Annotated in this window: 109 protein-coding genes (2 of these 109 only partly in view); 67 read left to right on the forward strand and 42 right to left on the reverse strand. The window is 70.3% G+C overall.

Annotated elements, in window-relative coordinates:
• Positions 1–609: the 5' portion of a formate dehydrogenase accessory sulfurtransferase FdhD gene (gene fdhD / locus ACFSKW_RS09040; RefSeq protein WP_379571112.1), read on the reverse strand. It extends 219 nt beyond the left edge of the window; the window shows 609 of its 828 coding nt (coding positions 1–609); the start codon lies at positions 607–609; its stop codon lies off the left edge, out of view.
• Positions 610–993: 384 nt separating this feature from the next.
• Between fdhD and ACFSKW_RS09045 the strand changes: the two genes are divergently transcribed.
• From ACFSKW_RS09045 to ACFSKW_RS09085, 9 genes are all read left to right on the forward strand, one after another.
• Positions 994–1839 (forward strand): biotin--[acetyl-CoA-carboxylase] ligase, encoded by an 846-nt coding sequence (locus tag ACFSKW_RS09045; RefSeq protein ID WP_379571114.1) that lies wholly within the window; start codon positions 994–996, stop codon positions 1837–1839.
• A 33-nt stretch (positions 1840–1872) separates the two neighbouring features.
• On the forward strand, positions 1873–2385 hold the full coding sequence (locus ACFSKW_RS09050; RefSeq protein WP_379571116.1) for a PH domain-containing protein: 513 nt from the start codon (positions 1873–1875) through the stop codon (positions 2383–2385).
• A gap of 11 nt (positions 2386–2396) precedes the next feature.
• Positions 2397–3353: an adenylate/guanylate cyclase domain-containing protein gene (locus tag ACFSKW_RS09055; RefSeq protein WP_379571118.1), complete on the forward strand. Its 957-nt coding sequence runs from the start codon at positions 2397–2399 to the stop codon at positions 3351–3353.
• A 16-nt stretch (positions 3354–3369) separates the two neighbouring features.
• Positions 3370–4455, forward strand: a complete 1086-nt coding sequence (locus ACFSKW_RS09060) for an S-(hydroxymethyl)mycothiol dehydrogenase (RefSeq protein ID WP_379571120.1) — start codon at positions 3370–3372, stop codon at positions 4453–4455.
• Positions 4452–5048, forward strand: coding sequence for an MBL fold metallo-hydrolase (locus tag ACFSKW_RS09065; RefSeq protein WP_379571122.1), 597 nt, complete (start codon positions 4452–4454; stop codon positions 5046–5048). The genes ACFSKW_RS09060 and ACFSKW_RS09065 overlap by 4 nt, the downstream gene beginning before the upstream one ends.
• 304 nt (positions 5049–5352) lie before the next feature.
• Positions 5353–5532, forward strand: coding sequence for a (2Fe-2S)-binding protein (locus ACFSKW_RS09070; RefSeq protein WP_379571124.1), 180 nt, complete (start codon positions 5353–5355; stop codon positions 5530–5532).
• Positions 5533–5550: 18 nt separating this feature from the next.
• On the forward strand, positions 5551–6030 hold the full coding sequence (bfr, locus tag ACFSKW_RS09075; RefSeq protein ID WP_379571126.1) for a bacterioferritin: 480 nt from the start codon (positions 5551–5553) through the stop codon (positions 6028–6030).
• 345 nt (positions 6031–6375) lie between these two features.
• Entirely contained in the window at positions 6376–7044 is a 669-nt protein-coding gene (locus ACFSKW_RS09080) for a response regulator transcription factor (protein ID WP_043620820.1), read from the forward strand.
• Between the two features lie 3 nt (positions 7045–7047).
• Positions 7048–8325, forward strand: coding sequence for an ATP-binding protein (locus ACFSKW_RS09085; protein ID WP_379571128.1), 1278 nt, complete (start codon positions 7048–7050; stop codon positions 8323–8325).
• A gap of 4 nt (positions 8326–8329) precedes the next feature.
• Here ACFSKW_RS09085 and ACFSKW_RS09090 read toward each other — a convergent pair whose 3' ends face one another.
• The gene (locus ACFSKW_RS09090; protein ID WP_379571130.1) at positions 8330–8767 is read right to left on the reverse strand and encodes a MarR family winged helix-turn-helix transcriptional regulator; all 438 of its coding nucleotides are present in this window, start codon (positions 8765–8767) and stop codon (positions 8330–8332) included.
• Positions 8768–8849: 82 nt separating this feature from the next.
• Here ACFSKW_RS09090 and ACFSKW_RS09095 point away from each other — a divergent pair, with 82 nt between their 5' ends.
• Positions 8850–9494 carry a maleylpyruvate isomerase family mycothiol-dependent enzyme gene (locus tag ACFSKW_RS09095; RefSeq protein WP_379571132.1) on the forward strand — a complete coding sequence of 215 codons (645 nt, stop codon included), beginning with the start codon at positions 8850–8852 and terminating at the stop codon, positions 9492–9494.
• A gap of 17 nt (positions 9495–9511) precedes the next feature.
• Here ACFSKW_RS09095 and ACFSKW_RS09100 read toward each other — a convergent pair whose 3' ends face one another.
• A complete protein-coding gene (locus ACFSKW_RS09100; protein WP_379571134.1) occupies positions 9512–10003 on the reverse strand; it encodes a GtrA family protein in 492 nt (163 codons plus the stop codon).
• Positions 10004–10453: 450 nt separating this feature from the next.
• Here ACFSKW_RS09100 and ACFSKW_RS09105 point away from each other — a divergent pair, with 450 nt between their 5' ends.
• Both ACFSKW_RS09105 and purE read left to right on the forward strand, forming a co-directional pair.
• The gene (locus ACFSKW_RS09105; protein ID WP_379571136.1) at positions 10454–11605 is read left to right on the forward strand and encodes a 5-(carboxyamino)imidazole ribonucleotide synthase; all 1152 of its coding nucleotides are present in this window, start codon (positions 10454–10456) and stop codon (positions 11603–11605) included.
• Positions 11602–12099: a 5-(carboxyamino)imidazole ribonucleotide mutase gene (gene purE / locus ACFSKW_RS09110; RefSeq protein WP_379571138.1), complete on the forward strand. Its 498-nt coding sequence runs from the start codon at positions 11602–11604 to the stop codon at positions 12097–12099. The genes ACFSKW_RS09105 and purE overlap by 4 nt, the downstream gene beginning before the upstream one ends.
• Before the next feature lie 202 nt (positions 12100–12301).
• On the opposite strand, the gene ACFSKW_RS09115 is transcribed toward purE, so the two are convergent.
• Positions 12302–13615: a UDP-glucose dehydrogenase family protein gene (locus ACFSKW_RS09115; protein ID WP_379571140.1), complete on the reverse strand. Its 1314-nt coding sequence runs from the start codon at positions 13613–13615 to the stop codon at positions 12302–12304.
• Between the two features lie 123 nt (positions 13616–13738).
• Here ACFSKW_RS09115 and ACFSKW_RS09120 point away from each other — a divergent pair, with 123 nt between their 5' ends.
• The gene (locus tag ACFSKW_RS09120) at positions 13739–14893 is read left to right on the forward strand and encodes an acyl-CoA dehydrogenase family protein (protein ID WP_379571142.1); all 1155 of its coding nucleotides are present in this window, start codon (positions 13739–13741) and stop codon (positions 14891–14893) included.
• Between the two features lie 283 nt (positions 14894–15176).
• Here ACFSKW_RS09120 and ACFSKW_RS09125 read toward each other — a convergent pair whose 3' ends face one another.
• Complete coding sequence (locus ACFSKW_RS09125; RefSeq protein ID WP_379571144.1) at positions 15177–16367, reverse strand: serine hydrolase domain-containing protein; 1191 nt, start codon at positions 16365–16367, stop codon at positions 15177–15179.
• A 367-nt stretch (positions 16368–16734) separates the two neighbouring features.
• Between ACFSKW_RS09125 and ACFSKW_RS09130 the strand changes: the two genes are divergently transcribed.
• Complete coding sequence (locus ACFSKW_RS09130) at positions 16735–17223, forward strand: PH domain-containing protein (RefSeq protein WP_379571146.1); 489 nt, start codon at positions 16735–16737, stop codon at positions 17221–17223.
• 74 nt (positions 17224–17297) lie between these two features.
• Positions 17298–18860 (forward strand): PH domain-containing protein, encoded by a 1563-nt coding sequence (locus ACFSKW_RS09135; RefSeq protein WP_379571148.1) that lies wholly within the window; start codon positions 17298–17300, stop codon positions 18858–18860.
• A gap of 47 nt (positions 18861–18907) precedes the next feature.
• Here the strand turns inward: ACFSKW_RS09135 and ACFSKW_RS09140 are convergent, their stop codons facing one another.
• From ACFSKW_RS09140 to ACFSKW_RS09180, 9 genes are all read right to left on the reverse strand, one after another.
• Positions 18908–19204: a hypothetical protein gene (locus ACFSKW_RS09140; protein WP_379571150.1), complete on the reverse strand. Its 297-nt coding sequence runs from the start codon at positions 19202–19204 to the stop codon at positions 18908–18910.
• A 104-nt stretch (positions 19205–19308) separates the two neighbouring features.
• The gene (locus ACFSKW_RS09145; RefSeq protein WP_379571152.1) at positions 19309–19857 is read right to left on the reverse strand and encodes a 3'-5' exonuclease; all 549 of its coding nucleotides are present in this window, start codon (positions 19855–19857) and stop codon (positions 19309–19311) included.
• Between the two features lie 38 nt (positions 19858–19895).
• Positions 19896–21119 (reverse strand): FAD-binding oxidoreductase, encoded by a 1224-nt coding sequence (locus tag ACFSKW_RS09150; protein ID WP_379571154.1) that lies wholly within the window; start codon positions 21117–21119, stop codon positions 19896–19898.
• Between the two features lie 47 nt (positions 21120–21166).
• A complete protein-coding gene (locus tag ACFSKW_RS09155; protein WP_379571156.1) occupies positions 21167–21646 on the reverse strand; it encodes an RrF2 family transcriptional regulator in 480 nt (159 codons plus the stop codon).
• A gap of 16 nt (positions 21647–21662) precedes the next feature.
• Positions 21663–22277, reverse strand: a complete 615-nt coding sequence (locus ACFSKW_RS09160; RefSeq protein WP_379571158.1) for a GNAT family N-acetyltransferase — start codon at positions 22275–22277, stop codon at positions 21663–21665.
• A gap of 198 nt (positions 22278–22475) precedes the next feature.
• Positions 22476–23210 (reverse strand): DUF4097 family beta strand repeat-containing protein, encoded by a 735-nt coding sequence (locus tag ACFSKW_RS09165; RefSeq protein WP_379571160.1) that lies wholly within the window; start codon positions 23208–23210, stop codon positions 22476–22478.
• A gap of 72 nt (positions 23211–23282) precedes the next feature.
• Positions 23283–24125 (reverse strand): LLM class flavin-dependent oxidoreductase, encoded by an 843-nt coding sequence (locus ACFSKW_RS09170; protein ID WP_379571162.1) that lies wholly within the window; start codon positions 24123–24125, stop codon positions 23283–23285.
• A gap of 103 nt (positions 24126–24228) precedes the next feature.
• A complete protein-coding gene (locus ACFSKW_RS09175) occupies positions 24229–24567 on the reverse strand; it encodes an STAS domain-containing protein (protein WP_379571164.1) in 339 nt (112 codons plus the stop codon).
• 50 nt (positions 24568–24617) lie between these two features.
• Complete coding sequence (locus ACFSKW_RS09180) at positions 24618–26063, reverse strand: LCP family protein (RefSeq protein ID WP_379571166.1); 1446 nt, start codon at positions 26061–26063, stop codon at positions 24618–24620.
• An 81-nt stretch (positions 26064–26144) separates the two neighbouring features.
• Between ACFSKW_RS09180 and ACFSKW_RS09185 the strand changes: the two genes are divergently transcribed.
• The gene (locus ACFSKW_RS09185) at positions 26145–27167 is read left to right on the forward strand and encodes a glycosyltransferase family 2 protein (protein ID WP_379571168.1); all 1023 of its coding nucleotides are present in this window, start codon (positions 26145–26147) and stop codon (positions 27165–27167) included.
• A 66-nt stretch (positions 27168–27233) separates the two neighbouring features.
• Here the strand turns inward: ACFSKW_RS09185 and ACFSKW_RS09190 are convergent, their stop codons facing one another.
• Positions 27234–28469: a 2-C-methyl-D-erythritol 4-phosphate cytidylyltransferase gene (locus ACFSKW_RS09190; protein WP_379571170.1), complete on the reverse strand. Its 1236-nt coding sequence runs from the start codon at positions 28467–28469 to the stop codon at positions 27234–27236.
• Positions 28470–28576: 107 nt separating this feature from the next.
• Between ACFSKW_RS09190 and ACFSKW_RS09195 the strand changes: the two genes are divergently transcribed.
• The 6 genes from ACFSKW_RS09195 (at position 28577) to ACFSKW_RS09220 (ending at position 34362) form a co-directional block, all read left to right on the forward strand.
• Positions 28577–30034, forward strand: coding sequence for a CDP-alcohol phosphatidyltransferase family protein (locus ACFSKW_RS09195; RefSeq protein WP_379571172.1), 1458 nt, complete (start codon positions 28577–28579; stop codon positions 30032–30034).
• A 13-nt stretch (positions 30035–30047) separates the two neighbouring features.
• Entirely contained in the window at positions 30048–30671 is a 624-nt protein-coding gene (locus tag ACFSKW_RS09200) for a DUF5941 domain-containing protein (RefSeq protein WP_379571174.1), read from the forward strand.
• A 79-nt stretch (positions 30672–30750) separates the two neighbouring features.
• Positions 30751–31482, forward strand: coding sequence for a phosphocholine cytidylyltransferase family protein (locus tag ACFSKW_RS09205; protein ID WP_379571176.1), 732 nt, complete (start codon positions 30751–30753; stop codon positions 31480–31482).
• A gap of 28 nt (positions 31483–31510) precedes the next feature.
• Entirely contained in the window at positions 31511–32551 is a 1041-nt protein-coding gene (locus ACFSKW_RS09210) for an iron-containing alcohol dehydrogenase family protein (RefSeq protein ID WP_379571521.1), read from the forward strand.
• The gene (locus tag ACFSKW_RS09215; protein ID WP_379571178.1) at positions 32529–33296 is read left to right on the forward strand and encodes a CDP-alcohol phosphatidyltransferase family protein; all 768 of its coding nucleotides are present in this window, start codon (positions 32529–32531) and stop codon (positions 33294–33296) included. The genes ACFSKW_RS09210 and ACFSKW_RS09215 overlap by 23 nt, the downstream gene beginning before the upstream one ends.
• A gap of 181 nt (positions 33297–33477) precedes the next feature.
• Entirely contained in the window at positions 33478–34362 is an 885-nt protein-coding gene (locus ACFSKW_RS09220) for a glycosyltransferase family 2 protein (protein ID WP_379571180.1), read from the forward strand.
• Positions 34363–34373: 11 nt separating this feature from the next.
• Here the strand turns inward: ACFSKW_RS09220 and ACFSKW_RS09225 are convergent, their stop codons facing one another.
• The 5 genes from ACFSKW_RS09225 to ACFSKW_RS09245 all read right to left on the reverse strand — a co-directional run bounded on the left by ACFSKW_RS09225 (position 34374) and on the right by ACFSKW_RS09245 (position 41009).
• The gene (locus ACFSKW_RS09225) at positions 34374–35090 is read right to left on the reverse strand and encodes an acetoacetate decarboxylase family protein (protein ID WP_379571182.1); all 717 of its coding nucleotides are present in this window, start codon (positions 35088–35090) and stop codon (positions 34374–34376) included.
• A 71-nt stretch (positions 35091–35161) separates the two neighbouring features.
• On the reverse strand, positions 35162–36124 hold the full coding sequence (locus tag ACFSKW_RS09230; RefSeq protein WP_379571184.1) for a glycosyltransferase: 963 nt from the start codon (positions 36122–36124) through the stop codon (positions 35162–35164).
• Positions 36125–36181: 57 nt separating this feature from the next.
• On the reverse strand, positions 36182–37462 hold the full coding sequence (locus ACFSKW_RS09235; RefSeq protein WP_379571186.1) for an acyltransferase family protein: 1281 nt from the start codon (positions 37460–37462) through the stop codon (positions 36182–36184).
• A 257-nt stretch (positions 37463–37719) separates the two neighbouring features.
• Positions 37720–39336, reverse strand: coding sequence for an LCP family protein (locus tag ACFSKW_RS09240; RefSeq protein ID WP_379571188.1), 1617 nt, complete (start codon positions 39334–39336; stop codon positions 37720–37722).
• A gap of 245 nt (positions 39337–39581) precedes the next feature.
• Entirely contained in the window at positions 39582–41009 is a 1428-nt protein-coding gene (locus tag ACFSKW_RS09245; RefSeq protein ID WP_379571190.1) for a hypothetical protein, read from the reverse strand.
• 216 nt (positions 41010–41225) lie between these two features.
• On the opposite strand from ACFSKW_RS09245, the gene ACFSKW_RS09250 reads away from it, so the two are divergent.
• The 8 genes from ACFSKW_RS09250 to ACFSKW_RS09285 all read left to right on the forward strand — a co-directional run bounded on the left by ACFSKW_RS09250 (position 41226) and on the right by ACFSKW_RS09285 (position 50507).
• Positions 41226–43211: a hypothetical protein gene (locus tag ACFSKW_RS09250; protein ID WP_379571192.1), complete on the forward strand. Its 1986-nt coding sequence runs from the start codon at positions 41226–41228 to the stop codon at positions 43209–43211.
• Positions 43212–43344: 133 nt separating this feature from the next.
• Positions 43345–44238: a glycosyltransferase family 2 protein gene (locus ACFSKW_RS09255; protein ID WP_379571194.1), complete on the forward strand. Its 894-nt coding sequence runs from the start codon at positions 43345–43347 to the stop codon at positions 44236–44238.
• Complete coding sequence (locus ACFSKW_RS09260; protein ID WP_379571196.1) at positions 44235–45320, forward strand: glycosyltransferase family 4 protein; 1086 nt, start codon at positions 44235–44237, stop codon at positions 45318–45320. The genes ACFSKW_RS09255 and ACFSKW_RS09260 overlap by 4 nt, the downstream gene beginning before the upstream one ends.
• Before the next feature lie 15 nt (positions 45321–45335).
• Positions 45336–46145, forward strand: coding sequence for a class I SAM-dependent methyltransferase (locus ACFSKW_RS09265; RefSeq protein ID WP_379571198.1), 810 nt, complete (start codon positions 45336–45338; stop codon positions 46143–46145).
• Entirely contained in the window at positions 46142–47023 is an 882-nt protein-coding gene (locus tag ACFSKW_RS09270; RefSeq protein WP_379571200.1) for a lysylphosphatidylglycerol synthase transmembrane domain-containing protein, read from the forward strand. The genes ACFSKW_RS09265 and ACFSKW_RS09270 overlap by 4 nt, the downstream gene beginning before the upstream one ends.
• Positions 47024–47082: 59 nt before the next feature.
• Positions 47083–48195 (forward strand): glycosyltransferase family 4 protein, encoded by a 1113-nt coding sequence (locus ACFSKW_RS09275; RefSeq protein ID WP_379571202.1) that lies wholly within the window; start codon positions 47083–47085, stop codon positions 48193–48195.
• Between the two features lie 32 nt (positions 48196–48227).
• Positions 48228–49307: a mannose-1-phosphate guanylyltransferase gene (gene manB / locus ACFSKW_RS09280; protein ID WP_431894056.1), complete on the forward strand. Its 1080-nt coding sequence runs from the start codon at positions 48228–48230 to the stop codon at positions 49305–49307.
• 9 nt (positions 49308–49316) lie between these two features.
• Positions 49317–50507, forward strand: a complete 1191-nt coding sequence (locus tag ACFSKW_RS09285) for a DNA-3-methyladenine glycosylase family protein (RefSeq protein WP_379571206.1) — start codon at positions 49317–49319, stop codon at positions 50505–50507.
• Here the strand turns inward: ACFSKW_RS09285 and ACFSKW_RS09290 are convergent.
• Positions 50473–50610: a hypothetical protein gene (locus tag ACFSKW_RS09290; protein WP_379571208.1), complete on the reverse strand. Its 138-nt coding sequence runs from the start codon at positions 50608–50610 to the stop codon at positions 50473–50475. The genes ACFSKW_RS09285 and ACFSKW_RS09290 overlap by 35 nt on opposite strands.
• A gap of 107 nt (positions 50611–50717) precedes the next feature.
• Here ACFSKW_RS09290 and ACFSKW_RS09295 point away from each other — a divergent pair, with 107 nt between their 5' ends.
• On the forward strand, positions 50718–53396 hold the full coding sequence (locus ACFSKW_RS09295; protein WP_379571210.1) for a bifunctional FO biosynthesis protein CofGH: 2679 nt from the start codon (positions 50718–50720) through the stop codon (positions 53394–53396).
• Between the two features lie 57 nt (positions 53397–53453).
• On the opposite strand, the gene ACFSKW_RS09300 is transcribed toward ACFSKW_RS09295, so the two are convergent.
• Both ACFSKW_RS09300 and cofD read right to left on the reverse strand, forming a co-directional pair.
• Positions 53454–54728 carry a coenzyme F420-0:L-glutamate ligase gene (locus ACFSKW_RS09300; RefSeq protein WP_379571212.1) on the reverse strand — a complete coding sequence of 425 codons (1275 nt, stop codon included), beginning with the start codon at positions 54726–54728 and terminating at the stop codon, positions 53454–53456.
• Positions 54725–55663: a 2-phospho-L-lactate transferase gene (gene cofD, locus ACFSKW_RS09305; RefSeq protein WP_379571214.1), complete on the reverse strand. Its 939-nt coding sequence runs from the start codon at positions 55661–55663 to the stop codon at positions 54725–54727. The genes ACFSKW_RS09300 and cofD overlap by 4 nt, the downstream gene beginning before the upstream one ends.
• 242 nt (positions 55664–55905) lie before the next feature.
• Between cofD and ACFSKW_RS09310 the strand changes: the two genes are divergently transcribed.
• From ACFSKW_RS09310 to ACFSKW_RS09325, 4 genes are all read left to right on the forward strand, one after another.
• Positions 55906–57861, forward strand: a complete 1956-nt coding sequence (locus tag ACFSKW_RS09310; protein ID WP_379571216.1) for a hypothetical protein — start codon at positions 55906–55908, stop codon at positions 57859–57861.
• Positions 57862–58173: 312 nt separating this feature from the next.
• Positions 58174–58437 (forward strand): WhiB family transcriptional regulator, encoded by a 264-nt coding sequence (locus tag ACFSKW_RS09315; protein WP_358137184.1) that lies wholly within the window; start codon positions 58174–58176, stop codon positions 58435–58437.
• A 106-nt stretch (positions 58438–58543) separates the two neighbouring features.
• The gene (locus tag ACFSKW_RS09320) at positions 58544–61339 is read left to right on the forward strand and encodes a glycosyltransferase (RefSeq protein ID WP_379571219.1); all 2796 of its coding nucleotides are present in this window, start codon (positions 58544–58546) and stop codon (positions 61337–61339) included.
• On the forward strand, positions 61339–62658 hold the full coding sequence (locus tag ACFSKW_RS09325; RefSeq protein ID WP_379571221.1) for a DUF5719 family protein: 1320 nt from the start codon (positions 61339–61341) through the stop codon (positions 62656–62658). The genes ACFSKW_RS09320 and ACFSKW_RS09325 overlap by 1 nt, the downstream gene beginning before the upstream one ends.
• Before the next feature lie 68 nt (positions 62659–62726).
• Here ACFSKW_RS09325 and ACFSKW_RS09330 read toward each other — a convergent pair whose 3' ends face one another.
• Positions 62727–63167, reverse strand: a complete 441-nt coding sequence (locus ACFSKW_RS09330; RefSeq protein WP_379571223.1) for a metallopeptidase family protein — start codon at positions 63165–63167, stop codon at positions 62727–62729.
• A gap of 153 nt (positions 63168–63320) precedes the next feature.
• On the opposite strand from ACFSKW_RS09330, the gene ACFSKW_RS09335 reads away from it, so the two are divergent.
• From ACFSKW_RS09335 to ACFSKW_RS09355, 5 genes are read left to right on the forward strand one after another with little or no spacing between them, the layout of a single operon-like run.
• Positions 63321–63689 (forward strand): DUF3499 domain-containing protein, encoded by a 369-nt coding sequence (locus ACFSKW_RS09335; RefSeq protein WP_192779898.1) that lies wholly within the window; start codon positions 63321–63323, stop codon positions 63687–63689.
• Positions 63690–63729: 40 nt separating this feature from the next.
• Positions 63730–65076 carry a phosphomannomutase/phosphoglucomutase gene (locus tag ACFSKW_RS09340; RefSeq protein ID WP_379571225.1) on the forward strand — a complete coding sequence of 449 codons (1347 nt, stop codon included), beginning with the start codon at positions 63730–63732 and terminating at the stop codon, positions 65074–65076.
• 3 nt (positions 65077–65079) lie between these two features.
• Positions 65080–65259, forward strand: coding sequence for a Trm112 family protein (locus ACFSKW_RS09345; RefSeq protein WP_379571227.1), 180 nt, complete (start codon positions 65080–65082; stop codon positions 65257–65259).
• Entirely contained in the window at positions 65256–66344 is a 1089-nt protein-coding gene (locus tag ACFSKW_RS09350) for an SIS domain-containing protein (RefSeq protein WP_379571229.1), read from the forward strand. Before ACFSKW_RS09345 ends, ACFSKW_RS09350 begins: the two co-directional genes overlap by 4 nt.
• 43 nt (positions 66345–66387) lie before the next feature.
• On the forward strand, positions 66388–67308 hold the full coding sequence (locus ACFSKW_RS09355) for a cation diffusion facilitator family transporter (protein WP_379571231.1): 921 nt from the start codon (positions 66388–66390) through the stop codon (positions 67306–67308).
• A 39-nt stretch (positions 67309–67347) separates the two neighbouring features.
• On the opposite strand, the gene ACFSKW_RS09360 is transcribed toward ACFSKW_RS09355, so the two are convergent.
• Both ACFSKW_RS09360 and ACFSKW_RS09365 read right to left on the reverse strand, forming a co-directional pair.
• Positions 67348–67851 (reverse strand): GerMN domain-containing protein, encoded by a 504-nt coding sequence (locus ACFSKW_RS09360; protein ID WP_379571233.1) that lies wholly within the window; start codon positions 67849–67851, stop codon positions 67348–67350.
• On the reverse strand, positions 67848–68207 hold the full coding sequence (locus tag ACFSKW_RS09365) for a MerR family transcriptional regulator (RefSeq protein WP_379571235.1): 360 nt from the start codon (positions 68205–68207) through the stop codon (positions 67848–67850). The genes ACFSKW_RS09360 and ACFSKW_RS09365 overlap by 4 nt, the downstream gene beginning before the upstream one ends.
• 101 nt (positions 68208–68308) lie before the next feature.
• On the opposite strand from ACFSKW_RS09365, the gene ahcY reads away from it, so the two are divergent.
• The 3 genes from ahcY to ACFSKW_RS09380 all read left to right on the forward strand — a co-directional run bounded on the left by ahcY (position 68309) and on the right by ACFSKW_RS09380 (position 72675).
• Entirely contained in the window at positions 68309–69736 is a 1428-nt protein-coding gene (ahcY, locus tag ACFSKW_RS09370) for an adenosylhomocysteinase (protein WP_379571237.1), read from the forward strand.
• Positions 69737–69960: 224 nt separating this feature from the next.
• Positions 69961–71223, forward strand: a complete 1263-nt coding sequence (locus ACFSKW_RS09375; RefSeq protein WP_379571523.1) for an adenosylhomocysteinase — start codon at positions 69961–69963, stop codon at positions 71221–71223.
• Positions 71224–71310: 87 nt separating this feature from the next.
• A complete protein-coding gene (locus ACFSKW_RS09380) occupies positions 71311–72675 on the forward strand; it encodes an LVIVD repeat-containing protein (protein ID WP_379571239.1) in 1365 nt (454 codons plus the stop codon).
• 246 nt (positions 72676–72921) lie between these two features.
• On the opposite strand, the gene ACFSKW_RS09385 is transcribed toward ACFSKW_RS09380, so the two are convergent.
• A complete protein-coding gene (locus tag ACFSKW_RS09385) occupies positions 72922–73557 on the reverse strand; it encodes a DUF305 domain-containing protein (protein ID WP_379571241.1) in 636 nt (211 codons plus the stop codon).
• A 158-nt stretch (positions 73558–73715) separates the two neighbouring features.
• Between ACFSKW_RS09385 and ACFSKW_RS09390 the strand changes: the two genes are divergently transcribed.
• The 7 genes from ACFSKW_RS09390 to ACFSKW_RS09420 all read left to right on the forward strand — a co-directional run bounded on the left by ACFSKW_RS09390 (position 73716) and on the right by ACFSKW_RS09420 (position 80876).
• Positions 73716–75143: an LVIVD repeat-containing protein gene (locus ACFSKW_RS09390; protein ID WP_379571243.1), complete on the forward strand. Its 1428-nt coding sequence runs from the start codon at positions 73716–73718 to the stop codon at positions 75141–75143.
• A gap of 190 nt (positions 75144–75333) precedes the next feature.
• Positions 75334–75765: a hypothetical protein gene (locus ACFSKW_RS09395; RefSeq protein ID WP_379571245.1), complete on the forward strand. Its 432-nt coding sequence runs from the start codon at positions 75334–75336 to the stop codon at positions 75763–75765.
• Position 75766: 1 nt separating this feature from the next.
• Entirely contained in the window at positions 75767–76156 is a 390-nt protein-coding gene (locus ACFSKW_RS09400; protein WP_379571247.1) for a nuclear transport factor 2 family protein, read from the forward strand.
• A complete protein-coding gene (locus ACFSKW_RS09405; protein WP_379571249.1) occupies positions 76140–76709 on the forward strand; it encodes a CGNR zinc finger domain-containing protein in 570 nt (189 codons plus the stop codon). Before ACFSKW_RS09400 ends, ACFSKW_RS09405 begins: the two co-directional genes overlap by 17 nt.
• Positions 76710–76917: 208 nt before the next feature.
• Entirely contained in the window at positions 76918–78420 is a 1503-nt protein-coding gene (locus ACFSKW_RS09410; protein ID WP_379571251.1) for an aldehyde dehydrogenase family protein, read from the forward strand.
• A gap of 539 nt (positions 78421–78959) precedes the next feature.
• Positions 78960–79424, forward strand: coding sequence for a hypothetical protein (locus tag ACFSKW_RS09415; RefSeq protein WP_379571253.1), 465 nt, complete (start codon positions 78960–78962; stop codon positions 79422–79424).
• A gap of 123 nt (positions 79425–79547) precedes the next feature.
• Positions 79548–80876 (forward strand): LVIVD repeat-containing protein, encoded by a 1329-nt coding sequence (locus ACFSKW_RS09420; protein ID WP_379571525.1) that lies wholly within the window; start codon positions 79548–79550, stop codon positions 80874–80876.
• Between the two features lie 273 nt (positions 80877–81149).
• On the opposite strand, the gene ACFSKW_RS09425 is transcribed toward ACFSKW_RS09420, so the two are convergent.
• Complete coding sequence (locus tag ACFSKW_RS09425; protein ID WP_379571254.1) at positions 81150–82244, reverse strand: RDD family protein; 1095 nt, start codon at positions 82242–82244, stop codon at positions 81150–81152.
• Between the two features lie 28 nt (positions 82245–82272).
• Between ACFSKW_RS09425 and ACFSKW_RS09430 the strand changes: the two genes are divergently transcribed.
• Positions 82273–83265, forward strand: a complete 993-nt coding sequence (locus ACFSKW_RS09430) for a stage II sporulation protein M (protein ID WP_379571256.1) — start codon at positions 82273–82275, stop codon at positions 83263–83265.
• Here ACFSKW_RS09430 and ACFSKW_RS09435 read toward each other — a convergent pair.
• From ACFSKW_RS09435 to ACFSKW_RS09455, 5 genes are read right to left on the reverse strand one after another with little or no spacing between them, the layout of a single operon-like run.
• Complete coding sequence (locus tag ACFSKW_RS09435) at positions 83262–84560, reverse strand: DUF58 domain-containing protein (protein WP_379571258.1); 1299 nt, start codon at positions 84558–84560, stop codon at positions 83262–83264. The genes ACFSKW_RS09430 and ACFSKW_RS09435 overlap by 4 nt on opposite strands.
• Positions 84560–85540 (reverse strand): AAA family ATPase, encoded by a 981-nt coding sequence (locus ACFSKW_RS09440; protein ID WP_379571259.1) that lies wholly within the window; start codon positions 85538–85540, stop codon positions 84560–84562. The genes ACFSKW_RS09435 and ACFSKW_RS09440 overlap by 1 nt, the downstream gene beginning before the upstream one ends.
• Entirely contained in the window at positions 85530–86654 is a 1125-nt protein-coding gene (locus ACFSKW_RS09445; protein ID WP_379571261.1) for a DUF4350 domain-containing protein, read from the reverse strand. The genes ACFSKW_RS09440 and ACFSKW_RS09445 overlap by 11 nt, the downstream gene beginning before the upstream one ends.
• Positions 86651–87256: a DUF4129 domain-containing protein gene (locus tag ACFSKW_RS09450; protein WP_379571263.1), complete on the reverse strand. Its 606-nt coding sequence runs from the start codon at positions 87254–87256 to the stop codon at positions 86651–86653. The genes ACFSKW_RS09445 and ACFSKW_RS09450 overlap by 4 nt, the downstream gene beginning before the upstream one ends.
• Entirely contained in the window at positions 87253–88419 is a 1167-nt protein-coding gene (locus tag ACFSKW_RS09455) for a glycerophosphoryl diester phosphodiesterase membrane domain-containing protein (RefSeq protein WP_379571265.1), read from the reverse strand. Before ACFSKW_RS09455 ends, ACFSKW_RS09450 begins: the two co-directional genes overlap by 4 nt.
• Positions 88420–88634: 215 nt before the next feature.
• Between ACFSKW_RS09455 and mtrA the strand changes: the two genes are divergently transcribed.
• The 6 genes from mtrA to ACFSKW_RS09485 all read left to right on the forward strand — a co-directional run bounded on the left by mtrA (position 88635) and on the right by ACFSKW_RS09485 (position 95639).
• Positions 88635–89312, forward strand: a complete 678-nt coding sequence (mtrA, locus tag ACFSKW_RS09460; protein ID WP_043620615.1) for an MtrAB system response regulator MtrA — start codon at positions 88635–88637, stop codon at positions 89310–89312.
• Between the two features lie 101 nt (positions 89313–89413).
• Positions 89414–91054, forward strand: coding sequence for an MtrAB system histidine kinase MtrB (gene mtrB / locus ACFSKW_RS09465; protein WP_379571267.1), 1641 nt, complete (start codon positions 89414–89416; stop codon positions 91052–91054).
• A gap of 19 nt (positions 91055–91073) precedes the next feature.
• A complete protein-coding gene (locus tag ACFSKW_RS09470) occupies positions 91074–92801 on the forward strand; it encodes an LpqB family beta-propeller domain-containing protein (protein WP_379571527.1) in 1728 nt (575 codons plus the stop codon).
• A 67-nt stretch (positions 92802–92868) separates the two neighbouring features.
• Positions 92869–93546, forward strand: coding sequence for a ComF family protein (locus ACFSKW_RS09475; protein WP_379571269.1), 678 nt, complete (start codon positions 92869–92871; stop codon positions 93544–93546).
• A 578-nt stretch (positions 93547–94124) separates the two neighbouring features.
• Positions 94125–94784 carry a ribosome hibernation-promoting factor, HPF/YfiA family gene (hpf, locus tag ACFSKW_RS09480; protein WP_379571271.1) on the forward strand — a complete coding sequence of 220 codons (660 nt, stop codon included), beginning with the start codon at positions 94125–94127 and terminating at the stop codon, positions 94782–94784.
• A 186-nt stretch (positions 94785–94970) separates the two neighbouring features.
• Positions 94971–95639, forward strand: a complete 669-nt coding sequence (locus tag ACFSKW_RS09485; protein ID WP_379571273.1) for a response regulator — start codon at positions 94971–94973, stop codon at positions 95637–95639.
• A 119-nt stretch (positions 95640–95758) separates the two neighbouring features.
• On the opposite strand, the gene ACFSKW_RS09490 is transcribed toward ACFSKW_RS09485, so the two are convergent.
• Positions 95759–96964 carry a winged helix-turn-helix domain-containing protein gene (locus ACFSKW_RS09490; RefSeq protein WP_379571275.1) on the reverse strand — a complete coding sequence of 402 codons (1206 nt, stop codon included), beginning with the start codon at positions 96962–96964 and terminating at the stop codon, positions 95759–95761.
• 132 nt (positions 96965–97096) lie between these two features.
• Positions 97097–97339, reverse strand: a complete 243-nt coding sequence (locus ACFSKW_RS09495) for an HGxxPAAW family protein (RefSeq protein WP_379571277.1) — start codon at positions 97337–97339, stop codon at positions 97097–97099.
• 230 nt (positions 97340–97569) lie between these two features.
• On the opposite strand from ACFSKW_RS09495, the gene secA reads away from it, so the two are divergent.
• Positions 97570–100359 carry a preprotein translocase subunit SecA gene (secA, locus tag ACFSKW_RS09500; protein WP_379571279.1) on the forward strand — a complete coding sequence of 930 codons (2790 nt, stop codon included), beginning with the start codon at positions 97570–97572 and terminating at the stop codon, positions 100357–100359.
• A gap of 97 nt (positions 100360–100456) precedes the next feature.
• On the opposite strand, the gene ACFSKW_RS09505 is transcribed toward secA, so the two are convergent.
• The 4 genes from ACFSKW_RS09505 to ACFSKW_RS09520 form a co-directional block, all read right to left on the reverse strand.
• Positions 100457–100927 (reverse strand): Rv3235 family protein, encoded by a 471-nt coding sequence (locus ACFSKW_RS09505; protein ID WP_379571281.1) that lies wholly within the window; start codon positions 100925–100927, stop codon positions 100457–100459.
• 243 nt (positions 100928–101170) lie between these two features.
• On the reverse strand, positions 101171–102466 hold the full coding sequence (locus ACFSKW_RS09510) for a PTS transporter subunit EIIC (protein WP_379571283.1): 1296 nt from the start codon (positions 102464–102466) through the stop codon (positions 101171–101173).
• 117 nt (positions 102467–102583) lie between these two features.
• Positions 102584–103921, reverse strand: coding sequence for a PTS transporter subunit EIIC (locus tag ACFSKW_RS09515; protein ID WP_379571285.1), 1338 nt, complete (start codon positions 103919–103921; stop codon positions 102584–102586).
• A gap of 106 nt (positions 103922–104027) precedes the next feature.
• Entirely contained in the window at positions 104028–104768 is a 741-nt protein-coding gene (locus ACFSKW_RS09520; protein WP_379571287.1) for a GntR family transcriptional regulator, read from the reverse strand.
• Between the two features lie 103 nt (positions 104769–104871).
• Between ACFSKW_RS09520 and ACFSKW_RS09525 the strand changes: the two genes are divergently transcribed.
• The 7 genes from ACFSKW_RS09525 (at position 104872) to nagZ (ending at position 110659) form a co-directional block, all read left to right on the forward strand.
• Positions 104872–105906, forward strand: coding sequence for an SIS domain-containing protein (locus tag ACFSKW_RS09525; RefSeq protein ID WP_379571529.1), 1035 nt, complete (start codon positions 104872–104874; stop codon positions 105904–105906).
• A gap of 53 nt (positions 105907–105959) precedes the next feature.
• Entirely contained in the window at positions 105960–106196 is a 237-nt protein-coding gene (locus tag ACFSKW_RS09530) for a PTS sugar transporter subunit IIB (protein ID WP_192779931.1), read from the forward strand.
• A gap of 52 nt (positions 106197–106248) precedes the next feature.
• Positions 106249–106695 carry a PTS sugar transporter subunit IIA gene (locus ACFSKW_RS09535; protein WP_379571289.1) on the forward strand — a complete coding sequence of 149 codons (447 nt, stop codon included), beginning with the start codon at positions 106249–106251 and terminating at the stop codon, positions 106693–106695.
• The gene (locus tag ACFSKW_RS09540) at positions 106686–107306 is read left to right on the forward strand and encodes an HAD family hydrolase (RefSeq protein WP_379571291.1); all 621 of its coding nucleotides are present in this window, start codon (positions 106686–106688) and stop codon (positions 107304–107306) included. The genes ACFSKW_RS09535 and ACFSKW_RS09540 overlap by 10 nt, the downstream gene beginning before the upstream one ends.
• 40 nt (positions 107307–107346) lie before the next feature.
• Positions 107347–107604 carry an HPr family phosphocarrier protein gene (locus ACFSKW_RS09545; RefSeq protein WP_379571293.1) on the forward strand — a complete coding sequence of 86 codons (258 nt, stop codon included), beginning with the start codon at positions 107347–107349 and terminating at the stop codon, positions 107602–107604.
• Positions 107601–109271: a phosphoenolpyruvate--protein phosphotransferase gene (gene ptsP, locus ACFSKW_RS09550; protein WP_379571294.1), complete on the forward strand. Its 1671-nt coding sequence runs from the start codon at positions 107601–107603 to the stop codon at positions 109269–109271. Before ACFSKW_RS09545 ends, ptsP begins: the two co-directional genes overlap by 4 nt.
• Positions 109272–109345: 74 nt before the next feature.
• A complete protein-coding gene (gene nagZ / locus ACFSKW_RS09555) occupies positions 109346–110659 on the forward strand; it encodes a beta-N-acetylhexosaminidase (RefSeq protein ID WP_379571296.1) in 1314 nt (437 codons plus the stop codon).
• Here nagZ and ACFSKW_RS09560 read toward each other — a convergent pair.
• From ACFSKW_RS09560 to ACFSKW_RS09570, 3 genes are all read right to left on the reverse strand, one after another.
• Positions 110656–111519: a hypothetical protein gene (locus ACFSKW_RS09560; RefSeq protein WP_379571298.1), complete on the reverse strand. Its 864-nt coding sequence runs from the start codon at positions 111517–111519 to the stop codon at positions 110656–110658. The two genes, nagZ and ACFSKW_RS09560, sit on opposite strands and share 4 nt — an antisense overlap.
• Entirely contained in the window at positions 111516–112022 is a 507-nt protein-coding gene (locus tag ACFSKW_RS09565; protein ID WP_379571300.1) for an RNA polymerase sigma factor, read from the reverse strand. The genes ACFSKW_RS09560 and ACFSKW_RS09565 overlap by 4 nt, the downstream gene beginning before the upstream one ends.
• Positions 112023–112086: 64 nt before the next feature.
• Positions 112087–112857 carry a F0F1 ATP synthase subunit A gene (locus tag ACFSKW_RS09570; RefSeq protein WP_379571302.1) on the reverse strand — a complete coding sequence of 257 codons (771 nt, stop codon included), beginning with the start codon at positions 112855–112857 and terminating at the stop codon, positions 112087–112089.
• Between the two features lie 84 nt (positions 112858–112941).
• On the opposite strand from ACFSKW_RS09570, the gene ACFSKW_RS09575 reads away from it, so the two are divergent.
• Together ACFSKW_RS09575 and ACFSKW_RS09580 are read left to right on the forward strand one after the other, a co-directional pair.
• On the forward strand, positions 112942–113562 hold the full coding sequence (locus ACFSKW_RS09575; protein WP_379571304.1) for an HAD family hydrolase: 621 nt from the start codon (positions 112942–112944) through the stop codon (positions 113560–113562).
• A gap of 31 nt (positions 113563–113593) precedes the next feature.
• Positions 113594–113703 carry the 5' end (the start) of a DUF6912 family protein gene (locus ACFSKW_RS09580; protein WP_379571306.1) on the forward strand. It continues 397 nt past the right edge of the window, so 110 of the gene's 507 nt are visible here — the first part of the coding sequence; the start codon lies at positions 113594–113596; its stop codon lies off the right edge, out of view.

Raw genomic sequence — 113703 nt, forward strand, 5'->3', positions numbered from 1 at the left:
GGTCAGCGACGCCCACCCGACCAGCTTGTCGACCGCGTTGTGCCTGCCGACGTCCTCTCTGAGCGCCACCAGCGCGCCGTCTGCCGTGAACAGCCCGGCCGCGTGCAGGCCACCGGTCTTGCCGAAGCCGCCCTGCGCCTCCCTCAGCCGGTACGGCATGCCGTACAGGATCTCGGGGGTGATCGACAGCTCGCCCTGGGGGAGGGGGCGGCAGCGGTCGCGCAACGCGTCGAGGCTGGCCGAGCCGCAGACCCCGCACGCGCTGGAGGTGACGAAGTGGCGGTCGAGTGCGGGCAGGTCGGGGAGCGGGCCGTCGAGCGCGACCGTGACCGTGTTGTAGCGAGCCTCGGGCGTCACGTCCTCGTCGGTGCAGTAGCCGATGGCCTTGATCTCGCCGGGCCTGGCCAGCCCCTCGCCGTGCAGGAACCCGGCCGCCAGCTCGAAGTCGTGGCCGGGCGTGCGCATGGTGATGGCCACGGTTCTGCGCTCGCCGCCCTGAGCGGTGACACGGATCTCCATGGGTTCTTCGGTGGCCAGGTAGTCCCGCCGGTCTCTGGCGCGGTTTCCGGAGATTTCCGTGATGTGGGCGCGGGTGGTCGGGGTCGTCACCTTTCGTACCCTACTTTCGTCACCTACGCCGTACCGCTCGTGGAGGTGGCCGCGTCACCGTCGCCGATCCTGCCGAGCGTCGCGACGGCGTTGACGGAGGAGATGCGGACGTCGGGAGAGCTCACCCCCTCATCTTCCTCCGGGGGGAGGGCCCGGCGAAGGACCCCGGCCTACGGCCGTTCCGAAACCCGCCGTCTGCCCGAGAACCTCCGGCCGACCGCCGCCCCGCGCGCCGCCGGTGGCGACGACCCCGCGCTCGGGAGAAGACGCCCGCCGGCCACCGGTCCGCACTTTGGCGGTGACTTGGAGCGAACCCCCGAGATCGGGGGTTGCGGTCGGCCGAATCGGGCGCGGTGGGGGGTCAAACTGGGGGAAGATGGTCAGGTGTCCGATTCTCGCTTCGCCGACCTCGACCGCCCGCCGCTGAACCAGGCGGCGCTCACCCGCGCCCTGGTCAGGCCGGGCAGCCTGTGGACGGACCTCACGGTCGTGGACCGCACCGGATCCACCAACGCGGACCTCGCCCGGCGGGCCAGGGAAGGCGTGAGGGAGGGGGCGGTGCTGATCGCCGAGGCCCAGTTCGCGGGCCGCGGCAGGCTGGGCCGCGTTTGGAACGCGCCACCTCGCTCGGGGCTGACCTTCTCCGTGCTGCTGCACCCCCAGGTGCCGCACGCGCGCCAGGGCTGGCTGCCGCTGCTGTTCGGTGTGGCCGCGGCCTCCGCCGTACGGCGTGTCGCGGAGCTGGACGTCAGACTGAAGTGGCCCAACGACCTGCTGGTCGGGGAGAGGAAGCTGGCGGGCATCCTGGCCGAGCGGCTCGAGAGCGGCGCGGTCGTCGTCGGCATGGGGCTGAACGTCTCGCTCCGCACGACCGAGCTGCCCGTCGACACCGCCACCTCCATCGCCATCGAGCTCGAGGCGACGCACACGGAACACGACCGCGAACGCCCGCAGGGCACCGACAGGGACCCGCTGATCAGGGCCATCCTGAGAGAGATCGAGAGCCACTACCGCGACTGGACCGCGGCGGACGGCGACGCCGACGCCTCCGGCCTGCGCGCCGCCTACCTGGCCTCCAGCGCCACGATCGGCCGTGAGGTGCGGGTGGAGCTGCCGGGCGAGCGGATACTGGCCGGCACCGCCACGGGCGTCGACGTGTCGGGGCACCTGCAGGTCGCGGGCCAGACGTTCAGCGCGGGCGACGTGGTCCACGTTCGCCCTTCTTCGTAGCGTTCGGCGAGGGTCCGTGCCACGATTTCTGCCATGACTCTCCCGGATCACCACCTGACTCAGGGCGAACGGCGCATCAGGTCGTTCCACCCGCACTGGAAGCGGCTCGTCGGGCCCGCGGTCGCGCTCGTCCTCATCCTCGCCGCCACCGGTGTCGGGCTGTACCTGATCCCGGGCGGCTGGGAGTTCGCGCTGTACGGCAGGGCGGCGGTCATCGTGATCGCGGTCATCCTGCTGACGATCTGGTCGTTCGTCCCCTACCTGCAGTGGAAGAACACCGGCTACGTGCTCACCACGCACCGCTTCACGATCAGCACCGGCGTGCTGAACAAGTCGACCGACGAGATCCCCCTCACCAAGGTCAACTCGGTCAGTTCCGACCAGTCCTTCGCCGAGCGGATGCTGGGCTGCGGCACGCTGACCGTCGAGTCGGCCAGCGACCAGGGCCAGCTCGCCCTCCGTGACATCCCGAGGATTCAGGACGTGCGGGCCGACCTGTTCCGTGCCGTCGAGGACGTCTCCGACGGCGACGTCGACGGAAGGTAGTCGTCACGACGATGAGGCCGACGGCGGAGGAGATCGAGCGGCTGCTGGTCGGCGCCACGCCCCGCTACACCAGGGAGCAGGTCGCCGCGGGAGCGGGCGTGTCGCAGGAGCTCGCCGAACGGATCTGGCGCGCCCTGGGGTTCGCGACGCACGCCGACGACGCGGTGGCGTTCTCCGACGCGGACGTGGCCGCGCTGCGCAGGGTGCGCAAGATGCTCGAGGGCGGGCTGCTGGACGAGCCCACGGTCATCCGCCTGGCCAGGGCGCTCGGCCAGACCACCGCCAGGCTCGCCCAGTGGCAGGCCGAGATCATGATCGGGGCGATGCTGCCGGAGGAGGAGCCGTCCGACGGCGACCTCGCCAGGATCCTGGAGACGTCACAGCAGCTGCTTCCCGACTTCGAGCACGTGCTCGTCCACGTCTGGCGGGCCCAGCTCGCCGCCGCGGGGACCCGCCTGCTCGCGATGGCCGACATCAACGACGAGCGGGTGCCGACGCGCGTGTCGATCGCGGTCGGATTCGCCGACCTGGTCTCCTTCACCAGGCGGTCGAGGGAGCTGTCGGAGCGGGAGCTCGCCGAGCTCGTGGAGGGGTTCGAGTCGCGGGCCTCCGACGTGGTCGCCGCCCACGGGGCGAGGCTGGTCAAGACGCTGGGCGACGAGGTGCTGTTCACCGCTCCCACCCAGGCGCAGGCCGCCGAGATCGCGCTCGACCTCATCGAGACGGGCCAGCTGCGCATCGGCATGGCCTACGGTCCTGTGGTGCCGATGATGGGCGACGTGTTCGGCACGACCGTCAACCTGGCCGCCAGACTGACCGCCATCGCCAGGCCCGGCACGATCGTCATCGACGCGGAGCTGGCCGAGGGGCTGGCCGACAAGGACTTCGGCCTGCACAAGATCCGCCGCCGACCTGCGAGAGGTCTCGGCGTGGTGCAGCCGTATGTCTTGCGGAGATCATCGTCCTGAGCAGATGATGAACGGCATGCCGTACGAAGTCCAGGGCGTCATCGCCCGAGGTAAGGGCCAGGATGTCTCCGTCGAGACCGTACTCGTGCCGGACCCGGGGCCGGGCGAGGCGGTCGTGGCCGTGAAGGCGTGCGGCGTCTGCCACACCGACCTCCACTACCGGGAGGGCGGGATCAACGACGACTTCCCGTTCCTGCTCGGCCACGAGGCGGCGGGTGTCGTCGAGGCGGTCGGTGAGGGGGTCACCGAGGTGGCGCCGGGCGACTACGTGATCCTCAACTGGCGCGCGGTCTGCGGCAACTGCCGCGCCTGCCTGCGCGGCCGGCCCTGGTACTGCTTCGCCACCCACAACGCCACACAGAAGATGACGTTGAAGGACGGCACAGAGCTCAGCCCCGCGCTCGGCATCGGCGCCTTCATCGAGAAGACGCTGGTCGCGGCGGGCCAGTGCACCAAGGTCTCCGCCGAGGCCCCGCCCGAGGTCGCCGGCCTGCTCGGCTGCGGCGTGATGGCGGGCCTGGGCGCCGCGCTCAACACGGGCAACGTCTCGCGAGGCGACACGGTGGCCGTCATCGGCTGCGGCGGTGTCGGCGACGCGGCCGTCCTCGGCGCCTCGCTCGCCGGAGCCGTGAAGATCATCGCGGTGGACGTCGACGACCGCAAGCTGGCCTGGGCCCGCGACTTCGGCGCCACCGACGTCGTGAACGCGGGCGAGCAGGACCCCGTCGCCGCGATCCGCGCGCTGACCGGCGGGTTCGGCGCCGACGTCGTCATCGAGGCGGTCGGCCGCCCCGAGACCTACAAGCAGGCCTTCTACGCTCGTGACCTGGCGGGCGTCGTCGTCCTCGTGGGCGTCCCCACGCCGGCGATGGAGCTGGAACTGCCGCTGCTGGACGTCTTCGGCCGCGGGGGCGCGCTCAAGTCCTCCTGGTACGGCGACTGCCTGCCCTCACGCGACTTCCCCATGCTGATCGACCTCTTCCTGCAGGGCAGGCTCCCGCTCGACAAGTTCGTGTCGGAGACGATCTCGCTCGGCCAGGTCGAGGAGGCCTTCGCCAGGATGCACAGGGGCGAGGTCCTGCGTTCGGTGGTGACGCTGTGATCGACAGGGTCGTCACCTCGGGCACGTTCTCCCTCGACGGCGGCACGTGGGACGTCGACAACAACGTCTGGCTGGTCGGCGACGCGCGCTCGGTGATCGTCATCGACGCCGCCCACTCCGCCGAGAAGATCGCCGAGCGGGTGGGCGGCAGGACCGTCGCCGCGATCGTGTGCACCCACGCGCACAACGACCACATCAACGCGGCCGCCGTCCTGTCGGAGCTGACCGGCGCGCCGATCCTGCTGCACCCCGCCGACCAGGTGCTGTGGGAGATGGAGTACGGCGACGACGTGCGGTACACGCCGCTGGAGGACGGCCAGAAGCTGGCGTCGGGCGGCGTGGAGCTCCAGGTCATCCACACGCCTGGCCACGCGCCGGGCGCGGTGTGCCTCTACGCGCCCGAGCTGGGCGCGGTCTTCACCGGCGACACGCTGTTCGAGGGCGGGCCCGGCGCGACGGGTCGGTCGTTCTCCTCCAGGGAGACGCTCGTCGAGTCGATCAGGACCAGGTTGCTGGTGCTGCCGCACGAGACCGTCGTGCACACCGGCCACGGCAACTCCACCACCATCGGCGCGGAGAGCCCCTCCTTCTAGGAGCCCCGCGTACGCCTCCGGAGGGAGTGGCGCCCCCATCCGGAGGCGCACGGCCGCCGCGCGGACGTGCGACCGGGGGCGGACGCGTCGGCGCGCCCGGCGCGGCATGCTTGGGGAAAGCGTGACCGGATCCTGATCCGTAGCCGTCCTGCTACCCAGCGAAACCTATCCCGAGGGAGCAATGTCCCCTCGTGGGTGATTTATGCCTGTGTCGCACTCCACATAGGCAAGCCTAACCATCATGGGTTATCTTAGGTGTGCCTAACCTTTTAAGTGCCGTTCCTGCGAGAGGTCTGTCTCCCCGATGTACGTATGCGTCTGCCGCGCCGTGACCGAGAACGAGGTCCACGACTGCATCGCCGCGGGCGCCAAGAGCGCGCGGCAGATCCGCGACACCACGGGCGCCGGGGCGGACTGTGCCTCTTGCGTGCGGAAGATCTGTGCGATCCTGAAGCGGTCAGAGGACTTGATTCCGACCGCATAGCACGAGGAGCCCAGTTCAATGCAGGGCGACAAGCAGATCATCGAGCTGCTCAACGAGCAGCTGACCGCGGAGCTCACCGCTATCAACCAGTACTTCCTCCACGCGAAGATGCAGGAGAACTGGGGCTACACCAGACTGGCCAAGCACACGCGCGAGGAGTCCATCGACGAGATGCGCCACGCCGAGCGGCTCACGGATCGCATTCTCTTTCTCGAAGGCCTGCCCAACTACCAGCGGCTCGGCACCCTCCACATCGGCCAGACCGTCGAGGAGCAGCTCAGGGCCGACCTCGAGGTCGAGTTGAGCGTGGTCGACCGGCTCAAGCCGGGCATCAAGCTGATGCGCGAGAAGGGCGACACGACCTCGGCGCGCCTCTTCGAGGACATCCTCGAGGACGAGGAGCACCACATCGACTACCTGGAGACGGAGCTGGGGCTCATCCAGAGCCTGGGCGAGCAGCTGTACCTCGCCCGCTACGCCGAGCCTCCGTCCGAGTAGCACGCCGTGGGTCGCCCGCCGTGACATCCGTTCCGGCGGGCGTTTCGCTGCCCGGATGGCAAAGCTTTCGACAAAGTGGGCGATTCTCGGACGATGTAGCGGCGAGAACCGGAGTCCGCTGGAGTGGCGTGCTTGACGGGCGGCCGGCGGTGACCACGGTGGCCTGGCGGGGGCTTGCCGTAGCAGAGGAAACAGCGGACGCTGAGGGCCCGGCAATGTGTGGGGCATTAAATTCGCACTAGCCGTCATTTATCAGCGTTTGCCCAGGTCAATAGATAGGTCAAACGCGAGTCAAACCGCGCGCTGTGCCCGGGAAACGATCGCCTAAGGTCCTACGATCGCTTCATGACCTGCGTACTTCTCGCCGAGGATGACACCTCGATTTCCGAGCCACTCGCGCGCGCCCTGCGCCGTGAGGGCTACCAGGTTGAGGTGAGCCCCGACGGCCCGCAGGCCCTCGAGAGGGCTCTGTCGGGAGGCATCGACCTCATCGTTCTCGACCTAGGCCTGCCCGAGATGGACGGCCTCGAGGTCGCCCGCCGGATCCGCGCCGAAGGGCACGGCACGCCGGTGCTCATCCTCACCGCACGCGTCGACGAGGTCGACACCGTCGTCGGTCTCGACGCCGGTGCCGACGACTACGTCACCAAGCCGTTCCGCCTCGCCGAACTCCTCGCTCGCGTCAGAGCGCTCCTACGGCGCGGCACCTCGGAGACCCCTGTGGTCCAGGGCGTCCGCATCGACGCCGACTCCCGTCGCGCATGGATGGGCGAGAAGGAGCTCCATCTGACGACCAAGGAGTTCGACCTGCTGCGCGTCCTCGTGCGCGACGCCGGCAAGGTGGTCACCCGCGAACAGATCATGCGCGAAGTCTGGGACACCAACTGGTGGGGCTCCACCAAGACCCTGGACATGCATATCTCCTGGCTCAGGCGCAAGCTCGGCGACGACGCCGCCAAGCCGCGCTACATCACCACCGTCAGGGGAGTCGGCTTCCGATTCGAGCGAGAGTAGGCAGTGCGCCGCCGCCTACTCTCCTCCACCCTGGTCGTCGCGGTCATCGCCGTCCTCCTGCTCGGGGTGCCCCTGGGCGTGGTGGTCAGCCGCCTGATCGTCGAGGACGCCAACCAGCAACTGAGGGCGGAGGCGACCCGCCTCGTGGGTGAGGTGGAATACGCCCGCATTCAGGAGACTCCACTCGATCCGCAACAGCTCAAACAGAAGTATCCGGACCGATACATCCAGATCTATGTGAACGGCAACCCGCCGACGGCGACCGTCGTCGGCGCCTCCCCGCCGTCCGGCCACTCCATGCACGAGGAGGCCAAGTCGGACAGCGGCATCTACGTCAGGGTGAGCCGCGACAAGGATCAGGTCGAGCGGGACGTACGCGCTCGCCTGCTCCTCATCGTGGCACTGGCCGCCGCGGCTCTCGCGGTCGCGGTGGGTCTCGCCATCGTGCAGTCCCGCCGGCTCACCCTCCCCCTCCTCGACCTGGCCAAGATCGCTGATCGGCTGGGCTCGGGAGACGCGAGGCCGAGCAAGCACCGCTACGGCATTCCCGAGCTCGACCGTGTCGCCGAGGTGCTCGACCGCAGCGCCACGCGCATCGCCGACCTGATCACGCGCGAGCGCGAGTTCGCCACCGACGCCTCGCACCAGCTGCGCACCCCGCTGACCGGGCTCACGATGCGCCTGGAGGAGATCGTCGCCGCCTCGGACGACCCCGCGATCGTTCGCGAGGAGGGCGAGGCCGCCATCGTCCAGGCCGAACGCCTCACCGCGGTCATCGACGAGCTTCTGGCCGCCGCGCGCCGCCAGCGCATCGCCCAGGCCGAGCCGATCTCCGTCGACGAGGTCCTCGTCCAGCAGGTCACCGAGTGGGAGCCCGCCTTCCGCCGCGCGGGCCGTTCCGTCTCCCTCGACGGCGCCCGCGGACTCAAGGCCCTGGCCACCGGCGGCGGCCTCGGCCAGGTCGTCGCGTCCCTCCTGGAGAACTCCATCCAGCACGGCGGCGGTGCCGTGTCCGTGTCGACGAGCAGCAGCGACAACTACGTCGTCATCGAGGTGGCCGACGAAGGCCCCGGCATCTCCGACGAGATCGCCCCCAAGGTCTTCGAACGCAACGTCAGCGGCGGCGGTGGCACCGGCCTCGGCCTCACCCTCGCCCGCGCGCTGGCCGCCGCCGACGGCGGACGGCTCGAACTCGTGCGCCGCAGGCCCGCGGTGTTCGCCATCTTCCTGCGCCCCGCCGACAACCCGAGCCGCCGCCGCGTGGTGACCGGCCCCGCCTGAACCGTCAACGGTAGGGGTCGGTTATCTCGCGGAGGCGGGTGAGGGCTCGGCGCAGGTGGCCGGCGTCCCGCTTGCCGAGGTGCCGCGTCCACTCGGCCTCGACCTCGGCCTCGATCACCCTGGCGACCGCACCGGCCGCGTGACCGCGCGCCGCGATCCGCACCAGCCTCGCCCTGGCGTCGGTCGGATCCTGCACCCGCTCCACGTAGCCGGCCCGTTCGAGCTGGTCCACGAGGAACGTGGTCGTCTGCTTGCTCACCCTGGCCTGCTCGGCCAGCTCGCTCACGCGCGTGCCGTGCGGGCCGATCCGCTGGAAGACCCGGCTCTGGGCGGGCGTGATGTCGTCGAACCCGGCCTCGGCCAGCGCCTCCATGACCCTGGTCTCCATGGCGCGGTAGGGGATGAAGCACAGCACGCCGAGGTTCAGCTCGTCCTCGCTCACGGAACACCCCTTGACGTTGGACAGATTATCGAACCAAAATAGTTCCATCATCGTACCAAGTTGCGGACGGAGGGAGGCCGGGATGGACCGCGATGAGGTGTGGCAGGCGATCGACCGCGAACGGTCAGGGCTCGCGGACCTCCTCGACGACCTGTCCGAGCAGGAGTGGGAGACGCCCAGCCTGTGCGAGGGCTGGCGGGTGCGCGACGTCGCGGCCCACCTGACGCTGGCCCACATCCGCCCGCTGACGGCGGTGGTCGAGCTGCTGAGAGCTCGTGGAGACCTCAACCGCATGATCCGCGACACCGCCGTACGGCAGGCCGCGCTGCCCGTGCGGCAGTACGGCGTGCTGCTGCGGGAGATGGTCGGGTCGCGGAAGAAGGTGCCCGGCATCAGCGATCTCGAGCCGCTCATCGACGTCCTCGTGCACGGGCAGGACATCGCGATCCCGCTCGGCCGGGAGCGGCCCATGCCCGCGCGGCCCGCCGAGGCCGCGGCGACGCGGGTCTGGACGATGAGAGGGCCCTTCCACGCTCAGCGGAAGCTGGACGGCCTCGAACTCGTCGCCACCGACTGTTCCTGGTCCGTGGGGCGAGGGTCGCGGGTGGAGGGGCCGATCGCGGCGATCCTGCTCCTGCTGACCGAGCGTCGGGCCGCCCTGCCGCAGCTGGCCGGTCCAGGCCTGGCGGACCTGCGGTCCCGCCTGTCCGGCGCCACGCGCGGATAGTCCCGCCGGTCGGCCGGCTAGCGCCTGCGGGAGGGGACGGTCTCGGGGAGACCGGTGGCGGGCTCGACGGGCGGGTCCTCGGGGGCGAGGAAGACCCACCGCTTGTAGGACCAGAACCGGAACAGCGTGCCGAAACCGACGCCGACGATCTTGGCGATGTTGTAGCTCACCGGGTCGTGCAGGCCCAGCGTGTAGGTCGTGAACCCGATGAAGATCAGCGCGATCAGCAGCCCGATCCCGTTGAGCAGGAAGAACAGCGCGTACTCCCTGGCCAGCCCGCTCTGCTCCCTGTGCCGGAACGTCCAGTAGCGGTTGCCCAGGTACGCGAACGTCGCGGAGATGCAGGTGGCCAGGACCGCCGAGATCAGCGGGCCCCAGCCGAATCCGAACCTGAAGAGGTTCGTCGCGCCCATGTCCAGGAAGAAGGCGATGCCGCCGATCGTCCCGAACTTCGCCAGCTCGTGAACCATGTGGACGAACCGGTTGTAGGCGCGTCTGAGGAACTCCACGTCTCCTGCACGTTCCTTTCCGCGTTCACCTGCCGCACCTTTGAACAGGTCCGACGACACCAGGCTACCGGTCAAGGGGCACGGCACGGGCGCGAAGGCCCTGCGAAGCGGCCCAGAACGCCACGCATCGCACCCACTCAACCAGCATTTCTAGAAATATCGTCTTATGGCGGGTAGAGCGGCTCGATGGCCGTTACGCTGACGCAGGTCGCGGGGTCGGGGGGCTCGCGACGGACGGCCGTCACCCTGGGCGACGCGTGCCGGACTCCCGCGAGAGGCAGGGCGGAGCGCCGTCCCATCCGCATCCGATCGGGCGGCTGAGCACGCCGGACGGAGTACGCGCTGGGCGGTCGTGCTGTGAGGCGACCCGGAACGGCCGCCCAGCCCTGCCCGGCGGATCAGCCCGTCCGCCGGATGGGAACAGCTCGCCTGCCGGTATGCTTCGGGCACGTGAGCAGCACCTCTTCGCATGTCGGCCCCGTGGTGGGCGTTGTCGGCGCGGGCCAGTTGGCCCGCATGATGCAGCAGGCCGCCATCCCGCTCGGGATCGAGCTGCGGGTCCTGGCCAACACGCAGGACGAGAGCGCCGCCAAGGTGATCGTCGACACCAGGCTCGGCGACTACCGTGACCTCGCCGTCCTGCGCGACTTCGCCGCAGGCTGTGACGCCGTCACCTTCGACCACGAGCACGTCCCCACCGAGCACATCGGGGCGCTGACCGACGAGGGCGTCCAGGTGCATCCCGGAGCGGACGCGCTGGTTCACGCCCAGGACAAGGCGGAGATGCGCAGGCGGCTGACCGCCTTCGGCGCGCCGTGCCCCGCGTGGCGGGCCGTGGAGACGGTCGCCGACGTCGAGGCGTTCGCCGCCGAGAACGGCTGGCCCGTCGTGCTGAAGGCGATCAGAGGCGGCTACGACGGCCGCGGCGTCTGGGTGTGCGACGACAGGAGCGAGGCCGCCGAGGTCGTCGCGACCGGCATCCCGCTGCTGGCCGAGGCGTTCGTGCCGTTCCAGCGCGAGCTGGCCGTGCTGGTCGCCCGCTCGCCTCACGGCCAGGGCGTCAGCTACCCGGTGGTGGAGACCGTCCAGGAGAACGGCATCTGCGTCGAGGTCCTTGCCCCCGCGCCCGGCCTCGACCCCGAGGACGCCGCCCAGGCCCAGCGCATTGCGCTCAAGATCGCCGACGAGCTGGGCGTGACCGGGCTGCTGGCGGTGGAGATGTTCGAGACCGCCGACGGCCTCGTGGTCAACGAGCTGGCCATGCGGCCCCACAACAGCGGCCACTGGACCATCGAGGGCGCCCGTACCTCCCAGTTCGAGCAGCACCTGCGGGCCGTGCTCGACCTGCCGCTCGGCTCGCCCTCGCTCACCGCGCCGTACGTCGTCATGGTCAACCTCCTCGGCGGTGACGACCCCGCCATCTTCAAGCGCTACGAGCACGTGATGGCTCACGACCCCGGCGTCAAGATGCACTTCTACGGCAAAGAGGTGCGGCCGGGACGCAAGATCGGCCACGTGACCGTGCTCGGCACCGACCTCGACGACGCCAGAGCCCGTGCCAAGCACGCGGCCGTCTACCTCACCACAGGGGAGTACACATGATCGGCATCGTGATGGGCAGCGACTCCGACTGGCCGGTCATGAAGCTGGCCGCGGAGGCGGTGGCCGAGTTCGGCGTGCCGTTCGAAGCCGACGTGGTCTCCGCGCACCGCATGCCGATCGAGATGATCGAGTACGGCAGGCAGGCCGCGCCGCGCGGCCTCAAGGTGATCATCGCGGGCGCCGGCGGGGCGGCGCACCTGCCGGGCATGCTGGCCTCGGTCACTCCGCTGCCGGTGATCGGCGTGCCGGTTCCGCTGAAGTACCTCGACGGCATGGACTCCCTGCTGTCGATCGTGCAGATGCCCGCGGGCGTACCCGTGGCGACGGTCGCCGTCGGCGGGGCGCGCAACGCGGGCCTGCTGGCCGTCCGCATCCTGGCCGCCTCCGACGAGGGGTTGCGCGGGCGGATGGAGGCCTTCCAGGAGACGCTGCGCGAGCAGGCCCAGGCCAAGGGCGAGAAGCTGCGCGCCGAGGCGGCCGAACTGGGGCGCTAGCGCGCTGCGTGTGGCGGGCGGCCCGGTTTGACGGCCGGCCCGGTTTGAGGGCCGGCCCGGCACGCGCACGGTGGGTCAGGCGCCCGGCACGCGCGCGGTGGGCTGGTCCGGCGCGGTGGGTCGGGCGCCCGGCACGCGCGCGGTGGGCTGGTCCGGCGCGGTGGGCTGGGCGGCCCGCCGCGCCGGGAACGACGGGCAGCGGCTACGGCCGGCCGAGAGCGCGGTAGTGCCAGCCCGCCGAGCGCCACGCCTCGGAGTTCAGCGCGTTACGCCCGTCGACGATCTTGCGGGTGACGACCGCCTCGCCCAGCTCCTCCGGGTCCAGCTCCACGAACTCCTGCCATTCGGTCAGCAGCAGCACCACGTGCGCGCCGCGTACCGCGTCCAGCGCCGAGCTGCCGTAGGAGAGCTCGGGGTGCGCCTTGCGGGCGTTGTCCAGCGCGATCGGGTCGTAGACGGTGACCTTCCCACCCTGCTGCACGATCGTCACGGCGACGTCGAGCGCGGGGGAGTCGCGGATGTCGTCGGAGTTCGGCTTGAAGGCGGCGCCCAGCACGCCGACCGTGCATCCGCGGAACGAGCCGCCGGCCAGTTCCCTCGCCAGGTCCACCATGCGCGCCCTGCGGCGCATGTTGATCGCGTCGACCTCGCGCAGGAACGTCAGCGCCTGGTCGGCGCCCAGCTCGCCCGCCCGCGCCATGAACGCGCGGATGTCCTTGGGCAGGCATCCGCCGCCGAACCCGAGCCCGGGGTTGAGAAAGCGCCCGCCGATCCTGTCGTCGAACGACAGCGCCCTCGACAGCTGCTGGACGTCCGCGTGGGACGCCTCGCACACCTCGGCCATGGCGTTGATGAAGGAGATCTTGGTCGCGAGGAAGGCGTTGGCCGCGCTCTTGACCAGCTCGGACGTCGGGTAGTCGGTCACCACCATCGGAATGTCGCCGAGCGGCTCGTAGACCTCCCGCAGGATCTTCTCCGCGTGCTCGGAGGCGACGCCGACCACGATGCGGTCGGGCTTCAACGTGTCCTGCACGGCGAAGCCCTCGCGCAGGAACTCGGGGTTCCACGCCAGCTCGGCCGCCGCGTTGACAGGAGACAGCCGCGCGAGCTTGGCGGCCAGGCGGGCCGCGGTGCCGACGGGGACGGTCGACTTGCCGACGACCAGGCACTCCCGCTCCAGGTACGGCGCGAGCGACTCGACGGCCGCGTCGAGGTAGGAGACGTCCGCGGCGTACTCACCCTGCTTCTGCGGCGTGCCCAGGCACAGGAAGTGGACGTCGCCGAACGCGCCCGCCTCCTCGTAGGAGGTCGTGAAGCGCAGCCGCCCCGACGCGAGCCCTCGCCTCAGGATCTCTTGCAACCCGGGTTCGTGGATCGGCAGCTCGCCGTTCTGCAGGCGACGGATCTTGTCAGGATCGATGTCGAGGCCGAGAACCTCGAACCCGAGGTCCGCCATGCAGGCCGCGTGAGTGATGCCCAGATACCCGGTTCCGATCACCGTAAGGCGATATGGCACGAGTCAGCTCCTTTCATCGCCAAGGCATGTTACCGGTACCCGTAACTTCCACTGTGCCACCTGGGTAAACCGGGAAACCGTACCCGCTGGTAACAAGATGCTTGGACGTCCTAGTATTCGGGTATGACCTACGCCCTCACCGAGGAGCACGAGATGCTCCGCGAGACCGTCCGTGCCCTCGCCGATGAGAAGATCGCGCCCCGCGCCGCCGAGGCCGACGAGCGCGAGGAGTTCCCGTGGGACGTCTACAAGTCGCTCGTGGCCGCTGACCTGCACGCGATCCACGTCCCCGAGGAGTACGGCGGTGCGGGAGGCGACGCGCTCGCCGCGGTCATCGTCATCGAGGAGGTCGCCCGCGCCTGCGCCTCCTCCTCGCTGATCCCCGCCGTGAACAAGCTCGGCACCGTCCCCCTCCTGCTGTCGGCCTCGGACGAGCTGAAGACGCGCTACCTCACGCCCGTCGCCACGGGCGAGGCGATGTTCTCCTACGCGCTGTCCGAGCCCGAGGCCGGATCCGACGCGGCCGCCATGAAGACCCGCGCCGTCCTCGACGGCGACCACTACGTCCTCAACGGCGTCAAGATGTGGATCACGAACGCGGGCGTCTCGGAGTACTACACGGTCATGGCCGTCACTGACCCCAGCGCGGGCGCGCGCGGCATCTCCGCCTTCGTCGTAGAGAAGTCGGACGAGGGCGTCTCCTTCGGGCCCAAGGAGAAGAAGCTCGGCATCAAGGCGTCGCCCACCCGCCAGGTCATCCTGGAGGACGTCCGCATCCCGGCGTCCCGCATGATCGGCGCTCCAGGGACCGGCTTCAAGACCGCACTGGCGACCCTCGACCACACCCGCGTCACCATCGCCGCCCAGGCGCTGGGCATCGCCCAGGGCGCCCTCGACTACGCCATCGGCTACGTCAAGGAGCGGAAGCAGTTCGGCAAGGCGATCGCCGACTTCCAGGGCCTGCAGTTCATGATCGCGGACATGGGGATGAAGCTGGAGGCCGCCCGCCAGCTCACCTACCACGCCGCGGCCAAGTCGGAGCTGGCGATGCACGGCCGGCCTCAGAAGGACCTCACGTTCCTGTCCAGTGCCGCCAAGTGCGCCGCGTCGGACGCCGCGATGGAGATCACCACGGACGCGGTGCAGCTGCTGGGCGGATACGGCTACACGCGCGAGTTCCCGGTGGAGCGCATGATGCGCGACGCCAAGATCACCCAGATCTACGAGGGCACCAACCAGATCCAGCGCATGGTCATGGCCAGGCAGCTCCTCAAGTAGGGGATGAACTGCGGAAACCCGGTCCCCATCGGTGAGGGGGCCGGGTTTCGCGCTGTGGGGTGGATCTCGACGTGGGTTCCCGTTCCGTGATCCTGGCTTCGGAGCCATGAACCGCCACGAAGGTGCCTTGCGCACGTCGACGGCGTCTGGAATCTGATCGAGCGCTCTGGCCGGGAAACGGGTACCAGGCGCGCGCGTCGTCGAGGAGATCCTCGACCACGAGGCCCCCTCGACGACCACCACCGACCGCGGCCGCACGTGGGATTGCGGTCGGTCCGGCCTTTCAGTTGCCGAGGGCGGCGAGGAGCAGGCGCTGGGCCACTGCCGGTGCGCCGTTGTTGCCGGAGGACGAGGTGCCCATCGAGTAGACCGCGCGCCGGCCGAGGTCACGGGAGGCGAAGACGCCGCTCCGGTAACCCGGGTCGGAGCCCGTCTTGCCCCACAGGAGCGAGCCGTCGGGCAAGGGCACGTACTTCAGGCCGACGCTGAAGCAGGCCGTACCCTTGCCGGGGCCGGTGTTGCAGTTGGAGTCGTCGGCGTACGGCAGCGGCTTGCCGTCGGCGCCCTTCGGCACGGCGAACAGCTCCGCGGCCTGTGCCGGGCGCAGCAGCCGGCCGTCGAACAGGCCGGAGATGAAGCGGTCCAGGTCACCCGTCGTGGAGGTCATGCTGGCGGGCAGCCCGCCCTGCACGTTGACGTCGACTGGCTCGCCACTGCTCCTCGTCAGGTAGCCGGGCAGGTACGGCCGGGGCACGGCCGTGCTGCGGCCCGGCACGGCGGCCCTGGTCTCCCGCATCTTCAGCGGCTTGAGGATGCGGGTGGTCACCTCGTACTGGTACGGGTGCCCGGTGATCTCCTCGATGAGCTTGCCGGCGACGCGGTAGCCGAAGGAGTTGTACTCCTGCCGGGTGCCGGGGCGAGAGCGCGGTCCTGGAGCCGGCCGGCCCTCGGGGTGGAGCGTCCGCTGGATCGCCTCGTCGAAGGTGACGTAGTCGAGGCGGCGCTCGATCTCCTCGTCCGGGGAGGTGGCCGGGGCGCCCTCGAGATCATGGGGCAGGCCGCTGGTGTGGTTGAGCAGCTGCCGTACGCTGATCGGCTCCTTGAACCGGTCCTCCGGCAACAGCCCGGGCAGGTAGTGCTGGACGCTCTGGTCCAGGTCCACCCGGCCCTCGGCGGACAGCTGGAGCAGGATCACCGCGTCCATCGACTTGCTGATGCTGCCGATCCGGAAGTGGGCGGCGCGGCTGACGCGCTTACCGGTGACGACGTCCCCGGACGAACCCCGCCACGCCTGCCCGTCCTTGTGCACCTCGGCCACGACACCTGAGGCGCCGTCGTCCGGGCGCACGGCGATCGCCTCGCGCAGGGCGGCACGGTCCAGGCCCGTGGCGGGCCCGCCGGTGGCGGCCTGCGCGGGGGCGACGACACCGAACGTCGCGGCGGCGGCCAGGGACAGGGCCAAGGAACGGCGCATGGGGGAACTCCACTCGGAAAGCGTTGATCAAGTCCCTTCGAGTCTGTCCGCCCAGCTCATCTGATTCGACGGGGATCACCCCGGCCCGACCCCGAACCGACCCTGACCCCTGCTTTGGGGCTCATCGCGCGACCGCGTGGACGGCCGAGCCTGGGGGCAACCGGTCCGGCAGGCACGGCGGTGGGAGCGCGGCTGCACGACCATCGAGGGCGGCGCGGTCCACGTGGGCATCGGCGGGAGCAGCCGGATGTGTGTGCTGTCCAGTGGCGCATCGAAGGGGACGGGAATGGCCACTTGTGCTAAATTTTGGCCAGGCGGTCAAAATTTGGTCCGAGAGGCCAGAAGCGGTGCGCCGTAAGGAGACAGGATGAGACTCGAACTCCGGCCACCCCGGCATCCCATGGATCCGAGGGCGGTCCGCTGGTGGACGGCGCAGGCGCTGGTCCCTGTGGTGCCTCCGGTGCTCGTGCTGGGCCTGCTGGGTCTGCTGATCCCGCCCGCCCGGGAGTGGCTGCTGCTCTCGGCGGCCGTCATCGGGGTGCCCGGTCTGGCGTACGTGCTGGCCATGCCACGCCTGCGCTACCGGGTGCACCGGTGGGAGACCACCGAGGACGCGGTCTACGCGGCCTCCGGCTGGGTGTGGCACAAGGCGAGGGTGGCGCCGATGTCGCGTATCCAGACCGTCGACACCGTGCGCGGCCCGCTCCAGCAGATCTTCGGGTTGTCCGGTGTGAAGGTCACCACGGCCTCGGCCGCGGGGTCGATCAAGATCCAGGGCCTGGATCGTCTGCTGGCCGCCGACCTCGTCGAGCGGCTGACGGCAAGGACACAGGCCGTTCCCGGAGACGCGACGTGAACCGTCAGGACGCGGGGAGTTCCGGGAGACGCGACGCGAACCGTCAGGACGCGGGCAGCTCCGGGAGACGCGAGGTGAATCGTCAGGACGCGGTGGACCGGCCGGATGCGAGCCGTTACGAAGGACATGACCTGAGCCGGGCGGGACGTGCCGACGGGGGCCGTCCCGCCCTGGGCGAGGGGTGGGAGCGGCTCGACCGGCGGACCGTCGGGGCTGGACTGAGCTACGTGATCGGGCCCGCGATTCCCGCGGTGGCCGTCGTCGCGATCGCGGGGCCGAGCCTCCGGACCGTCGTCCCGCTGCTCACGCTGCTGGCCGTGCTCGTGGGGGCCGGGGTGCTCGTCTCGATCCGGTACGCCACCACCCGCTACCGGATCGCCGGCGACCGGTTCGAACTGCGGTCGGGGCTGCTGTTCAGGCGGCATCGCTCGATCCCTCGCGACCGCGTCAGGGCCGTCGACCTCACGGCCGGGCCCGCGCATCGGCTGCTGGGTCTCGCGGTGGTGCGGGTCGACGCGGGCGAGCAGCAGGCGGGGCTGCGCCTGGACGCGCTCGCCTCGGCCAGGGCCGAGCGGCTGCGGGCGCTGCTGCTCGACAAGAGGGGTACGGCCCCGCCGGAGTCCACGCTGGCCACGTGGCGGCCTGGGTGGATCGGGTTCGCGCTGCTGAGCAGCTGGACGCCGCTCATCGGGCTCGCCCCGTTCGGCGCGTTCTTCCGGGTGCTGGAGATCTTCGGCGTCGAGCCGGGAGAGGTCGGCTTCCTGCGGGACCTCTGGGGCGAGGCGACGGCGTCGCCCGTGCTGGTGGCCGTGCTCGCCGTCCTGGCCGTCGCGGTGATCGGCCTGGCGGGGGCGGTGGGGCTGTATGTGGAGGTGTGGTGGCGGTTCAGCCTGTCGCGTGAACCCGACGGCACCTACCGGGTACGGCGCGGCCTGATCAGCACGCGGTCGCTCTCGCTGGAGGAGGCGCGGCTGCGCGGGCTGGAGATGGCCGAACCGGTTCCGCTGCGGTGGGGTGGCGGGGCCAGGTTGCGGGCACTGGTCGCGGGTGTCGACCCCGACGACGACGAGGAGAGGACGTCTGCCACGCTGCTGCCGCCCGCGCCGCGGGTGACGGCGTTGCGGGTGGCCGCGCAGGTGCTCGGCGGGCCCGCGCTGACGGTGTCGTTGCGTCCGCATCCACGGGCGGCCCTGCGGCTGCGGCTGTTCCGGGCGGTGTGGCCGCTCGCGCTCGTGACACCGCCGCTGGCCTGGCTCGGCGTGTGGCTGAGCTGGATTCCCGACGCGGTGTGGGTGATCGCTCCCGCGAGCCTGCTGGTGACGTTGCCGCTGGCCGTTGACGCCTATCGCAGTCTCGGTCACGGGCTGGCGGGGCCGTACCTGGTGACCAGGCACGGCGCGGCACGACGCAGGACGGTGGCGTTGCGGAAGGACGGCGTGATCGGCTGGGTGGTCGGCCGGTCGCCCACGCAGCGGCGGAGGGGGTTGATGACGCTGACGGCGGCGACGGCCGCGGGGGCTCATCGGGTGAAGGACGTGGGTGTGGGCGAGGGCGTCGGGTTCGCCGAGGAGGCGGTTCCCGGGCTTCTCGCTCCCTTCCTCGTCTCGAACTCCCCGTCGGCGTCGGTGTCCCGCTGAGCGCGACGGGGTCGTGGGGGGAGCCGGGGGGAGAGGAGCCGGGTGGCTCAGAAGATGCTCCTGCAGTCGGTCCCGATGATCCCGTCGGGGGTGTACGCCTGCCCGGAGTGGCAGATGATGATCTGCAGCAACCGGAGCGGCGACCAGACGGCGAACGGCCCGACGATCGGCCCGGTGGCGGGGGCGCCGCCGCTCGGCCTGCAGCGGATGCCGGTCAGGTCGCCGTCGTCCGACAGGTCAACGGTCGTGCAGACGTAGGACGGGTTGTCGGAGGCCTGGGCGGGCGAGACGAGACCGACGAGGAAGAAGAGGGAGAGGCTGAGCGTGGCGACGATGAATTTCACGGAAGATTCCTTTCCGAGAGAGTGATCAAGCTGGAGCCGTAGGCGCCAGGTCACAATGTATGATTGATCGATCACTCTGTGTAGTCACCACGAGGGGATGCTGGTCAGGTCATGGGCCAGGCTCTCCGAGCCGCGAGATCGAGTATCAGGGCGGCGATGTTCCACGCGTCGTCCTCGCCCCGGTGGTGCCGCCCCTCCAGAGGAAGTCCCGCGACCCGCAGGGCCTGCGCCATTCCCGGCCGCTTGCGCAGCCCGTGCGCCTGGGTGAAGACCGCCTTGGCGTTGGTGTGGCGGTTCCCGAACGGGTAGGCCGTCCCTGTGGCGCCGCACTGCCGGGTGAACTGGTGGCGGTCGTAGTCGCCCCAGCTCGCCCACGGTCGCGACCCCGCCGCGTGCTCGGCCGCCAGGATCCCGCACGCCTCGGCGAAGCCGACCCCCGTGTCGACCTCGGCCTGGGTGAGCCCGGTCAGCTCGGTGCAGAAGGCGCTGACCGTGGAGCGCGACGGCCGTACCAGGATGCGGTGGCGGGAGATCCGCTCACGCGAGCCGAGGTCGACGACGGTCAGCCCGATCTCGATGATCTCGCTGACCGTCCCCGGTGGCGGCTCGCCGTCCCAGCACGTGGCCTCGACGTCGACGACGTTCAGTCTCATGCCGGCGAGCGTAGAGAGGCGACAGGTCCCCCGTCATCTCAGTTTCCGCCGAGCACGGGGTAGTTGCTGCGGAACAGGCCGTCGGGGTCGTGCCTGCGCTTGATGTCGCGCAGCCGCTCCAGGGTCTCGGCAGGGAAGGCGTCGGCGGCGCTCTCCCCGCGGGACAGGAACGTGTACGGCCTGCGCCCGCCGTCGATGATCTCCTGCTGGCGCTCCTCGACGCCCGGCAGGCCGAACAGGTAGAGCAGGTAGGGGTCGTCGAGCTGTCCCGCCGCGCTGTCGGACGGCCTGGCGAGCGCGCCGCCCAGATGTCTGATCTGCACGCTGATCAGCGGATCGATGGGCATGAGCCGCTCCAGGATCCCGTCGAGGTCGCCGATGAGCTGGGCCTTGGACGCGCCGGGCCCCGGGTCGGTCGGCTCGCCGGTGATGTCCCCGAGCGCGGCGATCGGCATCCGCCCGCGGGTGTCGGACAGCGTCCCGCCGATCCTGTCGAGCGGCGCGAGCAGCCGGCTCGCGTCCTGCCCGAGGTAGGTGGAGTCCACGGCGACGAACGGCGGCGCGCCGGGGAACTGCAGCAGCTCGAACCAGAGTGTCAGCTCGTCGGGCGCGGTCGCGGTGATCTCCTTGAAGGCCTCCAGCACCTCGGGCGCGCGCTCGGCGGGCCACAGGACGCGCCCGCCGTACAGGTCGGGGGCGGGGTGGAGGTCGAACTCGATGGCCGTCACGAGGGCGAAGTCCCCGCCGCCGCCGCGCAGAGCCCAGAAGAGCTCGTCGTCGCGCGTCACCGTGGACGAGCGCCCTTCGGCGTCGACGATGTCGAAGGAGCGAACGCTGGAGGAGGCCCAGCCGTGCGCGCGGGAGAACCAGGACAGGCCGCCGCCCAGCGTGTAGCCGGTGACGGTGACGACGGGGGAGCTGCCCGGCAGGCCGGTCAGGCCGTGCGCGCCCGCGGCCGCCTGCACCTGTCCCCACGCGACGCCGGCGCCGACGCGCGCGACCCTGGCGGCAGGGTCGATCTCCAGTGTGGACAGCCCGCGGGTGCGCAGCAGGATCGCGCCCTCGACGTCGCCGCTGGCGCCGTGCCCGCTGGGCTGGGCCGCGATGGCCAGCCCGGCCTCGCGGGCCAGTTTGACCGCTGCGGCGACGTCGTCGGCGTCGTGCGCCTCGGCGACCGCTCGGACGGGCTGGTGGACGGCCAGGTTCCACGGCCGGGTGGCCTGCTCGAAGCCCTCGTCGCCGGGGAAGTGGATGTTCAACATTCTCGCTATTCTCTCTGTTCGATATCCAGAATTTTGCCAGGAACCGATCAGGTTCGCAGGTTCGCGAACCATGACCGGGTGTTGTCGGGCGTCCCGGGGAAGCGGCCCTCGACGGTCTTCCTGATGTCGGCCAGCGTCTGACCGGCCAGCTCGTGCCGCCAGGCCAGCTCCGCCCTGCGCATCGCCTGCGCGATCACGCACGACTCCCTGTAGTCGACGTGCGGGCTGCCGCCGGGGCCCTCCCGCAGGATCTGCTCGCACCTGAACGCCTCTTCGGCGCCCTCGATCGCGGTGACCACGTCCATCAGGGTGATCTTGTCGAGCGGGCGGGCCAACCGGAACCCTCCCCTCGGGCCCGAGGTCGAGGTCAGGATCCCGGCCTTCGCCAGCGACTGGAGCTGCTTGTTGAGGTACGCCGTCGGCAGGCTGTAGAAGGCGGCCAGCTTGGCTGCCGTCATCGCCTCGCCCGTCTCGATCCACGAGAGGTTGAGGCAGCTGTGGAGCGCCCACTCGACGCCCTCGCTCATCCGCATATTCTGGATATTACACGTCTAGAATAGGCCGCGCCATAGTGGAGCCCCAGGAATCGGGCCGGATCACGCTGAAGCCCATGGCCTGGTAGAACGCGAAAGCTCCAGGATTGCCCGCGCCCACGCCCAGGTGCACGCCCGGAACCCGCCGCACCCGCAGCGCGTCGAGCAGCGTCTTCATCAGCTGCCGCCCCACCCCCGCGCCCTGCCCCCTGGGCAGGACGTCGATGTGGAGATGGGCGGGGTAGCGGTCGTAGAGCTCGTCGGGCGTCGGCCTGGCGTCGTGGATCCGCTGGACGCACCACCAGTCCTGCGTTCCGTCGGCGGGGTTGGCGGCCATCCCGCGCGGGTAGCGCGCCCGCAGCCCTGGCCACCAGTGCTCCTCCATCCAGTGCTCGAAGGCCAGGGTGTCGGCGGTGGCGATGATGTAGCCGAGCACGCCCTGCTGGTCCACGGCGACGAAGCTCAGCTCGGGGTCGGCCACGGGGTAGGGGCCCGCGTAGATGTGGGCGAGCAGGTCCGGGTCGTGGTACAGCGAGGTGGCGTCCTTGCCCGAGTCCCCCGTCTGCAGGCACACCCGGTACATGCCCGGCAGGTCATAAGGCTGGAACGGTCGAATCTCCACCATCTGCTCCCCCTAGCGCAAAGTCGAGACTGCGCGAACGTATCAGGCGTCGAGCGTGATACCGCTCAAGACGTCTCCGTGGAGATCGACTCCACCCCCCTCCTTGTCTCCTCGATCCGGGTGGCGGGGCAGCCGTCGACCAGGGCTCCGGCTGCTTCGCCGACAGGCCCGAGGGCTTCGTCACGTGCGTCGTGACCCCTGCTACGCCCTGGAGATCCTGACGTCTCCGTCGAGGCTCCTGGCCACGATGGTCCTGACGCCGGCCTTGCCCGCGTCCTTGAACTCCGACCGGGCACGGCCGTTGCGGCTCTCCGCGGTGATGCCGTACTCGCCCTGGGGCACGGTCACCACCACGCCGCCCTCCCGTGACTGGGTGTCGACCTTGCCGGGCGGCGTGGCGAACTGCACCCTGATGTCGCCGTCGCGGGACTTGGCCCGCACGTCGGCCGAACGGGTGGCCGTCGACCTGATGAGCCCTTCGCCCGTGCGCAGCCGCAGCACGCCCGACAGGCCGTCGGCGAGGATGTCGCCACCGGTGGTGGACACCGAGACGTCCTGGGCCAGGCCGGACAGCGTCACCCGCTCGTCCCCTCCCTCGACGACGAGCTTGACCCCAGGCGGCAGGTGCACGGTGTAGCGCGCCCCGCAGGTGGAGAAGAAGACCGTGCAGTCGGTGCGCAGCGACAGCGTGCCGTTCTCGAGCGCCCACGTGGACCTGCCAGGGTCGCCGCCCGTGCCCTGCAGCCACCGTTCGACCTTCACCCCCGAGGCGTCGCCGGGAACCACGCGCAGGTCGCCCACCCTGGCCTGCACGGTCAACGTGCCGCCCGCGTGGGGGAAGGTCGTGGCCTGGTGCTGTTCCTTCGTGTCGGGCTGGAAACCGCAGGCGGTCAGAGTGACGAGCCCCGCCGCGGCCAGTGCGATCATCCGCTTCATGTAAGCGATCGTGACGCCGATCGGCCGCGGTGCTATCGGCCATGTGGACGATCCGCCATCGGCCGATCGTCCCTAGAGGGCGGACAGGAGCCGCTCGACATGGGAGAGGGGATCGTCGCCGAACGGGCGCAGCACGACGGTGCTCGCACCAGCCGCCCAGAGCGCCTTGACCGCGTCGGCGGCCTGCTCGGGCGTGCCCTCGGCGTTGAAGACCTCGGACGGGTCCACGCCCAGGAACGCGGCCACTTCCTGTCGCGTCGCGTCCAGCGCCGAGGAGTCGCCTACGCACAGGTGGGTGAAGACGATCAGCTCGTGCTCGTCCTGGGCGGAGATCCGCTCCAGCGTCGCTCCGATCGAGTCGGGGCCGATGCCCTCGGGGAGGATCGTGCCCTGCGCCACCCTGCCCGACAGGGCCAGCGAACGCGGGCTCTTCACCCCCGCCACGATCGGGGGCACCACGGCGGGCGGGTGCACCAGCCGTACCTCGTCGAGGTGGACGGACCTGCCGTGCACGGTCACGCTCTCGCCGCGCAGCAGCCCGCGCACCGCGGTGATCGTCTCCTCCAGCAACGCCAGGGGAGAGGGCGCCGCCGCGCCGACCTGGCGCATCCAGTCCTGTACGCCGTGACCGACGCCGCCGACGAACCGCCCGGGGAAGAGCCTGGCCAGATTGGCGAACTCCATGGCCAGCAGCATCGGGTTGCGCAACGGGGCCGGAGCGATGCCGAGGCCGACCCTCACCCGCGAGGTACTGGCGAGCGCGGCGGCGGCCGAGGTGAGGCCGCCCGTCCAGCCGAGGTCCTCCACCACCCAGAGGTCGTCGATCCGCGAGTCGAGCCCGGAGTCGAGCGTCTGCGCGAACGGGACGAGCCGCTCGGGCGGCAGACCGCGGTCGAACATCACGCCAAGCCTCATACGGGCATCCTCCGGTGGTCGCGGGTCGCGCTCGGCAGCGGAGTCCCGCGCCTGCGTGAAGGCGTCGCCGATGCTAGTGAAGGGCGTTCGGCGGCGGCAAGGCTCAGGCCGCCAGCTCCTGACGCGCCTCGTCGATCGAGCCGGTCACCTCGAAGTGGCGGTCCAGGTTCGTGATCGTCAGCAGATGGGGGATCATGCCGCCGCCCACGACCAGCACCATCCTGCCGTGCTGCTCCCGCACCCGTGTCAGCGTCGAGACCAGCACTCCGAGACCGACCGAGTCGCAGAACGGCACCTCGGTCAGGTCGATCGCCAGGTGCGGCTCCTCCGTGGCCAGCACGGCATCGATCTCGGCTCTCAGACGGGGGGCTGTCGTCAGATCCAAGTCACCGACCGCCTGGAGGAGTGCGAAACGACCGTCCGCCCAGGACCTGACCATCATTTTCAGCCACCTCCGCTCGTGGTCTCTCCCTCTGCCCGAAAAAGGGAGACTTATTCCTCTCTCTTGCAGATGTTCTGGCTTGCGGTGCGGGTGGTGGGGGTCGCTTGGGGTGACGGTGAGACGGACGGAGTCGCGGCCGATTTGGGTTTGCGGATCTTTGGCTGGTCCTGCCCGATCACGACCTCGATGCCCTTGACGTCGCTCTCCTTCAGCTGCGCGCCAGGGATCGCCGCGGCCACCACCTTCGCCTCCTCCGCCTTGCCGGGAGCGTGGCGCACCAGCGTCGTCGCGAAGTCCTTGCGGGCGGTGTTGCCCGGCTCGTCCGGCACCTTGAACCCGTAGGCGACCAGGCCGGCCTTGGTGCGCGCGCCGAGCCCGGTGATCAGCGTGCCGTTCAGCACCTTGACCGTGATCTGGTCCGGTGGCACGGTCCGCGTGCTCAACGTGGGGACGGGCGACGGCTTCGGGGCGGGTTTGGCCAGGTCCTGGTCGGCGGCGATCCGCCGGAACAGGTCGGCGGCCCGCTCCTTGTCCCACAACACGGCCGACTCGCCCGTCGGCGTCTTGAAGTCGACGTTCGCCAGCGGTACCCCTGCGAACCTCACGTCGTTCAGCGAGACGTCCTTGAGCTGCTCGACCAGCGGCACGAGCCCGTCGTCGGGATCCACCTTGATCGTCGCCAGCGAGGCGTTGACGAAGGAGATGAGGCTGGCGGGGTTCGACAGCGCCTCCTTCAGCATCGCCGAGATGACCTGCTGCTGGCGGTCGATCCTGTCGAGGTCGGAGCGGGCGGTCGCCCTGGTGCGGGCGTAGCCGAGCGCCTTCGCGCCGTCGAGCCTGTGCGTGCCCGCCCGCAGGTCGAGCCCTGTCTTCGGGTCGTTGATGGGCACCGGAGTGCAGACGGTCACGCCGCCCAGCCTGTCGACCACGTCCACGAACCCGAGGACGTTCACCTCGATGTACCTGCTGATCGGCAACCCCGTCAGCTGCTGAACGGTCTTGACCGCCAGCTTGGCCCCGCCGAACTGGTAAGCAGAATTGATCTTGTGCTGGCCCTTGCCGGGAATCGTGGTCCAGGTGTCGCGCGGCAGGCTCACCACCGTCGCCTTGCGGTGGTCCTCCGACAGGTGGATCACCATCATCGTGTCGGTGCGCTCGCCGACCTCGCGGCCCAGCTTGAGCCTGTTCTGCTCCTTGCGGGTCAGGTCGTCGCGCTTGTCGACACCGACCAGAAGGATGTTCATCGCCCCCCGTGGGGCCTGCTCGACCGCGCCGAGCCCCGCGTCGACCGAGCCGATCTGCCGCGGCGTGGCCCACACCCAGCCGGTGCCCGCCAGGATGGCGGCCGACAGGGAGCCCGAGACGATCAGATTGCGCCTGCGCGCCCTCGCGCCACGGCCCGGCTTGCGCGGAGTACGGCGGGCCGCGAGCCGGACACCTCCGGGAGCGTCGCCACCCACGTGCACACCCGCGTCATCCTCCTCCGGGTCGCGCATGCCGTGCCCCCTCCAAACGCCGCCGGAATCGGGCTTTGGATTGCCCTCCTCCCCTGGTCGTACAGTAGCGTGAGCCCCGCCATGAAGCAGTTCCCCGACTCGCCCGCGCAGCCCGCGTTCCCACAGACGCGCGCCTGGCCGGCGATCTCCGTCGTGATGCCGATCCTCAACGAGGAAAGGCACCTCCGCGAGGCCGTCGCCCAGATCCTCGCCCAGGCCTACCCAGGCCCCATCGAAGTCGTGCTCGCCGTCGGGCCCTCCCATGACCGCACCCAGGAGGTGGCCGACGCGATCGCCGCGGCCGACCCCAGGGTGATCGTGGTGGCCAACCCGACAGGACGCACGCCCAACGCGCTCAACGCCGCCATCGGCGCCTCCCGCCACGAGATCATCGCCAGGGTCGACGGGCACGCCATGCTGCCTGACGACTACCTCAAGGTGGCGGTCGAGACCCTGGAGGAGACCGGAGCCGACAACGTCGGCGGCGTCATGGCGGCCGAAGGCATCACCCCCTTCGAGCAGGCCGTCGCCCGCGCGATGACCTCCAAGATCGGCGTCGGCGCCGCCGCCTTCCACGTGGGAGGTACGGCGGGGCCCGCCGACACCGTCTATCTCGGCGTGTTCAGACGCAGCGCCCTGGCCAGGGTCGGCGGCTACGACGAGCACTTCCAGCGCGCCCAGGACTGGGAGATGAACCACCGGATCCGCGAAACGGGCGGCCTGGTGTGGTTCCAGCCGCGGATGCGTGTCACCTACCGGCCGCGGCCCAACCTCAAGGCGCTGGCCAAGCAGTATTTCCACTACGGCCGCTGGCGGCGGGTGGTGGCCCGCACCCACGAGGGCACGATCAACCTCCGCTACCTGGCCCCGCCCGCCGCGGTCGTGGCGATCGCGCTGGGGCTGCTGGTGTCGCCGGTCTTCCCGCTGGGACTGATCGTCCCCGGAGGGTACGCGCTGGCGATCGTCGGCGGGTCCGTGCTGACGGGCAGCGGTCTTCCCGGGCGCGCGAAGGCGGCGCTGCCGTTCGTGTACGCCGCGATGCACATGTCGTGGGGCTGGGGCTTCCTCACGAGCCCCCGCAAACTCTCCCGCCCCCGACCCTGACCCCGTACCTTCGGGGGTCAGGGAACGGCTTCCCACCCCCGAAGGACACCCTTCGGGATTCGGCGGTCAGGCGTCGACGACCTGGCCGGTGAGGTCCAAGGCCAGCACGTCGATCACGGCCTGCGCGGCCCCCGCCCGTTCGGCGCTGACGCAGTTCACCGCGATCCCGTCGGCGGCCCACTCCTCGGCCAGCGCCAGGGAAAGCTCCACGACCGCCGCCGCGCCCGAGCGCGCCAGTCCCGTGCCGGCCAGGCGTGACGAGGTGAGCAGCAGCAGCCTGCCACGCGACTCCCGAAGGAGCGGATGCGCGGCACGGGCCACGGTCACCGCCGTGAGGTAGTCGTCCCCCGCCTCCGCCAGCCCGCCCGCGGGCCTTACGGGCGCCGCGTTCACCACGCAGTCCACCCTGCCCACGTCGGGCAGCGTCGTGGAGACGGAGGCAGGTGGAAGGAGGAGTACCCGCGCGGCGCCGTGCGCCCGCGCCAGTTCGGCCACCTCCGCTCCTGCCCCCAGGTCGTCGCCGAGGACCGCCACAGTCCTCCCCTCCAGCGCCTGGCCGGAGGCCGGTGGGACGGCGGTGGGACCCAGCCGGAACAGCGTCTCCGCGATGTGCAGGTCGACGGGGTGCGTCACCTTGATGTTGCGCTCGCTCCCGTGCACGACCACGATCGGGACCTCGGGCAGGTACCGCAGCACCACGCCGCAGTCGTCCGTCGGCGGCCGCCTGCCGAAGTCCGGGTCGGCGAAGGCCCGCTCGTAGGCCTGCCTGATCACCGACAGCCTGAACCCCTGCGGCGTCTGGACGCGCCGCAGCCGCGCCCTTTCCGGCACCTCGCGCACGACGTCTCCGCGCGGCCCAGGCTCCACCACCACGACGGTGTCCGAGCTCGGGATGGCCACCTCCACCGCCGTGTCGCGCTCCAGCGCCTCGACACACTCCGTGATGATCCGGGGCTCCAGCAGCGGCCGTACCGCGTCATGGAGCAGCACGTTGCACTCCTGCGGCCCCAGCGCGTCCAGGGCCCGCCACGTGGTCTCCGTGCGCGAGGCGCCGCCCTCGAGGACCTGGACGACCTTGCCGAAGCCGCGCGCGGCCACCAGCTTCTCGACCTCGGCGGTGAAGCCGGGCGTCATCAGCACGATGATCTCGTCGATCTCGGGCGCGGCGTCGAACAGGGCCAGCGTGTGCTCGATGATCGACTTGCCGGCGACCGTGACGAGTTGCTTGGGGGTGTTCAGCCCGACCCGCTGACCCACGCCCCCCGCGAGGATCACTCCCACGGTGCGCAGTCGAGATTCCATACGGCGAGGGTAACGGTACCGCGCGTCGCGGCCGCGCACTCGTGATTTGCGGTCGCCCTCTCGCTACGCTGGGCAACGCACTCCTCGTGTCCGAAGGAGAACTGCGCGTGCCAGAACCCACCGTCATCCGAGAAGGCGTCACGGCCGCGGCCGTGGTGCTCGCGACCACTCCTGCCGCCAGGCTGGCGTGCGCGGACGGCACCCTGCTCGACAGGATCAACGACCAGCTCGTGCTGATGCCCGTCAGAGACGTGCACGTGGTGCCGCAGGGTGGGGGACTCGGCGCCGACCTGCGCGGCGTGGCCAAGATCGCGCGCATCTGCACGGGAGCGGTCGTCCTGCTGCCCGCCGACCTCATCGCGCACACCGAGGCGCTGGCCGTCCTCATGGAGCACCCGGCCCGCGGCACGGGCGCGCTGGTCAGCTCCGACACGACGGTCGGGCCGCTGCGCCCGCCCGTCAGGATCCAGCACGCCAGAGTCGTCGCCGCGGGGAGCTCCTTCCACATCGTTCCCGAGGCGAACGCGACATTCCGCGGCGTGCTCCAGGTGGGGGAGGCCGACCTCGGGACGCTGGCGGACATCGCCGACGAGCTCGCCGAGCTCGCCGACACGGGCAGGCTCGGCCCTGTGACCCCGATCGAGGCCATCGACCTGCTGCTGGTCGGGCTGGTGCGTTCCGGGGTGCCGGTGCGGGCGGCGCAGATCGGCCGCCTGCACGCCGACCGCGTGACCGCCCAGTCCGCCGCCGACCTGGCCGTGACCAGGCTGGCCGACGTCGACGAGGCCAAGGTACGGCTCGACACCGCGGTGAAGAGCGACGACGGCTTCTTCGCCACCTTCTTCGTCAGTTCGTGGTCCCCGCATCTGGTCCGTCTGGCGGCGCATCTGGGGCTGACGCCCAACGCGGTGACCGGCATCTCGGTCGGCGTGGCGGTGCTGTCGGCCGTGTGGTTCTCTGCGGGCACCAGGGACGCCCAGATCGCCGGCGCGGCGCTCCTGCTGCTGTCGTTCGTGCTCGACTGCGTCGACGGCCAGCTCGCCCGCTTCACCAGGACGTTCACGCCGCTGGGCGCATGGGTCGACGGCATGGCCGACCGGTTCAAGGAGTACGTCGTCTACATCGGCCTGGCCCTCGGCTACGCCTCGGGGCTGGACGCGGGCGACGGAGGGCCCGACGGGATCTGGCGGTTCGCCGTGGCGGCGATGATCCTGCAGACGCTGAGGCACTCGCTCGACTTCTCCTACAAGGGGGCGGTGGCCGACGCCAAGCTGATCGGCGCGGCATGGGCCAGGCCGGCGAGGTCGCTGCTGGAGTCCGCGGACGGCGGGCGCCTCGCCGTACCCCATCAAGGGGTGCTGGGGCTGGCGCAGCGCCTGGAGCGCGAGTCGCTCACCCGGTGGGCGAAGAAGGTGATCGTGCTGCCGATCGGGGAGCGGATGGTGCTGATCGCGGTCACCGCGGCGCTGTTCAACGCGAAGACCACGTTCACCGCGCTGCTCGTCTGGGGTGGCTTCGCCTTCCTCTACCAGCTCGTCGGCAGGATCGCGAGGTCGACCGGATGAGGTGGGTGCGACCATGATTTCCGTTCACATGATCCCCGTCCCCCGCAGCAGGGTCGTCTCCTACCGCGACGACGGCCCCTTCTCGCGAGGCATGGGCGCGCTGGTGGCAGGCCAGCTGCCTCCTCTGCCGCCCGCGATCGCGGGCGCGTTCGTGACCGGCATCCTGCTCCTGGTCGGGCTGGGCGGCACCGACGGGCTGGCGGTGTTCGCCCCCGCGGTGACGCTGCTGCTGGCCGGACCCGGCAGCTCGCACGCGCACGACGGCAGGGTCGACTGGCTGGTCCCGCCGATCCTGCGGCTGACGGAGTACGTCTTCGTCGCGTCGGTCTGCTTCGGCCACGACGTCCACCCGCTGATCATCTTCGCGCTGCTCGGCGCGATGGCCTTCCACCACTACGACCTGGTCTACCGGGTGCGCCAGCACGTCTACCCGCCGCCGTGGCTGTCGACCGCGGGGCTCGGATGGGACGGCAGGATGCTCGCCGTGTCGGTCGGAGTGATCATCGGCCAGGTGACGGTCTGGTGCGTCCTGCTGGCCCTCTACCTGTGGTGCCTGTTCGGCTGGGAATCGATGACGTGCTGGCTGGCCGCGCCCCGGTCAGGGCTGGATGCGGCCGACATCGGAACTCCAGACTAAGAGCGGATTACACGATCAGGGCCTCGAGGCAACTAACCTTTGGGGTCTTACATAGTCATGCTCGACTGAGGAGTGCACGTTGCTGGGAATGGTGCTGGCCGCCGGGGCCGGACGACGCCTGCGGCCGTACACCGACACGCTGCCCAAGGCGCTCGTGCCGGTCGACGGAGAAACGACGATCATGGACATCTCGCTGCGCAACCTCGCCGCGGTGGACCTGCGTGACGTCGTCATCGTTGTCGGTTACGCGGCGCAGGCCGTACACGAGCGCAAGGCGGAGCTGGAGAAGCGGCACGGCGTGCGGCTCACTCTCGTGCACAACGACAAGGCCGAGGAGTGGAACAACGCCTACTCCCTGTGGTGCGCGCGCGACTACTTCGCCCAGGGGGCGCTGCTGGTCAACGGCGACACCGTGCATCCCGTCTCGGTCGAGGAGACGCTGCTCTCGGCCCCCGCGACCAGCGACATCCTGCTCGCCGTCGACGACGTCAAGTCGCTGGCCGACGAGGAGATGAAGGTCACGCTCAACGACGGCTCGCTCAAGCGGATCACCAAGCTGATGGACCCCTCCGACGCCTACGGCGAGTACATCGGCGCGACCCTGATCCGCCCCGGCGCCGCCGAGCGCCTGGCCGACGCGCTGCAGGCCACGTTCGAGCGCGACCCGCAGCTCTACTACGAGGACGGCTACCAGGAGATGGTCGAGCGGGGCGAGAAGATCCACGTCGCGCCGATCGGCAAGGTCGAGTGGGTCGAGGTCGATAACCACGACGACCTGAACAAGGCCCGCGACATCGCCACCCGCTACTAGAGGAGGCTCGATGCCGCTTCTAGCGAGGATGCTGCCCGCCCCCCTCACCATGGAGGTACGGCGGGGCGCGGTCGCCCAGCTCGGCGCGCTGCTCGCCGACAGCAGGGTGGCCACTTCGGGCAGGGTCGCCGTGGCGGTCGGCCCGGGTCAGGGCGACCACATCGAGGGGCTCATCGCGCCGACCCTCGAAGAGGCAGAGGTGTTCCGCGTCGCCGACGGCTCGGTCGAGGCGGCCGTCTCGCTCGGCGCCGACCTGCGTAAGGGCGCCTACGAGGTGGTCGTCGGCGTGGGCGGCGGCCGTACGATCGACGCCACCAAGTACGCCGCCTCGCTGGCGGGGATCCCGATGGTCGCCGTGGCCACCAACCTCTCGCACGACGGCATCTGCTCGCCGACCGCGTCGCTGGTCTACGAGGGCGGCAAGGGCTCCTTCGGCGTGCCGATGCCGCTGGCGATCCTCGTCGACCTCGACTTCGTCCACACGGCTCCCGACGCGCTGGTCAGGTCGGGCGTGGGCGACGTCGTGAGCAACCTGTCGGCGATCGAGGACTGGCAGCTGGGCAACATGGAGCGCGGCGAGCCGATCGACGGCCTGGCCTGCTCGATGGCGCGTACCTCGGCCGAGGCGCTGATCGGCCGGTCCGACTCCATCGAGTCGGACGCGTTCCTGACGGTGCTGGCGGAGTCGCTGATCCTGTCCGGGATGTCCATGGTCATCGCCGGGTCTTCCCGTCCATCCAGTGGCGGAGACCATGAGATCCTTCATGCCGTGGATCAGCTCTTTCCCGGCACCTCCAACCACGGCGAGCTCGCCGGGATCGGTGCCGCCTTCTGCTTCTTCCTCAGGGAAGACCAGCCCAGGCTGACGCAGGTGGTCGGCTGCCTCCGGCAGCACCAGTTGCCCGTCACGCCCGGCGACATCGGCCTCAGCGCCCAGCAGTTCACCGAGGCCGTCATGCTGGCGCCCTCCACTCGTCCGGGTCGCTACACGATCCTCGAGCACCTGCGTCTGTCGGAGTCAGAGGTTCGCGATCGGGTGGAGAGCTATGTCCGGGCCTTCGGTAGCTGAGCTCCGGGCGGTCGCTCAGCCCGCCGGCCACCTGGAGCGCAGGAACGGCGAGCACTGGGCCGGCGTGCTCTACATGCGCTGGATCTCCCTGCGCGTCACCTGGCTGCTGACCAGGACGTCGGTCACGCCCAACCAGCTGACCTGGGTGATGACGGCGGCCGGCGTCGTGGCGGGTGTGGTGCTCGCGCTGCCCGGACTGTGGGCCGCCGTGGGCGCCGTCCTGCTCGTCCAGGTCTACCTGCTCCTCGACTGCTCCGACGGCGAACTGGCTCGCTGGACCGGCAAGACCTCGCTGACCGGCGTCTACCTCGACCGGATCGGCGCCTACTTCACCGAGGCCGCGCTGCTGGCGGGCCTCGGCTGGCGGGCGTCGAGCGTCCTGCCCGACTGGTACACCGTGCTGGGGTTCGCCGCCGCGCTCGGCGCGATCCTCATCAAGGCCGAGACCGACCTTGTTGACGTGGCGCGGGCCAAGGGCGGTCTGAAGGCCGCCACCGAGGCCTCCGCAGGGCAGCTCCGCTCGGGCCTGCTCGGGTTGGGCCGGCGGGTGCTGGGGGCGACGAAGTTCCACCGGATCGTGCAGCCGATCGAGCTGTCACTGCTCGCGCTGGCCGCGGCCGTGATCGATCTTGCCCTCGGCGACCTCACCGCTTCGAAGGTGCTCATCGTGGCCTGCGCTGCGGCGGCCGGAATTCAAATGATCCTCCATCTGGTCAGCATCCTGGCCTCCAGGCGGCTAGCGTGACTCGGAACCGTCAGGGCACCACGCCCGTCGAATTGATCAGACGCCCGCTGTTCGGTGGGGGTTCACTGACGGTTCCGATACTCTTGTCTCCATCAATCCGGATATTGGCAGACCCCAACAAACTCGGTGATCATGAAAGAATGCTCCGCTCGTGCTCTCGACGCGTCAAGGCGATGACCCGTTGAAGATCTCGTGCGTCATCCTCACCATGGGCAACCGGGTCGCCGAGCTGAACCGGGCGGTCGAGTCCGCGCTCAACCAGGTCGACGGCGACGTCGAGGTGGTCATCGTGGGCAACGGAGCCGACGTGCCCGCGCTGACGGCGACACCGCCCGAGGGCTCTGCCGCGACCGTGAAAACCGTTCGCCTGGCCCACAACACCGGCATTCCCGCGGGTCGTAACCGCGGGGTCGAGGAGTGTTCGGGCGACGTGGTGCTGTTCCTCGACGACGACGGCTGGTACGCCAACCAGAAGGTCGTCGCGCACGTGCGCGACCGCTTCGCCACGGAGCCCGACCTCGCCGTCATCTCCTTCAGGGTGATGGACCCCGACGGCGGCACCGGCCAGCGCCGCCACGTCCCGCGCCTGCGCGCGGGCGACCCCGAGCGCTCCTCGCCGGTCACGACCTTCCTCGGCGGCGCCTCCGCCATCCGCCGATCGGCGTTCCTGCAGGTCGGCGGCCTGCCCGAGCGGTTCTTCTACGCGCACGAGGAGACTGACCTGGCCTGGCGGCTGCTGGGCGAGGGCTACCGGATCGAGTACGACGCCCAGACGGTCATGTACCACCCTCAGGTGCCGCCGACCAGGCACGCGGAGTTCTACCGGCTCAACGCCCGCAACAGGGTGTGGCTGGCGCGGCGCAACCTGCCGTGGCCGCTGGCGGCGTGGTACCTGCTCGACTGGGTGGTGCTCACGCTGTGGCGCGAGCGGCGCTCGGGCGTGGCGCTGCGGGCCTGGTTCCAGGGCTTCTTCGAGGGGCTGCGCACCCCGGCGGGCGAGCGCAGGCCGATGGCGTGGCGCACCGCGTGGCGCATGGTGAAGCTGGGCCGTCCCCCGATCGTCTGACCTGCCCCGCGTCAGGCGTCGCCGGCCGTGTCGAAGGTCATGGCCGCCCGCAGGGTCGTCGTCATCAGCGCCCGTTTCGGCAGGCCGAGCTCGCTGAGCTCCTTGGCGACGGGATGGTTGCCCAGGCGGACGAGCGCCCCTCCAGGGCGCACGCGCATCCCTCTCGCCCACATCTTGGCGGGAACCCTGCGGGTGACGCCGTCGAGGTGCGTGTACGCCGTCAGCGGCGTCGCGGCCGCCGCGCCCGGTACCGGCACTCCCGGTTTCAGCAGCATGTCGATGATCAGCCGCCCGTCCTTGCGCACGATGCAGCGCTTGTAGGGCGACGACAGGCGCAGCTCGATGTCGGCCAGCTCCTTGGGGAAGCCCCAGATCGTCCGGCCCGCCTCCAGGGTGAAGCCCTGGTTCACAGGCAGCCAGTGGACGAACGCGCCCGCCGACCTGAGCGTGGCGGGCCCCGCCGCTCGCGTGCGGCCGCTGCCGGGCGGTCGCACCAGGAAGGCGACGCCGAACTCGTGGTAGGAGTCCAGGTCGCTGTCGCGGTACTGGACGAACACCAGCGTGCAGATGGCCTTGCCGGGCAGGACCTCGGCGACGTCGAGCCCCGAATAGGCGATCACCGCGCGGGCCGCGTCGGCACGGACCGGATACATGGCGCTGCAGACGGTGGCGTCGGTCACCCTCACGGGCATGGTGATCGTGCGGCCCTGGATCAGATGCGAAGCCATGACTCCAGTACATGTGACCATCAGGCCGCCGTCCACGTCTTCGGCCGAATCTCCGGGGAAGGGCCCCATCATCAGACGGCGAGCTCGTGGGCGACGCCCGCCCACTTCTCCAGGCGTGCCACGAAGGCCGTGGCGTGGTCGGGCCAGTGGTGGTGGAGACGGGCCAGGGCGTTGCCCGCCGCGCCGAGCTTCGCGCGCCGCGCCGGGTCCTCCTTGAGGTCCAGCACCGCCTCCAGGGCCGCGTCGACGTCGCCGTACGGCACGACCGAGCCGCACCCCGCCTGCCGCACCACAGCGGCCGCCACGGGCGTCGTGACGACGGGCACTCCGCGGCCCATGTAGTCCAGGACCTTGGTGGGCGGCCTGGCCGATGGCTCGCGCCACAGGCAGAGTCCCGCGAGTGCGCCCTCGGCCATGCGGAGGGCGTGGCGGTTGGGAACGTAGCCGAACCAGTCCAGCAGCCCGACCCGCTGGGCGTCCCGCAGGACGGGCCTGACCTCGCGGTCGGCGGCCCCGATGAGGTCGAGCCTGATGCCGTGGGGCGCCAGCCGCTGCGCGAGGCCGACGAGCTCGTTCACGCCCTTGTCAGTGGTCAGCCGCCCGATGTGGACGATCCTGGTGTCTCCGGGCGGCGGCGGTTCGGTGGCGGCCAGGGTGGCCTCGGCGGCGGCGGGCTCGAGCACGTGGTGCAGCCGCCGCGCCCGCGCGACCAGCCTGCGGCCGAGCGGCCCCTCAGGCTCGTCGCGCGTGTCGAGCACGACGGGCGGGTGCCGGAACGGCAGCGCCACCAGCAGCTCGGGCTCGTGCAGGATCAGCAGGTCGGCGTCCTTGACCCCGCGTCTGAGCGCGGCACGTGGCACGCCGCCCCGCCTGACGTCGATCGCGGTGATCGGCGGCACCGGGGTCACGTTGAAGTGGGTGAAAGGAGCGACGTAGGTCACCTCGTGGCCCGCGTCGAGCAGCGCCCTGATCTGCCGATGCATGATCCGGGCGTCCTCGGGATGGTGAAGGGTGGTGGCGACGCAAACGCGCATAAATGTGATGGTGCGTGGCTATGCCATCACGTGCGTGAATGCGGGGGGAACTGCCGTTTAACTTCCTGACGGACGGCGGTAGAGCCACGTCAGGCGCGGCTCCAGTACCCACTTGAAGACCGTGCGGGTCTCCGGCAGGCACAGCACGATGGCCAGGGCGAACGCGCTGGTGCTGATCGCCAGCACACCCAGCGGCCCGTGCAGCCACGGGAAGTCGAGCCAGCCCATCTCCTTGGCGATCAGCACGGGAATGCCGTGGAGCAGATAGCAGTAGAGCGTGCGGGTACCGAGATCGGTGAACCAGGTCTCCCCGCGCGGCACCAGCGCGAGGAAGGCGAAGCACATGGCCAGCGAGGCCAGCAGCAGGCCCGCGCGCAGCCCGAGGCCCATGTACCAGGAAAGATCCATGTCCTGGTAGCTGTGCTTGAAGTAGAACGGCTTCAGCGACCACTTGCCGAGCCCGATGTAGATCGCCACCCCGGCCGCGCCCACCAGCGTCACGGCCGAGACGACCTTGACCCAGGTGCGGTTGAGCATCTCGAAGTGCTCGGGCTGCATCACCAGGCCGATCACGAAGAACGGCAGCAGGCCGAAGAAGCGGTCCATGCTGAAGTCGCCCGAGATCTGCGAGAACCCGGCGAACAGATAGATCGCGATGGCCACCGGGATCGGCTGCTTCATCCGCTTCCACACCGGCGTCGACAGCCGCCAGAACAGCAGGGCCAGCAGGTACCAGTTCAGCCAGGCCGGGTCGATGATCGTCAGGCTCCACTTCTGCCCGAGGGAGAAGCGCAGCGCCGCGTACCCGACCTCCACGATCACGTACGGCACGACGAAGGTGTCGACCAGCTTGTTGGTCTTGGCGTTGGAGTTCCAGAAGTTCCTGGACAGGTACCCGCTGACGATGACGAACAGCGGCATGTGGAAGGTGTAGATGAAGACGTAGAGCGCCTTGGAGGAGTTCGCGTTGAGCGTGGGCACCAGCGAGTGGCCCATCACCACGAGCGCGATCAGCAGGAACTTGACGTTGTCGAGGTACGGCTCGCGCTTGCGCGGCGCCGGCTTCGGCTCCTCCTCCTCGGCTTCGGCCGCCTGCTCGTCCGAGCGGTCCTGGGTGGCGAGCGAGCCCCAGAAGGAGGCCTCGGCGGGCTGCTCGCCCCACACCGGCCCCTGCTGCTGCGGTGCGCCCTGCCGCGGCGCGCCCTGGTGTGCGCCCTGCCTCGGCGCGGACCACGGAGCGCCCACTCCCTCCGTCTCGGCAGGTGGCGCCTCGGAGGCGGCGCTTCTCGTGCCGTTCCTCCTGTTGGCCGGAACCGGGAAGGATGGGGAGTCACTCACGGTAGAGACGCTCAGCTATCTGTCGGGGGCCGGGGATCGCAAAGCCACGGTAGCCAGGGCTCCTTGCAGACGCCTAGCAGGATGCCGACTCGCGTTGGCGGTCTGACAACAGTAACGGTCAGTGGGACCCATGTCGCGGTGGAGACACGACAAACAACGGGAATCCACAGGGAATTCGGAGGTTGACGAGGTTTGTCCAGTCGAGTCAAGAGGGCATGCTCCGCACCCCCGCGAGCGGGGGTGCGCGACCGGCAGGGTCAGGCGCAGATGTTCTTGGTGTCGGCGGAGATTCCCGTCTCCTTGATGGCGTCGGGGATCTCCGTGCGGACGCCGGTGAAGTCCTCGCCGATCAGCAGCTGGATGACGGGGGCCTTGTCCGCGCCGGTGTCCGAGACGGTCTGGGTCGTGCCGCCGCCGGTGAACGCCGCGGGGTTGGTGACCTTCACCTTGCCCTTGGTGGAGGGGCGTTTGGTGCCGGACAGCTTGGCGGCCAGCACGTCGGCGTAGTCGGGCCCTGTGGTGTCGCGCTTGCCGTACAGGAGCTTGGTGGTCGGCTGGCTGGTGCCTGTGGCGGTGAGGGCGTTGCCCGTCCCGACGACCTGGAAGCCGAGCTCGGACAGCTGCTGGGCGACCTCGCCCGCCTTGCCCGAGGTGGTCGTGCCGTTGATGACCTGGACCTTGACCTGCTCGACCTTCGGGACGACCTTCTTGACCGTGGAGCTCGGGGCCGGCTGGGGGAGCTCGGTGTCGTTCTTGAGCGCCTGGAAGAGCTTCGGCGCCCTGGCGGGGTCCCAGATGACGCGGTTGCTGTCCTCGGGGTCGGGCAGGATCGGGACCGTGTAGAACTGCACCTTGCTGGCGGTGAGCGCCTTCGCGCTCTGCGCGATCTCCAGGAGCTTGCCGGTGTTGGTGGCCAGCTCCTTGTCCATGGTGACGGAGGAGGCCGCGGCGTTGATCAGGCTGATCAGCTTGGCCGGGTTGGCCAGGACGCCGCCGGTGGTGACCTTCTTGACCACCTGGCTGGCGAAGAGCTGCTGCCGCTGGATCCGCTGGAGGTCGCTGCCGTTGCCGTAGGCGCGCAGGCGGACGTAGCCGAGGGCCTGCTCGCCGTTCAGCGTCGACCTGCCCCTGGGCAGCTTGAGCTTGGACTTTCTGTCGTCGACCGCGGTGTTCAGGCAGACCTCGATGCCGTCGAGGGCGTCGACGATGGCCTTGAAGCCGTTGAAGTCGATCTCGACGTGGTGGTCGATGCGGATGCCGGTGAGCGTCTCGATCGTGGTGATCGTGCACGCGATGCCGCCGGTGTTGTAGGCGGAGTTGATCATCCCGTGGGCGGTCGGAAGGATCGCCCCGTTGGCCTCGCTCTTGCACCGGGGGATCTCGACCATCGAGTCGCGAGGGAGGCTGACGAGCTGCGCCTTGTCCCTGCCGGGCGAGATGTGCATCAGGATCATCGTGTCGGTGCGCTTGCCCGAGTCGCGCTGCGAGTCGATCTTGCCGTACTTGGCGTTGCCGTCGCCGTGGCGGGTGTCGGAGCCGACGATGAGCACGTTGAGCGCGCCGGTGGCGTTCACGGGGCGGGTGTTGACGATCTTGCCGTCGACGTCCTCGGTGTGGATGTTGGAGAACGCGTTGCGATAGACCGTGTAGCCGGTCAGCGAGCCGGCGACCATCAGGCCGGTCACCGCGATGCCCGCCCATGCCATGCCGCTCAGGCGCTTGCGACCGCCACCGCCGCTCCTGTGGCCTCGCGGCTCCTCGGGCGGGCGCGGTGGCGGGGGAGGAGTGGCGGCGGCCCTTCGAGAGGACCGGTAGCCGGGAGTGGCGGGCGCGACCAGGCGGTCCTGGACGTCGACACTTCTGTGATTGCTCATACGACCCCCTCGCCCGGCGGCGTGGAGTCCGTGTTCGGCATCCTGCTCACCACGGCCTCCTCGTCCGGAGATTCGGAGCCCGCTTCACGCTGGCTCGGTCGATCGCTCATCGCGCCACGAGACTAAGTCACTGTAAGCGTTGCCGGAGCCATGATCGACCGAATCGGTCGTGACCCGAGCGTGATGATCCAGCCCCAGAGCTTACTCAGAACCGGACATTTCATGGAATGTAGACGTGAAAAATTTTACGGAACAGGCCTGGAGCAGAGCGCCGCCGCGAGGCACGCCAGGGGGACGGCCGGCAGCGTGTAGCGATAGTCGAACTCGGCCACGGCGGGCGGCACGATCAGCAGCACCCATGCCGTTGACCAGGGTAGAAGCCATGCGCCCTGGTAAGTCCTGCGCCTGATCGCCACGACGGGCGGAACGAGCAGGATGGCCAGGAGCACGGCGCCCGGCAGGCGGGCCACGTCCTGGTAGGCGCGCATCCAGCCGGCGAACGGCTCCACGATGTCCGTGCCAATAGCGCCTTTTTCGTATTTTTGTGCGAATTCAGCTCCGACTTGTGCGGGATAACGTCCCGGAGGTCCAGGGGGATTCACAGGAAACTCGTAGTAGCCGTAGATTTCCGCGTCCGGATAGACCGGCCTGCCCAGGGTGAACGTGCGGGTCAGCTCCGACAGGACCGAGCCCGCGTAGTCGAGCGGCTGGCTGCGGATGGCCAGCATCGCGAACCGGCCCGCCAGCTCGTCGTTGGCTCGGGAGAAGGTGATGCCGGGCAGCTTCACCAGCGGCGAGTCCTTGGCCCAGATGTACTCCTGCGACGGCGGGCGGTCCCGCGCAGGGCGCGGGTCGCACAGCACGGCCAGGTCGGCCGGCGGCTCCATCCGCGCGCAGTCGGCGAACGACATCGTGCGGGCGTAGAGGAAGACGCCGTTCGCGCCCACGATGCCGACCCGGTCGTAGGTGGCGTGGAACCAGCCCCCGTAGGCGAGCACGGGCAGGAGCGCGGCGGCGGCCATGATGCCCGCGAGAGCGATCCTCCTGCGCAGCAGCAGCCACGCGCCGAGGACCACGATGAGCGGCTGGCCGACGGTCCTGGTGAGGGAGGCGCAGGCCAGCAGCAGCCCGATGGCCAGAGCCGTACGCCAGGTGAGTTCCCTGCGGATCGCCAGGACCACGGCCGCGACCACCAGGAACGAGAACAGCGCGTCGGAGACCAGCAGGTGCTCCAGCTCGATCTGGTAGGCGTCGAGCAGCACGGGAGCGGCGGCCGGCGTGGCCGCCCACGTGGGGACCCTGCGGGTGGCTCTTCGGGCGGCCACGTAGACGAGGACGCCGGTCGCCAGGCCGAGCAGGTGCTGGACGGCGGTGACGGCGCCGAAGCTGTGGAAGGGCTGCAGGAGCTTGAGGAAGAGGGAGTAGCCCGCCGGACGCACCAGGTCGGGCCGAGGGTGGAAGACGGTGACGATGTAGGTGTAGGAGTCGGGGAACCACAGGGCGGGCCGGTAACCCACCATCGTGATCGCCCGCAGGAGGGCGCCGAGCCCGAACACGATCAGGAACCAGCGGTGCCGCCCCATCATGGGACGTGCCCGCGTCCACGCCCTTGTCGCCGCGTCGCGCGTCGCCTGGGCCGGCCGTCGCGTCCAGGCCGTCAGCCCGGTCTCCACCCCGCGTGCCCTCCGTCCCCGACGCTGCCCCACCGGCCGGGCGGCACCCGACGCCAGCCGTACGCTACCGGCTCCCGACCTCATCGCGGCCCGCTCCCATCCTCGTGGTCGGTGGAGCCGGGAGGGTGGTGAGTGGAGCCGGAGGGATCACCGGTTGGGGGAAACCGGCCGCGGGAGGCGAGGTGCCGGTCGGGTTGGATAACCTCGCGATCACCGATGAGACTCGCCTGGCTCGATCAGACGCGCAGACCGTCGGCGGGCAGGGTGCTCGCCGTCGTCTCCGTGCTGCCCGTGCTCGCCGTGGCCGCATGGCTCCTGGGCGGTCTGCCTCTCCTGTTCGCCGGATGGTTCCACCCGCTGCCCGCGCTCGTCCTCGGCACGGTGTTCTTCGCGGTGCTGTGCAGGACCGCGCTCACCGGGCGGGCCGACCTCGACGCCACCGCCTGGCAGGTGACAGGCATCGCGGGGGTCGCGCTCGGCTCGCTGGTCCTCAACGCGATCATGCACAGCGAGCAGCTCATCGTCCGCCGCGACCCCGCCACCTACGCCCAGTACGCCATCTGGATCGCCAGGCACGGCTCCCTGCCCATCCCGCAGCAGGTGGAGGCGTTCGGCGGCCCCGACCCCGCGCTGCGCTTCGGCAGCATGGGCTTCTTCGACTCGGGCGGCGCGGTCGTCCCGCAGTTCCTGCCGGGCCCGCCGATGCTGTTCGCGGCAGGGGAGTGGCTGGGCGGCATGCTGCTCGCGCCTCCCGTGCTGGGGGCGCTGGCCGTGCTCGTCCTCGGGGGGACCGTCGCCAGGCTCGTGGGCGGCCGCTGGGCCGTGCCTGCCGCGCTGGCCTTCGCGATCAGCATGCCGATCCTCTACACGTCGCGGGCCACGTTCAGCGAGATCCCCTCCCTCATCCTGATCTTCGGCGGGATCGCCCTCCTCCACGACGCCCGCGGCAGGTGGGAGACGGCCGTGGCGGGGCTGGTGTTCGGGCTGGCCGTGCTGGTGCGCATCGACGCGCTGCGCGACGTGCTGCCGGTGCTCGCGTTCGGCGGGCTGCTCGTCGCGCTGCGGCGTGGCTTCGCCTTGCTGGTGGGGCTGGCCGCGGGCGTGGGGCTCGGGTTGGTCGCGGCGTGGGTGTTCGCGGGCCCCTATCTGGCCTATCTGTCTCGTTCGGTGTGGCCGATGCTGCTGATCAGTGTCGCGGTCCTGGTGCTGACCGCCGTGGGGACGGCGCTGGCGGGCCGCCTCGCGCGTGTCCGCCTGCCCAGGCGCCTGCCCGAGGTCGGCGCGGCCCTGGTCGTGCTCGTCATGCTCGGCCTGGCCGTACGCCCGTGGGTCCAGACGGTGCGCCGCGTGCCGACGACGAACCCTGACTGGCTCACCTACCAGTTCCTCGAGGCGACCCAGAAGGCCAACGGCCTGCCCGTCGACGGCACCCGCCTCTACTTCGAGGACTCCCTCTACTGGGTGATCTGGTACGTCGGCGTCCCTGTCGTCGTGTTCGCGACGCTGGGCGCTGCCGTGCTGGTCAGGCGGCTGCTGCGCGGCGGGGCGGCCTTCGAGTGGCTGCTCCCGCTGGCCGTCGTCGGCTGGACCACCGTCACCACGCTGCTGCGGCCGGAGATCACGCCCGACCACCCGTGGGCCGCCCGCCGTCTGGTGCCCGTCGTCATCCCCGGCCTGACCCTGCTGGGTGTCTGGGGGCTGGCGTGGTCGCGCGACAAGCTGCGCAGGCTCGGGTACGGCACGCGCTGGTTCGCCGCCGCGGGCGCGGTGCTGGTCGTCGTACCCGTCGCGATCACCTCGATCGGCACCGCCTTCACTCCCGTCGAACGGGGCGAGCGCGCCGCCGTCGCCGGGCTGTGCGCGCGCATCCCCTCCGACGCCTCCGTGCTGGTCATCGAGCGCGTCACCGGCGACCGCCTCACCCAGGTCGTGCGCGGCACCTGCGGCGTTCCCACGGCGCAGGTGCGCAGGACGGCGGGCGACGTGGCCGCCGCGGGTGACGTCCGCCGTCTCGTCGACGGGATCCGCGCCGCGGGCCGTACCCCTGTGCTGCTGGCCGCGGAGGCCGGCCAGCTCACGCCCTACGGCACGCCGTCGCAGGTGATCGACCTCAGTACCCGCCAGGACGAGCGCTCGCTCGTCGAACCGCCCAACGGCACGTGGCGCCTGCAGGTGGACGTGTGGATGACGTCCCCGGTGTAAGACCGGCGCGGAGGGGCACTCGGGAAGGCGAGGTCAAGGCGGCCCGAATCTCCGCTCAGCCACGATCACATTCCAGGTAACGGTAACCTCGTCCCACGTGAGCACGCTTGAGCCCCCCGAGACTGGATCCGCTGTGGAAGCTACGCCGTACGTCACGATCGTCCTGCCCTGCTACAACGAGCAGGACCACGTCATTGACGAGGTCGAACGCATCACCAAGGCGATGGACTCGAGCGGCTACACCTACGAGCTCGTCGCGGTCGACGACTGCTCGACCGACGCGACGCTCGCCAGGCTGCATGAGGCGGCGCCCCGGTTCCCGCACATGCGCATCCGCGCCTTCCACCGCAACGGCGGTTCGGGCACGGTGCGCAGGATCGGCACCCAGGAGGCGCGCGGCGAGATCGTCGTGTGGACCGACGCCGACATGACCTACCCGAACGAGCGGATCCCCGAGCTGGTCCAGATCCTGGAGAAGGACCAGACGGTCGACCAGGTCGTGGGCGCGAGGACCACCGAGGAGGGCTCGCACAAGCTGCTGCGGGTGCCCGCCAAGTGGGTGATTCGCAAGATCGCCGAGAAGCTCGCGGGACAGAAGATCCCCGACCTCAACTCGGGTCTGCGCGCGTTCCGCAAGTCGGTGGCCAAGCCGTACCTCAGGCTGCTGCCGCCCGGGTTCTCGTGTGTCACGACGATCACGCTGTCGTTCCTGTCGAACCAGCACGACGTCTACTACCTGCCGATCGAGTACGCCAAGCGGGCAGGCAAGTCGAAGTTCAGCTTCATCAGCGACGCCTACCGCTACATCCTGCAGGTGCTGCGGATGGTGATGTACTTCAACCCGCTCAAGGTGCTCATGCCGCCCGCGTTGTGGCTGGTGGTCATCGGCCTGGCCAAGGGCGTGTTCGACGTGACCCGCTACGGCTTCTACCTCACCAGCAACACCATCGTGATCTTCCTGTCCGGCATGCTGATCGGTTCGGTGGCGCTCTTGGCCGACCTGATCGTGAGGTCGCGCGGCGAATGAGGATCGCGATCGTCGGCCCGACATACCCGTACAAGGGGGGCGGCGCCCAGCACACCACCGAGCTGGCGCACCGGCTCGCGGCCCTGGGCCATGACGTGGTGATCGAGTCGTGGAAGGCGCAGTATCCGTCCTTCCTCTACCCAGGGCAGCAGACGATCGACGTTCCCGAGGGCGAGCCGTACCCGAGGACGCGCAGGGAGCTCGACTGGCGCAGGCCCGACGGCTGGTTGGCGGCGGGGCGCCGGTTCAGGAGCGCCGACCTGGTGATCCTGGCCGTGCTCAGCCCGGTGCAGGTGCCCGCCTATCTCGGCATGCTGTACGGCCTCGGCCTGAGGAGCCGGCGACGAAGCGGCACGGCCCGCAGGACGAGGGTGGTGGCGCTCTGCCACAACGTGCTGCCGCACGAGCGCAAGCCATGGGACGAGCCGCTGATGCGGGCGCTGCTGAAGCGGGTCGACGGCGTGCTGACCCACTCCGAGCAACAGGGCGACCTGGCCAGGACGCTGACGGGCAAGCCGGTCGCCACGGTCGCGCTGCCCCCGCACCTGCCCGCCAGGAGCGGGGCCAGGGGCGAGGGCATCCGCAACAAGCTGCTGTTCTTCGGCATCGTCCGCCCTTACAAGGGGCTCGACCTGCTGCTCAGGGCGCTGCCCGAGGGCGTCTCGCTGACCGTGGCAGGAGAGTTCTGGGGCGGGATGGAGCAGACCAAGGAGCTGATCGCCGAGCTGGGCATCGGTGACCGGGTGGAGCTCAGGCCGGGCTACGTCGCCGCCGACGACGTGCCCGAGCTGTTCGCCGGGGCCGACGCGCTCGTCCTGCCGTACAGGAACGCGACGGCCAGCCAGAACGTGTGGCTGGGGCACGAGCACGGGGTGCCGGTGATCGCGACCAGGGTCGGAGCGCTGGCCGACAACGTCCGCGACGGCGTCGACGGGCTCCTGGTCGAGCCTGGTGACGCCGAGGCGCTGCGCAAGGCGATCGAGCGTTTCTACGAGGATCCCGAGCGGCTGCGGGCGGGCGTGCGGGCCGTCGATCCCGAGCCCTACTGGAGCGACTACACCGACGCACTGCTCAGGGCCTGAGAGGATGCGGGTGTGGTGAGGGAAAAGCAGCTGGAGTACTCCGAGTTCCAGTCGGCGATGCTCGACGAGGCGAAACGCCGGCGCAAGGCCGCGAAGATCATCGCGGTGCTGGAGCACTTCAACGGGCCGCTCGACGGGCTGACGGTCGGCGACGTCGGCTGCTCGGCGGGGTTCATCGCCGACGAGCTGGCGGGAGCGGGCGCCGGGCACACGCTGGGCATCGACATCGACGTGCCCGGCCTGCGCAAGGCCGCCGACAGGTTCGGCAAGCGGGTCGCGTTCATCTGCGGCGACGGCACCGCGCTGCCCTTCCCCGACGGCTCGCTCGACGTGCTGGTCTTCAACCACATCTACGAGCACGTCGTCGACCCCGACGCGGTCGTCGCCGAGATGCACCGGGTGCTGTCCGACGACGGGGTCCTCTATCTGGGGCTCGGCAACAAGCTCGGCATCATGGAGCCGCACTACAAGCTGCCGTTCCTGTCCTACCTGCCGCCGGCGCTCGCCGACCGCTACGTCCGGGCCTTCGGCAGGGCCGACCACTACTACGAGCGATACCGCACCAGGCGGGGGCTGCGGCGGATGACCCGCGCCTTCCACGTCTGGGACTACACCTTCCCCGTGCTGGCCACGCCCACGGCGTTCGCCGGAGGCGAGCTGTTCCCAGGAGCGCTGGGCAAGCTCGCCACGACCGTGCTGGCCAGGACGCCCCGTGCCGTGCTCAAGCTGATGCTCCCGCTGGTGCCCACCTACCTGTGGGTGGCGACCAAGCGGCCGCGCACCCCCGCGGGGGCCGCGCTCCCGCAGCCGCCGGAGCGCCTGTGAAGAAGGCGGTACGGCTCGGCTTCCTGCTGGTCGCGCTCGGGTTCGGCACCTGGGCCGTCGTCTCGCAGTGGGACGCTGTCGCCGCCGGGTTCGCCAGGCTGACCTGGCCGATGGTGGCGGGCTCGCTCGTCTCCGTGGTCGCCGCCCTGCTGGCCGCCATGCTGACCTGGCGCACCCTGCTGGCCGACCTGGGCTCCCCGCTGCGGCTCAGGCCTGCGGCGAAGGTGTTCTTCGTCGGTCAGCTCGGCAAGTACATCCCCGGCGCGGTCTGGCCGATGCTGGCCCAGATGGAGATGGGCAAGGACCTCGGCGTGCCGCGCTCGCGCAGCGCGGCCGCGTTCTTCCTGATGATGCCCATCCAACTGGCCACCGGGCTGCTGGTCACGATGGTCACGCTCGGCTGGGACCGCTTCGGCTGGGCGCTGCTGCTCATCCCCGTGCTCGTCGTCCTGCTGGAGCCCAAGGTGATCAACTCGTTGATCGGCTTCGGGCTGCGCAGACTCAAGCGCGAGCCGCTGGAGCGGCCGCTCACCCGCAGGGGCATGCTGACCGCGCTGGCGTGGGCGGTGCTCGGCTGGTGCGCCTACGGCGCGCACCTGTACCTGCTGGCCTCCGACATGGGCGCGTCGGGAGGGCTGCTCTACTCCGTCGGCGCGTTCGCGCTGACGTGGTGCCTGGGCATCATGACCTTCGTCGTGCCCGCGGGGGCGGGAGTGCGGGAGGCGGCGATGGTGGTGGTGATGTCGCCCGTGCTCGACCGGGGCTCGGCGATCGCGCTCGCCTTGTGCTCCCGCATCGTGATCATCCTCGGGGACCTGATCTGCGCCGCAGCGGCGGGCGCCGCGGCCAAGGCCGCCGTGGACCGCAATTCCGTGTGATTTACCCCACGCGGTCGTAGGGTTGAGGCAGGCGAAGGTCTTCAGGGGAGGGATCTTTCGTGATACCTCGAGTGCTCATCGACGCGGCCGCGGTGCCGGCCGACCGAGGCGCGCTGAACAGATATGTCGATGGGCTGGTCGGTGGACTCCACCGGGCGGGTGCCGACGTGAGCGTGGTGTGTCAACGGGCCGACGCCGAAAGGTACGGCAGGATCGCGCCGTCGGCTCGGGTGGTCCCGGGGCCCGTGGCCATCACCAACAGGTCGGCCAGGCTGGCGTGGGAGCAGACGGGCGTGCCGGTGATCGCCCGGCGGGTGGGCGCGCAGGTGATCCACGCGCCCTACTACTCGATTCCGCTGCGCTCGGGCCTGCCGACCGTGGTGACGGTGCACGACGTCACCTGGTTCGGCGAACCCGAGCAGCAGAACTCGGTCTTCTTCCGGTCGGCGATCCGCACCGACGTACGGCACGCCAACCGCGTGATCGTGCCGTCCAAGGCGACGCGGGACGAGCTGATCAGGCTGCTGACCGCCGACCCGACCAGGATCGACGTCGCCTACCACGGCGTCGACCATGCGATCTTCCACACGCCGAACGACGTGGAGGCCAGGCGGGTCGCCGACCGGCTGGCGCTGCACGGCCAGCAGTACGTCGCCTTCCTGGGGGCGCTGGAGCCGCGTAAGAACGTGCCGAACCTGATCAGGGGCTTCGCCAGGGCCGTCGAAGGGCTGCAGGATCCGCCCGCGCTGGTGCTCGGCGGCGGCATCCACGAGTTCGACGTCGACGCGGCGGTCAGCGAGGTGTCGGAGAGGGTGAAGGTGGTCAGGCCCGGCTACCTGCCCTATTCCGACCTGCCCGGCTTCCTGGGCGGCGCGCTGGTCGCGGCTTTCCCCTCCATGGGCGAAGGGTTCGGCCTGCCGGTCCTGGAGGCGATGGCGTGCGGGACACCGGTGCTCACCACGCGGCGCACCTCACTGCCCGAGGTGGGCGGTGACGCGGTCGCCTACACCGAGCCCGATCCCGACAGCATCGCGGTGGCGCTCGGGCAGTTGCTGGCCTCGCCCGAGCGGCGCGCGGAGCTGGCGGCGGCGGGCCTGGCGAGAGCGAAGGAATTCAGCTGGGACACCTCGGCGCAGGCACATCTGTTGTCCTATCAACGCGCGGTCGAATAGTTGGGTAACCTCACGGGGTGATGGAGAGCTCCTTGCCAGGTCTCGAGGCGATACTCCTGGTCGGAGGCCAGGGCACGCGCCTGCGCCCGCTGACGATCGGCACGCCGAAACCGTTGTTGCCGACAGCCGGGGTTCCGTTCCTGGCGCACCAGCTCGCCCAGGCGCGCTCGTTCGGAGTACGGCGGATCGTCTTCGCCACCTCCTACAAGGCCTCGATGTTCGAGCCGGTCTTCGGCGACGGGTCATCGATGGGTCTCGAGCTGGTCTACATGACCGAGGAGACGCCGCTCGGCACCGGTGGAGCGATCCGAAACGCTGCCCAGGCGCTGACCTGCGGCCCCGACGACCCGGTGCTGGTCCTCAACGGCGACATCCTGTCCGGGCACGACGTCGGCGACCAAGTGAGGCAGCACGTCTCCCGCGGGGCGGCGGTGACGCTGCACCTGACCGAGGTGGACGATCCTTCGAGGTTCGGCTGCGTGCCGACCGATGCCGACGGGCGGGTCACCGCGTTCCTGGAGAAGACCCCCCATCCCGTGACCAACCGCATCAACGCCGGGTGCTACGTCTTCACCCGCTCGGTGATCGACTCGATCCCGCCCGGGCAGGTCGTGTCGGTGGAGCGGCAGACCTTCCCCGGGCTGATCGACTCGGGAGCGCTGGTGCTCGGCTACGCCGACAGCAGCTACTGGCTCGACGTCGGCACCCCCGCCGCCTTCGTCAAGGGTTCGCGCGACCTGGTGCTCGGCCGGCTCGGCTCGCCGGCGTTGCCAGGGCCGACGGGCGAGTCGCTGACGCTCGACGGGGCGGTCGTGTCCTACGAGGCCGAGGTCACCGGCGGTTCGGTGATCGGGGCGCGGGCCGTGGTCGAGGCGGGCGCCTCGGTGAGCGGCAGCGTGCTCGGCGACGGGTGCGTGATCGAGAAGGGGGCGACCGTGGTCGACTCCCTGATCGGGCTCGGCGCGCGGATCGCCAAGGGCGCCGTGGTGCGCGACTCGGTGATCGGCGACGGCGCGACCGTGGGGCCTGGCAACGAACTGCAGGCGGGGGCGCGGGTCTGGCCCGGCGTGGTGCTGCCCGAGTGCGCGGTCCGCTTCTCCAGCGACGCGTAGTCTGCTGCCATGGACGGCCCCTCTCCAGCGATGGACCCGACGTCCGTAGACCGCCTGCCCGGGGCGGCGGCTCAGCCGGGCGAGGCCGTCCTTCCCGTCGAGAGGGTGGCGTTCCCCGCGGAGGGGCCACGGTCCTCGCTCGTACGGCCCGTCCGTTCGGCGGTCGCGCCCACCGGTGCGGTCGCGGGCTCCTTCGGCAGGCTCGCCGTTCCGCGTGAGACCTCGTCAGGGCCGGCGGCCGGTGCGGGGACGCGTCTCTCCGGCGGCGTCACCCGTGGCCCGGTGGGCCGGTCGGGGCAGGCGGGGCGAACGGTTCCGGCCGGTACTGCGGCCGTGATGGAGCGGCGGCTGGAGGTGCGGGGGGATCCCGGGCCTATCCTGGGCCCGCACCAGCACGGCGGTCACGACCCGACGTGGCAGCGGGCGGCCGACGGCACGATCTGGCGCACCTGCCGCACACCGGACGGCCCCGGCACCCTGCGCGTCACCAGGCGGGGCGGGCAGGCGTGGGGTCCAGGCGCGGCGTGGCTGCTCGAATCGCTTCCCTCCCTGCTGGGCGCGGACGACGACATCTCAGGCTTCGAGGTGCGTCACGAGGTGCTCCAGGGCTACGGCGTGCCCAGGATCGGGCGCACGGGCCGCGTGTTCGAGGCGCTCGTGCCTGCGGTGCTCGAGCAGAAGGTGGTCGGGCGTGAGGCGTGGCGCGCGTGGCGGTGGCTGCTGCGCAGGTACGGCACGCCCGCGCCGGGGCCCGCGCCCGAGGGCATGCGGGTGATGCCGGAGCCCGAGGTGTGGCGGCAGATCCCCGCCTGGGACTGGCACAGGGCCGGTGCGGAGGCCGTGCGCGCACGGACGATCGCGACCGCGGCATGGCACGCGGACAAGCTCGAGGCCGCCGCCGACTCCGCCTCGCTCGATCGACTCCTGAGGGCGTTGCCCGGCATCGGAGTGTGGACGTCGGCGGAGGTGCGGCAGCGCTGCATGGGTGATCCCGACGCGGTGAGCGTCGGCGACTTCCATCTCGCCACGATCGTGGGTTGGGCGTTGACGGGGCGAAAGGCCGACGACGCCGAGATGATGCGGTTGCTGGAGCCGTACAGGGGGCATCGGCACAGGGCCTGCCTGCTGGTGGGGCTCACCGGGTTGCGGCCACCCGCGAGGGGGCCTAGGCAGTCCGCCCGGGACTACCGCTCCTTCTGAAAGGGAGCTTGCGCCAGTCCCTGCTGTCGCGCGTGTCGGTGCCGAAGAACGGGCCGGCGATGGCGAGGACGGCGATCAGGCTGATGATGAAGATCCAGGACATTGCGTGCTCCTTTGCTCACCTCCAATTATTGCCTGTACATGTATTTACGTCCATCGAGACTTTCTACGGACCACCCTTCAGCTTTGCTTAACGACTAATGTGCCGGTATGACCCAAGTCAGCGATTCCGCACTCCGTCGGGCGCTCGCCAGAGCCCGCGACGGGAAGGCCCTCGATCTCACCGAGGCCGCTGTGCTGCTCCAGGCCCGTGACGAGCATTTGGACACCCTCCTGGAGCACGCCTCACGGGTGCGTGACGCCAACGGCCGCAACGGCGTCATCACCTACAGCAAGAAGGTGTTCATCCCGCTGACCAGGCTGTGCAGGGACAGATGCGGCTACTGCACGTTCGCCACCGCGCCGGGCAGGCTGCCCGCCGCCTTCCTCAGCCCCGACGAGGTCCTGGAGATCGCCAGGCAGGGCGCGGCCATGGGGTGCAAGGAGGCGCTGTTCACGCTCGGTGACCGGCCTGAGGACCGCTGGCACCAGGCCCGCTCCTGGCTGGACGCCCACGGCTACGACGACACGCTCTCGTACGTGCGGGCGATGGCGATCAGGGTGCTGGAGGAGACGGGCCTGCTGCCCCACCTCAATCCCGGCGTCCTCTCGTGGCGCGACTTCCAGCGGCTCAAGCCCGTCGCCCCCTCGATGGGCATGATGCTGGAGACCACCTCCCGCCGCCTGTTCGAGGAGAAGGGCCAGCCGCACTACGGCTCCCCCGACAAGGACCCCGCGGTACGGCTGCGCGTGCTGGAGGACGCGGGCCGCTCGAACGTCCCCTTCACCACGGGCATCCTGATCGGCATCGGCGAGACCATCGAGGACAGAGCCGAGTCGATCTTCGCGATGCGGCGGGTGGCCAGGGAGTACGGCGGGATCCAGGAGGTCATCGTCCAGAACTTCCGTGCCAAGCAGGACACCGCGATGCGCGGGCTGCCCGACGCGTCCCTGCAGGAACTGGCCGCGACGATCGCGGTGACCAGACTGGTGCTCGGCCCGAAGACACACGTCCAGGCCCCGCCGAACCTGGTGGACGACGAGTACGCGCTGATGATCAGGGCGGGCATCGACGACTGGGGCGGGGTCTCGCCCCTCACCCCCGACCACGTCAACCCCGAGCGCCCCTGGCCGAACATCGAGGAACTGGCCGCCCGCACCGCCGCGGCCGGGTTCGAGCTGAGGGAGCGGCTGACCATCTATCCCGAGTACGTGCTGGCGGGCGAGCCGTGGCTCGACCCCAGGCTCTTCGCGCACGTGTCGGCGCTGGTGGACCCCGACACCGGGCTCGCCAGGCAGGACGCCCCGCTGGTGGGGCGGCCCTGGCAGGAGCCCGACGGCGGCTTCGCGGCCTCGGGACGCACCGACCTGCACGTCGAGGTGGACACCTCGGGGCGCACGAACGACCGGCGCGACGACTTCGACAACGTCTACGGTGACTGGGAAGCCCTCCGTGACCGGCTCCCCACGCCCGCGACCGCCGTCGGGCTCCAGGGTGACGGCTCCCCGCAGGAGGCGCCCGACTTCCCGGCGACGCCGGCCTCCGCGGAGGCCGGCGGCTTCCCGGGCTCGGGAGCGTCCTCCTCTGAGGCGGCGCTCGGGCGCTCTCCTGGCGTCGGAGTCATGGGTGACGTGGCCGAGGCGCTCCGCCAGGCTGAGAAGGACCCCGCGAGCCTGACCGACGCGCAGGCCGTCGCCCTCCTCGGCGCGGACGGCGAGGCCCTGGAGGAGCTCGCCCGCCTGGCCGACCACCTCAGGCGCGAGGCCGTGGGCGACGATGTGACCTACGTCGTCAACCGCAACATCAACTTCACCAACGTCTGCTACACCGGGTGCAGGTTCTGCGCGTTCGCCCAGCGCAGGACGGACGCCGACGCCTACACCCTGTCCCTGGACCAGGTCGCCGACCGCGCGCAGGAGGGCTGGCAGGCGGGCGCCACCGAGGTGTGCATGCAGGGCGGCATCCACCCCGACCTGCCCGGCACCGCCTACTTCGACATCGCCCGCGCGGTGAAGGCCAGGACGCCGGGCATGCACGTGCACGCCTTCTCCCCGATGGAGGTCATCAACGGGGCGAGCCGTACGAACCTGTCCATCGAGGACTGGCTGACCGCGGCACGGGAGGCGGGTGTCGACTCCCTGCCCGGCACCGCGGCCGAGATCCTCGACGACGACGTCCGCTGGGTGCTGACCAAGGGGAAGCTGCCCACCAGGGAATGGATCGACGTCATCACCACCGCGCACCGCGTGGGCATCCCGACGACCTCGACCATGATGTACGGGCATGTCGACACGCACCTGCACTGGGTGCAGCACATCAAGCTGATCAGGAGCATCCAGGAGCGGACCGGCGGGTTCTCCGAGTTCGTGCTGCTGCCGTTCGTGCACCACAGCGCGCCCATCTACCTGGCCGGCATCGCCCGGCCCGGCCCGACCGCCCGCGAGAACCGCGCCGTCCACGCGCTGGCGCGGATCCTGCTGCACGGCGCGATCGGCAACATCCAGTGCTCGTGGGTCAAGCTGCGCGACGACCTGTGCCGCCAGGTGCTCACGGGCGGTGTCAACGACCTCGGCGGCACGCTCATGGAGGAGACGATCAGCCGCATGGCGGGCTCGGAGAACGGCTCCTACAAGACGATCACCGAGATCGCCGAGATGGTCGCCCCCACCGGGCGGCCGCTGCGCCAGCGCACCACCGAGTACGGCACGCCGTCGGCGGAGCGGCTGGCGGCCTCGGCGGCCAGCGACGGCGTCTGCCGGAGCGTCCGCCGCACACTGCCGGTCGTCTGACCGGACGGCCCGGGGCCCTGGTCCGTCCGGAACCAGGGCCCCGCCACGGCCGGACCGTCAGCGGGTGACGTAGAAGTCGGCCGCGTCGCGCGGGGCGCGGTCGCGCGGCGGCGCGGCGGCGTGCCCGATGGCGACGCAGCCCATCGGATCCCACGACTCGGGAAGGTCGAGCACCTCCCGCACCACGGGGCGGCAGAACATCGTGGACGACACCCACGCCGAGCCGAGCCCCTCCACCGCCAGCTGCACGAGGAAGTTCTCCACGCCCGCGCCCATCGCGACCACGAACATCTCCCGCTCGGCGGCGTTGCGCCTGTCGTCACGGTAGGTGTGGGAACCCTCCATCACCAGGCACGGCACGGCGAGGTAGGGCGCGTTGCGCAGGACGTCGCCGCGCCTGATCCGCTTGGCGATCGACTGCTCGGTGAACCCGTCGCCGCGCAGGTCGGCGATCCACGCCTCCCGCATCGCGTCGACCAGCCGCGACCGGGTCTCGGCCGACTCCACCAGGACGAAGCGCCACGGCGTCGTGTGGTGCGGCGCGGGGGCCGCGATGCCCGCCGCCACGGCTCGCCGTACCGCCTCGGGGTCGACGGGAGCGGTGGAGAACTCCCTGATCGTCCGGCGGGCGAAGACGACATCACGGGAGCCGTAACGGAACAGGTCCTCGTCGGCGGGGCGGATGAGCGGGCGCACCCCGGGCCCGTCGTCGGCGGTCACCAGATGGGCGAGCCCGCGCACGATCGCCACGGGCACGCCCGTGAGCTTGCCCTTGACCAGCTCGGCCGCCGCGGCGATCTCGTCGATCAGCGCGGTGACGGTGGCGTTGAGCGGGTTGCCGTGGGTGTCGGTGCCACCCCTGAAGTCCTCGAGCGGACGCACGCCCGCCGCGCCGATGGCGACGTCGGTGAGTCCGTGACGCCACGGACGGCCGAAGGTGTCGGAGACGATCACGCCGACGCGTCCGCCGAGGGCGGCCCTGATCCGGCGGGCGGAGGCGTCGGAGTCCTCGGGCAGCAGCAGGACGGTGCCGGGCTCGGTGTTGGAGGCGTCGACGCCCGCCGCGGCCATGACGAAGCCGTGGCGCGTCTGGGAGATGACGGTGTCGCCGCGCCTGGCGACCACGCGGTCGGTCTCCTCCTCGATGGCCTCGGTGCGGTCGCTTCCCCGCCGCACGCGGCCCTCCGCCTTGCTGACGATCTTGGAGGTGATGACGACGATGTCGCCGTCGCGCAGATCCTGCTCCTTCAGCAGCGCGGCGAGGTCGTCCCCCGGGCGGACCTCGCCGATGCCGTGGACGCCGAAGACCTGGATCGCGGTCGTCTCGGTCATCGGGACAGCTCCTGGGCCATGGTCAAGGCGGCGCGGGCGATGTCCGCGGCGGCGTCGGCGTCGTGCATGATCAGCGGGCGGGCCTCGACGCGTACGCCGTCGAGGGCGACCGACGCGTCCTCCTCGGCCACCAGCCAGCCGTCGATCAGGTCGGCGCCGTAGAGGGACAGCACCGCCTGCGCGCTGGTCTCCACGCCGATCGCCGTCAGGCAGGCGTCGGCCATGCCGCGGACGGGCGCGCCGCCGATGATGGGGGAGACGCCGACGACCGTCTTGGCGACCAGGGCGTCGCGGATGCCGGGGATCTGCAGGATGGTGCCGATGCTCACCACCGGGTTGGACGGGGGCAGGATCACCACGTCGGCCTCGTCGATGGCGTCGAGGACCCCCGGAGCGGGAGTGGCGGTGTCGGCGCCGATCAGCGCGATCGACTCCGCGGGGACGGAGGCGCGCAGCCGTACCCACCACTCCTGGAAGTGGACGGCGCGGCGGCCCTGGTCGTCGGTGATGACGACATGGGTCTCGCAGCGGTCGTCGCTCATCGGCAGCAGCCGCACACCCGGCTGCCAGCGCGCGCACAGGGCCTCGGTGATCTGGGAGAGCGGGTAGCCGGCCTCCAGCATCTGGGAGCGCACGATGTGGGTGGCGAAGTCGCGGTCGCCGAGCCCAAACCACTGCGGCTCGACGCCGTAGGCGGCCAGCTCCTCCTTGACGACGTGGCTCTCCTTCTCCCGCCCCCAGCCCTGCTCCTCGTTGATGCCGCCGCCGAGCGTGTACATGACGGTGTCGAGGTCGGGGCAGACCCGCAGGCCGAAGAGGGTGATGTCGTCACCGGTGTTGCCGATGACCGTGATCTCGGCGTCGGGGGCGGCGGCACGCAGGCCACGAAGGAAACGGGCGCCGCCGATGCCGCCGGCTAGGGACACGATACGCATGCCGTCAGTCTCGCATCCGGGTCTCGGCGACCTGTCCGGAGAGGCAGCGTTCCATGTCCATGTGTCACGAAATTTCGGTGTATAGGACCTGATCAGGGACTATTGGGATAGATGAGCTTGCTGGGACTCCCGCCACCAAAGTCAGCTATGTGGCAAACTCACCCCGGGTGGTAAGCCACCAGCTGGGGGTAACAGTGAGCAAAATAGACGTCAGCCGGCTGAGAGAGCCGGCTGCATGGATCATGCTTGCCGTCGCGGCGGGGAACGTCCTCGTCGCGCTTTTGCAATTGCTGGTCGCGGAGTCGGGAGCGGTGACCTCTCTGCTGGTCAGGGCGCGCCTGGTCCAGGGCGACCTGACGAGCCCCGTGGCGGCCGCGCTGGCCGTCGGGGCCGTGGTGCTGGTCACCAAGCTGGGTGATCCCACGCCCAAGGCCAAGACGATCGCCTACGGCGCCGCGGGCACGCTCGCCGCCGGCGCGTTCTTCGGCGCCATCTCGCTGCTCCTGGGGCTCTTCTCCGGCATGGGCTTCATGAGCCTGCTGTCCTTCGTGCTCACCGGCGTGCCCACGCTGGCGCTCACCGGGATCGGGGTGGCCTACCTGCTGCCGCAGGTGCTCGCCGCGCGCCCGGCAGCCGCCTTCGGCGGGTACGGCCAGCAGCCGGGCTTCGGTCAGCAGCCCGGCTTCGGTCAGCAGCCAGGCGGCTTCGCCCAGCAGGGGTACGGCCAGCAGCCCCCCAGCCAGGCCCCCGGAGCGCAGGCCCCGGGCCAGCACGCGCCCGCGCAGCAGCCGCCCGCCCAGCAGTACGGCCAGCAGCCGCCGAGCCAGGCCCCGCAGTACGGCCAGCCCGCCGGTTACGCGCAGCAGCCCGCCTCCTCCGGCTACGGACAGCAGCCGCCCAGCTTCGGCGGCGCCCAGGGCTACGACCAGCAGGCCTACAACCAGGCCGCCCCCGCTCCGCAGCAGGCCCACCAGGACGCCTACCAGCCGCCGCAGCCCAAGCCGGAGCTGCCCGCCCTGCCGCCTGCGCCCACGCCGCAGCCCGAACCGCAGAACGTCTACGCGGCCGCCGCCGAGGCGCCGCACAACGTCTATGCGGCCGCCGCCGAGACGCCGCAGAACGTCTACGCGGCCGCCGCCGAGACGCCGCAGAACGTCTACGCGGCCCCCGCTGAGGCGCCGCAGAGCGCCTACGCACCGCCGGCCGAGACGCCGCAGAACCCGTACGCCCCGCCCGCGGAGGCTCCGCAGAGCGTCTACGCACCGCCCGCCGAGCCCCAGCAGAGCCCGTACGCGCCCGCGGAGAGCCCGTACGCGCCCGCGGAGAGCCCGTACGCGCCCGCGGAGGCCGCTCCGACCGCCTACGACACGCCGCAGGCCGCGTACGACACCCCGCCGGCCGCGTACGAAACCCCGCCGGCCGCGTACGACACGCCGCAGGCCGCGTACGACACGCCGCACAACGCCTTCGCGCCGCCCGTGGAGACGCCGCAGCCCTCCTACGCGCCGGCCGAGACCCTCCAGAGCGCCTACGCCCCCGAGCCCCAGGCCTACCAGCCGGAGCCGAACCCCTACGCGCCGCAGGAGCCGAGCGGCTACACGCCGTCGGAGACGCTGCCGACCAACGGGTACGCGCAGCAGCAGGAGTACCAGCCCGCGCCCTACGTGCCCGCCGACAGCCTGCCCAACGCCTACACCCCCACCCACAGCGCGCCCAACGTCTACGAGCCGCAGCCCTACCAGCCCGCCGACACCGCGCAGGGCGCGCCGTACCAGCAGCAGCCGGAGCCCCAGCAGCCCTACTACGAGCAGGCTCCCGCCTTCGAGCACCAGGGCGGCACCCCGTTCACCGGCTACTCGGGCCAGGAGTACGCCCAGCCGCAGCAGCCGCTCTACACCGAGCCCGATCCGCCCGTGGACCCGCGCTCGCAGCAGATGCTGCACGCCTACCAGCAGGCGGAGACGTACCAGCAGTCCACGGCGGGCACCCACCCGCAGCTGCACTTCGATCCCGCGCAGCCGTACCAGCAGCCGTACGACGACCCGTTCGGCCACCCGCAGTCCCCGCCCGCGGCCGGCTACCCGTCGCAGGCCTCGCCCGCCGAGTCGACGATCAGGTTCGACCAGGGCGCGTACCGCCCCGGTGACGACCCCATAGACCCCACGGCCATCTACACGCCGAACGATCCGCGCAGGTAAGAGATCGGTCATTACCGGATAGAGAGAAGGTGGGCCCTGGGCGGGCGTCAAGCCTGCCCTGGTACGGTTCCGACCGCTGACAGCGTTGAACAAGTCACGTCAAGGCCATGGATCCCGGTTTCACCCGGTCCTGAACAGCACATGGCAAGCACACCGGGGCGAGGTGGTCTTTCCCCGGATACCGGCATGCCGCTTGACGTCACCTACAGCACGCGCGTGTAATTACAGCCATGTTGTTACGCCTCCAGGGTGGGTATGTAAGGAGGCGTCCATGGGGGGCTCCATTGCGGGCGGGCGGCAGGGAGGTGTGCAGTGACCGAGTTGGTGGTCATCGCACAGGATCAGCTTGACGCTGAAGAACTCGGCTGGCAGGAGCGTGCGTTGTGCGCTCAGACTGACCCGGAAGCGTTCTTCCCGGAGAAGGGTGGCTCCACCAGAGAGGCCAAGAAGGTCTGCCGTTCCTGCGAGGTGCGGGCCGAGTGCCTGGAATACGCACTCGAGCACGACGAGCGGTTCGGCATCTGGGGTGGGCTGTCCGAGCGGGAACGCCGAAGGATCAAGAAGCAGGCCGTTTAACAAGATATCTCCAAGGGTCACGCGGCGGTTTCGGTGTCTGCCGCGTGACCCTTTTCACTGTTATGGTGTCCGGCGCTGATCATCCCCCCTGGTTGGAGCCGTGCCGATGTCCGCACCTGTCGTCACCGCGATCGTCGTCGCTCATGACGGCGCCCGCTGGTTGGGGGAGACGCTGCAGGCGGTCCTGCGGCAGAGCCGTCCGGCCGATCGGGTCGTCGGCGCGGACAACGGCAGCCGCGACGGCTCGGCCGAGCTGCTCGAGCACGCCCTCGGCCAGGGAAACGTGCTGCGTCTGCCCCGCTCGACCGGTTTCGGCGCCGCGGTCTCCGAGGTGCTCGGCAAGCTGAAGGCCGTGCCAGGGGAGTGGATCTGGCTGATCCACGACGACTGCGCCCCCGATCCTCACGCGCTGCGCCACCTGCTGATGGCCGCCGAGCGCGACCCCGCGGCCGCCGTCCTCGGGCCCAAGCTGCGCGACTGGCTGGACCGCAGGCTGCTGCTGGAGGTCGGCGTCACCGTGGACCGCAGGGGCAGGCGCGACACGGGGCTCGAACCGCGCGAGTACGACCAGGGACAGCATGACGGCGACCGCGACGTGCTGGCGGTCTCGACGGCGGGCATGCTGGTCCGCCGCGACGTCTGGGAGGAGGTCGGCGGCGTCGACCACGCGCTCGCGCTCTTCCGTGACGACCTCGACCTGTGCTGGCGGGTGCGCAACGCGGGCCACAGGGTCGTCAACGTACGGCGGGCGGTCGCCTACCACGCCGAGGCGGCGGCGCGCAGGCGACGACGGATCACCGCGAGTGGCGACCACCCGAGGCGGCTGGACCGGCGCAACGCGATGTTCGTCGTCATGGCGAACCTGCCGTTCGCCGCGATGCTGAGGGCGCTCGCCCGCAACGTGGCCGGCTCCACGTTCAGGGTCCTGCTGTTCCTCGTGGCCAAGCAGCCGGCGAACGCGTGGGACGAGGTGGCGGCGGTCGGCTCGGTGGTGCTGCATCCGGGCCGCATGATCAGCGCGCGCCGCCGCCGCAGGAACGGCAGGAAGCAGGGCTATCCCGCGGTCAAGCGGCTGTTGACGCCGCCGGGCGCCGGCTACCGGCGCCTGCGCGATCTGGTGCAGGGCTTCCTGGCCGGTGAGGGGCCCGTGGAGTCCGCGGGCCGGCACCACGCCGTGGTGGCGCCGCCCAGCGAGGACGACGAGGTCATCCTCGACGACTCGGGCTTCCTCCGGCGCTTCCTCAGCCGTCCTGGCGTGCTGCTCACGCTGGCCCTGACCCTGGTCGCGCTGGCCGCCGAGCGGCACGTGCTCGGTTCCCTGGCGGGCGGCCCCTCGCTCGGCGGAGGGGCGCTGGTGCCGGTCGTCGGCGACGCCTCGGACCTGTGGCGCTTCTACCTGGAGGGATTCCACGACAGCGGGCTCGGCTCGACGGCGTGGGCGCCGCCGTACGTCGCGGTCGTCGCCGCCCTTTCCTCGCTTCTCCTCGGAAAGACGTGGGTGGCGGTCGCCGTGCTGTTGCTCGGCTCGGTCCCGCTGGCGGGCGCCTCCGCCTACCTGGCCACCAGGAAGATGGTCCCCGCCGTGTCGGCGCGGATCTGGCTGGCCGCGACCTACGCGCTGCTGCCCGTCGCCACCGGCGCCGTCGCGGCCGGGCGGCTCGGCACGGCCGTCGTGTTCGTGCTGCTGCCCGTCTACGCGGGGCTCGGCGTCCAGCTGCTGTCGGCCGAGCCGCGGCGGGCACGGCGCGCGGGCTGGGGCCTCGGCCTGCTGCTGGCGGTCGGGACGGCGTTCGCGCCTCTCGTCTACGTGCTGCTGGCCGTGCTCGGCGTGCTCGCCATGATCGCTTTCGGCAGGGTGCGGCAGCTCGCCACGGCGCTGGTCGTCCCGCCGGTGCTCCTCTACCCGTGGCTGCGCGGCTTCGCCGACCACCCAGGCCTGCTCCTTCTTGAGGCGGGCCTGCACCGGCCTGAGCTCATCGACCCCGCGCTGCCGCCGCACTCCTTCCTCACCTTCAGCCCTGGCGGGCCTGGGCTGCCGCCGTTCTGGATCACCGCGGGCCTGATCGTGACCGCGCTGGCGGCGCTGCTGTTCCGCCGCCAGCGCATGATCGTCGCGATCGGCTGGGGCATCGCCGTGTACGGCGTGCTCGTCGCGATCCTGGTCAGCCGGATCACCGTGACCCCCGCGGCGGGGGGCGCTGCTGCGAGGGCCTGGCCCGGCATCCCGCTCGCGTTCGCCGCCACGGGGCTGCTCGTGCTGGTCGCGCTGACCGCGCACCGCCTGGCCGAGCTGCGCGCCGCGGGCGGCCTGCGCAGGCTGTGCGCCGTGGGCGTCGTCGCGCTCGCCTTCAGCACGCCGGTGCTGGGCGCCGCCTTCTGGATCGCGGACGGCACGCGCGGCCCGCTCAGCGGCTCGACGCCCGACCCCGTGCCGGCCATCGCGGGGGCGGGGTCGCCTGAGGGCCTGCGCACGCTGCTGCTGCGCGGCCACGAGTTCACGGTGCTGCACCGCCGTACCCCCTTGCTGGGAGAGGCGGAGCTGCCGGTGACGCAGGCGGCCCGCGAGCAGGTGGCCCGGGCGGCCGCAGGACTGGTCGCGGGGCGTGGCGGCGCCGACGCCGCCACGCTGGCGAAGCTCGGCATCGCCTACGTCGCCGTGTCCCATCCCACGGCGGAGATGACCAAGGCGCTCGACTCCCAGCCGCAGCTCGTCCACCTGAGCCTGAGCGAGACGGAAGGGCTCTGGCGGCTGGTCGAACCGCCCGCCCGGGTGGGACCGCCCGCCGACGATCCCCTGCGCGCGCCGATGCTGTGGGCGCAGGCCGTCCTCACGCTGCTGGCGCTCGTGCTGGCCGCTCCCGGTGCCCGTACGGCCGACCCTCTCGTCGTGGCGGTGGCGTGATGAAGAGATTCGTCGAGAACAGGTTCGGCCTGATGCTGCTGGTCCTGGTCGCGCTCGGCGCGCTGTACGGCGTCGCTTTCCTCACCAGGCCCGCGCCCACGCCGCCCCCGGCCAAGGCGCCGCAGAAGGTGGTCGTGGAGTCGGTCATGGCCGTGTGCCCCGCCCCGCGCGGTGCCGAGGTGTCGGTGCTCAGCGAGCCGGGGGCCGGGCAGGTGACCGTGGGCGGCAAGGCGGTGGCCGAGCCGTCGTGGCGATCGGCGATCAAGGGCGACGAACCCGTGGTCGTGACGGGCACGGGAGCCAGGGCGAGCGGGCTGGAGGCGTCGATCGGCACGCGCGTGACCAAGGGGCGCTCGCGCGGCCTCGCCGGCGTGCGGTGCACCGAGCCCGCGGGCAGCACCTGGCTCGTCGGGCCGGGCCCCTCGGCCGCCGACGTGGAGCTCCACCTGGCCAACGCCGACGCCTCCCCCGCGCTGGCCGACGTGAACGTGTACTCGGCCGAGGGGCCGGTGATCGGTGACGCGGGGCGCGGCATCACGATCAAGCCAGGCGCGCACCTCGTCCTCGACCTCAAGACGATCGCTCCCTCCGCGACCGTGGCGGCCGTCGAGGTGACGACGATCAGCGGCAGGCTCGCCGTCGCCGCGCGAACGGAGCTGGACGCCGGCGGCGTCGACTGGCTGCCCGCGGCCCTGCCGCCCGCGACCAGGGTCGTGGTGCCCGGCATCCCGTCGGGGGAGGGGCGGCGCGAGCTGCTGGTGGCGGCGCCGGGAGCGGAGGACGCGCGGGTGCAGGTGCGTGCGGTGAGCACGGACGGCAGTTATGCGATGAAGGGGCGTGAAACGGTCGACGTCCCGGCGGGGAGCGTCGCCGTCGCGGACCTGACCAAGGGGCTGGACGGGCACGCCGCCGCGCTGGTGCTGACATCGGACGTGCCCGTGGTGGCGGGGATGGCGGTCTCGACGTCGGCGGACGTGGCGTTCACGGCGGGCACGCCCGCGCTGGACCTGGGCAGCGCGGCGGCCGGGGACCGCAGGGGTTCCTCGCTGGTGCTGAGCGCGGTGGGCGGGCCTGGGCGGGTGCGGGTGCGGACCACGCGGGAGACCACGACGGTGGACGTGCCCGCGGCGCGCACGAAGGTGGTGAAGGTGTCCGGCGGGGTGGTGGTGACACCGGTCTCGGGCGAGGTGTACGGCGGGCGCGTGACGAGGGAACGGGTGAAGGGCGGAGAGTTGATCACCGTGGGCACGCTGTCGCCCGGGCGAACGTGGACGATGCTTCCGACGTTCACCGCCGACCCGGCTGTCATCCTCCCGTAACCGGCGGGTCCCGGCCTTCCGGGCGACGGTGAGATACCGGGGACACGCCCTGGAGGGTGACGACCGGGTCAGCGTTCGTCGTAGCCGGGGTCCACGGTCTCGGGTGACACCCCGAGCAGCGAGGCGACCTGCTCCACCACGGTGTCGTGCACCAGCGCCCCCAGCATGTCGCGGTCCCTGGCGCGCGCCTCCAGCGGCCGCCGGTAGATCACCACCGACGCGGGCTCGCCCGCCGCCGCCGTGTCGGCCCTTCCGAACGGGATGGGATCCGCCCCCATCCGCCCAGGGCCGTCGCCGAGCTCGCTGACCGGAGGCACCTCCTCCACGGCGAACTCCACGGCGGCCAGCTGCTTGCCCCACTTGGGTTTGAGCCGGTCGACCGCGTCGAGGACGAGGTCGTCGAAGCGCTCGCTGCGCGAGCGGGCGAGAGGAACGTACGAAGGGGCGAGCGGGCCGCGCAGGCCGCGCCCGTGGCGGTCGCGCCGTCGAGGGCCACGCGTGGGTGTCACCACCCCAGCTTAAGCTTTCGGTCGCACCTAATCAGGGCCAACATCGGTACAGGTGGGTGGAAACAGTGGGACAGGTGTCCGAATTGTGGCGACACGCTCGTTAAGAGCGCTCAGGTAGTGGCGCCTCGCACGCATAGCAGATACGGTCCCTCCGTGAGCCCCGTCCGTCGCTGTTCCCGCACTGCTTGCAGTCAGCCTGCCGTTTTCACGCTCACGTACGTATACGCCGACTCGACCGCTGTTCTCGGCCCCTTGGCGACGTACGCGGAGCCGCATTGCTATGACCTGTGCGCCGAACACGCCGAACGGCTGACCGCCCCCCGCGGGTGGGAGGTCGTGCGCCTGCCGACGGACGGTGGCAGCCCCAGCACCGACGACCTCGAGGCGCTGGCGAACGCCGTCCGCGAGGCGGCCAGGCCGGCGCCGTCCGGCGGAACCGAGCCCGTCGGGCAGGGCGTCGAGGTCGGCCGTCGCGGCCACCTGCGAGTTCTGCGCTCCGCCCAACCCCACCGGGACCGCTAGTAGGCTCGTCCCAGTAGGCAGGCGACCAAGGGGCGGACGAGTGGGCGATCTCTCCAGGATCTTCAAGGCGTACGACGTGCGCGGCGTGGTGCCCGAGGAGCTCGACGAGGAGAGCGCCGAGGCGGTCGGGGCGGCGTTCGTGGACGTGCTCGGCGCGACGCAGGCCGTACTCGCCCATGACATGCGGGTGTCCTCGCGCGCGCTGGCCGACGCCTTCATCCGCGGCGCCACCGCCAGGGGCGCGGACGTGATCGACGCCGGGCTCGGCTCCACCGACCTGCTCTACTACGCCAGCGGCAGCCTCGGCCTGCCGGGCGTGATGTTCACCGCCAGCCACAATCCCGCCCGCTACAACGGCATGAAGATGTGCCACGCCGAGGCGGTGCCCGTCGGCACCGACACGGGGCTCACCGAGATCCGCGACAGGGCCGCCGCCTACCTGTCCGCCGGCATCCCGTCGGGCAAGTCCGGCAGCAGGATCGAGAAGGACCTGCTCAGCGGGTACGGCGAGCATCTGCGCTCGCTCGTCGACCTGTCGTGCATCAGGCCGCTCAAGGTGGTCGTCGACGCCGGCAACGCGATGGGCGGCCACACCGTCCCCGCCGTCTTCGAGGGGCTGCCGATCGAGGTGACGCCGCTCTACTTCGAGCTCGACGGCACCTTCCCCAACCACGAGGCCAACCCGATCGAGCCGGACAACCTGCGCGACCTGCAGCGAGTCGTGCTCGAGACGGGTGCCGACCTGGGGCTCGCCTTCGACGGCGACGCCGACAGGTGCTGGGTGATCGACGAGCGCGGCGAGTCGGTCTCGCCGTCCACGATCACCGGGCTGGTCGCGGCGCGTGAGCTGGCCAAGCACCCAGGCTCGACCGTCATCCACAACCTGATCACCTCGCGCGGGGTTCCCGAGATCATCGCCGAGCACGGCGGTGTGCCCGTGCGCACGCGGGTGGGCCACTCCTTCATCAAGGCCGAGATGGCCCGCACGGGCGCGGCCTTCGGCGGGGAGCACTCGGCCCACTACTACTTCCGTGACTTCTGGTACGCCGACTCCGGCATGCTCGCCGCGCTCCACGTGCTGGCCGCGCTGGGCGAGCAGGATCGGCCGTTGTCGCAGGTGCTGGGGCCGTTCGCCCGCTACAGTGCCAGCGGCGAGATCAACAGCACGGTCGCGGACCAGCAGGCCGCCCTGAGGCGGGTGCGGGAGCGGTTCGCGGGGCGTGGCGAGTTCGACGAGCTCGACGGCCTGACCGTGACGGGGTCCGGCTGGTGGTTCAATCTGCGTCCGTCCAACACCGAGCCGCTGCTCAGGCTGAATGCCGAGGCGGCCGACACGAGCCAGATGGCGGCGATCAGGGACGAAGTCCTCGCCGTTGTAAGGAGCTGAAGAGTGAAGATCGACGACTGGCTGCTGGAGATCCTGGCCTGCCCGGCGTGCAAGTCACCGCTGCGCGCGGAGGACGACCCTGCCAACGGCCCGGACGAGCTGGCCTGCACCGGCTGCGGCCTCATCTACCCGGTCAGGGACGACATCCCCGTGCTGCTCGTGGACGAGGCAAGGAAGCCGTGACCTGGGAGCCCGAGCGGCTCGACGACCAGTCCCTGCTCGCCGAGGCGGACCAGGGCGCGATGCTGCCCGCGATCGCCGCGGCGGCCGCCCAGGTGCGCACCGCCCACCGCGACGCGAGTGAGGCGGGCGTCGCGCGCCTTGCTCGCGACGGCAGGCCGAGGGCGATCGTGGTGGCGGGCATGGGCGCGGCCGCGCTCGCGGGGGACATCCTGGCGGTGATCTGCGGGTACGGCGCGCCGGTGCCGATCGTCACCGTGCGCTCCGGAAGGCTGCCGGGCTGGGTGGGCGCCGCCGACCTGGTCATGGCGGTGTCGAGTTCGGGTCAGACGACGGAGACGCTCGCCGTGGCGGCCGAGGCCGTACGACGGGGCGCGTCGCTGATGGCGGTGGGCGCTCAGGGCTCGCCGTTGCAGGCGGTCGCCACACAGTCGTCGGCGCTGTTCGTGCCGGTGACGGCGCAGGGCCCGCCGCGTGCCCGCCTGTGGAGCCTGGCCGTGCCGCTGCTGGCGGGCGCTGGTGCGCTGGGGCTCACGCAGGACGGCACTGACCTGTTCGAGGGGGTGGCCAGGGCGCTGGAGGACATGGCGCACCGCTGCCGTCCTTCGAGCGAGTCGTTCGTCAATCCTGGCAAGGCGCTGGCCATGGAGCTGGCCGAGAGCGTGCCCATGGTGTGGGGCGCCTCGCCGTTGACCGCGGTCGCGGCCCACCGGCTGGCGCTCCAACTTCATGAGAACGCGAAATATCCAGCGATCTGGGGCGAGCTCCCCGAGGCACTTCACAACCAGCTCGCGGTGCTCGACGGCCCGCTGGCCGAACGCGACATCTTCGCCGACACCGCCGAGCGCACGCTGCGGCTGGTCGTGCTGCGCGAGGCCGACGACCGGCCACAGGCGCTGTTCAAGGTGGCCGAGGACCGCGGTGTACCGGTCAGCGAGCTGATCGCGGAAGGCGTCAACCCGCTCGAACGGCTGGCCACGCTGATCGAGCTGGTCGACTACGCGAGCGCCTATCTCGCGCTCGGCTACGGCATCGATCCGACCCCGGTGACATCGATCACAGAGCTAAAGGCGAGAATTTCCCAATAAGATCCCATGTCCGGGAATTCAGTGGCATGAGTGGAGAAGTGCGTTGAGCGCCAGCGGCGGTACGAAAGCGATCATTGCGGCATTGGGGGCGAATCTCGCGATCGCCGTGGCCAAGTTCGTCGCGTTCCTGTTCACGGGCTCCTCCTCCATGCTGGCCGAGTCGATCCACTCGGTGGCCGACTCGGGCAACCAGGCGCTGCTGCTGCTCGGCGGCAAGCGGGCGCAGCGGAGCCGCACCAAGGAGCACCCGTTCGGCTACGGCAGGGAGCGCTACTTCTACGCCTTCGTGGTCGCGGTCGTGCTGTTCACGATCGGCGCCGTGTTCTCCATCTACGAGGGCATCCACAAGATCGGCGACCCGCACGCCATCGAGTCGCCCGCATGGGCGTTCGGCGTGCTGATCTTCGCGATCATCGCGGAGGCCTTCTCCTTCAGGACGGCCATCAAGGAGTCGAACGAGCACCGCGGAAGCCAGAGCTGGGTGGCGTTCGTCCGCCGCTCCAAGTCGCCCGAACTGCCGGTGGTGCTCCTGGAGGACCTCGGCGCGCTGCTCGGTCTGATCTTCGCGCTGTTCGGCGTCACCATGGCCGTGATCACGGGCGACGGCGTCTGGGACGGCATCGGCACCCTGATGATCGGTGTGCTGCTGGCCATCATCGCGATCATCCTGGCGATCGAGACCAAGTCGCTGCTGCTCGGCGAGGGAGCCTCGCCCGAGGTCGAGACGCAGATCAGGACCGCCCTCGAGAGCGCGCCCGAGGTGGCTCGCGTCATCCACATGCGCACGCTGCACCTCGGCCCTGAGGAGCTGCTGGTCGCCGCGAAGATCGCCGTCGACCACGACGACACGGCCGCCGAGATCGCCCGCGGCATCGACGAGGCCGAGCAGCGCATCCGCGCCGCCGTCCCCATCGCCCGCGTCATCTACCTCGAACCCGACCTGGACAAGGCCGCCGCCAGATAGCCCCCTCGGCGGCCTCCCCCCTGGAAAGCGGCGAACGGGTCACTCGTGCCCGGTGATGCAGGAGGTCCCCGCGTCGGTCTGGTCGAACAGGCAGCGCCCGCCCTTGTCGAGCGTGATGACCTTCTTGACGGTGCTGAACTGACGCAGCGTCCTGTCGATCGTGTGCAGGACGCGCGCGTCGGCGCCGATGCCGAGCCCGACCACCGTGCGGCAGAAGCGCAGAGTCGCGGTGCCCTTCGTGATCGAGAGCTTGAAGTCGGCGCCGCAGTTCGACTTGCCCTTGATCTGCGGGCCGAGCTCCGAGTGCAGGCCGCGCTTGCGCTCTGCCTTGGTCGGGCCCTTGATGAGCTGCTGGACGGCGAACGTGGCCACCCCGCTGTTGGGGGCCTTCCTGGTCACGGCGACGACCTTGCCGGGAATGTCGAAGTCGGCGGAGAAGTAGACCTTCACCGTCGGCCCCGAGGAGGCCGCTGACGCCGGCGCGGGCATCAGGGCGAGCGCGGGGGCCACCGCGACGGCGGTGGCGAGAACGAGAGCCTTCATACCCGATTGGACGATCTGTTCCCCGCTCTGGTTTGCAGCAGTCGCAGCGCCTTCTCCTTCTCGAAGTCCAGGGCCCTCCTGGGCGCCTGAAGGCGGCCGACGCGCAGGCCCAGATCCCTGACGGCCTGCGTCACCGCGGGCTCGGCCAGCGCCCGCAGCGCGAAGGCGAGCTCGGCGGGAGAGACGTCGAACCGCTTCTCCAGCTCCACCGCCTGGGCCACGGCCGTCAGGTCCTCCTCGGTGAACCTGCGATGGGCGCCCTGCTCCCTGACCGGCGGCAAGAGCCCCAGTGCCTCCCTGTAGCGGAGCATCCGAGGGGACATCCCCAACCGTCTCGCTGCCTCCGTGATGCGCATCCTTACATTCTTGTGGAAGATTCGACCCCCGTGGGATGCGACGTGGAGAACCCGCGCTTAAACTCAACGGCGACAACTTCGTGTATCGAGGGGTAAAACAGATGGACTTCAAGGTCGCAGACCTTTCACTCGCCGACTTCGGCCGCAAGGAGATCCGGCTCGCCGAGCACGAGATGCCCGGCCTCATGGCGGTTCGTAAGGAGTACGCGGCCTCCCAGCCCCTCCGCGGCGCGAAGATCATGGGCTCGCTGCACATGACCATCCAGACCGCCGTCCTCATCGAGACGCTCGTCGCGCTCGGCGCCGAGGTCCGCTGGGTCAGCTGCAACATCTTCTCCACCCAGGACCACGCCGCCGCCGCGGTCGCCGTCGGCCCCGACGGCACGGTCGACAACCCGCAGGGCGTGCCCGTCTTCGCCTGGAAGGGCGAGACGCTGGAGGAGTACTGGTGGTGCACCGAGCAGGCGCTCACCTGGCCGGGCGGCGAGGGCCCGAACATGATCCTCGACGACGGCGGCGACGCCACGCTGCTGGTCCACAAGGGCGCCGAGTACGAGAAGGCAGGCGCCGTCCCCGCCGCCTCCGAGGAGGACCCGGAGGAGTGGCACGTCATCATCGACCTGCTCACCCGCACGGTCGGCGAGGACAAGAAGTGGACGAACATCGCTGAGCAGATCAAGGGCGTCACGGAGGAGACCACCACCGGTGTCCACCGCCTCTACGAGATGTTCAAGAGCGGCTCGCTGCTGTTCCCGGCGATCAACGTCAACGACTCGGTGACCAAGTCGAAGTTCGACAACAAGTACGGCTGCCGCCACTCCGTCATCGACGGCCTCAACCGCGCCACCGACGTCCTCATCGGCGGCAAGGTGGCCGTGGTCTGCGGCTACGGCGACGTCGGCAAGGGCTGCGCCGACGCGCTGCGCGGCCAGGGCGCCCGCGTCATCGTCACCGAGATCGACCCGATCTGCGCGCTCCAGGCGGCCATGGACGGCTTCCAGGTCACCACGCTGGAGGACGTCGTCGGCATCGCCGACATCTTCGTGACCACCACCGGCAACTTCGACATCATCACGGCCGACCACATGGCCAAGATGAAGCACCAGGCGATCGTCTCCAACATCGGCCACTTCGACAACGAGATCGACATGGCCGGCCTGGCGAAGACCCCCGGGATCGTCAGGAACAACATCAAGCCGCAGGTCGACGAGTGGATCTTCGAGGACGGCCACTCCATCCTCGTGCTGGCCGAGGGCCGCCTGATGAACCTGGGCTGCGCGACCGGCCACCCGTCGTTCGTGATGTCCAACTCCTTCACCAACCAGGTCATCGCGCAGATCGAGCTCTTCACCAAGACCGAGGAGTACCCGATCGGCGTGTACACGCTGCCCAAGCACCTGGACGAGAAGGTCGCCCGCCTCCACCTCGACGCGCTCGGCGTGAAGCTCACCACGCTGACCAAGGCGCAGGCGGAGTACATCGGCGTCGACGTCGAGGGCCCGTACAAGCCGGAGCACTACCGCTACTGACCGGTTTCGCGACGGCGGGCGCCCGGCTCCGGGCTCCCGCCGTCTTCCCATATCCCGGTCCGCGTGGCCGCGGATGGCCGTCCTCTGATGACCGTCCTTCATCCCGTACGGCAGGCGGGTCCGGCGCCTCCGCGGTGGGGGATCCGGGCGTGGGAGCCACGTGACGGTGGCCACCGGAGTCCTGCTGGAGTGCTGTGATGGACGGGCGGTCACCGGTGACCACGGTGGCCGTGAGCCGGCGTGCCGTACGAGAAAGTGGAGTTGTCGTGGGAGAGCGGCGGATTGCCTGGGCGGGCAGAGGGATGCCCGTGCTGACCGCGATCGGGGAGCGGTTCGCGCGCGAGCGCCCGTTCGACGGTCTCAGGATCGCCGCGTGCCTGCACGTGACCGCCGAGACCGCCGTCCTCATGGGCGCGCTCAAGGCCGGCGGTGCCGAGATCGCGCTGGCCGCCTCCAACCCGCTCTCCACCCAGGACGACGTCGCCGAGGCGCTCCAGGGCTACGGCATCGCCGTCCACGCGCGCGCGGGCGTCGACAGGGCGACCTACTACCGCCACATCCACCAGGCGCTGGACCTGGCGCCCGACATCGTCCTGGACGACGGCTGCGACCTGGTCAACATCCTCCACACCGAGCGCACCGATCTGCTCGACGGTGTCAGCGGCGGTTGCGAGGAGACCACCACCGGCATCATCAGGCTGCGGCAGATGGCCGCGGAGGGCGCGCTGAGGTTCCCCGTGGTCGCGGTCAACGACACGCGGACGAAGCGGATGTTCGACAACAGGTACGGCACCGGCCAGTCGACGCTCGACGGCATCATGCGCGCCACCAACGTGATGCTCGCCGGCCGCACGGTCGTGGTCGCCGGGTTCGGCTACTGCGGGCGGGGCGTCGCCGAGCGGGCCAAGGGTCTCGGCGCCCGCGTGATCGTCACTGAGATCGACCCTGTCAAGGCGCTCGACGCCTCGCTCCAGGGCTACGAGGTCCGGGCGATGGGGGCCGCCGCGACGGTCGGCGACCTGTTCGTCACCGTCACCGGCAACCGCGACGTCATCACGGCCGAGCACCTGGCGGCGATGAAGGACGGCGCGATCCTCGCCAACGCCGGGCACTTCGACATCGAGATCGACGTGCGCGCGCTGGAAGGGCTCGCCGTGGCGCTGAACCCGGGGGTGCGGCCCAACACCGACGAGTACGTGCTCGCCGACGGCCGCCGCCTGCTGCTGCTGGCCGAGGGCCGCCTGGTGAACCTGACCGCCGCGGAGGGCCACCCGGCCGCCGTCATGGACATGTCCTTCTCCGCGCAGGCCCTCGCCGTCGCCTGGCTGACGACCGAGCGGGTACGGCTCGCGCCGGGCGTCTACGACGTGCCCGAGGACATCGACGTCGAGGTGGCCAGGCTCAAGCTGGCCGCGGCCGGCATCGAGATCGACCGGCTGACGGCCGAGCAGGAGGACTACCTCCACTCCTGGCGGACAGGCTCCTGACCCTTCGCGTCACAGTTCCCGGACAATCACTTGGTTGATCTCTGGACTACATGGATAATCCAGGGCATTTCCGTCTCTGGAGGCTCCATGAGATTGCGTGGCTTATCCTCCCTCGTGGCGGGGATCGTCGTGGCGATCGCCCTGGTCCCCGTCCCCGCCTCGGCCGCCGATGAGGTCACCAAGAGTGACAACATCCGGCACGAAGCCCACCTCGATCTGCCCACCGGTGTGCAGATCAATACCGACATCGCCTTCCAGGGCGACTACGCCTACGTGGGCAGTTACACCGGATTCTCGATCTACGACATCAAGCACCCCAAGCGCCCCAAGCTGGTCAGCACGGTCAGCTGCCCGGGTGGCCAGATGGACGTCACGATCTACGGCGACCTCCTTGTCACCTCCGTCGACGAATCGCGCAAGGACGACTCCTGCGCCAGCACGCCGCAGCCGGCGAGCGAGAAGAGCTCGTGGGAGGGCCTGCGGATCTTCGACGTCAGCGACAAGGCCAACCCCAGGTACGTCAAGTCCGTGGAGACCAACTGCGGCTCGCACACCCACACGCTCGTGCCCGGCAAGTCGCGTGACGCCTTCTACGTCTACGTCTCCTCGTACTTCCCGGCGGCCAACCTCCCCGACTGCCAGCCGCCGCACGACCGCATCTCCGTGGTCAAGGTGCCCGTACGCAACCCGAGCGCGGCCGCCGTGGTCAACATGCCGGTGATCTTCCCCGACGGCGGCAACGACCGCACCCAGCAGCCCAACCTCCTCGCCGACACCACCGGCTGCCACGACATCACCGTCTACGCCGAGAAGGACCTCGCCGCGGGTGCCTGCATGGGCGACGGCGTGCTCATGGACATCTCGGACAGGGAGAACCCCAAGGTCATCGACACCGTACGCGATACGAACTTCGCGTTCTGGCACTCGGCGACGTTCAACAACGCGGGCACCAAGGTGGTCTTCACCGACGAGCTCGGCGGCGGCACGCAGGCCCGCTGCACCGCGGCCGAGGGCCCGACCAGGGGCGCCGACGCCATCCTCGACGTCGTCGACAAGAAGTTCGTCTTCAAGAGCTACTACAAGATCTCCAGGATCCAGGCGAGCACCGAGAACTGCGTCGCCCACAACGGGTCGCTGATCCCCGTGAAGGGGCGCGACATCATGGTGCAGGCGTGGTACCAGGGCGGACTGTCGGTCTGGGACTTCACCGACTCGGCCCGCCCGCGGGAGATCGCCTTCTTCGACCGGGGCCCGATCAACGACACCCAGCTCACGCTCGGTGGATTCTGGTCGGCGTACTACTACAACGGCTACATCTTCGGCAGTGAGATCTTCCGGGGCTTCGACGTCTTCCGGGTCAGGGACCCGCGCGTGAACCCGGCCGACGGCGTCCACACCGACCGGCTGAACGTGCAGACCCAGACCCGCTACAGAGGAGGCCACGGCCACTGACGGCCCTCCACGCCCGGGCCCGCGCCCTCCCCGGCGCGGGCCTTCCCGCACGACCACCCCTCTACGGCGCGCGCTCCCTGGGGCCGGTGCCGTCTCCCTCGGCGCGGGCCGGGGCGCGGTGGACGGGGTGTGGTCGTCAGGTGGGCGGTGCGAGCGGGCCGGGGTGGGCGGCGTGTGGTCGTCAGGTGGGCGGTGCGAGCGGGCCGGGGTGGGCGGCGTGTGGTCGTCAGGTGGGCGGTGCGGCGGTCAGCGGGCCGACTGCATCTCGCGCATCCGGCGGATCTCCGCGGTCTGCTCGACGCCGATGTCGGTGGCGAGCTCGGTGATCCGCTGGTGAGAGCCCTCGCCCAGCACCTTCGTCGACATCGTGATCGCCCCTGTGTGGTGAGCGATCATCAGCTCGAGGAAGAGCTTGTCGAACGCCGCCCCCGACGCCGCCTTCAGCGCCTCCATCTGTTCGGGCGTGGCCATGCCCGGCATGTCGGCGTGTCCCGCGTGGTGGTCCGGCACCTTCTGGCCCTGGTCCTGGAGCCACGTGGTCATGTACTGGATCTCCGGCCCCTGCGCGTCCTTGATCCGGGAGGCGAGCCCCTTCAGCTTCTCCGAGCTGGCCCTTGAAGGGGCGAGGATCGCCATGTCGAGCGCCTGCCGGTGGTGAATGATCATGTCCTGCATGAACGTCACGTCCACCGCGTTGGCCGTAGGTGTGGGAACGGCGGTCGCGGCCTCGGCAGGCGACAGCGTCCGTGCCGGCTCGCCCGGTTTGCCCGGCGCGAGCACCGGTGCCGTCGACGTGTCCGTGGCGGCGACGGGACGGCTGTCACCACTGCAGCCCGAGAGGGCGATCACCGTACCAGTGATGACAATGAGCGCGGCGCGCACCTGACCTCCCTGTGTCGAGAGAGCGAACTGTAAACCATAACCGTGATCATTAAAAAGACGGCAAAGCGCAATATCATCTGACATTCTGGACGCTAGTCACCAGACGGGTCGCGGGTGAAGATTCTCTACATTTATGTCCCCTTTACGGAGGCAACTGAGTGATCACCCCCCGCAAAGCCCTCGTCATGCTCGGAGCGGCGAGCGCCTTGGTCCTGACGGCGATGCCCGCCCAGGCGTCTGACATCCCCGCCCCCGGCGAGATCGTCATGAGCCCGAACATCGAGCACGTCACCAACGTGCCCAGGCCGGGCGCACTGACCGACATCCACACCGACATGGCCTTCCAGGGCGACTACGCCTACGTCGGCAACTACGCCGGTTTCTCGATCTACGACATCAAGCACCCGAAGCAGACCAGCCTCGTCAGCTCGGTGGTCTGTCCGGGTGGCCAGATGGACGTGTCCGTCTACGGCAACCTGCTGTTCGGCTCCGTCGACTCCTCCCGCAACAACGACTCGTGCAACAGCACGTCGCAGAGCGCGTCGATCAAGGAGTCGTGGGAGGGCGTCCGGATCTTCGACATCAGCGACAAGACCAACCCGACGTACATCAAGTCGGTTGAGACCAACTGCGGTTCGCACACCAACACCTTGGTGCCGGACAAGACGGGCGAGAACGTCTACATCTATGTCTCGTCCTACAGCCCGAACGCCAACTTCCCGGACTGCAAGCCCCCGCACGACCTGATCTCGGTCATCAAGGTGCCGCTGAACAACCCGACGGCCGCCGCGGTCGTCGGTACGCCGGTGCTGTTCCCGCCCAAGGACACCAACGGCGACGGCATCCCCGACGAGGACGGCTACGGAGGCGTGCCGCTGCCGTACCCGAACGGCAAGTCGGCGACCAGCGGCTGCCACGACATCACCGCCTACCCGGAGAAGGACATCGCGGCCGGCGCCTGCATGGGTGACGGCATCCTGCTCGACATCTCCGACCGCGAGCACCCGCGCGTCACCGAGGTGGTCCGCGACACGGAGAACTTCGCCTTCTGGCACTCGGCGACGTTCAACAACGAGGGCACCAAGGTCATCTTCACCGACGAGCTCGGCGGCGGCACCCGTGCCACCTGCAACGCGGCCATCGGCGCCAACCGGGGCGCCAACGCCTACTACGACCTCGTCGGCGGAAAGCTGGAGCGTCGCGGCTACTTCAAGATCGCCCGCCACCAGGCGGACACCGAGAACTGCGTCGCGCACAACGGCTCGCTGATCCCGGTCAAGGGGCGCGACATCATGGTGCAGGCCTGGTACCAGGGCGGCATCTCCGTCGTCGACTTCACCGACTCGACCCGGCCTGAGGAGATCGCGTACTTCGAGCGCGGTCCTGACAACACCGCTCCCGCGCTGTCCGGCGGGTTCTGGTCGGCGTACTACTACAACGGCTACATCTACGGCTCGGACTTCAACCTGGGGCTCGACGTGCTGCGGATCAACGACCCGCGCACGAACCAGGCCAAGCACGTCAAGTTCGACGCGCTGAACGCCCAGACGCAGATGTCGTACCGCGAGCACGGATACGACGACTAGGAACATCACACCCCCAAAGCCGCCAGGGTCCGCCCCTGGCGGCTTTGTCATGTCCACGGCTCCTCCGGCGTCCACCTCTGCTGCCGCGCCGTAGTGATCCGGCCTTGCCAACCATTGTCGACACCTGTTATTCATTTAACAAGTGTCGACGGGAAAGAGGGTTGGGATGAGCACCCGGTACCACCCCCGGATGATCAGCTTTCACGGCGTCGAGGCCGTTGGCGGCTGGAAGGTGAAGATGTACGGCATCGCCGCACATTCCGAGACTCCTCGTGCCGCTCTGATGGAGGCGACCGCGAAGATCGTGGCGTCGGCGCTGCCGCCTCCGCTCGGTCACGGCCGCCACGGCGTGGGCTTCGCCATCGCGCACGACGCGGCGGACTACTGCTTCGCGCTGGTGGACTGGTGGTCCGGCGAGAACGAGATCCACCAGCGGCTGTTCTCCGCGCCGCTCGACCAGCCGCAAGCGCTACGACCCCATCCGAGTGAGGCCATCGGCTGCGTGTGGGAGCTGGCCGTCACCGACTTCGAACGGCGGGCGTGGCTGCGGCACGTGCTCGCCAACCCGGACGGCCCGGACCTGGACGCCTACGTGGCGGCCACCTTCCAAGAAAGGATCTGACATGGGCATGACGCTGGAACGGCTGGCGGACTTCGGCGCGGCATGGAAGAAGAAGGACCTCGATCTGCTCATGGAGTTCATGACGGACGACTGCGTCTTCCACGCCTCCGTCGGAGCCGAGCCCGGCACGACCTTTCGCGGGCGGGACGAGGTGCGTCGCGGGTTCGCGCTGATGATCGCCCATGACGAGGGGCTCGAGTCGCAGGGCGGAGACGCGTTCATCGCCGGTGACCGCGGCGCCTCTCAGTGGTCGTACTCCCGCACGGACGAGGACGGGCAGGTGCACGAGGTGCACGGCTGCGACCTCTTCGAGTTCGAGGGCGACCGCATCCGGGTGAAGGACGCCTACCGCAAGGTCCACGGGGACATCGGCGATGCTGCCGCCCGCTAGACCGGAGGAGGTCACCGACCTGCCCGAGGACATCGCGCTGCTCCACCACTTCGCCAACACGGAGGATCTACGCGGATTCGTCGCTCACGGGCAGCGGTTGACCGCACATGACGTGCTCGCCACGCCCGCCGATCTCGAACGCTGGCTGCGTGAGCACGACCTGCTGGGTCCCGGCGAGCCGGTGGGCGACGCGCACCTGGCCCGCGCCCACGCACTGAGGGCGGCGCTTCGCGACGCCCTTCGCCAGGACGGTGAGGCCGGCGAGGTGCTGCTGGACTTCCCCTGGCAGGTCAAGCTGACGGCTCTGGGCGCCCAGCCGGTGGTCTGCGGCGACCCGGTGACCACCGCGCTGGCGCGGATCGTGGTGGCGGCGCTCACCGTCACCGCGAACGGAACCTGGCATCGGCTCAAGATGTGTCCCGCGTCCGACTGCCAATGGGTCTTCTACGACCGATCCCGCCCCGGCCGGGCCCGGTGGTGCTCGCCCCTGTTGTGCGGCAACCGGATGAAGACCCAGGCCTACCGCCGACGCGGTGCGACGCAGACCCCGTGACCGAGCCGATCCACGCTTTCCAGCCCGAACCCCAGCAAGGAGTCGCGAGACATGATCCGGCCAGACACTTGCCCCGTTGACCGTGGGGGACCTCCGACATGCGGCAGGAGGCTCCTCACAGTTCATCGAAGGATGACGAGGGCGCACGTCCTGCGCCCCATCACGCACCCCCTCGAGACGCCGGAACGGCGGCGGAACCCGGCGTCCCATGCGTGAGGGCCTCGTCCAGCTTCAGGCCCGCGACACGGGCCGGCCGACGCCGCAGCTCCCGCCGTCGCCAGGCCGCGACGAGTACTGGCCGCTCTTCGCCGGGGGAAGCTGGTCGCCGAGCGACCATGTCGCCGCGGTCACCGATCCCGACACCGGCGACCTCGTGGGTCAGGTCGCCATGGCGGGCCACGCGGAAGCCGAGGCCGCCCTGGCGGCAGCCGTACGGACGATGGAAGGGCCGAGATGGCCCGCCGGCGAGCGGGCCGCCGTCCTGGACGGCGCGGCCGAGCGGATCGGCGACGCCGGCGAGACCTTCGCACGGCTGATCGCGGCCGAGGGCATCAAGACGATCCGCGAGGCACGCAAGGAAGTGGCCCGCGCCGCCCACACCCTGCGGCTCAGCGCGGCCGCCGCCCTGGGGCCCGCCGAGGCCGCCCCACCGGCGGACGACCGGCCGGGCACCGCCGGCTGGCGCGGGTTCGTCCATCGGCAGCCCGTGGGCGTCGTTCTGGCGATCACTCCCTACAACGACCCGCTGAACCTGGTCGCCCACAAGGTCGGCCCCGCTCTCGCCGCGGGCAACGCCGTCGTCGTCAAACCCCACGAGCGCACACCGCTGTCGGCTCTCCTGCTCGCCAGGGCGCTCAGTGACGCGGGCCTGCCCCCGGGACGGCTCAGCGTGCTCCCCGGTGACGCGACCATCGCCTCCTCCATGATCGCCGATCCGCGGGTCAGATTCGTCAGCTTCACCGGCGGAAGGACCGTCGGCGCTCGCGTGCACCGAACCGCCGGCCTGAAGCGAACGCTCATGGAGCTCGGCGGCATCTGCCCGACGATCCTGATGGAGGACACCGACCTCGACCTCGCCGTCCCCGCCCTCGTCGACGGGGCGTTCGGCGCCGCAGGACAGAACTGCCTGCACGTTCAGCGCATTCTGGTGCACCGCTCGCTCTACGCCGAGGCTCGCGAACGCCTCATCGAGGCCACCACGCTCGTGCGCGGAGGACCCAAGTCGCGAGAAGACAGCGAGATGGGACCGCTCATCGACGCCGCGGCGCTCCAACGGGTCAGCGGGCTCGTGAACAACGCCCACGACCATGGTGCGATCGTCCTGGCAGGCGGCGACACCGACGGGCCCCGCTACCTCCCGACGCTGCTCGAGAACCTTCCCGACAGCGCGGACCTCTCCCATGAAGAGGTGTTCGGCCCGGTGGTCGGCCTCGAGGCCTTCGACACCGCATCCCAGGCGATCGAGATGGCCAACCGGAGTGGAGGCGGCATCCAGGCGGGCGTGTTCACCCGCAACCTCGAAGTCGCAGAAACCCTTGCCGCCGCCCTCGACTTCGGAGGGGTCGTCATCGGCGGCACCAGCGACCGCCGCTCCGACGCCCTGCCGTTCGGCGGGACAGGGAACGCCGGCCACGGGCGGGAGGGGGTCGGCTACGCGGCCGCCGCCATGGCGGAGCTCAAGACCGTCCTGATGGTGCCCACCGGTCCCTGACCGCCGCGATCCGGGATCCCTCCACCGCCGCCCGTCCGGCCCGGTCCCCACGTGTCGAAACGCCCGTGACCGGAGCGGAGGGACCGTGGCGCGGTGTCGTGAGTTCGGGGGAGCGGCAGTCGTGGCCGGAGCGGAGAAACCGTGGCGCGGTGTCGTGAGTTCGGGGGAGCGGCAGTCGTGGCCGGAGTGGAGGGGCTGTGGCGTGGTGTCGTGAGTTCGGGGAACCGGCAGTCGTGGCCGGAGTGGAGGAACCGGGCGCGGTGTCCTGAGTTCGGGGAACCGCAGCCGTGGCCGGAGCGGAGGGGCCTGTGGCGTGGTGTCGTGAGTTCGGGGAACCCGCGGCGCCGTTCCCCTGGGGTGGCGGCCCCGAAGGGTGTGAGGGCGGTGCTCTCATGCGGAGGCGGCGGCCGTGGGTCTGCGACGGTGCCCCGACCCCTTCGCCCGCCCTGGGTCGTCCGTGGAAGCCCGGGTGGGTGTGGTGGTTGACGGGACCGAGGGGGTGATCGGTGCTCAAATGGTGGGGACGAAGGGAGCAAGCGATGCCGAAACCTCACCCCGCTCTCCAACGGCTGGACGTCTTCGTGGGCGAGTGGGAGATCTGGCTGTCCATCGGCGACCAGGACACCGCCATCGGCCGGACGGTGTTCGAGTGGACGGAGGACGGCGCGTTCCTCGTCCAGCGTTCGGAGGCGAAGGTGGCGGAGGACATTCCTCCGGAGTGGGTGGCCGGCTCGCCGTTCCCGGTCACCTCCGTCATGGGGCTCGACGACGCCTCCGAAGAGCTGTCCATGCTGTACGCCGACGGGCGGGGCGTCCACCGCGTCTACCGGATGAGCTTCGACGGCGGCACCTGGCGCGTGTGGCGGGAGGTGCCGGGCTTCGACCAGCGCTTCACCGCCACCTTCAGCGACGGCGGCGGCACGATCAACGGCTACTGGGAGATGTCGCGCGACGGTTCCACCTGGGAGCACGACTTCGACCTGACCTACAGAAAGGTCGCGTAGGCAAGGCGTATCGGCTCGGTATCGGGTCGGAATATGAGTGATTTGCGATGAGATAGTGGGTCGGGTCTGATCATTGTGTCTCGACGGGAGGTCCCGGTGGCGTCCAGACTCGGCCGCTTTCTCATGGTGGCCGGTGCGGCCCTGACTCTGGTGGCGTCCATGACGCCGGCGCAGGCGGAGTCGGCTGAAACGATCATCAAGAGCCCCAACGTCAAGCACATGGCGAACCTGCCCAAGACCGGGTCGTTCGCGGGCGCTGAGGCGTTCAACTCCGATCTGGCCTTCCAGGGCAACTATGCCTTCCAGGGCAACTACAACGGGTTCACGATCTATGACATCAAGGACCCGGCGCAGCCGAAGGTGGTCAGCCGCGTGTCCTGCCCCGGTGCGCAGAACGACGTCTCGGTGCAGGGCGACCTGCTCTTCCTGTCCGTGGACTCCTCGCGCGACAGCGACTCCTGCAAGAGCGACTACGGCGTGCCCACGAGCAAGGCGTCGTGGGAGGGCATCAGGATCTTCGACATCAGCGACAAGGCCCGGCCGAAATACCTCAAGGCGGTCGAGACGGCCTGCGGCTCGCACACGCACACCCTGGTGCCCGCCACGTCGAGCAAGTCGGTCTACCTGTACGTCTCGTCGTACATGCCGGCCGACATCTACGCCGAGTGCAAGCCGCCGCACGACAAGATCTCCATCGTCAAGGTGCCGCTGGACGAGCCCACGGCCGCGAAGGTCGTCTCCACGCCCGTGCTCTTCCCCGAAGGCGGCAACGAGCAGCAGGAGGGCCTGCTGCTGCCCACCAGCGGGTGCCATGACATCACCGTCTTCCCCTCCAAGAACCTGGCCGCCGGCGCGTGCATGGGGGACGGCGTGCTCATGGACATCTCCGACCGCGAGCACCCCAAGGTGACGGCGACCGTCACCGACGAGAACTTCGCCTTCTGGCACTCGGCGACCTTCAACAACACGGGCACCAAGGTCGTCTTCACGGACGAGCTCGGCGGTGGCCTGTCGGTCACCTGCAACGCGCGGATCGGCGGGCAGCGTGGAGCGAACGCGATCTTCGACATCGTGGACGGCCGGCTGACCCATCAGGCGTACTTCAAGATCCCGCGGCATCAGGCGGACACCGAGAACTGCGTCGCGCACAACGGCTCGCTGATCCCGGTCAAGGGCAAGGACATCATGGTGCAGGCGTGGTACCAGGGCGGGGTCTCGATCTGGGACTTCACCGACTCGGCTGCTCCGAAGGAGATCGGATACTTCGATCGTGGCGCGCTGAGCCCGCGCCGCACGGGCGGGTCGTGGTCGGCGTACTACTACAACGGGTTCATCTACAGCAGTGACATCCAGCAGGGGTTCGATGTGCTGCGGATCTCTGACAGCCGGACTGACGCGGCGGCCAAGGTGCGGCTGAAGGCGCTGAACACGCAGACCCAGCTCCCGTTCTGACCCTCTCCGCGCGCCGTCTCGGGAGGCGGCGCGCGGCGACGGCCGGACCCGGGAGACCGCGCCTTCGCAACCCGACGCCACCGGCCCGACCCGCCCAATCCGCCAACCGGACCACAGGAACCCGAGCACGCTCCTGGTGCCGGGGTGCCGGGGTGCCGGGGTGCCGGGGTGCCGGGGTGCCGGGGTGCCGGGGTGCCGGGGTGCCGGGGTGCCGGGGTGCCGGGGTGCCGGGGTGCCGGGGTGCCGGGGTGCCGGGGTGCTGTTTGGTGTCGGCTACTGGGGTGGGGCGAAGCCGCCAGGGGTGACGCCAGGCGTCGTGGGGTCGGGCGACGAGGGACCGGGCGGGGCGGGGGCAGGCCGCGCGGGCCCGGTCGGCGCGTAGCCGGGAGTGGGTCCCGCCGCGGGTCCGTAGGAGGGTCCGGGCGGCGGGCCCGATGCGGGGCCCGGTGCGGGGCCCGGTGGGGGGCCTGTGGGACCGGGAGCGGGCCAGGCGGCTGGGGCGGGCCAGCCGGGAGGCGGGGGCGGGGCGGCCGGGGCATGCGGATGAGAGTACGGCCCGCCGTACGGCACGGGCGGCGGCTGCGGCCCCGCCTGTGGACGGCCGCCCGCCGCGGGCGCGCCCTGTGGATAACCCAGCCGCGCCTGGTCCCGCCGACGGCGTTCGGCCAGCACCGCGCTCAGGTACGCATGGGGAGGCACCCCGGGCGGCGGCTGAGGGGTGACGTAGGCGGCCACCTGGGTGGCGATCCGCACCCCCATCTCGTGCTGCACGGCGGGTGACAGGTCGCGCCACCGCAGCAGGTACTGCCGAGCCGCCCCCGCCACCTCGCCGGGCAGCTGGGACAGCTCCAGCGTCCGCGCCCACCCTTCCAGCGCGGGCGGCATCAGGACCGGCTGCGAGGCGCCGCTCGGCCCCCGCTCGGAGATCACGATCGTCCCCGCGAACGCGTCGCCGAGCCGTTTGCCCCGCTGCGAGACCAGGGAGGCGATGAGCGCCGGCGCCCCGAAGAACATCCAGAACTCCAGCACCCCCGCCAGCCCCCTGAACAGCGCCTGCCGGAACCGCTCAGGCCCGCCGTCGTCGCTGACGACCCGCAGTCCGAGCGCGAGCTTGCCGAGGCTGCGTCCCCGCGTCGCCGTCTCGAAGATGACGGGGTATCCGACCATCACCAGCACGCTGATCAGGATCGACACCGCGGCTGCGAGGGCGGGGTCCGACACGATGGACGCCGAGGCGATCAGCAGCACGGCCCCGACCAGCAACACGATCTGCACGATCATGTCGATCACGAGTGCCACGGCCCTGATGGGCGGCTGCGCCACCCTGACCTCCACGACGACCGCGTCGCCGGTTACCACCTCGGACATAAGGGGAGCCTAGTGCCAGAATGTCCCGGTGGACATTGACGCCTTCGTCGCCGCGCACCGCCCCGCATGGGACCGCCTGGAGCACCTGGTACGGCGGCGCAAGTCGTTGACGGGCGCGGAGGTGGACGAGCTGGTCGAGCTCTACCAGCGGGTGTCGACCCACCTGTCGATCGTGCGCTCGGGCACCCAGGACGCGGTGCTCGTCGGAAGGCTGTCGGCCCTGGTGGCCAGGGCCCGTTCGGCGGTGACGGGCGCGCACGTGCCCGTCTGGCGGGAGTTCGTCAGGTTCTTCACCGTGTCGTTCCCGGTGGTCGCCTACCGGGCCAGGTGGTGGTGGCTGATCACGACGCTGGCCTTCCTCGCCGTCTCGTGGATCATGGGCGCGTGGGTGGCGGGCGACCCCGCCGTGCAGGCCGCGGTCGGCACGCCTGAGGAGATCAAGCAGCTCGTCGAGCACGACTTCGCCGACTACTACTCGGAGAATCCCGCCGCCTCGTTCGCCAGCCGGGTCTGGATCAACAACGCGTGGTTGTCCATGCAGGTCATCATGCTCGCCATCTTCCTCGGCCTGCCGATTCCGTGGATTCTTTTCCAGAACGCCGCGAACGTGGCGATCGCGGGTGGCCTGATGGCCTCCCGCGACAAGCTCGACGTCTTCTTCGGCCTGATCCTGCCGCACGGCCTGCTGGAGCTGACCGCGGTGTTCCTGGCCTCGGCGGTCGGCATGCGTCTCGGCTGGATGGTCGTCGCGCCAGGCCCGCGCCGCAGGATCGACGTGATGGCAGAGCAGGGCAGGGCGGTGATCAGCGTGGCGATCGGGCTGGTGGTGGTGCTGTTCGTGTCGGGGCTGATCGAGGCGCTGGTCACGCCGTCGGGCCTGCCGACGTGGGCGCGCGTGGGCATCGGCGTGCTGGCCCTCGTCGCGTTCCTCGCCTACATCGGCTACTTCGGGCGGAAGGCGGAGCGGCAGGGGGAGACCGGCGACCTCGAGCGGGCGCCGGACGTGGTCCCGACGAGCTAGAGCCGCCCCGCCGCCTTCAGCGCCAGGTAGGCGTCGGCCAGGGCGGGCGCGAAGTCCTCGGGCAGCGCGTCGACGACCTCGACGCCGTGCCCCCTGAGCCGGGCGGTGATGCGCTTGCGCTCGCCGATGGCACGCGAGGCCGCCGCCGCGTCGTAGACGAGCTCCGCCGTACCCCTGCCGGCCGCCATTTCGGCGACGCGGGGATCGGAGACGCCCGCGACCAGTACCAGGTGTTTGGCGGACAGCTGGGGCAGCATCGGCATCAGGCCCTCGTCGAGCGCGGCGGAGTTGAGATCGGTGAGCACCACCACCAGCGCCCGCCGTCTGGCCCTGGCCAGGATGGCGGCGACCATGCCGGGCGCGTCGGACTCCACCAGCGAGGACTCGATCGGCGCCATGACGTTCACCAGCGCCGACAGCAGCTCGGTGCGGGAGGCGCCGGCCACCCAGGCGCGCACGCCCCTGTCGTAGGCGAGGAAGTCGACCTGGTCGCCCGCTTTGGCCGCCAGGGCGGACAGCAGCAGGGCCGCGTCCATCGACCAGTCGAGCCGCGGCCAGCCCGAGCCGACCCTGCCCGCCGAGGTGCGCCCCGTGTCGAGCACGATCAGGACGCGTCTGTCGCGTTCGGGCCGCCAGGTGCGCACCACGACGTCGTTGCGCCTGGCGGTGGCCCTCCAGTCGATGGAGCGCACGTCGTCGCCGACCACGTACTCACGCAGCGAGTCGAACTCCGTGCCCTGCCCCCTGACCAGCGCGGGATGGCTGCCCTCCAGCTCTCGCAACCTCGCGAGCCGCGACGGCAGGTGCTTGCGCGACAGGAACGGCGGCAGCACCCTGAGCGTCCACGGCGAGCTGTGGCCGCCCTGCCGCGCGGCCAGCCCCAGCGGCCCGAACGCGCGGACGGTCACCGCGACGGACGAGCGGTCGCCGCGGCGGGTGGGCGTCAGCTCGAGGTCGATCCGCCGCTTCTCGCCCGCGGGCACGTCGATGGGGACCGATCGGGCGGCGAGCCCCGCCGACGGCTGCCACGCGTCGCGCAGCAGGCCACGCACCCTGCGCGGCCCCGGGTTCTCCACGACGAGCGACACGGTGGCCGTCTGGCCGAGCCGTACCGTCGTGTCGCCCGAGCGGGTGAACCTGAGCGGCCGCACGGCCCCGGCGAACAGCAGGTCCACCGCGACGGCAGCGGCCAGCAGCAGGCAGCAGGCCGCCACCGCGTAGCCAGGGCCCGGCGCGAACAGGACCACCACGACGCAGAGCGCCGCGATCAGCCCCGCACGCCCCGTCAGCGCCATCAGCGGGGAACCGGCACGGCGGCCAGGATGCCGTCGAGCAGGCCGTCGGAGGTCGCGCCCTCCAGTTCCGCCTCGGGCCGCAGCTGGACCCTGTGCCTCAGCGCGGGCCTGGCCAGCGCCTTCACGTCGTCAGGCGTCACATAGGTACGGCCGGACAGCCACGCCCACGCCCGCGAGGTCGCCAGCAGGGCCGTCGCCCCGCGCGGGGATACGCCGAGCTGGAGCGAAGGCGACTGCCTGGTGGCCCTGGCCAGGTCGACGATGTAGCCGAGCACCTCGGGCGCCACGTGCACCGCCGCCACGGCCTCGCGCCCCGCCGCCAGATCGTCGGCGGAGGCGACCGGTTTGACCTGGCTCAGGTCGCGGGGGTCGAAGCCGCGAGCGTGTCGTTCGAGCACGGCGATCTCCTGGTCCCGCGGCGGCAGCGGCACGGTCAGCTTCAGCAGGAACCTGTCGAGCTGCGCCTCGGGCAGCTGGTAGGTGCCTTCGTACTCGACCGGGTTCTGCGTGGCGCACACCACGAAGGGGTCGGGCAGCAGCCGCGCGTCGCCCTCGACGCTGACCTGCCGCTCCTCCATCGCCTCGAGCAGCGAGGCCTGTGTCTTCGGCGGGGTGCGGTTGATCTCGTCGGCGAGCAGCAGGTTCGTGAACACCGGGCCTTCGCGGAACTCGAACTCGGCCGTCTTCGCGTCGTAGATCAGCGAGCCGGTCACGTCGCCCGGCATCAGGTCGGGCGTGAACTGCACGCGCTTGAAGTCGAGCGACATCGCCGCCGCGAGCGTGCGCACCATCAGCGTCTTGGCGACGCCCGGCACGCCCTCCAGCAGCACGTGCCCTCTGCACAGCAGCGCGATGACCAGCCCTGTCACCACCGCGTCCTGGCCGACGACGGCCTTGGCCACCTCGGCACGCAGCGCGCCGAGCGCCTCGCGCGCGTCGTCGCCGCGTCCCGCCACGCGGGTGGTCTCCTCAGTGTTCACGAACCAGCCTCTCGATCTCGTCCAAGTATCCCGCCAGGGCCACGAGCTCCGCGTCGGCGGCGGGCGGCGGGCCGTACAGCGCCGCTCCGAGCCACCCGGGGTCCTGACCCGTCCGTACGGCGAGCGCCGCGACGACCTCGTTGGCCCCCGCGCCCGAGCCGAGCCCGAGCCGGGGGACGAGGCGGTCGAGCGCGCCGCCACGCAGCGCCTCCGCCGCCTGGGCTCTGGCCCTGCGCGCGTTGTAGAGGCGGCCTCTGCCCTCCACGGTCTCGGCCGCCCTGACCACCACGGGCAGCCGCTCGGCCACCACGGGGCCCAGCCGTCTGCCCTGCCAGAAGGCGGCCAGCGCGACCGCGACGGCCGCCATCGCCACCGCCCACGGGATGCTCGCGGGCAGCAGTTCCTGGATGCTCTTGCCGCCGGGACCCGCAACGGAGTCCCCTCCGGGCGGGACGGGCGCGGGAACCAGCCAGGTCACCGCCTTGCGCGTGCTGAGCAGGTGGAGGGCGAGCGCGGCGTTGCCGTCCTCGGCCAGTCGCTGGTTGGTCATGAAATCGCCGCTGCCGACCGCGGTGACCGTACCCGAGACCATGAGGGACCCGTCGTAGCAGGAGGTGCCGCCCGCCTCGAACAGCAGAGCGCCCAGGTAGGCGCTGCCGGCCGCGCGGGCGGCGGGCAGGTCGCAGCCTGGCTCGCGCGAGCGCAGCCGGAGCGTGCCCTCGGCGACGATGTCGGGCGCCAGCACGTCGAAGTACGGCTGGCTGCCGACCACCACCCTGTCGCCGGGGAGCGCGGCCAGCCGCTCGGCCTCGGCGTAGCCGCCGTTCCACGGCGCTCCGACCAGCAGCAGCCTGTCTCCTTCACGCGCCAGCGTCTCGGCGGCGGTCACCGAGTCCACCCTGTCGACCCGGACGCCCTGCGCCCTCAGCAGCTGGGCCAGCGCCTTGGAGCCGCGCAGGGAGGTGTCGTCGGGGTCGAGGTAGCGCCCAGGGCCCGCGTCGCCGGAGATCAGCGCCCCGATCACGGCCGTCGCCACGACCAGCAGCCCGACGAGCACGCCCGCCCTGGCGCGCCGCCACAGTCCCGCCGTGGTGGGGGAGGTCGAGACGCTCACAGCGCCACCGGCCTGGCCACGCGGAGCCGCTCGTCCAGCTCGCGCATCATCGCGTAGGCGTCAGAGGTGCCCGGCACGCCGCCGTAGGCGACGTCGTCGAAGGCGCGCGCGGCGGCGGCGAGTTCGTCCGCGAAGGCGGGCAGCGACCTGCCGGCCTCGGCCGCCAGCTCGTCCGCCGTACGGCCCGGCATGGTGTCGACCAGGGCCCTGTCCTGCAGGTCGCGGGCGATCGCGCGCAGCCGCTCCTGGACGGCCTCGGCCCAGCGGCCCTCGGCGGCCAGACTCTCGGCGGCCAGGCGGTGCTCGGCCGCGGTCATCGCCCTGCCGCCGAACAGGTCGCCTGACTCGGGCGCGTGCGCGCGCGCCGACCTGCGCGACAGCCACACCATCGCCCACACGGCGGCGACGACCACCAGGATGAGCAGCAGCGCCGCGATGACGGGCCCGACAGTGCCGCCGCCCGGCGTGAACTCGCCGAGGTCGCCGAGCCACTGCTGGAAGCCGCGCCAGAGCCTGTCAGGCAACGACTCCGTGGCGTACCCGGCTCTGGCCAGCTCCTCGGCGGCCCTGCGCTGGGCCTCCTCCCGTTCAGGAGGGGTCACGGCCTGCGGGCGTTCGACGGGTGCCAGAGCTCGTCGGCCGAGGCGTGCACCCAGCCCTGGCGCTGCTGTTCGAGCGCGGCGGTCTGCAGGACCAGGTCGAAGGCCTCGCTGCGCATCCGCCTGTCGGTGTAGAGCAGGCCGGTCACGCCCGCCTGCAGCGGATAGGTGATCATCGCGCCGAGGGTGGTGCCGATGGCGAACACGACGGCGACCAGGATGGTCGCGCCCGTGGAGCCGCCGCCCATCACGCCGGCGATGCCCGCGATCAGCCCGAACGGGAAGCTGAGGACCGTGCTGACCAGGTAGGCGAGGACCATCGTGAGCAGGAGGATGCCGAGCACCCGCCAGAAGTCGCCGCTCACCAGCCGCCACGAGCGGCGAAGCGCCTGCACGGGACCGAGACCTTCCAGCACCACGACGGGCGCGGCGAAGGAGAACCTGGTGTTGACGAACAGCGCGTAGCCGATGTAAAGGATCATGAAGAGGGCGCCGAGCCCGACCGCGGCTCCGGGCGACCCGGCCATGGCGACCGCGTAGACGATCAGGGCGATCGGCACGGCGGGCGCCAGCATGATGGCGATGATCAGCAGGATCACCCCGAACAGCGCGGGCACCCGCGACGCGACCAGCCGCCACGCCTCGCCCGCGGTGATCTTCCCGCCGAAGACGGCACGGCCGAGGATCCTGATGAGCACGCCCGTCAGGATCGTGACCGCGACGAGGCTGACCACCGAGGAGATGATCGTGGGAAGCGTCTGCGAGAGGAAACCGCCGCTTTCCAGCGCGTCGGCGTTGGCCTGCGGGTCGGCCAGCACGGTCCCCAGCGAGCTGAGCGCCAGCGCCTGCCCGATCGAGACGGGGATGGCCGCGACGGCCGCCACGATCGCCGACAGGCCGAGCACCGACTTGGGGTTCGACCTGATCAGCTTGATCGTGCCGTCGTAGATGTCGCCGAGGCCGAGCGGGCGCAGGGGAATGATCCCAGGACGCAGCGCGGGCGGTGGCATGTAGCCGTACCCTTGGTGGCCGTAGGGCGGTGGTGGCGGGGGAGCCGGTTGCTGCCAGGCGGACGGTGCCGGGCCGCTGTAGGGGGATCCGGGCGCCTGGTAGGGAGGGGGCTGCTCAGCCGACCAGCCGGGCGGCGTCTCGTGACCGTCTGACATACACCAATCCTGGCATGATGGGCGACTCATTGGTGTAGTCGGTGTTCGGGGATGGCCGAAACGTGCCCTCGTCTTGCAGACTGAGATTACGGGGGTTACCAGGGCGTCTAAAATTCGGCTTTCAATGGTCTGATGGTTATGCCATGAGCCAGGCAAGGGTAACCTTCAGCAACCATGCGGGTATGTCCCACAATGCGTAGAACGAATGAGGGGCCATGAAAGGTCGCGTGCTGGTCGTCGACGACGACGCCGCTCTCGCCGAGATGCTCGGCATCGTACTGCGGGGCGAAGGCTTCGAACCGTCCTTCGTCTCCGACGGCGACAAGGCCCTCGACGCGTTCCGGGATACGCGCCCGGACCTGGTTCTGCTCGACCTGATGCTGCCGGGGGCGGACGGCATCGACGTGGCGCGCAGGATCAGGGCTGAGTCGGGGGTCCCGATCGTCATGCTCACCGCGAAGAGCGACACCATCGACGTCGTGCTCGGCCTCGAGTCGGGCGCCGACGACTACATCGTCAAGCCGTTCAAGCCGAAGGAGCTCGTGGCCAGGGTGCGTGCGCGGCTGCGCCGTACCGACGAGCCGACGCCCGAGATCCTGCAGATCGGCGACATCACCATCGACGTGGCGGGCCACTCCGTCAAGCGTGGCGAGGAGACCATCAACCTCACCCCGCTGGAGTTCGACCTGCTCGTCGCGCTGGCCCGCAAGCCGCGCCAGGTCTTCACCCGCGAGGTGCTGCTGGAGCAGGTCTGGGGCTACCGGCACGCGGCCGACACCCGCCTGGTCAACGTGCACGTCCAGCGCCTCCGCGCCAAGATCGAGAAGGACCCTGAGCACCCCGAGATCGTGGTGACGGTCCGCGGCGTGGGCTACAAAGCCGGTCCTGCCTGACCACCCCTCCTCTCATGTCTCCGTCGAAGAGCAGGATCCGTCGCAGGACGCTTCGCCAGATTCTGGGTGGCGTCCGGCGACGGGCGCGGCGTGCGGCAGGCATGATCCGCCGCACCTGGCGGCGATCGCTCCAGCTCCAGGTCATCACCAGCACGCTGGTGATCTCGGTGACCGTGGTGGCGGTGCTCGGTGTCTTCCTCGTCCAGGAGATCAACACCTCGGTCGTCAACGGCCGCAAGCTGTCGGCGGCCAACGAGGCCACCGCCGACAGGGTGGCCATCATGGCCGCGCTCAACGCCGAGCCCATCGAGCCCGCCAAACAGGGGGAAGGCGGTCCCCCCGCCGCCGAGGCCCCGCTCGACGTGGCGGTCAACAGCATCATCGGCACCGGCGAGAACGGCTGGCGCAAGCGATACCAGCTCCTGGTGCTCAACAGGACCGAGCCGGGGCAGTCGCGCGCGACCGGCAGCGTCCTGCCCGCCGACATCCCGCAGGACCTGCGCAAGCGGCTGGAGGCGAAACGCGACAAGGGCGTGCTCAACGACCCCCTGCAGGTCGTCTCCAGACTCACGTTCTCCGCGAGCCGCGAAACCCAGCTCACGCTGGTCGTGGGCGCCTTCATCGAGGACGGCTACGAGATCTACCACTTCTTCCCGCTCACCGATGAGGAGTCGCTGCTCTCCATCGTCAGGCAGGTGGTCGTGGTCGTGGGCATCGGGCTGGTCCTGCTGCTCGGGGCCATCGCCTCCCTGGTCACCCGCCAGGTCGTGACTCCCGTACGGCTGGCCCGCCAGGCCGCCGAACGCCTCGCCTCAGGACGGCTCGACGAGCGGCTGAAGGTGCGCGGCGAGGACGACCTGGCCCGCCTGGCCACCTCCTTCAACGAGATGGCCGCCAACCTGGCGCTCAAGATCCACCAGCTCGAGGAGCTGTCGCAGGTGCAGCGGCAGTTCGTCTCCGACGTCTCGCACGAGCTGCGCACGCCGCTGACCACCGTGCGGATGGCCGCCGACCTGCTCTACGACGCCCGCGAGGACTTCGAGCCCATGGCCGCGCGCTCGGCCGAGCTCATGCAGGCGCAGCTGGAGCGGTTCGAGTCGATGCTGGCGGACCTGCTGGAGATCAGCCGCTACGACGCGGGCGCGGCCACCCTCGACCTCGACTCCACCGACGTGCGCGACGTGGTGCTGCGCGCCGTGGCCGACTCCGAGGCGCTGGCGGAACGGCACGGCACCAGGTTCGAGCTGCGCCTGCCCAGCGAGCCCTGCATGGCCGAGATCGACAGCCGCAGGGTCGAGCGGATCCTGCGCAACCTGCTGTTCAACGCGATCGAGCACGGCGAGGGGCGCGAGATCGTGGTCTCCGTGGGCGCCGACCGCGACTCGGCGGCGGTGGCCGTACGGGATCACGGAGTGGGGCTGAAGCCCGGCGAGGAACAGATGGTCTTCGACCGCTTCTGGCGGGCCGACCCGTCCAGGGCCCGCACCATCGGCGGCACCGGGCTCGGGCTCGCCATCTCGCGCGAGGACGCCATGCTGCACGGGGGATGGCTGCAGGCATGGGGCGCTCAGGGAGAGGGGTCGCAGTTCAGGCTCACGCTGCCCCGCACGGCCGGGGCCGAGCTGAAGGGATCGCCGCTTTCGCTCGTGCCGCCGGAGGTGGAAATGAGGCGGACATGGCGCGGGCACATCACGCCGGTCCTTTCACCGGTCGCGGGTGAGGGGGTTTTCCATGCGGAGTAGGAGGATCCTTCTTTCCGTGATGGCCGCGAGCGTCGTGTGCGGCAGCTCCGCCTGTTCGGTGATCTCGGTGGGCGGCCCGCCCGAGCAGGTCAGGCAGGGCGACGCGGCCGACTCGCTGAGCAAGCCGTTCCAGCGGATGGTCGCGACGGAGCCCCAGCCGGACTGGGACGCCCGCAGGATCGTGCAGGGCATGCAGGCGGCCATGGCCAGTTTCGACGACGTCGAGCAGAAGATCCTGCGCGAGTACCTGACGCCCGAGGCCAAGCGCGCGTGGAAGCCGGGCGAGTCGGTGATCGTGGTCGAGGACAACCCCACCTACCGGCAGGTGGGCGAGAACATCGTCCAGCTGGAGGCCACGCAGATCGCGCTCATCCACGGCGACGGCTGGTACGAGCCCAAGAGGGAGAAGCTGACCCTCCAGTTCATGGTGGCCAAGACCCCGCAGGGCTACCGGGTCTCCAGCCTGCGCAACGGGCTGATGCTGCTCACCGCCGCGGACGTGCGCAGGGCCTACGAGCCGGCCGACATCTACTTCCTCGGCGGCTCGGGCTCCCTCGACAACCTGGCCGCCCTCCCCGTCGTCGACCACGTGTGGCTGCCGATCAACCCCACCAGGTCACTGGCGGAGACGATCGTCGACAGGCTGCTCGAAGGCCCCAGCGAGTCGCTGCGCGGCGCCGTGTCCACCGCCTTCGAGGGGATCAGCCTCGACAGGATCGCGACCGACGAGGAGACCGTCGTGGTCTACCTCGAAGGGCAGTTCAAGCAGGACCCGCCGCCGGTCGAGGCGCTGAGCAGGCAGCTGCAGTGGAGCCTGCGCGACGTGATCACGGGCAGGACCATCGAGGTCAGGCTCAACGGCGAGACCTTCTTCGACTCCGCGCCGCTGACCATCGGCTCCAAGGACAACGACATGTGGCTGCGCCGGCCTGACGGCAAGGTCTACTTCGTCCAGAACGGCCAGCTCATGTGGCTCGGCGCCAACGGCGCCGGCATCGCCGTCCCCGGCCCCGCCGGCAGGCTCGGCGACGCGTACAAGGAGCCGGCGATCACCCCGTCGGCCAAAGGCGACCCCACGGAGTACGTGGCCGCCCTCAAGAGCGACGGCCGCAGCATCTGGACCAACAAGCTGTCGTCCGAGAGCCAGTGGCAGGAGGCCATCAAGGGCACCAACCTGACCCCACCCGCCTGGAACTGGAACGGCACGCTGTGGACGGTCGACAGGATCGACGACCACACGTCCTACGTGCTGCGCTACGACATGTCGAACCTGGAACAGCCGGTGACGCGCATCGCCGCGCCCGAACTCAACGGCAAGCGGGTCACGGCGTTCAAGGTGGCGCGCGACGGTACCCGCGTCGCGGCGATCGTGGCCGATAACGGAGCGGTGTCGGTGATGGTGGGCGTGATCGCGGGGGACAGGCTCGACCACTTCCAGACGTTGCTGACGGCCGGGGAGAACGAGGAGATCAAGGATCTGGCCTGGGGGGACTCCGAGCATCTGGTCGCGCTCATGGGCAGCAGCTCGGGCAGCACGCCCACGGAGATCGACATCAGCAACGGCCAGCTTCGGCAGCTGGCGGCCGACAAGCGCATCACCTCGATCTCCGCCCTGAACGGCCGCCTGGTGGCGGGGACCGAGGCGGACGACGAGGGCGGCGGCAAGGTGCTGGAGCTGGTGCAGGACAAATGGGTCGACACCAAGGTCCAGCCCGGCACCTCGTCCCCCACCTTCCCTCTCGACTGAGGCACCCGCTTTCCTCCGTCCGCTCGAGCTCCAGGTTCTGTCGGTGCCGCCCGGCAGGGTGGTCCCCGTGCTCGACCTCCTCCTCCCCGCCTGCTGCCTCGGCTGCGCCGCCCGTGGCAGCCTCCTGTGCGACGCGTGCCTGGTCGTCACCCCCGCGGTGCGCATGCCCCACCCCGCCCCCGAAGGCCTGCCTGTCTGCTGGTCGGCGACCCTCTACGAGGGCGCGGCCCGCCAGGCGGTCCTCCACTACAAGGAGCGCGGCCGTACGGCTCTCGCCGCTCCCTTGGCCCACGCCCTGGCCTTCACCATCGCCACGGCCGTCCCCGAGGGCGGGCTGTCCGTCGTCCCCGTCCCCAGCGCGGGGCGTGCCGTACGCGCCAGGGGTCACGACCCGGTGCCCCGCATGGCCGCGCTCGCCGTACGGCATCTGGGGAGGCTGGGACGCCAGGTCACTCTCCGCACAGACCTCCGCCAGAGCAGGAGGGTCGCCGACCAGGCGGGCCTCAGCGCCGCGCAGAGGGCTGCCAACCTCGCCTCCTCCCTACGAGTCGCCGAGGCAGGTAAAGCGCGCCTGAGCGGCCGCTCAGGCGCGCGCGTGGTCCTTGTGGACGATGTCGTCACCACCGGCGCGACCCTCGCGGAGGCGGCCAGAGCGGTCAATGAGGCGGGAGCGACGGTGGTCGCGGCGGTGACCTTCGCCGCGACACGCCGACGCGTTCGAACGGTTTTCGATCACGGAGGGTAAAGAGAACGCCAAGTCCGGAGCCTCGCCGGTTCGCTACATCTGTCTTCCTCCCGCCCAGCTCATCCCTCTGGAGAGGCAGGTCCAAAGGTGTATTCAGCCAACAAAGCAGGCATCTCGCATCACCCGTCTGCCCGGAGAAAATCACGGAAAGTGATCTTTTGGGCGATCCCCAGGCTGACATTCGGTCGTGATGCAGATAGCGTTCTGACATGGCACCCGTTCGGGTCCGTGGTTGCGCAGAGCCGGGGGTCCCGGCTCCGCTAGCCGATGCCAGCCGCAGGCGAAACGGTCCACGTAAGGCGACTTTTTGTCGACTGATCACGGTGCGGCTTAGAGGTAAGTCCTGCCTTCCCGGGGGTCCAGATGTCCCCCGTAAAGAAGAGAAGGGCAGTAGTGGCACAGAGCCGCGAACCCCTCAGCAGGCGGATGTGGGGTCGAAGACCAGGTCGGCCGAGCGGGTGCCACTGGAGTCGCTGGTAACGACATGTCGAAAGAGGGTAACGGTGAAGCATGACCACGCCCGGCAGGGACATCGTCGGGCGCTCTGTCTCAGTCGTTAGACGAAGGGGGGCTGTTGCATGGACATCATCGTCAAGGGACGGCACACAGGAGTGAGTGACCGCTTCCGAGACCACGTGACGACCAAGCTGGCCAGGATCGAACGTCTGGACAACAAGCTCATCCGAGTCGATGTGGAGGTGTCGAAGGAACGCAACCCCCGCCTCGCCGATCAACGCGAGCGTGTCGAGCTGACCATCCACTCCCGAGGACCGGCCATCCGCGCCGAGGCCTCGGCCGACGACAGATTCGCCGCCCTCGACCTAGCCCTCGACAAACTCGAAGGCCGCCTGCGGCGCATCGCAGACCGGCGCAAGGTGCATCACGGCAACCACGCGACCCCTTCCGTGGCGGAGCTGACAGCCGCACTCGCCGACGTCTACGACACGATGCCCGAGGCCACAGTCGTCCCCGCGCAGCCGGAGTCCGAGGAAGACCTCCTGCCTGACGACAAGGCCTACGACGACATCGTCCCCATCGAGATGGACGGCGAAGGACCCTGCGTCGTCCGGGAGAAGTTCCACAACGCCGAGCCCATGACAATCGACCAGGCCCTCCTCGAGATGGAACTGGTCGGACACGACTTCTACCTGTTCCGTGACAAGGAGAGCGGCCAGCCGAGCGTCGTCTACAGCCGGCGCGGCTACCACTACGGCGTGTTGCGGCTCGTCGAGCCCTGATTCGCGCCAACGAAGATCCTCTCGACCACCCTAGGACCGCAAAAGCCTGGCATCATGGCGGTTCAACGGCTCTGGCCCCCCACGAGGAGGAGACGTGAGCGAGCGCGGCGAGCGAGCCGAGGCGGAGCGCCTCGGCCACGTGAGCGAGCGAGCCATCAGGCAGATGCGGTCCGCTGAGGAGGCCGCATGAGCGACCCGATCCGCGTGATGATCGTTGACGATCACGAGCTGATCAGGCGCAGCCTCGCGCTGGCCTTGGCCGCCGAGGACGACATCGAGGTGGTCGGCGAGGCCAGCGACGGTCAGGAGGCGGTCGAGCTCGCCGACCGCCTGCTGCCCGACGTGGTGTTGATGGACGTCCGCATGCCCCGCCAAGGCGGCATCGAGGCGACGGGCGGCATCAAGGCGTCCGTCCCCAGCACGCGGATCATCATGCTGACGGTCAGCGACGAGGAGGAGGACCTCTTCGAGGCCATCAAGGCGGGCGCCACCGGCTACCTGCTCAAGGACGTCCAGATCGACGAGGTGCCCGACGCGGTGCGCGGGGTGCACGAGGGACAGTCCCTCATCAACCCCGCCATGGCGGCCAAACTCATCACCGAGTTCGCCAACATGAGCCGCAAGGAGGCCGAACGGCCGCCGCAACTGCCGGTTCCCCGGCTGACCGAGCGGGAGATGGAGGTGCTGCGGCTGGTGGCGAAGGGGATGAACAACCGCGAGATCGCCAAGCAGCTGTTCATCTCGGAGAACACGGTGAAGAACCACGTGCGCAACATCCTGGACAAGCTGCAACTGCACTCCAGGATGGAGGCGGTGGTCTACGCCGTTCGCGAACGCATGCTGGAGATCACCTGAGGCCCGCCCTCCCTCGCTGAGAGGGAGGGCCCAGGGCCGCTCCGTGCGTTCCCTTGCGGGCTGTCCCGGTGCGCGCCCGAGACCTTCGACCGACGTGACCCGCGCGTGAGCCGCGGAGATCAGCGGAGGTCGGACATGGCCAGGGGGAGGGCGTCCAGGAGCGGCCTGGTGTGAGCCTCGGAGGTGACCCGTTCCACCCGCACGTCGTCGCACCCCACCCAGGCGGCCGCCGACCACAGGGCCTCCCGCACCCCCGCCACATCGGCGGGCCGCACCCTGGACGACTCGAACGACACGTGTCGCGCCACGAACGTCTGCCCCTCGCGTGACGGATCGACCCGGGCGATCAGCTTGCCGCCCGACAGCACGGGCATCGTGAAGTAGCCGTGGACCCGCTTGGCCTTGGGGACGTAGATCTCGAGGGTGTAGTCGAACCCGAACACCCGCGACGTGCGGCCACGATGCCAGATGAGCGAGTCGAACGGCGAGACGAGCGTGGTGCGGTGGCGCCCGCGCGGCTCGGACTCGAGCGCCTCGGGGGCGGCCCACGCGTTCGCGGGCTGCTTGGCCGACGGCCAGCCGGCCACCTTGACGGGCACCAGTCCGGCCGCGCCGCCGACCAGCGCCTGGTCGAGCAGCGCGGCATGAGGGCCCTTGACCCTGAGGAAGTCGACGAGGTCGCCGCGGGTGGCCACGCCGAGGGCCGAGCCCGCGACGCGCGCCAGCCGGACGATGCACTCCTCGTCGGTGAGCTCCTCGCCGAGCAGGTCGGCCGGGACGGCGCGCTCGGCCAGGTCGTAGACCCTGCGCCAGCCGACGCGCTTGGTGCAGACGAGTTCGCCGATGTCGAGCAGCCACTCGAGCGCGATCTTCGAGTCGGACCAGTCCCACCATTCGGCGCTCTTCTTGGCGCCGCCGATGTCGGCGGTGGTGACGGGGCCGCTGTCGCGCACCTGGTCGAGCACCTTCTCGTAGCCGGCGGGGACCTCGTGCCAGCGCTGCTTCCTCGCGCGGTAGGCGCGGCGGCGGAAGCCGTACAGCGGCCAGTGCTCGATGGGGAGGATGCAGGCGGCGTGACACCAGTACTCGAAGCTACGGGCGGGGTTGTGCCAGTAGGCGCTCTCGACGTCGGCTCTGCCGACGGCGCCCAGCCTGCCGTAGGCGACCAGCTCGTGGGAGCGGGCCAGGACGGAGATGGTGTCGAGCTGGACGGCGCCCAGCCTGCGCAGCATCCCCTGCACGCCGCCGCGCCTGCCGTCGGCGCCCAGCAGGCCCTGGGCGCGCAGGATCAGTCGGCGCGCCTCGTCGGCGCTCAGCTCGGTCATGTCGTGGATCCAGAGGTACGGCACAGCATGCCGCGATCGTAACGGCGAGCACCGACAGAAAATCGCCCGGGAAAAGGCGATGGCGGGATGCGGGGCGACGGCTCGCCCTGCAGCCCGCCATCCGCAGAGTCGTCAGCGATGGTCCTCGGCACGCATGCCGACACGGGGCGCGTCGATGACGACGTCGGAGAAGATGTCGAAGACCAGGGCGAGGATCCCGCCCAGGACGAAGATCCCGACACCGACCCAGACGATCATCCAGTTGGCCATCGTCAGACCGACGCCACCGACGGTGAACCCTGCCAGCATGATGCTGACCGCCAGCCAGGACGACGCGCGCCCGCCGTGGTTGCCAAGGTTGTGACCATCTGCCATGGCCTATCCCTCCTGAAGATATTTCCCGCCCAGCCATGTCAATGGTGCGAGATCAAACCTGTTCGGCATACGCTCTGCCGAAAGACCATTCTCCCAGACGGGTGAAGCGGCCTCCCAGTCGCGGTGGCTGTGTCTGGTGGCGGAACCGCCTACGATGGCAACGGGGAAGTTTGTCTCAGCCTCTCCTCCTGGCGGCCGCCGGGGAAGACCTGCGAGGAGCTTTACACAAAGTGCCAGCCATTCTCGACAAGATTCTGCGCGCCGGCGAGAACAAGATCCTGCGCAAGCTCAAGCGGATCGCCGACCAGGTCAACTCCATTGAGGACGACTTCAAGAGCCTGTCCGACGCGGAGTTGCGCGCGCTCACGGACGAGTTCAAGCAGCGACACGCCGATGGGGAGTCGCTCGACGACCTTTTGCCCGAGGCTTTCGCCACGGTGCGGGAGGCGGCGCGGCGCGTCCTCGGCCAGCGCCCCTACGACGTCCAGATCATGGGCGGCGCCAACCTGCACCTGGGCAACATCTCCGAGATGAAGACCGGTGAGGGCAAGACCCTGACCTGTGTGATGCCCAGCTATCTCAACGCGCTTTCCGGCAAGGGCGTCCACGTCATCACGGTCAACGACTACCTGGCCCAGCGTGACGCGGAGAAGATGGGGCGGATCCACCGCTTCCTCGGGCTCGAGACCGGTGTGATCGTCGCGGGGCAGAGCCCCGAGGAGCGCCGCAAGATGTACGGCGCCGACATCACCTACGGCACGAACAACGAGTTCGGCTTCGACTACCTGCGCGACAACATGGCCTGGTCGCTGGAGGAGTGCGTCCAGCGCGGCCACAACTTCGCGATCGTCGACGAGGTCGACTCGATCCTCATCGACGAGGCCCGCACGCCGCTGATCATCTCGGGTCCCGGCGAGCAGTCGGGCAAGTGGTACACCGAGTTCGCCAAGATCGTGCCGCGCCTCCGCAGGGGCGTCGAGGGCAAGAACCCCGGCGAGCCCAGCACCGGCGACTACGTCGTCGACGAGAAGAAGCGCACGGTCGGCATCCTCGAGACGGGCGTGGAGAAGGTCGAGGACTGGCTCGGCATCGACAACCTCTACAAGCCCGAGCACACCCACCTGGTCGGCTTCCTCAACAACGCGTTGAAGGCCAAGGAGCTCTACAAGAAGGACAAGGACTACATCGTCACCGACGGCGAGGTCCTGATCGTCGACGAGTTCACCGGCCGAGTCCTGCACGGGCGCCGCTACAACGAGGGCATGCACCAGGCCATCGAGGCCAAGGAGGGGGTGAAGATCAAGGACGAGAACCAGACGCTCGCCACGATCACCCTCCAGAACTACTTCCGCCTGTACGGCAAGCTCGCCGGCATGACCGGCACCGCGGCCACCGAGGCGAACGAGTTCCACCAGACCTACAAGCTCGGCGTGGTCCCCATCCCGACCAACAGGCCGATGGTCCGCAAGGACCAGGCCGACCTCATCTACCGCACGGAGGACGCGAAGTTCACCGCGGTGGTCGAGGACATCAAGGAGCGCTACGAGACGGGCCAGCCCGTCCTCGTCGGCACCACCTCGGTCGAGAAGTCCGAGCGGCTGTCCAAGATGCTGACCCGCCAGGGCGTCAAGCACGAGGTGCTCAACGCGAAGAACCACGCGCGTGAGGCGTCGATCGTCGCCGAGGCGGGCCGCAAGCACGCCGTGACCGTGGCCACCAACATGGCCGGTCGAGGCACCGACATCATGCTCGGCGGCAACCCCGAGTTCCGCGCCGATCTCGAGCTGCGCCAGCGCGGCCTCGACCCCGTCGAGACGCCGGAGGAGTACGAGAAGGCGTGGGCCGAGGCTCTGGCCAAGGCCGAGGGCGCGGTCAAGGCCGAGCACGAGGAGGTCACCGATCTCGGCGGCCTCTACGTCCTCGGCACCGAGCGTCACGAGTCCCGCCGCATCGACAACCAGCTGCGCGGCCGTTCCGGCCGTCAGGGTGACCCCGGCGAGTCGCGTTTCTACCTCTCGCTGGGCGACGACCTGATGCGCCTGTTCAACTCGCCTCGGGTCGAGGCGATCATGGTCAGGATGAACATCCCCGACGACCAGCCGATCGAGTCGGGCATCGTCACCAAGGCGGTGGCCTCCGCCCAGCACCAGGTCGAGCAGCAGAACTTCGAGATCCGCAAGAACGTTCTGAAGTACGACGAGGTCATGAACCGGCAGCGCAAGGTGATCTACGCCGAGCGCCACCGCGTCCTGGAGGGCGCCGACCTGCACGAGCAGGTGCGCGGCTTCGTCGGCGACGTGATCGACGAGTACGTCAACGCCGCCACGGCCGAGGGCTTCTCCGAGGAGTGGGACCTCGACAAGCTGTGGAAGGCGTTCGGCGACCTCTACCCGATCACGGTCAAGCTCGACGACCTCGTCGAGGAGGTGGGCGGCCGTGAGGAGCTGTCGGCCGAGATCCTCCACGAGAAGATCAAGACCGACGCTCTGGGCGCCTACGACAGGCGTGAGGAGGAGCTCGGCTCCGAGGCCATGCGTGAGCTGGAGCGGCGCGTCATCCTGTCGGTCCTCGACCGCAAGTGGCGCGAGCACCTCTACGAGATGGACTACCTCCAGGAGGGCATCGGACTGCGCGCGATGGCGCAGCGCGACCCGCTGATCGAGTACCAGCGTGAGGGCTTCGAGATGTTCTCCGCGATGCTCGACGGCATCAAGGAGGAGTCGGTCGGCTACCTGTTCAACCTCGAGGTCGAGGTCCAGGAGAACCCGATCGTCGAGGAGTCGGCGGAGATCGCCGAGACCCGCTCGATCATCGCGCGCGGGCTGCGCGGGCCGGAGCGGCCGACCGAGCTGGAGTACACCGCTCCCGGCGAGGGCGGCGAGGTCGAGCACACCAAGGTCCGCACGACGGCCGCCGAGCGCGCCGCCTACGGCAACGTGGAGCGCAACGCGCCGTGCCCCTGCGGGTCCGGCAAGAAGTACAAGCGCTGCCACGGCGACCCGAAGCACGTCGAAGCGTAACCGCACTCCTGAAGGCCCCGCCCCGGTTCTCCGGGTGCGGGGCCTTCTCGCGTGCCGCCGGGACTCTGCGCCGCCGTGGTGCGACTGGCTCAGGGTGTCAGGCGGTTTCGAAGTCGGTGCACAGCCACTGGACGCCACGCCGTTCGAGCCGGAGCGCCAGCACGTGGCTGCGTTCGCCGCAGTGCACCAGCAGGCACATCTCGATCGCGCCCTCCCTGGGCTGGGTCACGTGCGGAACGCCGACGAGGGGCCGGCCGGTCGTGTGGATCATCAGTCCGGCGCGGACCAGTTCGGCGTACGCCCGCTCGGTGAGCCGGTCGCTGACCGTCTCGGGGGGCCTGCGGCCGGTGAGGATCTCGGCGAGCGCCTGGCCGAGGTGGCGCAGGTGGCGCTCGTCGGGCACGGACCCTGGCGGTCCCCAGACCAGGGGGCGCGGGTCGGCGGGGGCGAGGGCGAGCGCCCCGTGGGTGGCAGGCTCGGGGCCGCGTTGCTCCCCGTCGTACGGCGGGTCAGGGAGGGGAGTGAGGGTGACGCGGGGGAGCGGAACGGGACGCAGCCGTGATGCCATGAAACCTCCAACCTCATGCGGGAGAACGTCGCTATAAGGAGTTTTCGGCCCCGCGCTCAGATACATCGGCCGCCAACTTCCCCGCGCCCCGTGACCCGTTTGCGGGCATCGACGAAGAAGATCACAACGAGTTGGATCGGTTGGCGACCAGCTTTACCCGCATTCCGGCGGGCAGACATTCCACACCTGACCTGCCGAATTCATTCCGGTCGATACCGCGGTGCGTTATCGGCGTCCCGTATGTCAGCCCGAGGCCTGGTCCGAGGGGATGGTGTCGTCGTCGGGCTCCCGGCCGGGGGTGGGGATGTCGAGTTTGCGGATGAGGAAGCTGAACAGCAGGTAGTAAAGGACGAAGTAGACCAGCCCGATCACGATGATGAGCGCGAGCTCGTGGGTGTTCGACTTGGTGGCGTTCAGCAGCATGTCGATGCCGCCCGCTGAGAAGCTGAAGCCGAGGCGCGTGTCCAGCGTCGCGAGCAGCGCCATCGAGACGCCGGTGAGCAGCGCGTGCATGACGAACAGCAGCGGCGCCACGAAGATGAACGCGAACTCCACCGGCTCGGTGATCCCGGTGACGAACGCGGTCAGCGCGCCGCCGACCATGATGGAGCCCACCGCGGCCCGCTTGTGGGAAGGGGCGGCCCGCCAGATCGCCAGCGCCGCTGCGGGGATGCCGAACATCAGCACGGGGAAGAAGCCGGTCATGAAGATGCCGGCGCCCTGCTGGCCGATCGCGTAGCACTTGAGGTCGCCCGCAGCGTGCACGCCGTTCACCGTGCATTCGGGGATGACCGTCCAGACGATCGAGTTCACGAAGTGGTGCAGGCCGAGCGGGATGAGGAGGCGGTTGGCCACGCCGTAGACGCCCGCGCCGAGCGCGGAGTGGGTGGCCAGCCAGTCGCCGAAGGCGGTGAGCGCGGTGCCGATGGGCGGCCAGGCGAAGCCGAAGATCACGCCGAGACCGAGGGCGGTCACGGCGGTGATGATGGGGACGAAACGGCGGCCACCGAAGAACGCCAGCCAGGAGGGGAGCTTGATCCGGTAGTAGCGCTGCCAGAGCACGGCCGCCACCAGGCCGATCATGATGCCGCCGAGGACGCCCGTGGGCTGGGCCGAGGCGGCCTGGTTGATGACCGTGCTGCCGTTCTGGAGCGCGAGGGTGACCTTGGCCTTGACCGCCTCGCTGGTGGAGTCGAAGAACATCCGGCGGGTCACCTGGTCGAACACGAGGTAGCCGACGAGAGCGGCCAGTGCGGTCGAGCCGTCGGACCTCTTGGCGAAGCCGATGGCGACGCCGATCGCGAACAGCAGCGGCAGGTTGTCGAACAGGGCGCCGCCCGCGGCGGCGAAGATGGCGGCGACCCTGTCGAGGAAGGCGTTGTCGGTACGGCCGAGCAGGTCGTCCTGGCCGAAGCGGAGCAGGAGGCCCGCGGCGGGCAGGACGGCGATGGGCATCATCAGCGATCTGCCGACCCGCTGCAGCACGGCGAAGGCGGCAGACCAGAAGGACGTGCCGCCATCGGCGGTCGCTGTGCTCATCCCGACTCCCCCGGCAGATCGTCACGGGGGATGCCGGGTATCTACCACGCCCTGTCCTGCGGAAACGCTCGTCACACCCTGGTGCGGGAGGGTGCGGCGGGCCCGCTCACCGGCCGGTCAGGGGTTGGGCGGGGACGGGGTGGCGGCGCTTTCGCCGGAGTCCACGTCGACCTCGGGTTCTCGTCCTGGCGTCATGATGTTCAGGCGTTTGATCAGGAAGCTGAACACCACGTAGTAGATCGCCCCGTAGACCACCCCGATGACCAGGATCCCGATCAGGTTGTGCGTGTTGGACTTGCCGGCGTTCAGCAGCATGTCGAGCAGCCCGGCCGAGAAGCCGAACCCCAGCTGCCCCCCGACCAGCGTCGTCACCGCCATCGCGATCCCGGTCAGCACCGCGTGGACCACCAGCAGCACCGGCGCGACGAAGATGAAGGCGAACTCGATCGGCTCGGTGATCCCGGTGACGAAGGATGCCAGCGCCGCGGAGAGCATGATGCCGCCGACGGCCGTCCGCTTGCCGGGCAGCGCCGCCCGCCAGATGGCCAGCGCGGCGGCCGGCAGGGCGAACATCATGACGGGGAAGAACCCGGCCATGAACTCGCCCGCGTTCGGGTCGCCGCCGAAGTAGCAGTTCCAGTCGCCGGCCAGGGTGCGCCCGCCGACCTGGCATTCGGGGACGACGTACCACACGATCGAGTTGACGAAGTGGTGCAGGCCGAGCGGCACCAGCAGCCGGTTGAAGAACCCGTACAGCCCCGTGCCGACGGCGCCGGCGTCGGCCAGGGCCCTGCCCGCCTGGCCGATCCACTCGCCGAGCACCGGCCAGATCCAGCCGATGAGCACGCCGATCAGCAGCGCCGCGATCGAGGTGATGATCGGGACGAACCGGCGACCGCCGAAGAAGGCCAGCCAGGAGGGCAGCTTGATCCGGTAGAAGCGCTGCCAGAGCATCGCGGTCACCAGGCCGATCAGGATGCCGCCGAGCACCTTGGTCGGGTTCTGCGTCCCGTAGTTGATGATCTCCTTGATCCCCTGGCTCTCGGCCTGGCGGATCATGACGGTGTCCCTGATGGCCGAGTCGAAGAACATGACCTTGGTGACGCGGTCGAAGACCAGGTAACCGACCACGGCGGCCAGTGCGGTGGAGCCGTCGGCCTTGCGGGCGAACCCGATGGCCACGCCGACCGCGAACAGCAGCGGCAGGTTGTCGAACAGGGCGGCGCCGGCGGCGGCGAGGACCTCCGCCACGTGGGTCATCCAGGCGAAACCCGCCACGTCGGCCAGGCCGCCTGGTTCGGCGCCGTTGGCGCCCAGCATGTCGGGCTGGCCGAAGCGCTGCAGGAGCGCGGAGGCGGGCAGGGCCGCGATGGGGAGCATGAGCGAGCGGCCCATGCGCTGGAGCACGGCCATGACGCGGGAGAACGGCGAAGGGATCGCGGCGGACTCGTTCACCGGGAGTTCCTCCGGAGAGTGGGGGTAAGGACCAGGTCCGGCCAAGGCCCTGGCGGGGTGGGGGTGACGAGCAGGACCCAAGCATGCCGTACCCCTGGGAGCCGGGTCAGCCGCGACGGGCGGGAATCTCCAGGATGGTGCGCAACTGGTACCGGTCGGCCCGGTACGTGGAGACTCCCAGCTCGGCGCACACCCCTCCGGCGAACGAGCGGCGCTGCAGCAGCAGCACGGCCCCACCGCGGGGCAGTTTCAGCAGGTCGGCGTCGCTCGGGTCGGCGAGCCCTCCGTCGATGGTCAGCTCGCCCGCGTCCATCACGATGCCGTAGCGCGTCTCGAGAAGCTGGTAGAGCGACTTGCCGGTGAGGTCGTGGTCGGCCAGGTCGGGGGCCAGCGAGACGGGGATGTGGGCGCGCTCGATCGACAGCGGCTCGCCGTCGGCGGTGCGCAGCCGTTCGATGAAGTGGACCTCCTCGCCCGGCTGGATCCCGAGCTCCTTGGCCAGGTGGGCGCTCGCGCGCACGATGCGCCTGTCGAGGTCGCGGGAGCCGGGCTCGAGGCCGCGGGCGCGCATGTCGTTGGTGAAGGAGGTGAGCTGGAGCGCCAGCTCGATCTTGGGCCTGGCGACGAAGGTGCCCTTCCCGGGCACCCTGTGCAGGCGTCCTTCGGAGACCAGGTGGTCGACGGCCTGGCGCACGGTCATCCGCGACAGACCGAAACGCTGGCAGAGCTCGCGCTCGGACGGGATCGCCGCGCCGATGCTGAGCTCGTTGCTGTCGATGAGATCCAGCAGGATCTCGCGGAGCTGGAAGTACTTGGGCACCGGGCTGTCCGGATCGATGTGCGCCACGGATCCTCCCCTCGATCTGGCTTGGGCGATGGGTTATGGTTCGTACTGGTCTAGTCCGGACTAGACCACATGCCGGAATAGCCAGTCAAGCGATGGGGACATGATGACCACCAAGATGCGCAGCGAGATCGCCGAGCAACCGGCCGCGTTGCGGGCCACCCTGGCCTCATTGCTTCCTCGGGTCGACGAGGTGAAGGCGCTCGGCGAGCAGACCAGGCAACTGCTGTTCATCGCGCGCGGCACCTCCGACAACGCCGCAGTCTACGGCCGCTACCTCGTCGAGGCGCACGCCGGGCGTCTGGCCGCCCTGGCCGCGCCCTCGATCGCCACCACCTACAAGCGGAAACTCGACCTCGACGGCGTGCTGGCCGTCGCGATCTCCCAGTCCGGCAGGACCGAGGAGATCGTCGAGACGCTCGCCTGGGCCAAGGACTGCGGCGCGAAGACCGTCGGCATCACCAACGGCGGCGAGGACAGCCCGCTCGCCCAGGCCGCCGACGTCGCCCTCGTCACGCTGGCCGGCGAGGAGAAGGCGGTTCCCGCCACCAAGACGTACACCACGCAGCTGGCGGCGCTGGCCGTCCTCGCGCTGGGCCTCGGCGCGGACGTGGACGCCGCCGACCTGCAGCGGGTGCCGGAAGCGGTCGAGAAGCTGATCGCCGAGCCGGGGGACATCGACGCGGTCGTCGAAGGCCTGGCCGACAAGCCCGGCGTGGTCGTCTCAGGGCGCGGCATGGCCTTCTCCACCGCGCTCGAGACCGCGCTGAAGCTCAAGGAGGCCTGCTACCTGCACGCCATGGGCCTGTCCTACGCCGACCTGCTGCACGGCCCGATCGCCGTGGTCGACGAGGACACCCCCGCGCTGCTGGTCGCCGCCGAGAACAGCCCGACGCTGGCGGGCACGGTCGCCCTGGCCGAGCGCGTGGTGGGCGCCGGCGCCGCGGCCTTCACCGTGGGCGGCGGCAAGGCTCTGGCCCAGGCGGGTACGGCGGCGCTGAACGGCCCCGACCTGCCCGAGTGGGTCGCCCCGATGGGCTTGATCGTCCCTGGCCAGCTCCTCACCGAGGCGCTCGCCCGCCGTCTCGGCATCGACCCCGACGCGCCGCGCGGACTCAACAAGGTGACGCAGACCGACTGATTACTCGCGTTCGTTTAGCCTGGTCAAACAGACGTATCGACGAGGGAGGACAGATGGCGGCGGACGCGAACGCGATCATCGCCGGGCTCGGTGGTGCGGCCAACATCATCGAGATCGAGCCGTGCATCACGCGGCTGCGCACCGAGGTGCACGACGCCTCCAAGGTCGATCAGGCGGCGTTGAAGGCCGCAGGGGCCCACGGGGTGATGGCCGCGGGCAACGTCGTCCAGGTCGTGGTCGGCCCCGAAGCCGACACGATCGCCAGCGACATCGAGGACATCATCGGCTAGGGCGCCGGTGGCGGGGCCTTCCGCCACCGGCGCTCTGGTGCAGGGGGGACCAATGACCAGCGTTCTCGCCCCGGTCGACGGGGCCGCGGTCGGCCTGGGCGCCGTGCCCGACCCGGTGTTCTCGGCGGGCATGGTGGGGCCGGGGACGGCGATCGACCCGGCGCGCGAGCCGGGCAAGGCCGTCGCCCCGATCAGCGGCAAGATCATGAAGCTGCATCCGCATGCCTACGTCATCGTGGGGGACGACGGCAGGGGAGTGCTGGTCCATCTGGGCATCGACACCGTGCAGCTGAAGGGGGAGGGCTTCCAGCTGCTGGCGGCGGAGGGCGACAGGGTGCACGCGGGCCAGCCCGTCGTGGCATGGGACCCCGCCCTCGTCGAGGCGGGTGGCCGCTCGCCGGTCTGCCCCGTGGTCGCGCTGGACGCACTGGCCGAGGCGGTGACCGTCGTCGCCCAGGGTCCCGTGCACGTGGGAGACGAGCTCTTCCAATGGGCGTAGACACGGCGCTGTTCGACCTCGACGGCACGCTGATCAACACAGAGGTGCGCAACAAGGCCATCTGGCAGCTGCTGCTCGACAACCACGATCTCGACCACGACGTGGCCGTCTTCATGGGCCGCAGGGGCCGTGACGTGCTGCCCGAGGTCTTTCCTGGCCACGACATCGACCAGCTGATCGCGGAGGTGTTCAGCTACGACGACCATCCGGGCCTGCCCGAGGTGGTGCCCGTGCCGGGGGCCGCCGAGTTGGTCCGCCGGGTCGCCGCGTACGGGTCGCGCATCGGCCTGGTCACCTCCGCCCACCGGACGTGGGCCGAACACCGCCTCGACCAGTTGGGCGTGCGCGAGCTGTTCGAGGTCCTGGTGACGGCGGAGGACGTCCAGGTCGGTAAGCCGCACCCGGCCGGCTACCTGCTCGCGGCCACCCAGCTAAGGGCAGAACCCGACGATTGCGTAGTCTTCGAGGACTCGGTGGCGGGGATAACCGCGGCGAAAGCGGCGGGTATGCGGTGCGTGGCGGTGGCCACCACCCACGTCGGCGAGGACCTGGCCGGAGCCGATCTCGTGGTCGCTGATCTGACCGCGGTCGGCTGGCCGTTGTTTTCGTGAGTCCAGCTGGTCTGGACCGGCATACCTAGGAGGAATCCCGATGGCCGAGCGCAAGGTGACCGTCGAGGCGGAGGTCGGCCTGCACGCCCGACCCGCGGCGACGTTCGTACAGGCGGCGGCGAAGGCTCCCATCGACGTCACCGTGGCCAGGCTGGGCGGTGAGCCCGTCAACGCCAAGAGCATCCTGATGGTGATGGGTCTCGACGTGCGTCAGGGCGAGTCGATCGTGATCAGGGCGGACGGCGAGGGCGCGGAGGAGCTCGTGGACGAGCTCGCCGCGATCGCATCGGCGCCATGACCATCTCGGGGGTGGGGGCCAGTCCCGGCATCGGGCACGGCCCCGTCTACGTGCTGACCGTCTCGGTGCCCGAACCCCCCGAGGGCGCGACCTACCAGGGCGAGGCGGAGCAGGAGAAGGCGCGGGCGCACGCGGCGCTCGACCGGGTGGCGGGCGAGCTGGAGGCGCGCGGCGTCAGAGCGGGCGGCCAGGCCAAGGACGTGCTCGCCGCCCAGGCGCTCATGGCCCGCGACCCCGGCCTCGCCGTCGGCGTCGACGCGCTGATCGAGCGGGGGACGGCGGCGGCCAGGGCCGTCTACGTGTCCTTCGGCAAGTACCGCGACCTGCTCGCGGCCGCGGGCGGCTACATGGGTCAGCGGGTGGCCGATCTCGACGACGTCAGGGACAGGGTGGTCGCCGTGCTCACCGGGCACCCGCTGCCCAGCGTGCCCACGGTGGCGGCCGAGCCGTACGTGCTGGTGGCGAGGGATCTGGCGCCCGCGGACACGGTGCTGCTGACCAAGGACGTGGTCGCCGCCTTCGTGACCGAGGAAGGCGGCCCCACCAGCCACACCGCGATCCTGGCACGGGCCATGGGCGTGCCCGCGGTGGTGGCCGCGCGCGGCGCGACCACGCTGCGGCCTGGCGTCCGCGTGCTGGTCGACGGAGGCGCGGGCACCGTCACCGTCGAACCCGGCGAGGAGCGGGTGGCCGAGGCGCGACGCGTCTCCGACGCCAGGAGGCGGGCGCTCGACGCGGCGACGGGGCCCGGCAGGACGGCCGACGGGCATCCGGTGCCGTTGCTGGCCAACATCGGCGGGCCAAGGGATGTGAAAGCCGCCCTGGAGGGCGGCGCCGAGGGCGTCGGCCTGTACCGGACGGAGTTCCTCTTCCTCGACAGGACCGAGCCGCCCACGCTCGAGGAGCAGCGCGACGCCTACAGGACGGTGCTGGAGGCCTTCCCGCACGGCAAGGTCGTGGTCAGGACGCTGGACGCGGGCGCCGACAAACCGCTCGCGTTCCTGCCGCCCCCGACCGCCGAGCCGAACCCCGCGCTCGGCGAACGCGGGATCCGGCTGTTCAAGGCGTTCCCCGACGTCATGAGCGCGCAGCTCCGGGCGCTGGCCGGCGCGGCCGAGGGGATGGCCGACCGGCTCCAGGTGATGGCGCCGATGGTGTCCACCGTCGAGGAGGCCGCCTGGTTCGTCCACGAGTGCGCCACCAGAGGGCTCGACTCGGCGGGGGCGATGATCGAGGTGCCGGCCGCCGCGCTGCGCTCGAAGGACCTCGCCGGCGTCGTCGACTTCTTCTCGATCGGGACCAATGACCTGGCCCAGTACGCCTTCGCCGCCGATCGCCAGGTGGGGGCGCTGGTCGCGCTCCAGGATCCGTGGCAGCCCGCGCTCCTCGACCTGATCGCCGCCGCGGTCGGCGACCACGGGGTGCCGTGCGGGGTCTGCGGCGAGGCGGCGGCCGATCCCGCGCTGGCGTGCGTGCTCGTGGGGCTCGGCGTGGCGACGCTGTCGATGAGCGCGCCCGCGCTGCCTGCCGTACGGGCGGGTCTGGCCCGGCACTCGCTGGCGCAGTGCCGTACGGCGGCCGCGGCGGCGAGAGGGCACGTGACGGCACAGGCCGCGCGGAACGCGGCACGCGCCGAGCTGCCGGGACTGGCCGAGCTCGGCCTCTGAGCCGGCTCCTCCGCGTGATCGGCATCCGGCCGTTGAGTCGGCGTCACCCCGGCGGGCCGGATAGCTTGGGTGGCATGGTTAGAGGCATTCGCACCGCGGGCATCCTGGCGATCGCGACCTCGCTCGTGGCGTGCGCGAGCCCGACGGGTCACGCGGGATCGGCGACGAACGTGCCTCCACCGGCGGCGAAACCATCATCCACACCCTCCACGCCCTCCACCGAGGCGTCTGCCGGGGCGGGGACGGGCACCGTACGGCGGGCGCTGGCGCGGATGAGCACCGAGGAGAAGGTCGGCCAGCTGTTCATGCCGGTCGTCCACGGCACCTCCGCCGCCGGCGCCTCCGCCGGCAACCAGAACGCCTTCGGCGCGAGCACACCCGCCCAGGTGATCGCCAAGTACCACCTGGGCGGGGTGATCCTCTTCCCCGAGAACATCAAGAGCGTCTCCCAGGTGGTCTCCTTCACCAACGGCCTGCAGAAGGCGTCGAAGGGTGTCCCGCTGATCATCGGCACGGACCAGGAGAACGGCCTGGTGTCGAGGATGTCCGCGCTGGTCACCGACCTGCCGGGCGCCTCGGTCATCGGCGCGACACGTGACACGGGGCTGGCCCGCAAGGCGGCGGAGGCGACCGGCGCCGAGCTGAAGGCCCTGGGCGTCAACCTCGACTTCGCGCCCGTCGCCGACGTCAACATCGACCCCAGGAACCCGGTCATCGGCAAGCGCGCCTTCGGCGACAACCCGGCGCGTGTCGCCCAGATGGTGGCCGCGTCGGTGAAGGGCTTCCACGACGCGGGCGTCGCCGCGACCGCCAAGCACTTCCCCGGCCACGGAGACACCCGCACCGACAGCCACACCGGCCTGCCGGTGATCAAGCACACCAGGGCGCAGTGGGAGGCGATGGACGCGCCGCCGTTCAAGTCGGCGATCGGCGCCCGGGTCGACGCGATCATGAGCGCGCACATCGTCATGCCCAAGCTCGACTCCTCGGGAGACCCCGCCACCCTGTCCAAGCCCATCCTGACCGGGCTCCTGCGCGACAAGCTGGGCTTCGACGGCGTCATCTCGACCGACGCGCTCAACATGGAAGGCGTCAGGAAGAAGTACGACGACGGCGAGGTCGCCGTACGGGCCATCCTGGCCGGAGCCGACCTGCTGCTCATGCCGCCGAACCTGCCCAAGGCCCACAGCGCGGTGCTGGCGGCGGTGAAGTCGGGCCGCATCTCGCGCGAGCGCCTCGACCAGTCGGTGACCAGGCTGCTGGAGCTTCGCGAGAAGCGCGGTTTCCTCGAGACGGCCCCCGTCGCCTCGGCCGCGGCGGCCGCCAAGGTGCTGCGCTCGGCCGAGCACCGCAGGCTGGCGGCCATGATCGAAAGCCAGAGTCGCTAGTACCTCTCCCACCAATGCGGGCCGGGGGTGGGAGAGGGGGCGGGCCATGCCTCGGGACCGGGGACGACGACGATGTCGAGGGTGTCGCTGCTGTGGTCCTGGACGGTCTCGACCTTCCAGTCGTCCTTGACCTGGTCGGCCGTGGCCCGCTGCTCGATGTAGGCGTTCTTCTCCGTCCGCCATCGCAGGCGGTAGCCGACCTTGAAACCGCGCCGCTCCACCTCGGCTCTGACCTCGGCGACCGTCCTGCCCTCGACCTCGACGTCCTTCATGGCACGGCTCAGGTGCCACATCGGATGGACGTACGGCTCGCCGGGACGCGCCTCGCGGCCCACGCCGAAGATCATGCGGCCCGGGAAGTTCCTCGGCACGGTGATCTTGACGCACGTCGTGGCCGCGCACGGTTCGATCGGCTCCTGGGAGAACCAGCCCTCGAAGTGCCCCGTGTCCGGCGTGACGGGTCCCATCAGCAGGCCGACCTGCTCCTTCACCACGGGGACCTGCTTCACCTCGGCGTTCAGCCCGATGGCGGCGAAGGCCTCCCTGAACTCCTCAGGCCGGGCGAGCGGGTCCCTGATCTCGATCGTCACCTGGCCCTCGTACCTGGAGACCACGATCGCGGCGTTGGCGTACCTCGTGGTGGGGTCGCCGAACGGCAGGCCGGCGGCGAGCACGACGGAGGCGGCCAGCGCGAGCGCCCCCGCGCCCCAGGCCAGGCGCCGCCGTACCGGCCGCCGCCGCTCGACGGGCTCGGCGGTGATGGCCTCCAGCAGCGCCTGCGCGCCCGCCCCCGACGGCAGGCCGGCAGGATCGCGGGACAGGTCCTCATCGCGTACCCGCGCGAGATCGGTGAGGTTCACAGCGCGCTCCCTTCGAGTTCGTGGTCGTTCATGATCGAGGCGAGCCGCCTGCGGGCGCGGTGCAGCCGCACCCGTACGGCGTTGCGGCTGATGCCGAGCGTGGTGGCCAGCTGGGCGTGGTCGAGGTTCTCCCACGCGACCAGCGTCAGCAGCTCCCTGTCCTCCTCCGGCAGCTCCGCCAGCGCCCCGGCGAGACGGCCGCCGGAGGGCGGTCCTGCCAGCAGGGGAGAGGCGGCGAGCTGGGCGCGCAGGGCGGCCGTGCGCCGCTCGTGCCTGCGCTCGCCGCGGCGGTGGTTGGCGAGGGCCTTGCGGGCCACGCCGTACAACCACAGCCGGGCCTGGTCGCCCTCGGGCACCTTCGCGATGCGCCGCCATGCCACGGTGAAGGTCTCGGCGACGACGTCGGCCGCGTCCTCCGGATCCTGGCAGCGGCGCACCGCGTAGCCGAGCAGGGCGGTGTAGGTCTGTTCGTAGAGTTCGGCGAACCGTTCAGCGTGGCTCATCGGACTCCTTCGGTATGCGCTCCACACCCACCCATGTCCGGAAATTTCAGAGCATTACCGGTGGCTAGTGGTTGCCCTCGATCGCGTCCCCGACGAACATCGCCGCCAGCAGCGTGAACAGGAACGCCTGCAGGAACATGATGAACAGCTCGAAGGCGGTCATCAGGATCGTCATCGCCACGCCGACGAGACCGACGAGCGAGCCGAGCGGCGTCAGGCGCTCGAACAGGAACCAGAAGCCGACCGAGCTGAAGAAGGCCAGGATCAGGTGCCCGGCGAACATGTTCGCGAACAGCCGGACGAAGTGCGTGAACAGCGAGTTCAGGAAGTTCTCCATGAACATCAGCGGCGCGTAGAGGCCGATCGCCCACCTCGGCAGGTCCTTGGGGAACAGCAGCGCGCCGAGGTAGCCGGACCAGCCGTGGTGCTTGACGGCCTGATAGATCTTGACGAAGTAGACGGTGAAGGCCAGCACCATGGGGAAGGCGATGTTGGCCGCGATCGGGTACTGGATCAGCGGGACGACGCCCATCACGTTCCACACCAGCGCGGTGAAGAAGATCGTGAGCAGCAGCCCCATCCAGCGGTCGGTGTGCCTGCCCAGGAACGGCCTGGCCACATGGTCGCGGACGAACACGTAGCCGAGCTCGGCGAGGTTCTGGATGCCCCTGGGGACGATCTTGGGGTTGGCGAACGCCGACCAGAAGAAGGCGATGAGCAGGAGCGCGGTGAGGACGGCGATCAGTACGGGCTTGGTCAGCCACGCCGGTCCATCGCGGAAGAGAGGAGGGAGCTGGAACAGTTCGGGGCCTGGCGGTGTGAACCTGTCTGACACTCGGGTCCCTTCGTCGCCTCGGACGGAAGGCCACGGTATCGAGGGAAATGACCGGCTCCATTCACGGGATATAGGCTGCTCTTCATGGTCAAGGGAGTGCTGATCGACTGGGGTGGCGTGCTCACCACGAGCATGTCGGAGGCCGTCGCCACCTGGATCGCCGCCGATCGGCTCGACGCGGAGCACTACCGCGCGGTGATGCGCGAACTGCTGCGGCAGGAGAGCGCCGTGCACGCACTGGAACGCGGCGAGATCGGCGCCGCCGACTTCGAGCGCGACCTGGCCGCCAGGCTCCGCACCATCGACGGCACTCCGCCCGTCGCCGAGGGCCTGCTCAGCCGGATGTTCCTCGGCTTCCAGCGGGTCGACGCGATGTACGACATGTTGCTCCACGTCCGAAGGTCGGGGATCAGGACCTGCCTGCTGTCCAACTCGTGGGCCAACGAGTACCCCCGCGACGGCTGGGACGACGTCTTCGACGCCATCGTCATCTCCGGCGAGATCGGCATGCGCAAGCCCGAGCCCCGCATCTTCCAGCACGCCCTCGACCTCATCGGGCTGAGCGGCCCCGAGTGCGTCTTCATCGACGACATCGAGGCCAACATCGCCGCCGCCCGTGAGCTCGGCATCGGCGTCATCCACCACCTCGGGCCCGACACGACGATCGCCGAGCTGGAGACGCTGCTGGGGCGTCCCCTGCGATGATGGTCCCCTTGAACGTCGTGAAAGGTTCCCGATGCGCGTATACCTGCCGAGCACCCTTCCCTCGCTTGCCAGGGCAGCGGCCGAAGGGGAGCTGGGCCCCGCCCCGCTGACCGGCTACGCGGTCACTCCCGCGCTGATCGA

This window comes from Nonomuraea mangrovi (assembly GCF_042681425.1).
GTDB classification, from domain to species: Bacteria; Actinomycetota; Actinomycetes; order Streptosporangiales; family Streptosporangiaceae; genus Nonomuraea; species Nonomuraea mangrovi.

Excerpts from the sequence above, each read along its gene's own strand:
- ACFSKW_RS09540 (WP_379571291.1), top strand. The coding sequence starts at position 106,686 with ATGGGCGTAGACACGGCGCTGTTCGACCTCGACGGCACGCTGATCAAC.
- ACFSKW_RS09565 (WP_379571300.1), bottom strand. The coding sequence starts at position 112,022 with ATGAGCCACGCTGAACGGTTCGCCGAACTCTACGAACAGACCTACACC.
- cofD (WP_379571214.1), bottom strand. The coding sequence starts at position 55,663 with ATGCGTATCGTGTCCCTAGCCGGCGGCATCGGCGGCGCCCGTTTCCTT.
- ACFSKW_RS09285 (WP_379571206.1), top strand. The coding sequence starts at position 49,317 with ATGGACGGCCCCTCTCCAGCGATGGACCCGACGTCCGTAGACCGCCTG.
- ACFSKW_RS09575 (WP_379571304.1), top strand. The coding sequence starts at position 112,942 with ATGGTCAAGGGAGTGCTGATCGACTGGGGTGGCGTGCTCACCACGAGC.
- ACFSKW_RS09405 (WP_379571249.1), top strand. The coding sequence starts at position 76,140 with ATGCTGCCGCCCGCTAGACCGGAGGAGGTCACCGACCTGCCCGAGGAC.
- ACFSKW_RS09185 (WP_379571168.1), top strand. The coding sequence starts at position 26,145 with ATGAAGCAGTTCCCCGACTCGCCCGCGCAGCCCGCGTTCCCACAGACG.
- ACFSKW_RS09260 (WP_379571196.1), top strand. The coding sequence starts at position 44,235 with ATGAGGATCGCGATCGTCGGCCCGACATACCCGTACAAGGGGGGCGGC.
- ACFSKW_RS09535 (WP_379571289.1), top strand. The coding sequence starts at position 106,249 with ATGACCAGCGTTCTCGCCCCGGTCGACGGGGCCGCGGTCGGCCTGGGC.
- ahcY (WP_379571237.1), top strand. The coding sequence starts at position 68,309 with ATGGACTTCAAGGTCGCAGACCTTTCACTCGCCGACTTCGGCCGCAAG.
- ACFSKW_RS09310 (WP_379571216.1), top strand. The coding sequence starts at position 55,906 with ATGCTTGCCGTCGCGGCGGGGAACGTCCTCGTCGCGCTTTTGCAATTG.
- ACFSKW_RS09120 (WP_379571142.1), top strand. The coding sequence starts at position 13,739 with ATGACCTACGCCCTCACCGAGGAGCACGAGATGCTCCGCGAGACCGTC.
- ACFSKW_RS09545 (WP_379571293.1), top strand. The coding sequence starts at position 107,347 with ATGGCCGAGCGCAAGGTGACCGTCGAGGCGGAGGTCGGCCTGCACGCC.
- ACFSKW_RS09190 (WP_379571170.1), bottom strand. The coding sequence starts at position 28,469 with ATGGAATCTCGACTGCGCACCGTGGGAGTGATCCTCGCGGGGGGCGTG.
- ACFSKW_RS09490 (WP_379571275.1), bottom strand. The coding sequence starts at position 96,964 with ATGACCGAGCTGAGCGCCGACGAGGCGCGCCGACTGATCCTGCGCGCC.
- ACFSKW_RS09505 (WP_379571281.1), bottom strand. The coding sequence starts at position 100,927 with ATGGCATCACGGCTGCGTCCCGTTCCGCTCCCCCGCGTCACCCTCACT.
- ptsP (WP_379571294.1), top strand. The coding sequence starts at position 107,601 with ATGACCATCTCGGGGGTGGGGGCCAGTCCCGGCATCGGGCACGGCCCC.
- bfr (WP_379571126.1), top strand. The coding sequence starts at position 5,551 with ATGCAGGGCGACAAGCAGATCATCGAGCTGCTCAACGAGCAGCTGACC.
- ACFSKW_RS09230 (WP_379571184.1), bottom strand. The coding sequence starts at position 36,124 with ATGCGCGTTTGCGTCGCCACCACCCTTCACCATCCCGAGGACGCCCGG.
- ACFSKW_RS09095 (WP_379571132.1), top strand. The coding sequence starts at position 8,850 with ATGGACCGCGATGAGGTGTGGCAGGCGATCGACCGCGAACGGTCAGGG.
- ACFSKW_RS09380 (WP_379571239.1), top strand. The coding sequence starts at position 71,311 with ATGAGATTGCGTGGCTTATCCTCCCTCGTGGCGGGGATCGTCGTGGCG.
- ACFSKW_RS09295 (WP_379571210.1), top strand. The coding sequence starts at position 50,718 with ATGACCCAAGTCAGCGATTCCGCACTCCGTCGGGCGCTCGCCAGAGCC.
- ACFSKW_RS09160 (WP_379571158.1), bottom strand. The coding sequence starts at position 22,277 with ATGGTGGAGATTCGACCGTTCCAGCCTTATGACCTGCCGGGCATGTAC.
- ACFSKW_RS09425 (WP_379571254.1), bottom strand. The coding sequence starts at position 82,244 with ATGTCCGAGGTGGTAACCGGCGACGCGGTCGTCGTGGAGGTCAGGGTG.
- ACFSKW_RS09525 (WP_379571529.1), top strand. The coding sequence starts at position 104,872 with ATGACCACCAAGATGCGCAGCGAGATCGCCGAGCAACCGGCCGCGTTG.
- ACFSKW_RS09510 (WP_379571283.1), bottom strand. The coding sequence starts at position 102,466 with ATGAGCACAGCGACCGCCGATGGCGGCACGTCCTTCTGGTCTGCCGCC.
- ACFSKW_RS09210 (WP_379571521.1), top strand. The coding sequence starts at position 31,511 with ATGCTGCCCGCCCCCCTCACCATGGAGGTACGGCGGGGCGCGGTCGCC.
- ACFSKW_RS09300 (WP_379571212.1), bottom strand. The coding sequence starts at position 54,728 with ATGACCGAGACGACCGCGATCCAGGTCTTCGGCGTCCACGGCATCGGC.
- ACFSKW_RS09225 (WP_379571182.1), bottom strand. The coding sequence starts at position 35,090 with ATGGCTTCGCATCTGATCCAGGGCCGCACGATCACCATGCCCGTGAGG.
- ACFSKW_RS09360 (WP_379571233.1), bottom strand. The coding sequence starts at position 67,851 with ATGAAGGCTCTCGTTCTCGCCACCGCCGTCGCGGTGGCCCCCGCGCTC.
- ACFSKW_RS09070 (WP_379571124.1), top strand. The coding sequence starts at position 5,353 with ATGTACGTATGCGTCTGCCGCGCCGTGACCGAGAACGAGGTCCACGAC.
- ACFSKW_RS09155 (WP_379571156.1), bottom strand. The coding sequence starts at position 21,646 with ATGAGCGAGGGCGTCGAGTGGGCGCTCCACAGCTGCCTCAACCTCTCG.
- ACFSKW_RS09415 (WP_379571253.1), top strand. The coding sequence starts at position 78,960 with ATGCCGAAACCTCACCCCGCTCTCCAACGGCTGGACGTCTTCGTGGGC.
- ACFSKW_RS09290 (WP_379571208.1), bottom strand. The coding sequence starts at position 50,610 with ATGTCCTGGATCTTCATCATCAGCCTGATCGCCGTCCTCGCCATCGCC.
- ACFSKW_RS09130 (WP_379571146.1), top strand. The coding sequence starts at position 16,735 with ATGAGACTCGAACTCCGGCCACCCCGGCATCCCATGGATCCGAGGGCG.
- ACFSKW_RS09055 (WP_379571118.1), top strand. The coding sequence starts at position 2,397 with ATGAGGCCGACGGCGGAGGAGATCGAGCGGCTGCTGGTCGGCGCCACG.
- ACFSKW_RS09080 (WP_043620820.1), top strand. The coding sequence starts at position 6,376 with ATGACCTGCGTACTTCTCGCCGAGGATGACACCTCGATTTCCGAGCCA.
- ACFSKW_RS09320 (WP_379571219.1), top strand. The coding sequence starts at position 58,544 with ATGTCCGCACCTGTCGTCACCGCGATCGTCGTCGCTCATGACGGCGCC.
- ACFSKW_RS09145 (WP_379571152.1), bottom strand. The coding sequence starts at position 19,857 with ATGAGACTGAACGTCGTCGACGTCGAGGCCACGTGCTGGGACGGCGAG.
- ACFSKW_RS09485 (WP_379571273.1), top strand. The coding sequence starts at position 94,971 with ATGAGCGACCCGATCCGCGTGATGATCGTTGACGATCACGAGCTGATC.
- ACFSKW_RS09150 (WP_379571154.1), bottom strand. The coding sequence starts at position 21,119 with ATGTTGAACATCCACTTCCCCGGCGACGAGGGCTTCGAGCAGGCCACC.
- ACFSKW_RS09060 (WP_379571120.1), top strand. The coding sequence starts at position 3,370 with ATGCCGTACGAAGTCCAGGGCGTCATCGCCCGAGGTAAGGGCCAGGAT.
- ACFSKW_RS09170 (WP_379571162.1), bottom strand. The coding sequence starts at position 24,125 with ATGAGGCTTGGCGTGATGTTCGACCGCGGTCTGCCGCCCGAGCGGCTC.
- ACFSKW_RS09240 (WP_379571188.1), bottom strand. The coding sequence starts at position 39,336 with ATGAGCAATCACAGAAGTGTCGACGTCCAGGACCGCCTGGTCGCGCCC.
- mtrB (WP_379571267.1), top strand. The coding sequence starts at position 89,414 with ATGATCCGCCGCACCTGGCGGCGATCGCTCCAGCTCCAGGTCATCACC.
- ACFSKW_RS09495 (WP_379571277.1), bottom strand. The coding sequence starts at position 97,339 with ATGGCAGATGGTCACAACCTTGGCAACCACGGCGGGCGCGCGTCGTCC.
- mtrA (WP_043620615.1), top strand. The coding sequence starts at position 88,635 with ATGAAAGGTCGCGTGCTGGTCGTCGACGACGACGCCGCTCTCGCCGAG.
- ACFSKW_RS09165 (WP_379571160.1), bottom strand. The coding sequence starts at position 23,210 with ATGAAGCGGATGATCGCACTGGCCGCGGCGGGGCTCGTCACTCTGACC.
- ACFSKW_RS09125 (WP_379571144.1), bottom strand. The coding sequence starts at position 16,367 with ATGCGCCGTTCCTTGGCCCTGTCCCTGGCCGCCGCCGCGACGTTCGGT.
- ACFSKW_RS09455 (WP_379571265.1), bottom strand. The coding sequence starts at position 88,419 with ATGTCAGACGGTCACGAGACGCCGCCCGGCTGGTCGGCTGAGCAGCCC.
- ACFSKW_RS09250 (WP_379571192.1), top strand. The coding sequence starts at position 41,226 with ATGAGACTCGCCTGGCTCGATCAGACGCGCAGACCGTCGGCGGGCAGG.
- ACFSKW_RS09050 (WP_379571116.1), top strand. The coding sequence starts at position 1,873 with ATGACTCTCCCGGATCACCACCTGACTCAGGGCGAACGGCGCATCAGG.
- ACFSKW_RS09325 (WP_379571221.1), top strand. The coding sequence starts at position 61,339 with ATGAAGAGATTCGTCGAGAACAGGTTCGGCCTGATGCTGCTGGTCCTG.
- ACFSKW_RS09395 (WP_379571245.1), top strand. The coding sequence starts at position 75,334 with ATGATCAGCTTTCACGGCGTCGAGGCCGTTGGCGGCTGGAAGGTGAAG.
- hpf (WP_379571271.1), top strand. The coding sequence starts at position 94,125 with ATGGACATCATCGTCAAGGGACGGCACACAGGAGTGAGTGACCGCTTC.
- ACFSKW_RS09530 (WP_192779931.1), top strand. The coding sequence starts at position 105,960 with ATGGCGGCGGACGCGAACGCGATCATCGCCGGGCTCGGTGGTGCGGCC.
- nagZ (WP_379571296.1), top strand. The coding sequence starts at position 109,346 with ATGGTTAGAGGCATTCGCACCGCGGGCATCCTGGCGATCGCGACCTCG.
- ACFSKW_RS09180 (WP_379571166.1), bottom strand. The coding sequence starts at position 26,063 with ATGCGCGACCCGGAGGAGGATGACGCGGGTGTGCACGTGGGTGGCGAC.
- ACFSKW_RS09175 (WP_379571164.1), bottom strand. The coding sequence starts at position 24,567 with ATGATGGTCAGGTCCTGGGCGGACGGTCGTTTCGCACTCCTCCAGGCG.
- ACFSKW_RS09215 (WP_379571178.1), top strand. The coding sequence starts at position 32,529 with ATGTCCGGGCCTTCGGTAGCTGAGCTCCGGGCGGTCGCTCAGCCCGCC.
- ACFSKW_RS09200 (WP_379571174.1), top strand. The coding sequence starts at position 30,048 with ATGATTTCCGTTCACATGATCCCCGTCCCCCGCAGCAGGGTCGTCTCC.
- ACFSKW_RS09420 (WP_379571525.1), top strand. The coding sequence starts at position 79,548 with ATGGTGGCCGGTGCGGCCCTGACTCTGGTGGCGTCCATGACGCCGGCG.
- ACFSKW_RS09435 (WP_379571258.1), bottom strand. The coding sequence starts at position 84,560 with ATGGCGCTGACGGGGCGTGCGGGGCTGATCGCGGCGCTCTGCGTCGTG.
- ACFSKW_RS09365 (WP_379571235.1), bottom strand. The coding sequence starts at position 68,207 with ATGCGCATCACGGAGGCAGCGAGACGGTTGGGGATGTCCCCTCGGATG.
- ACFSKW_RS09470 (WP_379571527.1), top strand. The coding sequence starts at position 91,074 with ATGGCCGCGAGCGTCGTGTGCGGCAGCTCCGCCTGTTCGGTGATCTCG.
- ACFSKW_RS09400 (WP_379571247.1), top strand. The coding sequence starts at position 75,767 with ATGGGCATGACGCTGGAACGGCTGGCGGACTTCGGCGCGGCATGGAAG.
- purE (WP_379571138.1), top strand. The coding sequence starts at position 11,602 with ATGATCGGCATCGTGATGGGCAGCGACTCCGACTGGCCGGTCATGAAG.
- ACFSKW_RS09410 (WP_379571251.1), top strand. The coding sequence starts at position 76,918 with ATGCGTGAGGGCCTCGTCCAGCTTCAGGCCCGCGACACGGGCCGGCCG.